The following is a 115,343-nucleotide window of genomic DNA, read 5'->3' on the forward strand; positions in this document are numbered from 1 at the left end:
TCGTTTCTTACACTTGCCTGTGCTGAAAAATTAGGAGAGTATTTGCTGGCAGACATGCTTGAATAAGCTCCGTAAGTAAATCCGTTTTTTTCACGAAGATTCATGAAAAGTCTAGCTTCACCACCACCTCCAAGGATGTAGTTGGCAATTGTTGCAGGGAAGTAGTTGGGATCTTTCATTTTCAGTGTATTCAGGTTGCCTACGGAAACAACCGATTGTACAGCTGAAGGAACATCAACAACATTGATCTCTGTTTTTGCAACATTTGAAGCAGGTTCTAATGCGGTAAAAGCAGTATTGGATTTTTTCCATCCGCTGAATGCTTTTTCGATCAAAGGTTTTACCTGATCATATTTAACATCTCCAACGATAACTAAATACGCATTGTCCGGAGCGTAATATTTTTTGTAGATATTCTGAACATCGGCCAGCTGGATTTTATTGATGGACTCAACGGTCTCAAACTCTCCTCTGGATGTGTTTTTTCCATACTGTAAAGCATTGGAAACCCTTGCTGCTATAGAAGAAGCGTTTTTATCATCAGATTTTAAACTTTCAATAGCTCTTTCCTTAGAATTCTGGATTTCTTCAGCAGAAAATTTTGGATTAATAATAGCATCAGCCATTAATCCTAATACCTCAGGGAAATATTTTGAAAGAGAACTTGCGAAAGCTCCGGAAGATGAAAAGTTAAGGTTAGCTCCCAGAAAATCTACCTTTTTATTAAATTCATCTTTGCCGATATTGGTTGTTCCGTTTTCGAACTGTTCTGCCATGATTTCGCTTACACCGGTCACATTTCCTTCATGGTAAGGAGGTCTGTCCATAGATAGATTGGCGCTTACTCGTGGTAATTTGTTGTTTTCTACAACCATCACCGTAAGGCCATTGCTTAGCTGGAAAGTTTTTGGCTTGGCAATGTTTATCGCTGGAGTAGGACCTGGCTTTGGCATTGCATTAAGATCTATTTTTTGTGCTGAAAGCATTCCGGTAAATAAAAATGCTACGGCTATATATGTTAATTGCTTTTTCATTTGTAAATAATTGTTTGTTATAATCACTTTTTAACCCAACTGATCTGGATTATTTTTTTTCAGGTACGTAATTAATGATTATTCTTTGATTAGGATTCAGGTACTTTTTAGCAGCATTTTGAAGATCTTCTCTTGTGATGGATCTGTAAATGTCAATTTCTTTGTTGATTAAATTGGTGTTCCCCATCAATACGTGGTTTGTTGCTAATGAAGCAGCAATTCCCTGAATACTTGAATTCTGATTTACAAACTGGTTTTCAAACTGATTCTGAATTTTCTGATAATCTTCCTGAGAGATTAGAGTTGTTTGTAATTTTTTGATCTCAGCATCAATGTCAGACTGTAAAGTTTGCTTTGTAGTCTGTCCCATTGGGATTGCGAAAAATGCAAATATACTGTAGTCTTCAAGTCCCTGGTTGAAAGCCGCTACCTGAAGTGCTTTTTTGTCCTGATCTACTAATTTTTTATACAAAACAGATGATTTTCCGTTGCTTAAATAGGTTGAAAGCATATCCAGAACATAGGCATCTTTCTCTTTATTGGCAGGTGTTCTGTAGGCAAAAACATAGGCCGGAAGCTGGATGTTAGGATCTGTAGCAGTAACTTCCTTCTCCTGAGTGATAGGAGCATCTTTCGGGAAATCTTTAGGATAGATTGTTCCTTTTGGAATTCCTCCGTAATATTCTTCAATCCATTTTTTAGTCTGTTCAGGCTTAATATCTCCTGCTACGACCAAAGTGGCATTGTTAGGTACATAATATTTTTTATAAAATGCCTGGAATTCTTCAAGTTTAGCAGAATTCAGGTCCTCCATTGATCCGATGGTTGGCCAGTTGTACGGGTGATTGGTGAAAAGATTTTTTTGGATGGTGGTAAAAAGATTCCCGTAAGGCTGGTTGTCCATTCTCAATCTTTTTTCCTCCTTTACAACCTCTCTCTGAGTATCTACTCCAACCTGGTTGATAACTGCGTGACGCATTCTTTCAGCTTCCATCCAAAGTCCCAGTTGTTCGTTGTTGGAAGGGAAAGTTTCATAGTAATATGTTCTGTCATTGGTTGTATTGGCATTGTTTTGCCCTCCGTTGGAAGAAACTATTTTAAACCAGTCACCTCTTTTGATATTAGGTGTTCCTTCAAATAAAAGATGTTCAAAGAAGTGAGCGAAACCGGTTCTTCCTTTTACTTCATCCTTGGCACCTACGTGGTACATTACTCCTGTTGTAACTACCGGTGCTGTATTGTCCTGATGAAGAATCACGTGTAAACCGTTTGGTAAATCATACTCTTCGAATTTGATTTGTTGTGCATTCAGCATCACTCCAAAGAAAGCTACAGCAGCAACAGAAAGAAGTCGTTTTTTCATAAAGTAGAAATTGTTTGTCAATAAGTCCTAAAAATACTTTAATTGTTACAATTATTATGTGAAATTTTTAACTGAATTATTGGTTTTGTTAAATATATCATACCTGCATTTCAAAAATTTGAATTCTCCTTTTAATACATTATTTTTGTATTCCCAAAATTTTTTGCAGCATGGACTATTTGAAAGGACTCAATGAATCACAATACGAAGCCGTTACTACTTTACAGGGACCTTTAATGGTACTTGCAGGAGCAGGTTCGGGGAAAACGCGTGTACTTACTATGCGTATCGCCCATCTGATTACAAACGGTGTCGATCCTTTCAATATTTTAGCCCTTACCTTTACCAATAAAGCAGCACGTGAAATGAAGGAGCGTATTGCAAAGGTAGTAGGCCCCGGTAATGCAAGAAGTTTGTGGATGGGAACTTTTCACTCGGTATTTGCAAGAATTTTGAGAAGTGAAGCTCATTATCTGGGATTTCCATCGAATTTTACAATTTATGATCAGCAGGATGCGTTGAATGTAATCCGGAAAGTGCTGAAAGACATGAATATAGATGCGGATCTGTATAAACCTAAAAAAGTCCAGGCAAGAATTTCAAACTATAAGAATAACCTGATCACGGTAAAAGCCTATTTCAACAACCCTGAATTGATGGAGGCTGATGAAAAAGCGAATATGAAGTTTATCGGTCAGATTTATCAGAAATATGTAGAAGCCTGTTTTAAAAACGGGGCGATGGACTTTGATGATTTATTGTTAAAAACCAATGAACTGCTTACCCGGTTTCCTGAGGTTTTAGCCAAATATCAGGACAGATTCCGTTATATTCTGGTAGATGAGTACCAGGATACGAATCACTCTCAGTACCTGATTGTAAAGGCACTGGCTTCAAAGTTTGAAAATATATGTGTAGTGGGAGATGATGCTCAATCGATCTATTCATTCCGGGGAGCCAATATTTATAACATTTTAAATTTTAAGAAAGATTATCCTGATGCGGTGACGGTTTCTTTGGAACAAAACTACCGTTCAACACAAAATATCGTGAATGCCGCTAATGTGGTGATTGCAAAAAACCTTCAGCAGTTCAAAAAGAATGTATTCAGTGAGAATGAAGAAGGAGATAAAATAAAAATCTACCGTTCGCTTTCGGATGCGGATGAAGCCAACTTTGTGGCTGGAAATATATGGGAGCTTCATAACAGGGACCAGCGAAAATTTAGTGATTTTGCCATTTTATACAGGACGAACTCTCAGACCAGGGCTTTTGAAGATGCTCTGAGACGTAAGAATATCCCTTATAAAGTATATGGAGGTTTATCTTTCTATCAAAGGAAAGAGGTAAAGGACCTTATTGCTTACCTGCGTCTTCTTATCAATGAAAATGATTCGGAAGCATTGACAAGGATCATCAATTATCCTACGAGAGGGATCGGAGAAACAACGCAGAATAAACTGGTCGTTTTTGCAGATGCCCATAACGTGTCTGTAGCAAAGGTCCTGGATAATCTTCCGATGTATTCTCAACAGTTAGGATTCAATAATGGTGTTCTCAACAAACTGAATGATTTCTGGTCAATGATCAAGGCTTTTCAGGTATTGCTGAAAACAGAAACAGCTTACAGTGTTGCCATGGAAGTTGCAAAACGAAGTGGTCTGATCAAATTTCTGAAAGATGACGGAACTCCCGAAGGGATTTCAAGGGTAGAAAACGTACAGGAACTCATGAACTCTATGCAGGGTTTTATAGAAGAGCAGATGCAGCTGGAGGACGGAGATCCTAGTTTATCCAATTTCCTTGAAAATATTGCCCTTTCAGCAGATACGCAAGCAAAAGATGAAGAAGATGATATGGTTTCCCTGATGACCATTCACCTTTCCAAAGGACTTGAGTTTCCTGTTGTGCATCTTGTAGGAATGGAAGAAAATCTTTTCCCTAGTTTTATGAGTTCAGCAACAAGGGAAGATCTGGAAGAAGAAAGACGTTTGTTTTACGTAGCCTTGACAAGAGCCGAGAAGCAGGCATTTTTCTCTTATGCCATTTCCAGATTCCAATGGGGAAAAATTACGGATGCAGAACCATCAAGATTCTTAAGTGAAATTGATGAGGAGTATCTGGAATTCATCAATCCTGCAATGGAAAAACGTTTTATTAATCAAAGCGGGCTTAAATCCAATATTTTTGATGAACATCCTTCAGAAATACGTAGTTTTAAAAAGGTAGAGAAGAAAACCATTGAAAAGAATGAGAATTCAAAACCAATTGCTGAACCTCGTAAACTGAAACCCGTAAGTACGGCCAAAATCATTAACCCAAGCGGAGCCTCTTCTCAGGATATTGAAGTGGGGGATAAGGTGAGACATGATCGTTTTGGTGTCGGGGAAGTTACTTTTCTGGATGGAACAGACCCTCAGAATATCAAGGCTAAAGTGGTCTTCATGCATGAAGGCGAGAAAAATCTTATTCTGAAATACGCTAAACTAACTAAAATTTAAAAACATAGACGTAAGCTATCAGAACTTTTTATAAATTATAAGTCTACTTATTTTGTAGACTTATAAATATGACATACATTTGCTCCTCAAAAAAAGTTAAAAAAAACTTAACATAAAATGTATGAAAAATAGAAAGACAATTTTTTCAGCTTCTGTTTTATTTTTTCTGGGGGCAACTTATGTTTATGGACAGGAGAAGGATACAGTGAAAACCGCTAATGTGGAAGAGGTCGTTATTCTGGGATCCCGAAGCGGAGCAAGATCTAAAGTTGACAGCCCGGTTCCTGTGGATGTATTTAATATAAAAGAATCTTCGCTGGTTCTTCCTCAGACCAATATTTCTCAGATCCTAAACGCTATAGCACCCTCATTTACCTCTACGATTCAGACCAACGCTGATGGTACGGATCATTTGGATCCTGCACAGCTCAGAGGCCTTGGTCCCGATCAGGTCCTGGTTTTGGTCAATGGTAAAAGAAGACATACTTCGGCATTGGTTAATGTGAACGGAACTCCGGGAAGAGGAACTGTAGGTACGGACTTGAATGCTATTCCTTCTTTCGCGATCAACCGGATTGAAGTGTTGCGGGATGGTGCTGCGGCACAATACGGATCAGATGCCATTGCGGGAGTGATCAATTTAGGGCTTAAAAGAGATACCGGAAGACTGACAGGTCAGTTTACTTACGGAGGAAATCTTACACCGGCTGCCAATGATCATACAGGAAATTTTGACGGGCAAAACTTTCAGGTAGATCTGAATTATGGTGATAAAATAGGAAAAAAGGGAGGTTTTTTCAATATTACCTGGACTTCACAGTTTAGGAATCCAACCTATAGGGCAGGAACGGAAAGCGGGGCAATTTACAATGCTTACAATGCTATTGAGAAAAGAGCATTAAATGATGGCGTGAATCTTTCTTCATTATTTACAAATATCGGTACTACTCCCAATGCTCAGCAGATCGTAAATTATATTCATCAATATGCACAGAATGTTAATTATTTCTCCCAGGATTTTCAAAACCAAATTCAGGGCGCCAATACAATTGGTGCGCTACAGGGATTGTTAGGAGCTGATGTAACCAATCAGGAGTTAGGCTACAGAGGCCTTGAAAGAAAGGATTTCAATATGCAGGTAGGCCAGTCAAAACTGAATAACCACCAGCTTTTTGCAAATATAGAGGTTCCGATTGATGATAACTGGAAAGTCTATACTTTTGGAGGTTATAGCTTCAGGCATGGTACTTCGGGAGGATTTTTCAGAAGACCTAATCAAAGCAGAACCTTTACAGGAATATACCAGGATGGTTATCTGCCGCAGATCGGAACAGATATTCAGGACTTGTCTCTTTCAGCAGGTATAAAAGGAAACTGGGATGGCTGGAATATTGACTTCAGTAATACTTACGGACAAAACTCCTTTGATTATACTATCCAGAATACAGGTAATACTTCTTTAAGATTTGCTTCCCCCAATGAATTTAGTGCTGGAGGACTAAGGTTTTCTCAAAATACGATCAATCTTGATTTTTCAAAGAAATATGATGTGTGGCAGGGAATCAACATAGCATTTGGGGCAGAGCACCGATATGAAAATTTTAAAATAACAGCAGGAGAAGAAGCTTCTTATGCAACTTATGATATCAATGGAAATGTATGGAACGGGACCACTTCCAGGCCAACCGATTTCTTTGGAAATTCACTTCCAGGAGGATCACAGGTATTTAGTGGTTTCAGACCTGAAAATGCTGTAAATAAAAACAGACAATCTGTTGCGGGATATGCAGATTTTGAATTCAATTTTACAGATTGGTTGCTGATAGATGCTGCTGCGAGATATGAAAACTATTCGGATTTCGGATCTACTTTTAATTATAAGATCGCTTCAAGAATTAAACTTGATAAGAATTTCAATGTAAGATTTGCGGGATCCACTGGCTTCAGAGCACCTTCTATTCACCAGATCTATTACAACGTTACGTCTACATTGTTTACCAACGGTCAGCTTTTAGATGTGGGGACATTCAGTAATGATTCTGAAATTGCAGGATTATTAGGAATTCCAAAACTGAAACAGGAAACTTCGCAGTCTGCAAGTGTAGGTTTCACATACAGGATTCCATCAATAAATGTGACTTTTACAGCTGATGGCTATTTCACCAAAATTAAAAACAGGATTATACTCACAGATCAATTCCTTAAAAAAGATGTTCCGGTACAAGCACAAAATGTGTATACTCAATTAGGGGTTAATGCAGCTCAGTTTTTTACGAATGCAATCGATACTGAAACGAAAGGATTGGATGTTGTAATTACTCATAATGCGCGATTCTCGGAAGTGAAGCTGGATAATAATTTTGCGGTTAACCTGAATCAGACCAAAAAAGTAGGAAACGTTCATTCATCGGGTTTGTTGGAATCTGCTAATCTTGAAAATACATATTTCTCTGAAAAATCAAGAGTCTATCTTGAAGAAGCGGTTCCAAGAGTAAAGGCAAGTTTATCCCACAGTATTTCGTGGAAAAATGCCAGTTTCTATTTAAGAAATACTTATTTCGGGAAAGTGACAGGTGCTGATGTTTTAGATGCCAACGGCGATGGGATTATTGCATTTGATGAACATCAGAAAATAGCAGATAAGGTAATTACTGATGTTTCCGTAGCGTATCAGTTTACTAAAAATGTAGGCTTAACGCTGGGAGTGAATAACGTTTTTGATATTTATCCAACCAAAAACCTTCCGGCATCAACCAATAACGACCAGTTTATCTACTCCCGTTCTACGTCTCAATTCGGACAGAACGGAAGGTATGTTTTTACGAGGCTTAATTTTACTTTTTAAGTAAAAAATAAAAACTAGCTGAACAATGCAGGCAAAGGATCTTCAAAACTGATTATTCTATGATCTGCGAGATCAAAATAAATTTCTGAATTTTGATTGGTAAAAGCAATGACAGTCATTCCTGCATTTTTGGCAGCAAGAATACCGGACTGACTGTCCTCTATTACAAAACAATGTTGAGGGTCAACTTTTAGGTTTTTTGCTGAAGTAAAATATACGGCAGGATGAGGCTTACCATGTTCTTCAAACTCAGCTGAGGTAATATGATCGAATAAATGGGCAATCTCCGCTTTATCAAGAACGGTTTGAATGACCCTGTAAGGAGAATTGGTGGCTAGGCCTATTTTGTATTGCTTTGATTTAAGATCTTCTATAAACTTTTTTATACCCGCAATAGTACAATCTTCTGTTGCGATCAGTTCAATGACCCTTGAGATGACTTGTTGTTCCACAATGTCCAATGCAATGTTATCCCAAGGGTATTTTTTATACCAGAATTCGGTAACCTCAGCAGTAGTCATCGTCTGAGTGAGCTGTGTGAATTCATCAGTAATCTTTACACCCAATGAGCTGAATACTTCGGACTCCGCTTGTTTCCAGAATTTTTCACTATCGATAAGAACACCGTCCATATCAAAAATAACAGCTTTTGCAGGTTTTATTTCCATATTTTTAATTCATAGGCCGCTTCCCAAAAATGGTACTCCATTTGGGTTGACATGATAAAAGCTTCTGTCATTTTATGTCTTGTATCATCTGTAGCTTTTTCTGCGATCTTATCACAAATAGCAATGGCATGATCTACAGCAGCAGAAAATTCCTCTCCGCCATAAGTATCGATCCACTTTTGATAAGGATTATTAATATTGTTCTGATATTTAAAGATAAAGTTTCCTACTTCCCTATAGATCCAGAAGCACGGCAACACTGCAGCAACTGCAACTTCAACACATTCCAGAGCAGCAGTACTCCTCAGAAAATGGATATAGTGATGACATGCAGGCTGTAAAACACCTTTATCGGTAACACCAAAATCCTTAAAATAAAATTCATGTAAAGCATTTTCGACCACGATCGCATTTTCGGCAAACCTGATAAAAGAAAGAACATCCTGGAGATCTGGGATCTTAGCAGCAATTAGCGAAAGCGTTCGTCCAAAATGTTCAAGATATAGAGAGTCCTGAGCCATGTAAAATTTAAAATTTTCAAGCGGCAAATTGCCAGCTGAAAGCTCTTTGATAAAATCCATTTGCAAAATAGACATGTATTTGTCTTCAATGGCTTGCCAGGTTTGTTCAGACCATTTCATTTTTGATCAGTTTTTGAGGGTTAAAAAAGTGATTAAGCGGGCCGTTTCCTAAACCGGTTTCTACATCTTTTCCATTTTCTATGGCTTTATAAACATATTGTTGTCCAAGAGAAACAGAATCAAATAAGGTTTTTCCCTGAGCCAGATATGCTGCTATAGCCGAAGAAAGGGTGCAGCCTGAACCATGGGTGTTGTGGATCGCCAATTTGATGGTTTCAAAGGTATGGTATTGATTATTTTCATCGTAGAATAATGAGGTAATCGTTGAGGTGTCCTGATGTCCGCCTTTTAAAAGAATGCTTTTGCAGCCCAGACCTTTGATCAGTTTTCCTGCTGCATAAAGGTCTTCAAGCGTTTTCACCTCCATGCTGGCTAAAATTGCTGCTTCATCCATATTAGGGGTAATCACATCTGCAATAGGGAAAAGTTTTTCTGTAATAGCGATAATAGTCTCTTCTTCTATTAAGCGATGTCCACTTGTCGCGACCATTACCGGATCGAATACAATAGGAATCTTTTTATATTTACCGAGTGTTGAAACGATGGTTTCCACAAGCTGGGAAGTATGGACCATTCCGATTTTGATTGCATCAGGAAAAATGTCATCTAAAATAGCTTCGATCTGATCAGCTACTGCTTCTACAGGAATTGGATATATCTTTCTTACTCCCTGGGTATTCTGGACCGGTAAAGCAGTTAACACCGATGTTGAAAAGCATCCCAGGGAAGAGGCGGTTTTAATATCAGCCTGGATGCCAGCCCCTCCGCTTCCGTCGAATCCTGCTATCGTTAATACGGATGGATATTTAAATTTTTTCATTTTACAATTTCATTTTTGAGTTCATAAGCTGCTTTTTGAGGATCATCAGCACCGCATATTGCAGAAACCACGGCAATACAGTCCGCTCCCGCGTCCATAATAGCCTTGGTGTTGGTTAAGTTGACACTGCCAATAGCAACAAGGGGCTTTGAGGTGAGTTGCCTTATTTTTACTATTCCTTCCAATCCCCATTCAGTAACTGTATCTGATTTGGTAGTCGTGCGGAAGACCGGGCTGATGCCCAGATAGTCTGATGCTGCAGTCTGATCATTTTCAAGCTGATCGAGATATTCAATGGAGTAACCAATCATTTTATTGTGAATGAGTGGCTGCTCCCTCAAATAGACGGGGCTTGCATCGGTATTACCCACATGGATGCCTGCCGCATTTACTTTTGTGGCCACTTCTACGTTGTCATTAATAATCAGAGGAATATGATGTTTTTCTGTAATTGCTATCAGTTGTCTGGCTTTTTGGAGGAATTCATCGGGAGTGCTGTTTTTCTCTCTTAGCTGGATGATATCAACGCCGCCTAGAATAGCTTGCTCTGCAACCTTTAAAAAGTCTCTTCCGGGACAATCTGCCTTAGAAATAACAAGGTAAAGCTGGTAAGGAAAAGGATGTCTATTCATTATCTTTCATACTTGAGATGACTGAGAAACTCCTCTTCGGTAATAGTATATAATTTATCGAGAAGGTTAAGCTGAAGGCTTCCAGGACCTTTGCTTTCCAAAACAGCCAGTTCACCTGCGATACCCATTAATGCCATTGCAGCCGCAGTTGCTTCAAAATACTTTTCGGTAACTCCTGCAAAAGCACCAATAAGGGCAGTTGCCGAGCAGCCTAATCCGGTAACTTTGGTCATTAAATGATGCCCGTTACGGATAAAGGAGGTCTGCTGTCGGTCAGTAATAATATCTGTAGCTCCGGAGATACAGACAATCGTATCGTGTTGATTGACGAGATATTGGGCGGCATTGATCGCTTCGTCACTTTTTGCTGTGCTGTCAACTCCTTTTGTAACGATTGTGTTTGCTTTAGCCAAAGCAATGATTTCTGATGCGTTACCTCTGATTACAGTCGGCCGGTACGGTAAAAGCTGGTGTAAAATCTCATCACGGAAACCCGTTGCGCCGGCACCTACCGGGTCTAAAATCCACGGTTTTTTTAATGAATGGGCAGCCTTTGCGGCTATTATCATTGACTCTGCCCCATATTCATCCAGCGTACCTATGTTAATAACGACTGAATGTGCAATACTGACCATTTCATGAATTTCAGATTTTGCATGCGCCATGATCGGAGAAGCTCCCACAGCCAAAAGGGCATTAGCTGTATTATTCATCACCACGTAATTGGTGATATTGTGTACAAGGGGGGATTGCTGTTTTACGAGCTGTACTTGTTTCCAAAGATTTTTATCCATTATTATTGATTAAATAAATAGCTTCAGGAAAAAATCCAAAACAAAAGTACATTGTAAAGAATGTCTTTTTGCTTTTCCCTACGTCGGTGTAAGCCGTATCAGGTTCAAAGGGACTCTCTCAATTCTTCTCAGAATACCCCTAAAGCATAACAAATGTAAGAAAAATATCAGATATGGCCTTATCATTAATTAGTAACCCAAACCTTTTATCTCTCTACCAGCTCCTTTACGCTTTCTCCGTAATAATCAATTTCCGATTTATTAATTTTGATAAGCTCATACCACTTTCTGAAGGCTCCTACAAATACAATAAGCATCAAGACCATCGCAACCACAGCAAGTGTTGCCAGTAAGTATTGCCCTTTGGGAATATAAATGGAGGTAACCTGGATATAACCTGCCCAGAATGTGATCCCTGCCATGAACACACCCGGTATAGCTGCACACAAGGCATATTTGCCTCTGTTTAACCGTATGAGCATTGTTGTACAGACGATCAGTCCACAGGCAGCAAGCAGCTGGTTGCTGATCCCGAATAATGGCCAGATACTACTGACGTTTCCTGTAAATACGAGATATCCCCATGCAAAAGTGAAGATCAGACTGCTGATAATAATCCCAGGGTTCCAGTTTTTGTCATTGAATTTCGGAATTACAGAACCCAGCATTTCCTGCAAAAAGAAACGTCCTACTCTTGTTCCTGCGTCAATAGCCGTAAGAATAAAAACAGCTTCAAACATGATTGCAAAATTATACCAATAAGCCATTAACTGATCCATATAGGGGATCTTATTGAATATATGAGCCATTCCCACAGCCAGAGATACAGCACCTCCGGTTCTGCCATGAAGATCGATCCCGATTTTCTGTGAAAAATAATCAATATCAACTCCGTGTAAAGAAGGATGAGCAGCCAGAAATGCATCATAAGAGTCTTTCGGAGTGTTTATGGCAAAATAATCTCCGGGCATTAATGTACATGCTGCGATCAATGCCATTAGGGCAACAAATCCTTCAACAAGCATTGCTCCATATCCTACAAAAAGAATTTCCCTTTCTTTATTTAGCATTTTAGGCGTTGTTCCGGTTGCTATAACAGCGTGAAAACCCGAAATAGCACCACATGCGATAACAATGAAAATGAATGGAAGGACAGGTCCTCCGATCACAGGTCCGCCACCGTTTACAAACTGTGTAAGGGCAGGCATCTGTATCGTGGGATGGATCACAATTACTCCGATAGCAAGCATGATGATAGTTCCGATTTTCAGGTATGTCGACAGATAATCCCTTGGGACGAGCAGCAGCCATACCGGTAGAACGGATGCCAAAAAACCATACAAAGGAATAGCTATAGAAATGGTGGTGATATCCCAGGAGAACAAATTATGCATGGTTTCATTCTGCATCAGGTTATGCCCTCCGATAATACCCGCAATAAGAAGGACTCCTCCTAGGATACTGGCAAAAGTGACACTATTTTTGCGATAGCGCATAATCAGACCCATAATGATGGCAATAGGCATTGTAATCACTACGGTAAATAATGACCATGAGGCTTCGTGCATAGCATTGATACACGCCAACGATAGTCCTGCCAGCGTAAGAATGAGAATGAATAAAATGGCAAACCCAGCTACTGTTCCGGTTGTTTTTCCAATTTCTTTAGAAGCAATGGTTGCCAGACTCTGGCCTTTATGCCTTACGGATGCGAACAAAACGACCATGTCATGAACACCACCTCCCAATACACAGCCTATCAGAATCCACAATGCTCCGGGAAGGTATCCGAATTGCGCGGCAAGAACAGGCCCAACCAATGGTCCGGCAGCTGCAATTGCAGCAAAGTGATGTCCGAAAAGAACGTTCTTATTAGTTGCAACATAGTCTTTACCATCCGCAAACTCCAATGCAGGAGTCGTATTTTTGTTATTAAGACGTAATACCTTATTGGCGAGAAAAATTCCATAGATACGATATGCTATGGCGAAAATAAGGAGCGATGTGAAAACTAAAGTTAAGGCGTTGATGTTATTTAGGAAATCCATATCGTCTTGATTTTTTATGAATAAATAATTAAATTTTTTGTTTAATTTATTTTGAATAATTTAAACAATGGCCAAGTTAATTATTTTGTAAATAAAAAATAAGAATATGTATACTAATCTAGCAAATTAACAAAACTTGAAAATAATTACTTATTTAATAGTCTGATAATTAATATTTTATATTGTTATCCGTTTGAGTTAACTATAATTTATTGTTAGTTTAGAAGTATATTTCATTTCAACATTAATGATTCCTGGGCTTAGTCTTTCTCTGAGAAACAATAAAATCTACCATTTCATCAACAAGCTGATTAAGGTAGTTTTTATCGGTGGTTCCGAAGCCGTGTATACCATCTTCTACGATAGTCAGTTTATTTTGTACTTCATTTTCTTCAAGTTTTCGTTCCAGTAGTATCGATTGTTTGAGAGGTACAATTTTATCCTTATTTCCTTGCAGAGTTAGAGTTGGGGTTGCATGATCAGCATAGGTTACCGGTGAAAGCGTTTCAAAGTATTTGATGACTTTCTTCTTGTCTTTTTTGATGTCGTATCCTGAAATTCCTAAGATCAGTTTTCCCCTTAGATCAACAATTTTCTTTGAAAAAAGGCTAATAAAAAAGGCACCTACATTTCCCACACGGGTATGTAAAAGTTTATTAAGATCAGTAGGTCCGAAATTATTGACTACATAATTTACTTTTGCAGAATAAGATGAGAGCTCAGGTGCTCCGACGAATTCATTATCTTGTGTATAGGCAGCCAGCAATGAAAGATGCGCCCCGGCAGACGCCCCGAAAAGTCCTATATTGTTGGTATCAAAGTGATATTTATCTGCGTTCTTTCTGACCCATCGTATAGCATCCTTAGTATCCTGGATAGGATTTGGAAAATGGATATCTTTATTCACTAAAGTATAATTGATGCTGATTACAGTATATTCCTTTTCTACCAGCTTGAGAATAAGGTTTTCTATATAGGAATCTGCGTGAATGATCTTATCACCGCCGACCCATCCACCTCCATGGACATAAATAAGCACAGGATGTTTTTCCGCAGAGGTTGTTTTTGGGCTGTACATATCCAAAGCTATTGAACCTTCCTTATTGGTTTTATAGAAAATATCTTCTGATGAAATGGTCCTTTCTTTTAAAAGACTGCTTTTTGGGGCTTTAGGCTGAAGCTGATTCTGGGAAAAAGCGACAGGGGAAATGCTCAGAAGTAAAATAAAAAACAGGTTTACATAAAACCTGTATACTGTAATATTGCTTTTGAATGATGCCATATAATTTTTGAGAAATTGGTTATTTTACTAACTCCTCAAAAAGTTTACCAAAAGTTTTTTCAAGATCTTTGGATTTTCCGGGATGAGGCCTTGATGTTTGTATAACGGAACTTCTTACCGCTGTTAACCAGCGAAAACGCTCGGGAATATCAAGAAGGGCTATTGGTCCACCATCCTTATCTCCATTGGCAATCTTTTGAAAACTTTGCAGGTTCTGAATAATGTCTTCATAGTCAAGTTTGCTGTGCATAAGTCTGAATTTATCTGGGCATAGATAAAAATCTACACGAATGAATTTTTCTTTTTTTGAAAACATCACGAGGCCTATATTGAAAAATTCTTCTCTTTCAACCTTAGGTACCAGACGTATTACGGCATATTCGTATATTTTATCCTCTTGCATTTTTAGCTTCGTTTACAAAGATTTGTGAATTTTCTAGCCTTGTTTTCATAAATTGGAAGTACACCTCACGAATTTCTTCAGGACTTTCATCCGCATCGTTCCAGTGTAGCCAATCTTCGGGAATCAGATTTACAATTTCCCGGAATACTTTTTCATTTAAAACCTCATGTGCCCATTGATCGGCTTCATCCAGCATTTTAGCTTTGGGAAGAAGAACATGGTCTTTTACATATTTGAAAGGAGTCTTTGCCGCTGCATCAAAGTTTTGCCATGAGTGATGAAAATAAAAAGAAGCTCCGTTATCAATTACCCAGAGTTCCTTATGCCACATCAGCAGATTGGTGTTTTTATAAGTACGGTCGATGTTGGTGATGAATGCATCCAGCCATACTATTTTTGAGGCCAGTAGAGGATCGATGACTACACCCGGATCATATGTGATCGATCCGGAAAGATAGTGAAGTCCCAGATTCAGCCCTTCCGAAAATTTTAGCAAATCCTGAATTTCTTCATCAGCTTCCGTTCGTCCAAAATCTACATCCAGGTTTACAAAAACAAGCTCAGGAATTTTTAATCCCAAAACTTCTGTTATTTTTCCTCCTAAAAGTTCAGATATCAGCATTTTTACTCCGTGGCCGGCACCCCGGAACTTCAGGACATATTTAAAGTCATCATCAGCTTCTGCCAAAGCCGGAAGCGAACCTCCCTCTCTTAATGGAAGGATGTAGCGCATTACCGTTACTGTTCTTAAATCCAACATACCGCAAAAATAAGATTTTACTTTGTGTTTGTTCCTATTTTTAATATTTTTAGTTGAAATTATGTCAGCTATCAAAGTGGAAGAAATATTCTTGTGATAAGATGTTCTTTTCTGGCTGATTCTTTAAGAAGTGAGTATGGAAGTTATAAAAAAAGAGAATATTGTTATTTCAAATCCTGAAACAAAGGATTTTCTTGCAGATGCTTATTATCCGGAAAGTAAACGAAAATTACCACTGGTAATTTTTGTACATGGATATAAAGGGTATAAAGATTGGGGAGCATGGGGGCTTATGGCTGAAAAAATAGCAAAAGCCGGTTTTTTCTTTGTTAAGTTTAATTCCTCCCATAACGGGACAACAACAAATGATCCTCATAACTTCGGGGATCTGGAAGCTTTCGGGCAAAATAATTATTCTAAGGAACTTTCCGATCTCGGTGCTATTATTGATTTTTTTATTACAGATGATAGGGTAGATGATCAAAAGGTTATTTTAATAGGGCATAGCAGAGGAGGAGGTATTTCGATTATAAAAACCTCCGAAGATGAAAGAATAAACGGCTTAATTACCCTTGCAAGTGTAGATACCCTTGAGCGTTTTCCAACAGGAAATGCTTTTGAAAACTGGAAAAAAGAAGGTGTGTATTATGTTATGAATGGCAGAACAAAGCAGGAAATGCCTCATTATTTTCAGTTTTATAAAGATTTTGAAGAGAATGTGCATCGTTTCGATGTAGAAAGAGCAATGGAAATGGCAAAAGCTCATATTTTAATTATCCATGGCACCAACGATGAAAGTGTTGCTCCAAAAGAAGCGGAACATCTTCATATTTTGAACCCGAATTCTGAACTGTTTTTAATTGAAGATGCGAATCATACATTCGGAGCTAAAGAGCCCTGGGAAAGCCTGGATTTACCGGAAGACCTGAATAAAGCTATTGAAAAATGTATTGACTTTATTAACGATAAGATTGTACACGAATAAAAATAAAAAAGGAGTGGCAACGTCACTCCTTTTTTATTTTAGATCTTATAGATTTCAAGTTTAGTCATTCTGTGTCTGCTTGGTTAAAATACTCCAGGCCTCGTTAATTTTACTTTCAAGCAGAAGTTTCTGCGCTTCCTGATGAATGTTTTCTTCAGAATGAAAACTACCGTCCGGTAAAACTTCAATGTTGGCAAGCATACCCAGGTCATTTCCTGTAAAAATTTTACTGTATCTTATTTCAATAGGAAGAAGATCAAATCCAATTCCCTTTGTTACCAATGGTTTAGGAACTTCAAAAAGACTGTTTTCATTACTTCTTGAGTACCAGTTTACTCCCAGACGGGCTACCATATCCAGTTTTTTCTGATCCAGATTGCCTTCCTCGTTAAGATATTCTTCCCTTATGTGAATCTTCTGTACTTCGCAGATGATCAGATTTCCTGCTCCGCCCTGATCTCCCAGGGATTTTATTTCGAGTACTTTACATTCAAAATTAACCGGGCATTCTTCAATCAGTTTGGGCTGTACAAGATCAGCGTCCTTCATTGTAAGGCCGGATTTGATGAACTCATTAACCCCGTCTCCGTATTCTGTTGAAGCTAAAGATATTTGTTGTACAATAGGAAAATTGACTGTTCCGATTACCACCTCTGGAACTTCTGAAACATTTTTCAACGTGTGTTTAGTGGTGTTATCACGGACTCTCCTTGAAGGTGAAAAAATCAGGATAGGTGGAACGGTACTGAACATATTGAAAAAGCTGAAAGGCGATAAATTAATAGTACCATTCTTATCAACTGTCGAAGCCAAGGCAATAGGCCTCGGTGAAACAGCGGTCTGCATTATCGTTTGTAATTGAACCGGTGTTATTTCAGATGGGATAACTGTTTTCATATTTTATAATAAGTCACTTCAGTTTTATCAATATTAATTGAAAAACTAAAGTGAACTTAATTTTACCATAATATTTTAACTTAAGTAGCTCAAACGTTTTTAACTCTTTTTATAAACTTGGAATTATTTTACCAGATACTTCCCCGAAACCTACTCTTACGCCATCTTTTTCAGCCCATGCTTTCATGGTAATGGTATCATTATCTTCAATGAATTTTCTTTCCTGGCCGTTACTTAGCTGAATAGGATTTTGGCCTCTCCATGTCAGTTCAAGCATAGATCCGAATGATTTTGGATCGCTTCCTGAAATAGTACCACTGGCATAAAGGTCACCAACTTCAAGATTACAACCGTTTACCGTGTGGTGTGCCAGTTGCTGGGTCATATTCCAGTACATGAATTTATAATTGCTTTCAGAAATTAGGTTTTCTTCTCCGTTTTCAGGCTGTAAGTATACTTCAAGGTTGATATCATAATTTTTATCACCTTCAAACTTCAGGTAATCCAAAACTTCCGGATCCTGTACCGGTGAAGCGGTTCTGAAAGGAGCTAATGCTTCTAAAGTAACAACCCATGGAGAAATAGAAGAACCGAAGTTTTTAGCTAAAAACGGTCCAAGCGGAACATACTCCCATGCCTGGATATCTCTTGCAGACCAGTCATTAAAAATAACCATCCCAAAAATTGCATCTTCAGCATCTTTTGTGGAAATGCTCTCGCCCATATCCGTATTTTTGTTGATAACAAAAGCCATCTCTAGTTCAAAGTCCAGCTGTTTAGAAGGGCCGAATACCGGCTTTTCTGCATCAGCAGGTTTAGTCTGGCCTTTGGGACGGTTGATATCAGTTCCTGAAATCACAATGGACGATGCTCTGCCGTGATATCCTACAGGCAAATGCTTCCAGTTGGGTAATAACGCATTGGCAGGATCACGGAACATTTTTCCTACATTGGTGGCATGTTCGATGCTGCTGTAAAAATCGGTGTAATTTGGAATATGCAGAGGCATTATCATTTTTACCTGATCCAGTTCGTAGAAAGCATCTTCTATGGTTTTCTGGTCTTTTGATAAAGTGGAGCCTTCCTGTAATAATTCCTGGATTTTAGTACGCACGGCATTGGTAATGGGTTTCCCCAATTCAATGAATTCGTTAAGGGTATAAGCTTCGAAGACGTTATCTTCAAGTCCTTCAATATCTTCAAAATAGCCCAGATCATACAGGCTGGCAAGGTCAATGACCTGATCACCGATTCTGGTGCAGCATCCGATATATTCTTTATTGAAAACAGCTACTCCAAAAGGAATATTATGTATAGAAAAGTCTGAATTTGAGGAATACTCTACAAATGATTTCATAAGATTGTAATTTAATTAAGATTAATAAATCTGTTAAAATTTGGGTTCCAATATCTCAAGCGGCCGTAGCAGAAAAGCGATGTTTTCCAACTAAATATTCTTAAAACTCCTTGACTGGTTATCCAATGATCACCTGTCGGTTCAATATTGAGATATGAAATAAATTACCTTCTCACTACGCTCTTCGCAAATACGAGCGCCCTCAAGATATTTTGTATTATTTTTTTGAATAAGAGGCTTCGTCAATCCACCTGTCTTTAGTATTAACGTCAATCAGATATAAGATATTATCCTGTCTTGTTAATAATAAGGTTTTGGTTACCGGCATAGGAACTTTTTTTCCCTCCAGGATATTGGCTCTTAAAGAAACAATATTTTTTTTCCTGATGATATCGCCGGTAAAAACATTAGAACTGCTTTCTCCTGTGGCTTTATCATCGAAAACTTCAACATAGGTTGCATTATTTCCTTTTATGATAATGAAATCCCTTTCCGTATGGTCGTCAAAATCTTTGATAAAGACAAATTTTTTATCATCAATATTTACATTTTCAAGATGTTGATTGATGCCTTTTCTTTCTTCAAGTCTGGTAAGAATTTCATTCAGTGTTCCATATTGAGCTTTTAGCCCTAATGCACTGAAAAATAAAATTCCGAATACAATTTTTTTCATATTAAGTGTTTAAAAAAAAGTTTTGTCAGGACTTTTCATCCTGACAAAACTTAGTATTGTTATTTGGGATTAAAGATTTCCTCTTTTTTCCTGTTCTCTTTCCAAAGCTTCGAATAATGCTTTAAAATTACCTGCCCCGAAACTTTGTGCGCCATGTCTTTCAATGATTTCAAAGAATAGGGTAGGACGGTCTTCTACCGGCTTGGTAAAGATCTGTAATAGATAACCTTCCTCATCATGATCGATCAAAATTCCTAAATCCTGTAGTTTTTTAAGATCCTCATCGATGTGACCGACTCTCTCAGGAACCATGTCATAATATGCTTCTGGTGGTGCGGAAAGGAATTCTACTCCTCTTTTCTTAAGTTCTGTTACCGTATGAATAATATCTTTGGTAGCAACAGCAATATGCTGAACACCTTCACCTTCATAGAAATCAAGATATTCTTCTACCTGAGATTTTTTCTTTCCTTCTGCAGGTTCATTGATCGGGAACTTGGCATATCCGTTTCCATTGGACATTACTTTAGACATCAGGGCAGAATACTCTGTATTGATCTGCTTGTCATCAAAAGAAAGAATGTTCACAAATCCCATTACTTTCTCATACCATTCTACAGTAGGAATCATTCTGTTCCAGTCTACATTTCCCACACAGTGGTCTACATATAATAAACCTGTTTCTTCCGGCTGATAGTCACTTTCCCACTTCTCGTAGCCAGGCATGAAAGGTCCTGTATAATTTTTTCTTTCAATAAACATGTGAACGGTCTCTCCGTATGTATAGATTCCGGACATTTTTACTTCTCCATGCTCATCTGTTAAAGTTACAGGCTCCAAATAAGGCTTACCACCTCTTTTGGTCGTTTCCTCAAAAGCCTTGTAAGCGTCATCCACCCAAAGTGCTAAAACTTTTACTCCATCTCCGTGTTTTTTTACATGTTCGTTGATTGGTGATTCAGAGGTAAGTCCTGTCGTTAAGATTAATCTTATCTTTCCCTGTTGAAGAACATAAGAAGCACGATCCCTTACTCCTGTTTCAGGACCAGCATATGCTACAGACTGAAAACCAAAAGCGGTTTTATAAAAATGAGCAGCCTGTTTAGCATTTCCTACATAAAACTCAATGTAATCTGTACCATTAATTGGCAAAAAATTCTCTGCTTGAGCAATTTTTTCGGCAAATGTAAGTGTTGACATATTTTCTTTTTACTTTTATTTTTATTGGTATGCAAATTACAAAAATCTTAGATATGGCAAAAGTATTAATGGGAAATCCTCAAATTGAGTTAACATAATCTTAAAGAAAAGTTCATTTAAGTAATTTTAAGTTTAATTTATTACAATTCGGTTAATTACATTTGTAATACAAAGACAAGTGAAAGAAAGATATTTTCGAAAATTTGAAAGCCGTAGATTCCTACGGCTTTCATTTTTTATTGTTGAGTCTACCAGCGTCGGGATTATAATTATCCCATATTTTCCAGACGTTATCTATCTTTCTGATAAAGTAGATCTGGGTGTTCAATTGGTTAACAAAATTCTCTTCACCGGTTTCCCCTATTTTAAACAATAGGTTCCAGAATTCCTGAGTCTCCAGTATTTTTTTATCCGGTTCGTCTGTGACCATGTGAATATCAAAAACCTCAAAGTTGGAACGGTTGTTCTTGGTTATAAGCTGAAACTTTCTTTCACATAATTCTTTGCTGAACTGGGTTGCTCTTTCGAGAAAAGGCGAGTCATCGAAAACAAGATCCTTAAAAAGTGCGGTGTCGTGTTCAGGAAACTTTTTATAAAAGTTAAAAGCTGTAGAGCAGTATTCATAGACCATATTGCTGAAAAATGCTTCATCATCCGTACCATTGTCCTGTTTTTTTTCTCTTGCAAACTGAATATAATCGTTCAGATCTTTGAATCCTAAAAAGATACAGATCTTATCGAGTGTCTTTAAAAAACGAAGATCATTGTGGGTTTTATCCTGATAATCATTTTCAAAAAAGCGTTGTAAAGTGACGTGCGAAATGGTATTCCCTATTTCAAATTTTCTTCCTCCTTTCAGTTCTTCAGATTCTGAAAGTTCCTCTTTAATGATTTCAGAGAGAATAATGTAATGGCTTCTTTTCCAATCTTTAACATTTCCTAAAACTGAATTTTTTATTTTGGAATGTTTTACTATTTCCTCCCGGATTGAGTTATATATGGTTTTCAATTTCCTGACTTTAGAAGGTTTTTATCAAAAATACTGCCAAAGAATTATAGGATATTTTTATCAATCCCTTTTTGTTCGGTTAAAAATCCGTTTGAAATATATCAATTCTCTTAATGTTTGAATCTTTCAAAGGCTGCTCTTTCCAGCATCTCTCTGTCGTCAGGGTGTGCGATACTGATTAATTCCTGGGCACGCTGACGAAGATTTTTTTCCATACAAATAAGCTGTTCCATATTCTGTGACAACATAATGGATATGTCCTCTCGTAGTTACAACTCCTGCTCCCTGTTTCAGGTAAGGGACAATTCTTGACACTCCTTTTTTGGTTCTGGAAGTGATAGCAATAATAGGTTTTTCCTCCTTCGCTTAACGCAGCTCCTCTCATAAAATCCATTTGTCCTCCGATACCACTGTATTGCAAAGTGCCTATCGAATCAGCACAAACCTGCCCTGTAAGATCAATTTCAATAGCCGAATTAATTGCAACCATTTTTTTGTTACGCATAATGTTGATTGGAAAATTCACATCACTTACGTCTTTAAAAGCAAAGACGGTGTTATCATCTACATAGTCGTAAAGCTTTCTTGTTCCGAAACAAAAGCTAGTAATGGTTTTATTATCGTTGTATCCTTTGTACTTATTGTTGATGACATCATTTTGGATAAGGTCTATCACTCCGTCACTCAGCATTTCGGTGTGGATCCCCAGATCTTTATGATTACCCAGGCATTTAAGAACAGCATCCGGAATTGTACCGATACCCATTTGTAAGGTTGATCTGTCATCGATCAGTTTCTGCCACATTTTTGCCGACCAGCATTTCTTCGGGCCCCACCTTGGATCCGTAATCTACAGTAGGCAATTCTTCTTCGTGCCACACAAGCTTATGAATGCGGCTGATATGGATCATTCCATCCCCGTGTGTTCTGGGCATCAGGGGATTAACAATAGCGACAATTATTTTTGCTGTATCTACAGCAGCTCTCGCAACATCTACAGATGTGCCCAGCGTACAAAAACCATGTTTATCAGGAGGAGAAACGGTAATTAATGCAACGTCAAGGGGCAGGATATTGTTTCTGAATAAAATCGGAATTTCACTTAAAAATACAGGAACAAAATCTCCCCGCTCTGAATTAACAGCTTCCCTCACCGGAGTTGAAACAAACAGGGAATTAATAAAAAAGTTATCCTTGTACTGAGGTTTTGCAATTTCCACATTTCCCTGTTGGGTAATGGAGACCATTTCCACGTTTTCGAGCCTGTGGGATTGTCTCGCAAGCTCGTCAATGAGATAATTTGGTGTACAGGCACTCCCGTGAAAAAATACGCGATTACCACTTTTTACTGTATATACGGCTTCCTCTGCACTAATATAATTGTACATATTGAATTTTTTTGAAATAATATTTATACCGCGTGCTGTCTGCGGTTATTTGTGTTTATCCGGATTTATTCCAGCCACGAAGTTTTGTATGTAGGATCTTCCACCTTCATTGCTTCTTCCGTGATTTTTAAAGGACGGAAAGGATCTACCATCACAGCGTATTCTTCTGTGAATTTCTTTCCGATGCTTCTTTCCATAGCTCCCGGATGTGGTCCATGAACAATTCCTCCCGGATGAAGACTGAAGTCCATCAGATCAACATGGTTACGGCTCATAAAGTCTCCTTCAGTATAGAATAAGACCTCATCGGAATCGATATTGGAATGGTTATACGGTGCAGGAATGGCTAATGGATGGTAGTCGTACATTCTGGCACAGAATGAGCAGACTACGAAATTATGCCCTTCAAAGTTCTGATGGATTGGTGGTGGTTGATGTATTCTTCCTGTAATAGGTTCAAAATTCTTGATATTAAATTTATAAGGGTAGAAGTAACCGTCCCAGCCCACCACGTCAAATGGATGAGTTGCATAAATGAAATCGGTAATCTGATTTTCTTTTTTTACTTTGATGAGAAATTCTCCTTTTTCGTCTATAGGTTCAACGAAGGTAGGGGCAATGATATCTCTTTCGCAGAAAGGAGAGTGTTCCAGGAGTTGCCCGAATTCATTTCGGTAACGTTTCGGAGTATAGATCGGAGAATGACTTTCAAGAACAAAAAATACAGTGTTCTCTGACTGGATTTCCACCTGATAGATGGTTCCTCTTGGTATAATGAGGTAATCACCGGTTGAGAATTCGAGATTTCCAACAAAGGTCTTTAAAACACCTTTTCCTTCATGAACGAACAAAAGCTCATCACACTCTGCATTTTTATAGAAATAATCCGTAGATTTTCTAGGCTTCGATAATCCCATTTTCAAGTCGTTATTGACCAAAAGGAATTTTCTGCTGTCCAGGAAATCGTCTTCAGGAGTCACCTGCATCCCCTTAAACATTCTCGGGGTCACATTTTTTTCTACCGCAATTTTTGGGGTTACATCTTTTGGTGTACCTATAGATTTGATCTGTGTAGGACGGTGGATATGATAAAGCAAAGAGGAAATACCATGAAACCCTTCCGTTCCGAAAAGTTGTTCATAGTAGAATTTATCTTCAGGAGATTTAAAAATCGTATGTCTTTTCTGTGGGATTTTCCCGGACTGGTTATATCTCATTTTTACCTTTATATTTTCTCAAATTTAATAATTTTTGACGAATTATTTTAGAGGATATTTATCATAGAGTTTTTTGTTTCGAAAATAATTGTTAGATTTGCCTAACAATTATTATTTCATGAAGCGAATATTATTTTCTGGTGTACTTTTATCCTCTTATTGTTTTTCTCAGGAAACAGATAGTTTAACTTTAAATCAAAATCAAAGGCCTGATTCTATTTCTGTTGCTAAAAAAGAGATCAAAACAAAGCTGATCGATGATGTGGTGGTGACAGGAACCATAAAACCTATCAGCAGATCCAAAAGCCCTGTAGCTGTAGAAATCTATAGCCAGAAATTTTTCCAGAAAAATCCTACTCCGAATATTTTTGAAGCGATTTCAATGGTTAACGGAGTCCGCCCTCAGCTCAATTGCTCGGTTTGTAATACCGGAGATATACACATCAACGGTCTTGAAGGTCCTTATACAATGATCCTTATTGACGGGATGCCTATTGTGAGCTCGTTATCTACTGTTTACGGGCTTAGTGGGATACCCAACAGCCTGGTCGACAGGATAGAAGTGGTAAAAGGTCCGGCTTCATCAATTTATGGATCTGAGGCTATGGGTGGAGTGATTAATATCATCACAAAGAATGCTTTAACAGCTCCTAAATTAAGTCTGGATGTAATGACAAGTACCTGGAGTGAAGATAATATAGATTTATCTACCAAATTTAACGTAGGTAAGAAAGCCGCCTCTTTATTGAGTTTGAACTATTTTAACTTTACCAAAAGAATAGACCAGAACAAAGATAATTTTACGGATGCCACACTACAGAACAGAATTTCTGTTTTCAACAAATGGAACTTCCAGAGAAAAGAGAACAGACTGGCAAGCTTAGCCCTGAGGTATCTCTATGAAGACCGGTTCGGCGGTGAGATGCAGTGGACAAAGGCTAATAGGGGTGGTGACAAAATATATGGTGAAAGTATTTATACAAATAGGGTAGAAGCCTTAGGGGTATACCAATGGCCATTGAAAGAGCAGATCATTACCCAGTTTTCATACAATTATCATAACCAGGATTCATTTTATGGTACCAATCCTTATGACGCACAACAGAAAGTTGCTTTTGTACAGACTTACTGGGACAGAAAATTCGGAAATCATGATCTGATCTTAGGAGTTACCTACAAGAGGACATTTTATGATGACAATACTCCGGGAACTTCGTCTGCAGACGGACTCATCAATCAGCCAATGAAGTCTCCTATTTTGGGTGCCTTCATCCAGGATCAGTGGGATTTGGATTCTAAAAACACAATATTGCTGGGTTACAGGTATGATTACGATAAAATACATCATTCTGTTCATTCTCCCAGATTTGCATGGAAATTTTCTCCTAATCCTTACCACACGTTACGGTTTAATTTTGGAACCGGCTTTAGGGTAGTGAATTTATTTACCGAGGATCATGCTGCATTAACAGGTTCCCGTGAGGTTGTTATTAAATCCGATTTAAAGCCTGAAAAATCGATCAATGGAAATTTAAATTACATCTGGAAGATTCCTGTGGGTAATCGCTTGATTAACCTTGACGCTTCAGCTTTTTATACCTACTTCAGTAATAAGATCGTGGGTGATTTCGACACGGATCCCGATAAAATTATTTATGACAACCTTCATGGATATGGGATTTCTAAGGGAGCTTCTATGAATGTGGATTTCAGTTTCAGTTTTCCCTTAAGTGTCAATCTTGGGGTGACTTATCTTGAAGTATTTCAGAAACTGGATGATGGCAATTCTAAAGTCCAGCAGCTTCATGCACCGAAATGGAGTGGAACGTATAGTCTGACGTATAAATTTCCGAATGCTTTGACATTAGATTTTACCGGGCAGTTCTACGGACCTATGCGTCTTCCGGTTCTTCCGGATGATTTCCGTCCGGAATACTCACCTTTCTATTCGTTAGCTAATATCCAGGTTTCAAAAGCATTTAAATCAGGATTTGAGGTGTATTGCGGAATCAAGAATCTGTTCAATTTTACCCCCAAAGATCCTTTGATGAGACCGTTTGATCCGTTTGACCAGCATGTCAATGATCGTATTAATAATCCCAATAACTACAAGTTTGATACGGCATATGGTTACGCACCAATGCAGAGGATACGTGGATTTTTGGGAATAAGATATACTTTGAAATGAAAATATTGATTTTATTTTTAATGTTAGTGCCCTTCTTTGGTCTTTCTCAAAAGATGAGAGAGGGCACTTTTTCTGAACTTGAAACATTGCGGAATAATCAGAAAAAGCCTGTTATCATTCATTTGTATACCGGGTGGTGTGCTATTTGTAAAATCGAATCTTTCAATCTGAATAAAGATAAGGAGCTTGTCACTATAATTAATGATCATTTCTATTTTATCAATTTTGAAGCGGAAAAGACGAAAGAAAAAATCAACTTTGAAGGAAAAGAGTTTCATTATCTTCCTAATGGAAATTCCGGGATTCATGAACTGGCTTTAGCACTGTCTAAAAATAAAAGCCAGCCGGTTTATCCGCTCTGGATCATATTGGATGCCAACCAGAATTTGGTGTATTACCATGAAGGCGAATTTAAACCGGAAAAGATGAAGAAGAAACTTGAAGAAATTTCGGCTTTGTACAATTAAATTTCCCCGCCGAATTTATCTCAATCTGCGAGGAATTTTTATCGATTAAATAAGTTTTTAATGATGAAAAGGACGTTGATCCTTTAACGATTAAATTCTTACGTCTTTCAATTACTCTCCTCCATCAATCAAAACTGCCAACTGAATACAAGATTTATCGGAACGATTGCTCCATGCGTGATTTGTCCCCCTTTGGATAACAATATCTCCTGCTTTAAGAAGCGTTTCACCCTCCTCCATGATCAGATAAAGCTCACCTGAAAGAATAATGATGTAATCTAGTGTCTGCGTTCGGTGCATCATCGGATGAGGTTCTCCTGGTTTAAATTCAACACCCAGATTTTTATCAGGAGGTATAACCACATAGCGAAAGTAGGTGCCGTTTTTTGGTGTCTGAGGGAATCCTGTGTTTGGGATCGGGGCTTCAAAATCCATGCTTGCAGGAGTCTTTTGTGTATTCCAGAGATCTGAAATAATCAATCCGGGTAAATGCTCTACCGTATTTTCTACTTCATGGTCTTCAATAATAGTGGACTTCCCATTTTGAATTCCTGTTACAATCCGTCTTGGTATTCTATTCATAACTTAATGGGTCATAATTAATTTATTCCCTCGGGTGAGGTTGTTTTTAAGTATCTGATGGGCTTTAAGAACGGTTTCCAGAGATAAGTTTCCAACGATCTTATATTTGGGCGGGACAATCAAGTGATCTTCAATGAGATTTGAGATTTTTGTTAAACTGTCTTTATAGTAATCGTGGTTCTTTGTCATACTGTAGGTGTAGTTAGAAATGTTCATAATAATATTTCCTTTATTAAAAAGGATTTCCTTGGCTTCTTTGCTAATTAGCGCAGTAATATCCACATACATTCCATGAACTTTCAGTACTTTGGCCGTCACTTCAGACATACCCTCACCCACAAGATCTACTCCAATATCGAAAGGCTGATTTCCATTCGCTTTGAGTAATTTTTCAGGAAGATGAGTTTCTTTATAGTTTACAATCTGATCATGGTGAAGACCCATCTCCAGCAATAGCATTCTGTTTTCTTCCGATCCTACCGTTGCAACCACATTTTTAAAGTGGTTAGCAATTAAGAGTTTGATAAAAAAAGATCCTACACCTCCAGTAGCGCCTGTAACCAATACTGTGTCAGTAGGTTTCAACTGCAAGCGGTTAAAAGTCTGCAAAGCCGTCATCCCCACAGATGGAATAGCAGCAGCCTGTTCAAATGAAATGTTTTTAGGCTTTAAAACTACGATTGCTGCAGGGACGCTGATGTATTCGGCATAAGAACCATTGCTTCCCATGGAACCACTGCCACAGAATATTTCGTCTCCAATTTCAAATTCGGAAACATCGGATCCTTTTCCGACAATGATTCCAGAAAGCTCACGTCCTAAAACGGGGGAGCTTATCAATCTTTTCTCGAGTTCGTTTTCGAGCATCTGATAGTCGATTGGATTAAATCCGCTTGCTTTGATCTGAATCAGAACTTCATTATTTTTGGGTTGCGGCTTTTCAACCGTTCCATCTTCTAATCTGAAATCTTTATTAAGTATTACTGCTTTCATCATAATCAATTTATAAGACAAATGTAAAACAGGAATAGTTTATATTTGCTACTAGTTAACTATTGGTAACTAGTAACTTTAAGGATACTATTATGTCAAAAATTATAGAAAACGGAGTTGAGCGGGAAGCAACCTGTACTGAAGAATTATTCGCAATGCGGGATAGTCTGGATGTTTTAGGTGGAAAATGGAAATTGATGATCCTGCGTTATTTAACGAACCGTACGGCTCAGTTGATCCATTTTAAAAAGCTTCAGAGAGGAATCGATGGTATTTCTGCAAAAATGCTGAGCAAGGAATTGAAAGAACTGGAAATGAACTTACTCATTACGCGTACAATCCAGGATACCAAACCTATTACTGTAACCTATGCTGTTACTGATTACGGAAAATCGGTACTTCCTGTTACCGAAACTTTAGTAAATTGGGGAATTATCCACCGCGAGAAGATCAGGCAGTCGATGGGAGATCAGAAATGATTAATTAAAGGATTGAAAAATTAAAAGATTGGACAATATCAGACTTTTTGTGAAAGCTATTTCAGAAGCACGGCAATAATTCCTAAAATAGCAGGTAATGCCTGAACAAAAAATATTTTTTTGGTAGCCGAAATAGCACCATAAATTCCTGCAATGGCAACACAGCCCAGGAAAAACAGAGCGATATTGGTCTGCCATTCAGCATCTTTAATAAAAAAAGTCCAGATGAGTCCCGCTGCAAGAAAACCGTTGTATAATCCTTGATTGGCAGCCAATCCTTTGGTAGGCTTGAACATTTCTGCAGGAAGTGCGGCTTTGAAAACTTCTTTTCCTTTTGTTTCCCATGCAAACATTTCCATCCAGAGAATATAAATATGTTCCAGTGCTACTACAGCAATCAAAATTTTTGCAACAATTTCCATGATTAATTATTTTGTAATTGTAAAACTAAAAAAATAAAGTTAAGTTTGACTACTAAATTGTAAAATGGATACTTTTAAAACACATCTTGACAAATTCATTACGATTAATGATGAAGATTATAGTTCTGTATTATCTTTTTTCCAGATCATGGAAGTTAAGAAGAAACAGAATCTGCTTGTTGAAGGTGAAGTTTGTAAATCCATGTATTTTGTTTTAAATGGCTGCCTCAGAAAATTTTTTGTGAATGAAAAGGGAGTCGAGCAAACAACTGAATTTGCGATTGAGAATTGGTGGATCACAGATACTTTTGCTTTTGAGAGACAGATTAAATCGGATTTTAGTATTCAATCTGTAGAACGATCAACAATTCTGGTAATTGACCTTGAAACCCAGGAACTCTTGTTGAAAAAGCATCCCGTCATGGAACGTTATTTCAGAATGATCTATCAACGGGCTTATGCGTCCTCTGAGAGAAGAATCCGTTATTTATATGAAATGACAAGGGAAGAGCTTTATATTCATTTCAGTACACAATATCCTTGGTTTATCCAGCGTATTCCACAATATTTGATTGCTTCGTTTTTAGGTTTTACCCCAGAATATCTTAGTGAAATTAGAGCTAAGTTGCGTTCTTAAACCAGTTTAAGTTTTTTAAGATTTTAAAATTGGAATTTTGTCATGTTATTAAAAGCTAATACAATGACAAATATAAAAGAGCAATTCCCGCAATTATTTTTAAGAGTAGCAATTGCCGTGACAATGCTTTCAGCAGTGGCGGACCGTTTTGGTTTTTGGGGAAAAAATTCAGCCTGGGGGAACTGGGAGAATTTTGAGAAATACACCCGGAAATTAACTTTTTTTCTTCCTGAAGGGCTGAGTCTGTTTTCGGCTTATACCGCTACATTCTTTGAAATTGCTATTCCGTTATTATTACTTGTGGGGTATAAAACCAGAATAGCAGCTTACGGAGCCGGATTTTTATTGCTCATTTTTGCTTTATCCATGACGATTGCTTTGGGGGCTAAAGCTCCTCTCGATTATTCAGTCTGGGTAGGAAGTGCAGGGGCATTTTTATTGGCAAGTCAACGACAATTTTCATTAAGTGCAGATCAATTAACCAAAAAAATATAAATATTATGAGTGCAAGAGTAAATATTGCAAAAACGGATGCAGCAGCTTATAAAGCTATGATGGGATTGGAAGGATATCTTCAGACCATTTCTTTAAATCCTATTCAAAAGGAGCTCATTAAAATCAGAGCTTCACAAATCAACGGTTGTGCTTTTTGTCTGGATATGCATACGAAAGATGCTGTGAAATATGGAGAAACTCCACAAAGGATATATCTTTTAAATGCCTGGAGAGAGGCTTTAGAACTGTTCACAGAAGAAGAACAGATCTTACTGGCAATGACAGAAGAAATTACCTTAATCAGCCATAAAGGATTGACGGAAGAAACATATCAAAAAGCAAAAACATTCTTTGATGATAATCAGATTGCCCAGATCATTATGGCGATTGTAACGATTAATGCATGGAATAGAATTGCCATAAGTACACATTTACCGATTATGAAATAATTTTTTGAAATTGTTTTATTTAACACCAAGAGCTTCTCAATCATGAGAAGCTCTTTTTAAAATCAGTTTACTGATTTTAATTATTTCAAACTACAAATTCCGCTGAAGTATTAATAAATAGCGACAGGGTTGATATTTACTTGTGTTGATCCTTTATAAAGTGGTTGGCCAAGAACGAACATGAATTCCCATATTTTTTCTTTTACCAAAGGACGGCTGTCAATCAGTTCCAGGTTGTAGATTCCTTTTTTTGCCAGCATAAACTGATTAATAGGAAATTCTTCTTTACTCTTGGGATTGGGGTAGACTTCGGAAGCCCACGTATCGCCGCCAAAAGCAACAATTCCCTGCTCGGCAAGCCATTGTGCTGCTTCCATACCAATACCGGGTTCAACTTCTAAAAACTGTTTGTTGTCTTTACCAATGAGCTCAAGCCATCCTGTGTTGAAAAGAACAACATCTCCTTTTCTGAGTGTGATTCCCTGTTTTTTCAATACTGCTTTGATATCGGATACTGTAAATTCCGTTCCTCCGGGAACTATGGATTTTCCGTAATGTTCGGTCATATCTAATACCACTCCGCGGGTTACAAATGGCGGAACTTTTTCAATACCCAGATTTTTCACACCTTCTACAGTTACAAAATCAGCGGCTTTATTGCCATTGTAGTAGATATTATTGATACCAATGTGCCCGATTCCGTTAAGTTGTGTTCCAACGCCGGTCCAGCCATTAACCAATTCGTCATTGAATGTGAATTTATTAGAACCCAAACTTTGGCCGGCCTGTTCCCCGGGTTGAATATTGTATAAATTAAAGCTTCTGTGACGGAAAGCAGGAAGGTTTTTATCAATAGCGACAGCCAGAGGTAATGTTTTACCTTGTTTTACAAGCGAAGTGGCTGCTTTTACAACTTGCGCTGTCAGGAGATTAGCGGCTCCTATTTCATCATTTACCCCGTATGTTGAGGGGTACCAGGATTGATCGTCAGGATTGATATACTGTTTTTGAGCTTTTACTATTGTGGTGTTAAAAGACAATAAAGCAGCCAACCCGAACAAAGTGATCAGATTATTTTTCATTTTCTATGATTTAGGATTAGAAAGAAGGGAAGTTAGAAGAGGGAAGTTTATTGAACCCTGTATGAATAAGTGATATTCAATTAGATGTAATGAGTATGCAGCTTCTCTCTTCCAACTTGTTTTATGTTAGATTCCGGTAAGGGCAGAATTAATCGTATCTAATTCTTCCCGAGAAAGTTCAAACGACATTGCCTGTGCGTTTTCAATTGCCTGCTGGGCATTTCGTGCTCCTGCCAATACTACACTGATAGCGGGTTGTAAACTGGTCCAGCGTAGGACTAACTGTGAAACGGTAGCATTTTTTTCTTGGGCAATTGTTTCCAAAGTTTCCAGAAAAGCTTTTACTTTTTCAAGATCAAACTGTGCAAAATATCCGTTACGGTGATCATCAGCCTTTAATTGCGCTTGTTTAAAATATTTACCCGTTAATAATCCTCTCTCCATTGGACTATACACTATAATTCCGGTATTGTTCTCTAAAGAGTAAGGTACTAAATCTTTTTCTATAGCTCTGTTCAGCATGCTGTATGATACCTGATTACTTGCCAGCTGAATCGTTTTAGAAGCTTCTTCCATTTGTTCCACAAGGTAATTGCTTACACCGGCAGTTCTTATTTTTCCCTGTTGTATCAACATTTCTAAAGCTTCCATAGTTTCACTGATAGGGGTTGAGTTATCCGGCCAGTGTAATTGTAAAAGATCAATATAATCGGTTCCTAAACGTTGTAAGCTTTCTTCTACTTCTTTAATGATGTTTTCTTTAGATGCAAATTTATATACAGGAAGTGTTTTACCATCTTTTTCTGCATTAAAAAAGAACTCACCTTTTCCCTGATTGCTGCCGTCCCATACTAAGCCAAACTTAGTTAATAGCTGGATCTTTGAGCGGTCTTTTCCTTTGATTGCTTCCCCGATCATTTCCTCACTTAATCCGAAACCGTAAAAAGGTGCCGTATCAATAGAGGTTACTCCGTTATCTAAAGAAGCATGAATAGAGTTTATAGAATCTTGTTTTTCATTTCCGCCCCACATATTTCCACCGATGGCAAAAGCCCCGTGAGTAATTACTGATAATTCAAGGTCAGTATTACCTAGTTTTCTATATTCCATTTTGATTTAAAAATTGTTTGAAATTATTTGTTTAATTCTTTTAAAATAGCCTCACCAACAGCCTTTGCTGATTGAGGATTTTGTCCTGTAATCACTCTTTGATCTGTAACAACATGCGTCTGCCAAAGTCCTGATTTTTCAAACTTCGCTCCTCTTGCTTTGAGCTGGTCTTCCAGAAGGAAAGGAACAACATTCGTTAGTTTTACCTCAGATTCCTCTTCATTGGTAAAAGCATTGATTTTTTTACCATCAACAAGATATTTACCGTCTTTCAGTTTAATGTTGACCAAACCTGCGGGTCCGTGACAAACTCCGGCAACAATTCCTCCGTTTTCATAAATTTTTGAGGCAATGGAAGCTAATTCTGTATTATCTGCAAGATCCCACATCGCTCCATGACCTCCGGCATAAAAGATAGCTAAATAATCAGAAGGCTTTACCTCAGAAGGTTTTAGAGAATGATCAATCTTATTTTTGTATTCTTTGTTTTCCCAAAACTCTTTGTTCACCGGGTCTTTAAGATCAAAGCCATCTACTGGCGGTGTTCCTCCTTTAGGGCTTACAAAATCTATATCATAGCCTGCGCGATAAAGTACCTCCCATGGATGAGAAACCTCTCCTAAATAATATCCGGTACTCTCGCCGGTATCTCCTTTTTTGTCATGACTTGTTACGACAAATAAAATTTTCTTTTTCATATGAATTGATTTTTTGGTTTGTGACTGGACAAATCCTATCATGAATATGCTGAATATTACAATTGCAAGTTTTTTCATGGCTATAAAATGTTGGTTTTATAAATCTGTGGAACTTCCTGAAGTTTTTCATCAACCAGAGCTCCGAAAGCTTTAATATATGGCTGTTGATTGTGTTGTTCAAGCCCTGCTGTATTTTTCCATATTTCATAGAAAACAAATTCGTTTTGGTTCTCTATACCCTGATGCAGGCTGTAAAGTTCGCATGCTTCCTCTTTTCTCGTTTCTTTTACCATGTTCTGAAGAACTTCAAGTACTTCTGCACGGTATTCTTCTTTTGCTTTTATAATCGCTGTTAAATATATTTTCATAATAATTGTATTTAAATAAAGTCTTCGATTGAATGATACTGTGGAGTCCAGCCCAGTTCTTTTTTTGCTTTGTCCGCATTACACAGGCTATTAGAGGCAAATCCAAAATAACCACCCGCAGGGCTAAACCGATCTACTGCCTCCTGTACGCTTAAAGATTGTGCAGGCTCCAATCCATATTTTGTACTGATGGTTTCAGCTATATTCCTGATATTGGATGAGCCGTTTTCTGCGTAATACAGGGAGCCTGCTTTTGCATTTTCCAGAGCAAGTACATAGAGGTCTGCCAGATCTTCAATGTGGATATTTGACCAGATATTTTCTCCTTTCCCGAAATAAACGCCAAATCCCTTTTCTTTTGAGAATTGAGTCAGGGCAGGAATCTGAATGCTGTCTTTTTTGATCCCAAGACCTGTACCATATACCATTGTAGGGGCAATAACAATACTTCTGATATTCTTTTGTGCAGATCTTAAAACGCAGTCATTGATCAGAACCCTGGAAGCCATTTCCAGCCTTGGGTTTAAAGGAATATCTTCAGTGAAAATAAAGTCACTTTTTTCTCCGTTTTCCTTTCCTCCCAAAATAGCTGAACCTGAAGTGAAAATAAATGTTTTTCCGGTTCCTTCCAGTGCATTGATAATGCTGTCCACAGCATAAGCATCATCTACCGAATCGGCATTGTGAATGATTGCATCTGATTTTTCAATGGCAGCGCGGAGAAGGGCTTCATTATGGATGCTTCCGACGATGGTTTCAATTCCCGCAGACGCCAGTTCTTTAGCTTGGGTCTCGTTACGGACCAGACCTATTACTGTATAGTTTTTATCCTGTAATTTTTTAGCAATACTTCCTCCGATATAGCCTGTAATTCCAGTTATTAGTATTTTTTTCATGAGGCTAATTGTACTTTTAATTCTTTTTCGAAAACATTTTTAATATGATCCTGGTACCGTTTCATATCACGTTCTATATTGGCATTCTTTTCCACATCATGGAAGTGAAAGCTATCCATTTTCTGTAAAGAAACGAAAGCATTCATCCTGTGGAATCCAAATAATGGTCCGTTATCTACACTCGTTTCATTAAAAAACTCTCCGGGAAGAGTAAACGCAGTTTCTGGAGCATTCCAGCTGGTTGTTACCATATATTTTCTGCCACCGAGCATCCCTCCGGTTCCATAATTGATCTCTGGGTTTTCGGCTGTTCTCCCGTCGCTCAGATAAATGCCTTTAGCATGTCCGGCAGTGAAAACTTCATCAATGTATTTCTTAAATCCGTTCGGAAGCTGAAACCACCAGATCGGAGTGTGGTAAATTATATAATCGGCCCACACAAATTTCTGAACTTCTTCATTTTTGTCATATCCGTCTGCTATGTTGGTTACTTTAACTTCTACATTTTCAAAATTTTTTAATACTTCCAATGTATTATCAGCAACTGTTTTATTATATTTTCCTCCGGAATGTCCAAAGTTTTGTCCACCATTAATTATTAATACTTTTTTCATTGTTTTATGATTGTTTAAAATTTATGATGCAAAGTTAGGTTGTGTTTTACTATGATAAAAATAATATAAATTATAGTTTAATATCAGAATAATGATACATTAAATTTAAGGCATTATGGTTGAATATCATATTCCTTTTGCACGCTATTTATTATTTTCTCATGTAATTTTGTTAGGTAAATTTGAGTAATATATGATACAGATAGCCGTTTTTAGTGATATACATGGTAATCTTCCGGCTTTAGAAGTGGTTTTACAGGATATTGATCAAAGAGGAATTACTCAAAAATTCTGTCTGGGTGACCTGGTGGACTTTGCACCGTGGGGAAATGAAGTAATTGACAAGATCAGGAAGAACCATATTCCTTGTATACTTGGGAATCATGATGAAAGAATTGCTTTCGACCTGCCCGTAATTCCGCTAATCAAACATTCTGAAGAAGAAACAGTAGCCCGGTTTGAAGCTATAGACCACTCCCGGAAATCTATTACGGATGAGAATAAATCCTTTTTGGCCGAGCTTCCTTTTCACATCAAATTAAACTATAAGACAGGAGGCAGACATTGGAATATCCAGCTGGTACATTCGTCTCTGAAAAGTAATGATACTTATCTCTACGAATATGAAGCTGATGAGGTGTTTAACGAAATGCTGAAGGATTCTGATTCGGATGTTATTCTGATGGGACACACTCATATCTCTTTTAAGAAGAAGATCGGTGAAAAATGGGCAATTAATACTGGTTCTGCGGGTCGATCAAAGGAAGAAAACAGATTAGCATCTTACGTAATTCTGACGTTGAATGAAAAAGAGGTAGTCCCTGAGATCATTCAACTGGAGTATCCGCTCGAAACGGTTGCTAAAAGTATTGAAGCGAGTGGAATTCCCAATTATTATGCATCTTTTCTGAGAAACGAAAAGGCGGTTAATTTTTAATCTAAATAATTCAAAGCTGTTTCAATTTTTTGAAACAACTTTGAATGTGAGGATGTTTATTACTATTATTTTACTTCTTTTGATGCTCTGATGATCACATCCGCCACTTCCTGTGGATGAGAAATAAATACAACATGGCTTCCTTTTATTTCTGTGATTTTTGCATGTCCTTTTTGGTACATTTTACGTTGAATAGAAGGAAGTATCGCCTCATCCTGAGTGGCAACGATACCATAAGAAGGTTTTGTTTTCCATGGTGCTCTTGTTACTTTAGCGCCCAGAGCTGCTGCAGAAAAACGTCCTTGCGAAGCATACATGAAATCAGCTTGTTCTTTAGGTAGATCTGCACAAAATCCTGCGTGAAATTTCGCTTTGTCATAGTAAAGAAATCCTTTTTCATCCGGAGGCAAAATTCCGCTCTTAGGAGATGCAGGTTCTGTTTTTGCCCAGTCTACAGCTGATTTACCCTCATCAAGCTGAAATGCTGCTACATAAACCAATGCTGCTACATTGGGATGATCTCCGGATTCAGTAATCACTGTTCCGCCATAGGAATGTCCCACAAGAATAGTTGGACCGTCCTGCTTGTCAAGTGCATCCTTTGTTGCCTGAACATCATCTGCCAACGAAGTTAGCGGGTTTTGTACCACGGTAACATTATATCCCTTTTTTGTAAGGATATCATAAACACCCCTGTAACCGGAACCATCTACGAATGCCCCATGTACCAGCACAATGTTTTTCACTACTTTAGATGATTGAGCTGATAAAGCAGATATTCCACCGAATAACATAAATAAAACAGCTAAGAAAGGTAAGAACCTTGATTGTTTTGAAATTGAAGTCTTTTTCATAAGTATATATTTTAAGGTTAAATTTTTTTTGGTACGGACCAGACCAATTGTCTGATTCCCTGCTAAGCTATCTGACTTTAGAATAACTTAACAGGGCAAAGATAGAGACGGTACGGGTTCGAAAAAATGGCTAAAAGTATATATTTATTGTACTTTTTTCCATCGGGGGGATTTTTTTAATGAATGAAGATAACTTTTATGATGAAAAAGCAGCTATGATTGTAATTGAATGGAGATACTTCTTGGTATCCAATGACTTTAAGTCAAAAATTAAAAGTTAATATTTTTTCTGATCCGGCTAAGAGATTGTTGCGTTATTCCCAAGTAGGAAGCCACATCACTTAAGGGAACTTTAAGCATTAAGTCTGGGTGGTCGGAAATAAACTTGTGATAACGTATTGTGGCTTCTTCTCCCATTAAATGGTTTCTGGCTTTAATTTTTTCCATGAGGGTTTTTTGGATAATATTTTCTATCAGATTCTTAAAGTGGGGTAGTTTCTCAAATAATTCATTCAGATTTTTCCTGGAAAATACCAAAACCCGCGCAGAAGTTGCAGCAATGATTTCTTCCCTTGAAATAACTTCATCTGTAAAACTGTATAGGATTGTACAAAATTTATTTTCTTTAATAAAAAAATGAATGACTTCGTTCCCTTTTTCATTAGTGGAGACGATCTTTAAAATACCATCCAGTACAAAGAACAGATCTTTTGCGATTTTTCCTTCCTGCAGGAGAATAGTTCCCACTCCCATTTCCTTTATTTCCATATACTGACATATCAGGTCAAAATCTTGTGTTGAAATTTCCCTGATAGAATTTAGAAATTGATGAAATGTCTGAATGTCCTTTTTCATGCCTTAATCAAGCCTTTACACAAAGGTATTACAATTATTGATGCAAAGCATAGTCAATTTCTATCTATTAGTATTCTGATTATTTTGTAGTTTTGTATTATAATTTAAATGCTTTGATATGGTTAATTTAGAGTGGTACCGTACGTTTAAAGAGATCTACAAGACGGGAACGTTAACCGGAGCTGCGGAAAGTTTGTTCATTTCACAGCCTGGTGTAAGTCTTCATCTAAGCTCACTTGAGGCTTATGTAGGATATAAACTCTTTGACCGGACCGGAAGAAAAATGATTCCCACAGAAAGAGGGAAGGTGCTTTATAATGCTGTTTTTGAACCGCTTTTAAAGCTTGAGAATGTAGAGAAAAACTTTCAGAAATCAACAGAAAAGCATACACCGACAATCAGTGTAGGGATGTGTTTTGAGACTTTTCAAACTACTTTGGAGCAATATGTTTCCACTTTACCTTTTAATTTGATCATCAGCTTCGGGGAGTATCCGGAGATGCTGGATCAGCTTGATAAAGGGATTCTCGATCTTATCATAACACCCAAAAAGGGATCATCACTGAATATTGAGCATGAAGCATTTTCATCCGAACAGATTATTCTGGTGGGGGGAAAAGATGTAGATACCGATGCTTTTAAAAAGGTTCTTAAAACCAAAGATCCTGATAAGATAGAAGAATGGCTTAAACAGGAGAAATGGTATGGGACAACAGGTGATATGGAACATTTATTCCAATTCTGGATCCTGAATTTTGGACATAAACCTAATTTCCGTCCCAACTATATCGTTCCTAATCTTAATTCTATTATCCGTTGTCTGAAAGGAGGGACAGGATTGGCTGTAGTTCCTGATTTTTTATGTAAAAACGAAATTGAAAGCGGAGATGTAAAATTGATCTGGGAAGGAGATAAAAAGCTGGAAAATACTTTATATTTCGGATGCCGGAAAAAAACAAGTTATCAGGCAGAGATCGGGCATATCAAGAAATTATTCAGAGAAGTGATGAGCTAAAAACTCTAAAACGACCATATCCCGCATCTGAATTCCATTTTCAAAAATAGGATCCGGATAGTTTTGAATAAAAAAGTCTTTGCGTATTCCTTTTTTCACAAAACCATTTTTCTCATAAAAGCGGATTTGACGGAAGCCTGTATCTGAAGTTCCTACTAATAGGGAATGAAAGTGATTCTTATTTGCTATTTCCTTCGCTTTATCGATTAAAAGACCTCCTATACCTTTTCCCTGATACGGGCTGCCAACTGCTATGTTTTTAATTTCCAATTCAGTATTACTAATCCGGTAAAGGGCCATTACGGCTATCGATCGGGACTTATGTTTAAAAACATACACATCACAATCAAATATGTATTTATGGATTGCTTCCACAGTTTCGTCAGCCAGCAGAAGCAATTCATAGGGCATCTCTGAAGAGACCCCAATCTTAATCAGTGTGAACGGATCCATTATATTGCCATATGGATAATAGGATAATTTTTTCCGGAGCCATCTTTTTCTGATCTTCCTACTCTTTTAAACCTCATTTTCTCATAAAAGCCAATCGCCTGGGGATTTTGCTCATTGACATCCAGCTTCGTAAAACCGATATGATCTTTCATAAACTGATATAATTTTTTTCCATATCCTTTTCCTCGGAAATCATCATGGATAAACAACATTTCAAGAGTATCCCCGGCAACTGATGCAAATCCCTTTGCTTTATTATCTTCCGTTATCAGGTAAACATCTAAATGAGGCAGATAATCTCTAGGAATCACTTCCTGAAAATAATTAAAATCCTCTTCTGCAAGAAAATGATGGGTTGCTTTCACTGATGAAGCCCAGATTTCCATGATCCTGGGATAGTCCTGTGATTCTGCCTTTATAATCTGATAGTCCATTATCTTAATTTTTGTGCAAAAATAAATAATTTTTAAATTTCATAAAGCAGGGATTTAAGGTGTAAAATTTCAATTTTTTGTTGCAAATTTGTTAGACTTTATGTTAAAAATTAAAATAAAGAATTATGCAGAAAAAAATGTACACAGGGCAGCCGGTTGTTACTTTAAATAACGGAATTGATATTCCGGCACTAGGATTCGGAGTATGGCAGATTGATGATCTGAAAGTTTGTGAAGATGCTGTGATCAAAGCTATTCAAACAGGTTACAGAATGATCGATACTGCATCTATATATCTTAATGAAAAGGCTGTGGGAAGCGCAGTGAGAAATAGTGGTGTGAATAGGGATGAACTGTTCATCACCTCAAAACTTTGGGTGCAGGATCATGGGTATGAAAAAGCTAAAGCGGCATTTCAAAGAACACTGGACAGATTGCAACTGGATTACCTTGATATGTATCTTATTCACTGGCCTTTCGGGGATTTCTTAGGTGCGTGGAAAGCATTGGAAGAATTATATCATGAAGGAAAGATCAAAGCGATTGGAGTATGTAATTTTACAGTGGAAAAACTAGAAGAGTTAAAAGCGAATTCGACTGTTCTTCCGGTGATCAATCAGATTGAATTGCATCCTATTTTCCAGCAAAAAGAAATGGTAGCTTATGACCGTGAAAATAATATTGTAACGGAGCCATGGAGTCCGCTTGGAAACGGAAATGCTGAGCTTCTACAAAACCCTGAGCTAAAATCAATTGCAGAAAAATATTCCAAAACAGTAGCGCAGGTTATTTTGAGATGGCATCTACAGGAAGGTTTTGTTATTATTCCGAAATCCATTACTCCATCCAGAATTGAAGAGAATTTTAATGTGTTTGATTTCAGCTTAACAGAAGATGAAATGAATATCGTTCGTTCGCTGGATACGGGTAAAAGACTGTTCTTTGATCCGAAAGATCCTGAATGGGAGAAGAAAATGCTGAATTCTATAGCAGATATCTAATATAAGATCTATCAGTTCCCACAGCTCCTGAGGTTTTTACAGAAATAGTCTGTATGCTTGTGAGATCTGTGGGAATTGTTTTTTTAAAGTAGATATATCTACTGAGATGGAGCAGTATCTATTTTTTGTATTTTAAGCTAAATAATTTTATGTTCTGGTCAAATACACTCGTTGAAAAATTAAACATAAGATATCCCGTTATTCAGGCTCCTATGTTCGGAGTAAGTACTCCTGAGATGACGGCGTCAGCTTCAAAGGTTGGTTGCTTGGGAACTCTGGCATTAGCTGATTTATCTGCGGAACAATCCGTTGAATTGATTAAGGCCACAAAAGAACTTGCTGACCAGCCATTTGCCGTTAACATTTTTACCCATGATATCCCTCAGATCACAGACTCCATACGACAGAAATACATAAAGACCAAAAACTTTATTGAAGAGCTTGCGGAAGAAAATAATCTGGAGGTCAGCCTTCCTGATCTCGAAGATCTTAAAGTGAACACTTATCACGAGCAAATTGACGCCATCATTGAAGAAGGATGTAAGATCCTGAGCTTTACATTTGGAAATCTTGACGATAATAGCATTCAGAAATTAAAAGAAAATGGAATAACCCTTATTGGAACGTGTACTTCAGTGGAAGAAGCTTTGATCCTGGAGAAATCTGGTATTGACATAATCTGTGTTCAGGGAATTGAGGCTGGAGGGCATAGGGGAACATTTGACGGAGATCGGATTCCGCAGATAGGAGGTCTGTCTCTTTTATCGCAGGTATTCGATCATGTGAATGTTCCTTTGATTTATGCAGGAGGGATTTATAATGCAAGAACCATATTGGCGGCAAATGAACTTGGAGCAAAAGGGTTCCAGGTGGGCAGTATATTATTGGCTTCTCAGGAAAGCGCATTGCAGTCATTTGAGAAAGAAAGATTAAAGAAGGTAAGAGAAGACGAAATTCTTTTGACCAAAAGCTTCTCTGGCCGTTATGCAAGAGGGATCAGAAATAGATTTATTGAAGCCCTTGAGAATTCTGACTATATTCTGCCTTACCCTTATCAAAACAAGCTGACAGGGATTTTAAGAAAAACGGCAAAACTTAAGGGTAATGTGGAGTTTGTGAATATATGGCTAGGGCAATCGGTTCATCCGTACAGTGAAGCATCCACCATGGATATTTTAAAAAGACTGATTCTTGATGTTGAAAAAATATCCTGAAAAATTGTCTATTTTTGCAGGCTTTAAGCCCAGCATATATGAAAAGAATATTTTTACCTTTAGCTTTATTGTCAATGCTTGCATGTGGTAGTGATAGTGAAACATTGGATACTATTGATCCCAATGTAGGAACAATAATCGGAAAGTGGTATATTGAAAAATCTGAATTGTACACTTCAAAAGATCATCAGACAAAAACCAATTTTTCTACAGATTGTCAGAAGAAAAGCACGCATGAGTTCAGGCAAACCAATATGACTTCAACAACTTATGCCCAGCAAAGTACTACGTGTATTCAGACTGATGTTGTTACCAGAAACTATACTTTTGATAAATCAACCGGTCAATTTTGGTATGAGGGGGAACAGGATTATCCATATTTCGTTACAAAACTTACCCAATCCGAAATGATCATGGAAGACCGTACCCAAGATATGGATGGCGATGGAATAAATGATGTGATCAGAAGGTTTTTTACCAGAATAAATTAAAAAAAGCTCCTTTCGTCCGAAAGGAGCTTTTTTTGAAAATAAAGGTCGTTATTTGTTTATTCGTTGAACTCAATAATAAGCTGATCCATCGGGCTGCTGTTTGAATTGGTTACAGTTCCAGCCATATCATTCCATTTTCTTTCTCCACCAACCAGAATGTGTGTGGCTCCTTCTGTACCTCCGGCGTTATTAGGCTCTCCGGATGCGAACCAGTTTTCAGTTGTTGCCGGATTCGTGGACCAATTGATTCTGAACTCTTCCCCGGTGATCCATTGTAGCTGGTCGGGGTTCCCCGGTCTTCTGATCTTATTGAATCCTATCCAAATATTGTTGGCCAGATTATATCCAGTTCCGGATGCTACAATATTTGTATTTACCCATGCTCTTTCTGTATCACTGGGCATTGTTACGAGATAGCCTCCCATTTGCTTTCCAAAGTTAAACGCATTGAACCAGGTAATAGGTTGAGAAATCTGGTACGCACAATAGGTATGGTTATTAACAGTCCATTTTTTACATCCGAGTTCTGTAGCTGTTCCCCCTCCCGGAACTGGTCCTGGCGGAATTTGTCTTTTGGAGACAGGCTGGGGATCATATCCCAGAATCGTGGAATTGAAACCTGATGATCCACCACCGTTCAATTCATTTCTCGAAATTTTTCTTACATTCCCGGCTGCATCTGCCGAGAGAATAACATCATTTTCAGTTCCCTGATTTAAAGTTCGAACCCTTAGCTCTCCATTTACATCAAGAGTTTTTGTGGGTTGGGTTGTATTAATCCCTACTTGTGCTGATATGGCCATAGGCAATACCATAAAAAACAGTAATTTCTTTTTCATTGCTGTGTATTATTTGATATAAAAGTAATTAAAAATATTCAAGTTATCAAGAGGAATATTGTTTTAATTTACTGTAAATCATTGATATATGATTTTTGTTTTGTGTTTTTTTTATTACTGATTATATAATTTGTTTGAAATTATTTTTTATAATTTCATTGCATCTTAATTATTGTAATTGAAAATATTGCCACTTAGAATAATTTTTAATCTAACCTTAGAAATTTTTCAATATCTAAACTGATGAAAATTTCTCGTTGGAGTTTACTATTTTATTTCCAAGAATAAAAAAGCTTCCCTCTTTTAAAGAGGGAAGCTTTTTTATAGGTACATGAATAATGTAATTTTCTATTTTGTGAGATCTAATCCACCAAAGTTACCCGAACTCATCATTAGGAAAACACCTTGCTTTTTATCCAGAATATCCCAATACGCATGAAGCTCCTCCGCATTGGTAAATACTTTTAAATGGTCGTTTTTAAATTTTTCTTTAATCAGATCAGGAGATATCGGGTCCATTCTTTTAATCTTTAAGGCATCTTCAGAATAGAATACAATAGCCTCATCCAGGCCATCCATGGCATGATCATATTGCTCTAAAAAAGCAGGATTTAAACTTGAATAGGTGTGCAGTTCAAGGAATCCGTATTTTTTCTCTCCTTTAAACTGTTCATTAAAAGCTTTTACCGCAGCTTTTACTTTACTTGGAGCGTGGGCAAAATCCTTGTAAAGAATGGCTTTATCTTCTCTTTCTACTTTTTCAAGACGTTTTGAGGCTCCTTTAAAGCTCATAATTGCTTCGTAGAAGTCTTCATCCATAATACCTAGCTGACGGCAGATGTGTCTGGCCCCTTCCAGGTTCAGAAGGTTATGGGCTCCGAAAACAGAAAGTGGGATATCTCCCATTTCAGTTTTTAACAGGACCTGCCCATTACTGATCTCATACTCCGGAGTTTTATAGGGTATTTTTCTGAAATAATTTTCCGCATTGTCCACTACTTTTACCACTTCCGGATCTTCTTCATTGTATACTAATACACCACCAGGAGTGATGCTGGCTACAAATTTTCTGAATTGTTCTATATAATCATCGAATGTTTTGAACACATTGATGTGATCCCAGGCAATTCCGCTTAAAAGAGCGATGTTGGGCTGATATAATAAAAATTTAGAACGCAGGTCGATAGGGGACGAAAGATATTCGTCACCTTCCAATACCATAAAATCGTTATCAGGAGTTAATTTCACCATACAGTCGAAGCCTTCCAATTGTGCTCCTACCATAAAGTCCACCTCTTTCTGATGAAAATTAAGGACATGCAGAATCATGGAAGTAATGGTGGTCTTCCCATGTGATCCTGCAATAACTACTCTTGTTTTATCTTTAGACTGTTCGTAAAGAAATTCAGGATAAGAGTATATTTTCAGGCCTAATTCTTTTGCTTTTGCCAATTCAGGGTTATCCTGATGAGCATGCATCCCCAAAATGACTGCATCAAGATCTGAAGTGATCTTTTCGGGGAACCAACCCATTTCCTGAGGAAGTATTCCTTTGTTTTCAAGTCTTGATTTTGACGGTTCAAAAATGGCATCATCAGAGCCTGTCACCTGATATCCTTTATCTTTTAGTGCTATGGCAAGATTATGCATGGCACTTCCTCCGATCGCAATGAAATGGGTCTTCAATTGTATTTATTATTTTTTAACATTATTATTAATGATCTCCTGAAATGCATTGGTAATATTCGTCCAATTGGTCCTGAAATTCGGCATAATCAGGCTGGCATCCGTTTTACTTCCTTCATTAGGGCCTTTCTTTACATTAATAGAAGTCGTTACGTTATCATACAGTTTTTTGTGATCTTCCTGTATCCTTCTGAAGTTATTCTGAGACAAAATGTTATTGAGTTTCTTCAGGTCTTCATCCGAAACCTTAAAATCCTGTTTAATCTTTTTTCCTTCGCCCTCAAAAGAATAGTGTGCAGTATTATCTTTTATAAGCAGGTTTTCATAAGCAGGAGCGTAGCCTCCGCTTTTGGAATAGCTAATGTCGAAATTTGAATATACTTTTTGACTGTTGCATGAAACTAATACTATGATTGCGAATAAGATCTCTATTATTCTTTTCATATGTAATTTACCTTTTTTAATTATCTGAATCTTTCTTCTCTAGTTTTTTAGCTTTTAATTCTTCATCATACTGGTGCAGCAGATTGAAGTCCTCCGTTTGCTCTATGGCAGTCATGATTTTTAATAAAATTTCATGTGCATTTTCTTTATCATAATCAATATCCAGAGGTGCCTTAAACTCCATGGTAGGTTTTACACCGGTAACCTTTACCCGTAATCCTTTTTTATCAAAGGCTCTTCTGAAACCATTGATCTTGATAGGAATTACAATCGGGCGCTGGTTTTTTACCAGTTTTGCTGTTCCTCTACGGCCCTGTGCAAAAGCGGAAGTAGTACCCTGAGGGAAGGTGGCTACCCAGCCGTTATCAAGAGCCTTCATTATATTATCAACCTCTGTGAGGTCTACCATTCTGTTTACATTTTTTCCTTCCGCACGCCATGTTCTCTTTACCGTAACAGCACCTGCAATTTTAAAAATTTTAGGAAGAATTCCTTTGTTCATGGTTTCTTCTGCTGCCACATAGTAGAAATCAATCTTTGGATTGAGGAGATAGATCGGATTTTTAATGGTATTTAAATAGCCATTATTTACAGCACAGAATGCGTGGTACATTGCTGCAACATCTGCAAAATAAGTCTGATGGTTAGATACAAACAACACATTGGAATCGGGCAGATCAACAAGGTGTTCAGTACCGGTTATTTTTAGCTTATTAAAACCATTGAATCTTCTGTAAGAAACAAATCCTAAAATAAAAATAACTAACCTTTTCAAAAAGTAAGGTGTCCCGAATGCATCGGTGAAAATATTTTTCTTCGCCATCTCTCAATTAAACACGGTTGTGCAAAGTTACATTTTTTTCAGCAACTGACTGAATTCACTTAATATCATTGCTGTAGCTCCCCATATGATATATCCATTGAAATTAATGACCGGAACTTCATGTCCTCCGGCACTTGGCAGAGCCATAATTTCAGGCTGGTCGGGAAGATTTAAAAACGAAGTAATAGGAAACTCGATGGTTTCTACTGCTTCACTTTGTTGTAAAACGAAAGTGGGGTTCTTTTTTGTATATGAAATATAGGTATATACGTAAAAATTACTTGGAGGAATATAAATAGGGGACATCTCTCTTATGATCCTTACGTAATGTTTATCTATTCCTATTTCTTCTGAAGTTTCACGAATAGCAGTGTCGGCAAAATCCCGGTCCATTTCTTCGCGCTTTCCGCCAGGAAGTGATATTTGACCGCTGTGCCTGTCGTGCTCATTAATGGTCCTTTGAATCAGAGGGAAATACCATTCATCATCTTTTAAATATAAAACAATATTTACTGCCGCGAATTTTGGATTTTTCTTTAAGATTTCATCGTGGTTGAAAACAGGACGATAAGGTGGAGAAAATACGCCGTGAGCATTCTCTCCTGGTAATTCCACACTTTTAATTTTTCTTAATAAATCTTTTCCAAAACTTTCCATAGCTCAAATTTAGCAATATATCCTGAAGAATGGAATAGCCATTAACATTAATTAACCATATGGTTTTGAAAAATTAAAGATGAAAAAATTAAAGATAAAGGACGCGAATAGGCTATTGATGGTTCTGAATTCATCCTTGTTTAACCTGTACTGTCGGGCTGTGCTTTACTTTGAAATTAACCGAGTTGGCAATGAAACAACATTCATTAGCTTTTTGATGAAGTTCCACCGCTTTTTCAATCATGGATTCATCCGTCACGATTATTTCAGGATGTAGGGTTACTTCTGTAAAGTGGCCGCTTCCATTGGCGGTTTCTGCCATGATTCCGGTTGCTTTATCTGTGTATTCAGTTAGGATAACTCCCGCTTCCGAACAAAAATGGAGATACCATAACATATGGCATGAAGATAAGGATGCTAAAAAAAGCTCTTCAGGATTATGTTTGGTCTTATCGCCCCGAAATGCCGGATCAGAAGACCCATCAATAGTAATTTTATTTTCTATTGAGATGGTATAGCTTCTATCGTAATTCCGGTAGCCGCTGGTACCTGTTCCTTTATTTCCGGTCCATTCAATGGAAGTGGAGTAGTGATGTTCCTTGTTCATGTTTTTTGTATTTATTAAAACAGGTCCTAATTTAAATAAAAAAACCTCCAGAAAACTGGAGGCTGTAATTTTGTATTAATTGGAATATCCTGATACTTCTTCTTTCTTAGAGTTATAGATCTTGTATTCCAAATATTTAAAAGAATCCCTTGGGATGATGGTTACCCATTTTTTATATTTTACAAACCATTTCATCTGGATGCTCTTAATTCCTTTTGTAAGATAAGCTTCCACGAATGGGTGTACATGCAGGTAAAGTTTTCCTTTTTCCTTTTGCATGATGTTTCTGATGGTTTCTTCCATTCTTTCCACAATAACAATCGGAGCTACGATTTCTCCGTCCTTGTTAGGGTTTTCTTCTTTGGTTTCGATTTGTTTTTCCGGACGGTTTCTCTGTCTGGTAATCTGTATCAATCCAAATTTACTTGGAGGTAAAATTTTGTGGCGAGCTTTGTCGCGCTTCATTTCTTCTTTCAGATGTTCGTACAAATCCCTTCTGTGATCGGCGTTCGGCATATCGATAAAATCGATTACAATAATACCACCCATATCACGAAGGCGCAATTGTCTTGCAATTTCTGTTGCGGCCATTTTATTCACGTTGAGAGCGTGTTCTTTATTGGCTGCATTTCCGGTTGTAATGTTATTCCCGGAGTTCACGTCGACTACGTGTAAAGCTTCCGTATGTTCAATAACAAGGTAAGCTCCTTTAGAACTTGGAATGTTGACGTGTTTTCCAAAGCTTTGTTTAAGCTGTTTTTCAACATTGTAATATTCCAGAAGAGGAATGTGAGAATCATAAAACTGAACAATATTTTTTCTTTCAGGGGCAATTACTTCTACATAATTTTTCATTTCTTCCACCATTTGTTCATCATCACAAATGATACTTACGAAATCCTGATTAAAATTGTCCCTTAAAATAGCTGAAGCCTTATCTTCTTCGCTTAAGACCTTAGATGGAACTTTATTTTTCTGGATATTTTTAAAAGTACTTTCCCATTTCTGAATCAGCTGATTCATATCGTTATGCAGATCAGCCACTTTTTTTCCTTCGGCAACGGTTCTTATGATCACACCAAAACCTTCAGGTTTGATACTCTCGATAAGAGTTCTTAGTCTTTCTTTTTCCTCAAAGCTTTTAATCTTTTTGGAGATAGAAACTTTGTTGTCGAAAGGAATTAAAACCAAAAAACGTCCTGTTAAAGATACCTGGGTAGAGATCCTTGGCCCTTTTGTGGAGATAGGCTCTTTGGTAATCTGCAGCAGGACAATGTCATCCTTTGCAATGACCTTATCCACAGTTCCGTTTTTGTCTATTTCGGGTTGTATCTCGAAATTTTTTAAGCTTGAAGAACTTTGCTTTTTAGAAATGGTGTCCTTTAAAAATTTTCTATAAGTAAGATATTGTGGCCCCAGGTCCTGATAATGCAGAAACGCATCTTTGTCGTAACCTATATTTACGAATGCGGCATTAAGGTTAGGTGCCAGCTTTTTTACCTTTCCTATAAATAAGTCTCCAACTATAAAATCACTTTTGTCCTCTTCCTCATGAAGTTCACATAGTCTTCCGTCTTCCAGTAATGCAATCTTTGTAAGTTCATCCTCATGCGAAACTATTAGTTCTTTCTTCATTTTGTTATAAGATAAAATTGTTAAGATTATAGGAAACAGGCATGGTTTTCTTTAATAAATGCATGTATAAATTTACGAATTCATAATGAAAGTTGTGTTATTTATTTCAATGAAATAAAACCTGTCCCGATCTTTTGGGAATCCTATAGTTATAAATAAAAATATAGTCGGTGTAGATTAAAAAATTAAAAACACCAACTATATTAATATATTTTTAAATCTCGAAAAAGGAGATTATTTTTTCTTATGTCTGTTCGCTCTTCTTCTTTTCTTTCTTTTGTGAGTTGCAACCTTGTGTCTTTTTCTTTTCTTTCCGCTTGGCATAATTTTAAATTTTTTAGTAACTAGTTAATATTCAGTTAATTTTTATTTTACTGCAACTTTAGTTTTTACTTTCTCAACAAAAGATTTTGATGGTTTGAAAGCAGGAATATTGTGAGCAGGGATCTCAATTGCAGTGTTTTTAGAAATGTTTCTTCCTGTTTTAGCAGCCCTTGTTTTAATTATAAAAGAACCAAAACCTCTTAGATAAACGTTATCTCCATTATACATAGAAGTTCTGATCTCCTGCATAAAAGCTTCTACAACTTTCTGTGTTTCATTCTTTTCTGTTCCCAACTTATTTGAGATGGTGTTTACCAATTCTGCCTTTGTCATTTCCTTTTTTAATTTTAAATTTTAGGTGTGCAAATTTAGTTAAAAAAATTGAATACTAGCAAATTAGTGGTAAAAAAAATTTCGGTAAACGGTTGATGGTTTTATATTTACTCTCTATATATATTACGTAATGATGTTTTTTACATGCTGGAATTGTAATATCCGTTTTCTACGCAAAAGCGGATCAGGTGAAGTTTTGTCTTTAGTCCCAGTTTTTCCGTTAACCTGTTGATGTAGGTATCAATCGTTCTCGTACTAAGATTAAGTTTCTCTCCGATTTCCTTATTACTAAAGCCTTCATAGCAAAATTTCATCAGCTGGATCTCTGTGGAAGAAAGCTCTTCCTGGCTCTTTTTTTGCCGTTCCATATACTCCATAACAGCAAGGGGTTGCTGTTCCCATTCTTTGGAATATGCTTCATAGTTGAAGGTGTCTGACGCTACCTGTCCTTTTATGATATCTCGAATGATATTACTTTTCTTTTCGCAATAATAGATATTGGGAATTTTGGAAAGTATTTCAGCCATATCTTCCTGATAGGTTCCTGAATAGGTAATAATGGGAGTTTCGGAATTGCTTTTACGGATGTATTTTATCGCTTCAATTCCGCTTAATACAGGCATAAATAGTTCAATGATAAAGACGTCTTCCTGTCTTCTGTAAATTCTGTTCACGAGTTCATGCCCGTTATTACAATCATTGAGAAGCATGTAAAACGGGTTTTCCAAAAGCGTTTTGACAAGTATTTTTTTAAAATAAAAATCGCTGTCTGCTATTGAGAATCGCACAGTATTAGTTAATATTTTACTCACGTTAATATTTAATATCGATTTGGCTTATGATAATTAAATTTAGGGGTCTAAATTAATAAAAACTTATTAAAGTTAAAATTAATCTTAATTTAAATGAAAAATGATCCGTTATATCACGGAAAAGATAGATATTGTGCAGGAAATTTTTTTTTTATACTTTCACAGACCCAAACAAACCACAAAATATGTCTTCAAATAGAGAGAAAAAATTAAATAAATCAGACGTCAGAATAGGCATTTGGAAGTTTGTTCTGTCTTTTGTTGTCCTGGCTGCTGTTTCTTTCACCAGCGTGTTTTTCTTTTTTAAAAGCTATGATGCCCAAACGGAAGGGGTAAGCCGTGATGCGGAAGCCTACAGAGAATTACTGGGCCGCAGCGATATTCTTAGAGTTCAGGTGGATACTATTTTCAGCAGAATGAGCAGGCTCAACAGAGTGGAAAATGATATTTTCCTAAGAAATGATATTATAGACAATGTGAATAATGCTAAAAACATTATGGGAAAAGACAGTGCGGATAATTTTAAGCATTATGCTGTCTTAATGAAACAAATAAGTCCGATGCTGACTTTGAAAAATCGTATTGTAGAGGTTTCCAACCAGAAAAAAATCGCAATAAGAGATGTCAACGGATGCATGGGGAAAGTAGGAAGTATGGAAAAGGTACTGAAGATAGATCCTACCAGAAAGTTTACAGGAAGTCGAAGAAAAAGATAAGTTATGCAGGGACACATCACATTATCCAAAAAAGAAAAGCAATATCAATTTTTTTATTTGATTTTAATGCTTTTGGCAGCACTCATATTTTTAGGAATTATTTTCCTGAAAAGATTCAAATCGCCATTTTCTGAAGATGATATTATTGCCATTCAGAAACTTGAACAAAAAGCCAAATTTGATCAGCAACAAAAATTAACCCAGCGTTTGCAGGATAGTACTTTCATCCAGGTAAGCAGACTTACGGATGAAACCACAGAACCTTTTGTGGAAAATTCTATTCAGACAGGGATTAATGATATAAATAACAGCTTTGGTCCGGAATATATAGACATCAGAAAAGATGCTTATCCCCAGATTGCACAATTCTATAAAATGTATTTTGAGGACAAAAAGATCATCTCAAGAACTACAGAAGATATCAAACTCTTTCAAAAACAGTATCAGGATTGCCTGATCGGACTTAAAGAAACCAAAGACCGTGTCTTTCAGCGACAGAATGCATTAAAAGAAAGAACCCAGTAAACGGCAAAAACTAATACTCAATCAATCACACATCACATTATAACTATGAATTATTTTCAAAAGAACAAAAAGAACATTATTATCGGTGTTATAGCGACATTGCTGATTGCGGCTCTTGTTGCACTCTGGTTGCAGAAAAAGGTCATTCATTCTGCAGATGATATTGTAGGGGTTGTATATCCATCTACATTAAGTGTAGGGGATACATTGGTATTTGAAGATAAAACACAATTTGCCAAAAGCAAAAAATGGAACTTCGGAGACGGGACAACTTCTGAGAAAAGCAGTGGGATCCACTTTTATAACAAACCGGGATACTATCCGGTAACGCTTATTATCGATAATAAATACTCTAAATCCTTCCCTGTACTGGTTTCTGCCAGAGCAATTCAGAAAGCAAAAGATACAGCGATGGTAAAAACAACCATAGATGCACCATTACGGGCTATGCAATTCGAGAATGTACAGTTTCGTGCGATCTCCGATGCTAAACAGTTCAGCTGGAAATTCGGGGAAAGCGGAACTACAGATTCTAAAGATAAGCTAGCAATCTACTCCTATAAAGAACCGGGAGATTATATTGTTACTTTATACACGGATGAAAGCATTGAACCGATTATACACCACATTAGAATTGATCCTTCTTATGATGCATTAAATGATCAGGATGTAAGCGTAGAAGACGCTTATGCAAAAATCGATAATGATTTTAAATATCATTTGCAGCAGATTGCCAACGGGAGTAATTTCAATTCACACTATAATTACCTTCTTCAGAAATACCTTTGTAATAATGAGAATACGGTTGTGAAGGTGAATGACAGTAAAGTAAATAACTTTTACATGTATTGCGCGGGACTTCAGTTTGATAAAAATAATGTTATTCAGACCGTTAAGGTAAATTTTGATGATACACAGAATTGTGTAACCAAAGTGGATATTAACCAAAGTAAATAATTACAACCCTGTATCGGGCACACCAAATTATAAAAGAAAATAGGATGAAAAATAAATTTCCTCTAGCAGCATATTATATCGGAGTTTCATTTTTACTGACCAGCTGTCAGGTAAAATTACCATCGAAAAGAACTCCGGAGCCGACGCAATACGGGCAAATTGATAATGCCTCAGTGATGAATGGTTATCCAAAGAAGTCTGTTCCATGGATTGCCATTTCGGATCGTTCCAGAAATACGGCTTATCTTGATAAAAATGACGAAAAATCATATAAAGAAGTAAAATTCTTAGAACCTTTAATGGTCTTAAAGCATAGAGACGGTATGGTAAAAGTAGCCGAGTATATTCCGGATGCTTTAATGAAAAAAGTTTCTTCGAAGGCTATTAAGACCTATGGATGGATTCCGGAATCCGAGCTATTGCTTTGGAACAGCTCTTTAAAAGATGAAAAGACCGGTTATCCGGTAAGGGTTGCTGTGGTACCAAGCAATAGTGATGTTATCAGAAGTGCTGAAAGATATTACAAAAATGATTCGATCATGGTGTTCAACTCTCCAAGTCTGATCGAAAATGCGAATGTAAAGATACCTAACGGTCAAATTGTATATGTTTACAAACAAGCTGAGAATAACAAAAGATTTTTAGTGGGTAAAAAACCGAATATTGACATCGATAGTATCAGTACAGGATTGTATGGCTGGGTAAGTTCCAATGTGATTTCAGCATGGGGGGAACGTTCTGCAGTAAAAATGAAGAATACAACCGGTGTTACAGAAACGGCTTTAGGGTTACATGAAGGAGCGCCGGGAGGTAGTGATGCCGCAAGCAGGACTGCAATTCTTCTTACGGATGTTAATAAGAGAACGCCACTTGAAAATATTTACCCTGTTAAGCTTGCATTAAAAGAAGCGCCAACTCCGGATTCTAAAACCAAATATTTTACCAATATCCTGGACTATAGTAAGAACTATGTCTTAAATGTATTGGGAGAACCTATTTATTTTGACCGTTATCGTGAGATCACGGAAAGAAATAAAAACATCAATATTGTTTTTGCTTTAGATATCAGTGCACCTAATGCACTCTATGCTCCGATTGTAAAGTCCCTGTTACAGGACCTGCAGTTAAGATTTGAAAAGCCTTCTTATTTCAATTCTGTAAAATATGGAGTGGTTCTCTATAAAAACAATTCTTGCGGAGATAATGTAGCTGTTTCCAGCTTAAATGCTGATTACAGTAAAATAATCTCTTTCATAGAAGATAAGATTAATGAGATGAATTGTCCTACCAACAGTGGTTATCAACCCGTAAGTGAAGGTTTAACGGCTGCAGGAAATCTTCTTTCAGCGGTTCCTGATGAAACGAACCTTGTAATTACAGTGGGGACATCCGCCAACCAGAGCGGGAATATGTATGGCGTAATCAATTCTCTTACGCAAGCACAGGCAAGGCTGATCATGTTCCAGACAAGTTCTAGATCATCTGATACCTATAATGACTTCGTTTTGCTGGGGCAGAATGTTGTTTCCAATACGGCAAAAAATATTGCCGAGCTGAAAAAGCAAAAAATCATTAACCAGAATGATGTTTTAACTAAGAATAACTTTAACCTTGTGGAAGGAGATGAAGGCTTCTTCTCTTTAGATTATCCAAAGCAAAGTATGTCTCAGGGATTTGTAATATTCCCTAAAAAAGGAGATGTAACGACACCGGGCTATCTGAAAAAATCAGTTGATAGTTTAATTTCACAGGTAACCATGGATAATATGTCGATCGATAATTCCCTGAATGCTTATTTCCATTCCTCAGTAGGAGCGGGAAGAACAGATGTGGATCTGAAATATAAATATCTGTATCCGGGACTTACCAATCGCGTTCCGGCGGGAATTGCCGCTCAGCTGATCAATTACGGAAGTCCGTTCCTGGTAAAAGGGTATATTCCAAAAGATCTTAAAGATTATAAACCAGGTCTTGAAAAAGGAATTCTGATCTCTGAAACAGAATATGACAACCTAAAAGCTTTCTATAGGGAAGTATATGAGAAAACTGGTCCGGCAAGAGCAGACTTCAACCAGTCAAAAGCAATTAAAGAATATGTTCGTCTTGTTAAAAAATATAATCCGACAACAACATTCTTAGATAAAGGTGATCTTTATGAGCAGCCTATGTCTTATGCGGTGGGATTGACGACAGGTTTCGATTTGTCTGAAGAAGAGCTAATGTCAAAATATAAGCTTAAAGGATGGAGAAAATCTAAGATCGTTCTAAATGAAACAGTAAGAAAATATTTCCTTAACTACAAAGAATTGGGAGAAAGATTGCTTACTCACAGAAATAATCCGGCGGTGAAAATCCAGCAAAACGGGCAGACTTTCTATTGGCTAAATGAATATTTTATGCCGACCATGCTTCCGGTAGAGGAACCAGAGTATACAAAACATTAAAATCAATTATAGGGCGGAATTATTTCCGCCTTTTTTGTATTTACACATATTGAAATCCTGAAGAAATATCTCCGGATTATCAATTCCGGATTATTGCAAAAGAATCATTGCCAGGGAGTTCTAAAATGTTGCTACATCGATGATCGTAGAACTACTACAAATTTGTAAAAATCCATTTGAAAACTTTTATAAAAGCAGCAGGGGTACTATATTTGTTGTACATTCATTGAGTTACAATATACAATTAACGATTAAAAATTTACAATCATGGCAGCAAATTCTAGAGGGATTTTAAAATTCAACGGAGGCGAGGGTCAAAAACTATTAAAACTTAACTATAGCGTTTCCAGATCTACAGATGTATCGGGAAGGGTAGCATCAGATCCTTCAAATGCACTTATAAAACTTACAGTAGAGGCAACGGAAAAATCTGATATTCTGGAAAGCTTACTTAATGGAAAATATAAGCCGACCACCGGAGAAGTTACATTTAACAAATCTCATGAAGAAGGTACTTTAATTACTTTAAAGTGGGAAAACGGATATGTTATTCAGCATGAAGTAGATTTCGATGCAGTAGATGAAAACAGTATGCTGATCAGCTTTATCGTAAGCGCTGAGACCATTCATTATGGTCAGGGTATTTATGAAGGTCTATGGCCATCAAGCTAATTAAAAAAGGCACATTTAATCCACATTCATAGAAAAAGACTGTCCATAAAAAGACAGTCTTTTTTGCCTGAGATAATTTAGATACCCACAGAAAAGACAATCTGAAATCTTTATCAGGGAATACTTTGCCTAAAAGAAATCCTGATTGGATATTTTTTTTTACCTTTAAGCCTCACCACAATCGCAAAAATATGCTACCGATACCTGAACATACCTACGGAATTTCTTTCCGTTTATCACAGAAACCCGGCAGATTCATTAGGGATCTGCAGATGTGTACTTTACCAATAAGACCCTATTCTGATCATATTATTGCTGATGAGGCTCATGATATTTTAATGTAAGAACATTCCTGCTGATGAACTGTACAGGCAGACGTGAAACTATTTGCATACAACAACACAAAACATATTAATAAGAACATTATCAATGGGAGTACTAGTAACCAACGAAACCGTAAAACAGCTTTTTCATATTGCACAATCCATTGCAAGAGAAAATTATAATGCCACATATGGAGCTCCACATCTTTTACAGGCTTTGATGCACAAAGATATAGGACTTAACGAATTTCTGAAAAATATTGATAAAGACCCTGGATACTTTTACGAATGGGCCGACGTTCGCATAGAAGATTACCCTAAAACAACCCATCTTCCTGATGATGTGGGACAAGATGAATACGTAGATAAAATTACCGAAGAGGCAGATGACATCAGGCTGAAACTTGGACTTGATGAGATCACTCCTATTTGTATCCTTACTGCTATTGTAAAGCCTCAGGTTGCATTTACATTACAGCAGTTGAAATCCCTTCCCTTAAGAGAGCATGAAATATTCGCCCTATACAGGAAGGATATGCCTTACGGCACAGCGGAAGATGGTGAATTTTCGTCACTTTTTTCCAATACTTCGGATTTTACGGACGCCTCATTTCCTTCGATCAAAAACTATTGTGTAGACAGAACAGCACAGGCGAGGCAAGGAACATTGGAAAATATTATCGGACGGGACAAAGAATTGAGGATGCTCGTAGAGATCCTTTGCCGAAGAAGCAAACCTAATGTGATTATCATTGGTGAGCCCGGAGTTGGTAAAACAGCTTTAGTAGAAGGCTTTGCTACTGAAATCATCAGGGGAAATGTTCCGGAAATGCTAAAAAATGCCACCTTATTGGAGTTGGACACAGGAGCACTGCTGGCAGGAACATCCTATAAAGGCGAAATTGAAGATCGCCTTAAGAAAGTAATTAATGAATGTAAAAAGATTGAAAAAGCTATTTTATTCATCGATGAAATTCATACACTTTTAGATCCAAAGGGGAGCATCGGAAATGTTGCCAATTTACTGAAGCCTGAATTAGCAAGAGGCGAGATCACGGTTATCGGAGCTACCACTCAGGAGGAATACCGGAAGATCATCGAACCTGAACAGGCCTTTAACAGACGCTTTGAGGTATTGACGGTAAATGAACCGGATGAGAAAACCTGTGTGAAAATGATCGATGTTCTTCTTGAAGGTTACAAAAAACACCATAACATTGAGGTTGAAAAAACAGCCCTTCCGGAATGTGTACGTTTAGCGAAGCGCTATGCAAAAGGTAAAAAACTTCCTGATGCGGCGATTGATTTGCTGGACAGGACTATGGCTGCCATCAAAATGCTTGATGAACTTTCCGAAAAAGAGCTGGAGAGCTGGAAAGAAAGTTATGAAGAAATTCTAAAAGAAGAATATCCTGATGCTAAGGATCAGGCAGATGAGCTGATATGGACTTATAATTTGTTAAGGGATAAGATCAGCCCTATTTTGTGGGGATCGTTGAGTGAGCAACCTATGATCGATAACTCAATGCCTGTAGACCAGATCAAAAAGATCATCGATGATACCTATACTGAGCTTCTTCAGCATGCTTCCATAAAAGAGAAAAAGTTGACCGTCTGGAACTGGCCGCAGTGATGGCTGCAAAAACAAATATTCCGATAGGTAAGATTCAGGCACAGGAAAAAGAGAAGCTCCTTAATATGGAATCGCTTCTTATGAACCGTGTAGTCGGACAGGATCATGCCTTAAAGATCCTTTCTGATGCTATCGTTGAAAACAGAAGCGGACTGAACAAGCCGGGGCAGCCAATAGGATCATTCTTCTTACTGGGACCTACAGGAACAGGAAAAACGGAGCTGGCAAAATCAATGGCAGAACTTCTTTTTAATGATGAGAAAGCGATGGTGCGTTTCGATATGTCTGAATTTAAAGAAGAACATTCCGCAGCCCTGCTTTATGGGGCTCCCCCGGGATATGTAGGATATGAAGAAGGAGGAATGCTGGTTAATAAAATAAGACAGCAACCGTACACAGTCGTTTTATTTGATGAAATTGAAAAAGCCCACCATTCAGTTTTTGATGTATTCCTTCAGATTATGGATGAGGGTAAAGTACATGATAAACTCGGAAAAGAAGGAGATTTCAGTAACGCCCTTATATTATTTACTTCCAACATCGGAAGTGAAGAAATTGTAAAGCAATTTGAAGAAGGTAAGGTTCCTGAATCCTCTTCATTAATGCAGATCATGTCGAACTCCGGAAGATTCAGACCGGAATTTTTGGCAAGGATTACGGAGATCATTCCTTTTGCACCAATTACCGAATCTATTGCAGAAAGGATCTTTAATATTCAGCTGAAATCACTCCATACTTCACTAACCAGACTGGGTATGACGCTTACAATAAGTGACGAGGCTGTAAAAAATCTTGCTCTTGGAGGCTTTAGCAGTAAATATGGAGCAAGGCAGATCTCAGGTGTTATCCGTGCACAGCTGGCCAGACCTATTTCCAAAATGATCGTTCGTGAAGAAGTAAAATCCGGGCAGACAATCCATGTAGGCTGGAATGCTGAAGAGGATAAACTGACATGGAGTGTGGCGTAGTGTTAAGATAAATCCATTTTAAAATGTTTTTATTTTTAATTTAAAATAGTTATTAGTACAATGAAATTTAATTTCAAACATATTGTAACCGGAATGTTGTTGCTGATTTCTTCTCATTTTGTAAATGGGCAGTTTCTTTCAGCTTCTGATACTTCCGAAAACAGTGTGAGAAGATATAAAAGTATCATCAGTTCGAACAAAGAGATCGTAGAATTTATAGAATATTCACTTTCTCAAAAAGGGTTACCCAGGCATCTTAGAAATTTAGCCCTGATTGAATCCGGTTTTGACCGGAAACAAATTTCCGGTGCCGGTGCGGTAGGTGTATGGCAGTTTATGACGGCACATGCCAATCAATACGGTCTTTCTGAGCAAAGCCGTTCGGATTTATACAGAAGTACCAAAACAGCAGTGATTTCCCTGGGGAAGCTATACAAAAAATACAACAACTGGGTAACTGTAGTAGCTGCTTATAACTGTGGCGAGGGTAATATTTCAAGAGCAATGGATGCTGCGGGATCTTCGCAATATCATATTTTTAGTAAATATCTTCCCGGAGAAACAATAAACCATGTTAAAAAATATTTAAATGCCTGCTATGCCACAGGTGAATTGCAAAGCGTACTGAATGATTATAACAATTCACGCATGAATATGATATTTGAAAACAGGACAGGCCAATATACCGCACCTAATTTAGCTGAAACAGATATCAATGCCGGGTTTGACTTAAGTATTATAGCCGAAGAACTGGATGTAGATGTAGATAAAATACTTACCTGGAATCCGGGAATCATGGATGAGCTCAAGCAAAGCGGCGAAAGCATATTCTATCTGCCGGTAGATCTCATGCCTGATTTTCTTTTAAAAAAGAATAAAATACTGAGCCGCTCTGTCAGGAAGAAATAAAGTAATGATTAAGGTTTAATAATAATGTTTAACGATCCAAATGCAGTTTATATGAAAACAAAATCACCCAACATATCCCAAAATCCTTCTTTTCGTCCTTCACAAAATGCTGATCGCGTTTCGGAGAGCCATCATACGGGGATCAACCGTCTCGTAAAATTGTCTCTTGTGATCGAAGGAAATGTGATCAGATACTATAAGCATTTCACTTTGAAGCAAAGTGCACAACGTCACCACGAGTTTACGCTTACTTTAGCGCACGATGCACTTGGAGGAAGACAAACACATACTTTGGAAGAAGCCAATAAATTTTTGGGTAAGCGTCTTACAGCTGTGATTTCTTACAAAGACATAGAAAACAGTCCCGAAAGAACGTTTGTGGGAGTAATTACAGGAGTAGGATTCAGCCAGGAGCAAATGAGCCTTGGGAACATTGTTTTAACAGGATATAGCCCTACCATCCTTTTGGACGGTGCTCCGCATATTCAGAGTTTTGGAGGTGACCAGGCCGTTAATATGGGGATTATTGCAGAGGAAGTGATTAAGCAGGGTATCGATAAAAGCCGGTTTGATATCAGGATAGATACTAATGATTATTCCCAGATTGTTTATAGCAGCCAGTATGATGAAACCCACTATAACTATCTGGCGAGAATGGCGGAAGCTTACGGTGAGCAATTTTTCTATGATGGAGAGGTCTTGCACTTTGGAAAGCTTCCTGCACAAAATAAACCGATCAAACTTACCTACGGGAGTAATGCCAATGATGTAAAAGTAGAACTGAAAGCAGTTCATACAAAGCCTCAGTTTTATGGATACAACAGCAGTAGAAATGAAAAGCTTACTTCCGGTGAAACACCGATTCAGCATGTAAGTGATCTTGCCAAAACAGCGTATGCCCATAATGATAAAATCTTCAAAACACCGGCTCTGCAGGTAGCACCTGTAAAAGCGTCAACACACCTTGATGTGGAATATTCCCAGAAAAGTGCTGCGGGGAGTGAAGCGGTAGGTGTTTTTTCCATTTCCGGAAAAACTACGGTGCCTTTTTTACATCCGGGATGTATTGTAGATGTGCAGATGCGTAAGCCTGATACCAATGAAAGTGATTATTTCACCAGGATTATGATCACCGAAACCACCCACGAGATCGATACAATCGGTCATTATCAGGGAAGCTTTGAAGGCATTGCATCGGACACCGGATTTTTACCAAAACCGGATTTTAAAATTCCGAAAGCAGAACCACAGATTGCCACTGTAATTTCCAATGCCGATCCTGAAAACCAGGGGCGGGTACAGGTAAGATTTGACTGGCAGACTAATGATATTACCCATTTTATCCGCGTAATGACTCCTGATGCAGGGGGAACGGATCAGATTACTCAAAACAGAGGCTATGTAGCAGTACCGGAAGTAGGAGACCAGGTGATGGTCAATTTTGTTCACAGCCATCCTGACCGCCCGTTTGTAATGGGGGGAATGTTTCATGGTGGTGTAGGTTTAGGAGGAGGAGTAGATAACCGTGTAAAATCCATTCAGACAAGAAGTGGGCACCGTATTATTTTTACGGAAGATGAAAGCATCATTATTACGGATAAGTCGGGAAATAAGATCCATTTGGACACCACCGGAAGTAACATCACAATCACAGCTCCTGAAACCATGACATTGAACTGCCGGAATATGAATATTAATGTTGGAGAAAATATGAATACCTATGTCGGGATGAACAAAATGGATAAAATAATGCTCAATAATACGGAAAGCGTAGGGTCTATGAAATATGTGACTACCGGGCGGATTTTACAACCAATGTCATTGGAAAAATGAGCCATTATGTGAAAGGGGACATGGAGGTATACGGAGAAAAAGAACACAAGCTGACCAGCTTAAAAGGAGTTGAGGTCAATAGTGAAGGAAAAGTAGAACATCACGCTGAAAAAGAAGTTCAAAACAATAGTGGTGAGAAATCTAAAAATCACTAGTCATGAGCATCGAGTATTTTGTAGAAGGTAAGACGACTACGAGAACCGGAGGGAATTATTTAACCTACGCCAAGGGAGGCATAGAACATAACAGTTCGGTTTCGGTAGAGCAGAAAGGCAAGGATTCCGGGGTAAGCTATGGACAGGCACAAAAAGTAAACCCCAATGATAAGCCCGTAAATTCGATTGATATCAGCTTGAATCTTTTTTTTGACGGAACCCAGAATAATAAAACCAATACCATGCTGGGTGGAGGTTTTAAGGAAGCCAGCAGCGATAAGGATGATAGCTACAACAATGAATTTACGAACGTAGCGAAAGGATATGACGCTATAGATCCCAATGCGGGTAACCAGGTGTCGTGGTACATTGAGGGGATCGGAACAGAAGATAAAGAAAGCGATAGTATCCTGAAAGGAGTTGCACAAGGTACCGGAAGCACAGGAGTAGTCGCCAAGGTGGCTAAAGGATGTTTAAAGGGAGCACAGGCGATTGTAGATAAATTAAAAAATAACATTAGGCCGATCAATATTCTAACTGTAAATGTGTTCGGGTTTAGCCGCGGAGCAGCGGCGGCAAGACATTTTGTACATGTAGCCAACTCAAAAGCTTATGTCTCTTATTCTAACTTTGGAAAAGTCCTGCAGGTTTTTCCACCTGAAGACATCAAAGACGGATATCTGACCATCAGTGATAAAGATGGATCCAAAGATGCATTTATAAATCAACATGGTTATTTTGGAGCTTGTCTCCTGGCGCAGGGACTGGAGGTTAAAGAGATCAGATTCAGATTTGCCGGGCTATATGATACGGTAGCGTCCTATGGACTTAATCACAGAGGGGGCTTTGGTATTGATAATGATACCAAACAGCTGGGGCTGGATACCATTGGAAGAGGGAAAGTACAGTTTGCCCTGCAGTTGGCTTCTGATGATGAATACAGGGATAATTTTGACCTTACGAACATCAATAGTACAGGATTGTATGGTCTGGAATTTACCCTTCCGGGAGTTCACTCCGATATTGGAGGGTCCTACGGCATTGGAGAGGAAATTTCCGTGTTGTATTGTGATCCTTATGATCCTTATCAGAATGTAGAAACGCATAAAGAGTGTGAAGCATTTAAAAAAATTGTTGTAGAAGAAGGCTGGTATCATGAAGACCAATTGAAAATTAAATATTTTTACCAAAAAGACGTCAATTATGACCGGTGGTGGAATAAAGGAGCACAATATTATGGTTTGGTAGGAACAAGGAAGCTTTCCAATATGTATGATAAAATTCCCTTAAACCAAATGTTTCATTATTCCAGAAATAATGATATTAAGTATCTGGAAGATGTCATCGAAAAAAATCATAAAATAAATGACAGCTTTATGAAGAAGATCTATTCGCAGTTATCCACATATATGAATGCATGCAATGATCTCCGGAATAAATATATAGAAGCATATAATTCAGGGGATACCTCTTCCTCTTCCCGTTATATAAAGGATATTAAAGCTATTTCCTATTTAGGGCATATCGATAAAGAAGATCTGAAAATACTTAGAAATCAGTACCTTCATTGGTCTGCTAAGACCAATCAGATTGGGTTAGATACAAGACCTAATGATAATGCTCCTAAGGAAAGAGGCGCATTGGAAGCGAAATACAGAAAAAGGAATATACAGGATGGATAAGCTGAAAAGATTGATCTATTTATTTTTAGTACTCATTTTTAATTATAATTATGGTCAGAAAACGCCAGACATAACCGGACAATATTATTTTGGAGAAAAGCAGATTTATCTGTATATTTTTCCTGATAACCGGTTTGTTGCGATAGGAGCGTCCACGGTTGCTATTGGAAGAGCGTCAATACAAAATAATGCTTTGATTTTTAATCCTATCCATCAAAAATCAGAATACCTCTTATATAGTAGGAAAACTCCTGGTGAAAACCGATTGATTATTACCGATCAGCAGATCATCCGGAACAAGATATACTTGAGTACAGAATCAGATATTCTGCGTCCTGTCCGCATTAACGTAGATTGCGGACAAACTGGTTACTTCATTCCATTTCAAAATAAAGTACAGGATCTGATCGTAAAAAATAACGCTGATGTTGTAAATGTATTTCCGCTGGACAATATGAGCAACGATCTGTTGTTATTCTTTCTGGAAAAAGAACAGGATATTTCTGAACTTAATGGCATCATTACGATTAAGGAGGGACACATTAAAGATAGTAACCTCGTGCGCCGCTCACCGCTTAAGTTGGGAAATACCACTGATATTGAAGAAGAAAAACCGGAAAATATACTGGCGAAATTCGACAAAATATATTCAATTTTCGATCAGGATAAGATATATTTGAATGAAGATTATCATGTTGTTCAGGATAAAATAGACCTCGGAACTTATTCTTTTAACAAAAATAAAAATCAATACGAAAAAAAGAATAGTACAAACGATCAGCATCTCAGGATCATTTATCCATATGTTAAAATAAAACAGAAACCGGCTAAAGAACTGAAATACAGATATGATCCCCAAAACTTCCTGGTCGCAAAATGTTTGAAGGATCCGGGACTGATAAGGGAAGAAAGCAATGATTCTGATCCCCCGCTTCCTGTACAACCCGCTTCTCAAAAATAATGAAATTGATATGAGATTGATTAAGATATTGTTTTTATTGGCAATTTTTGCCCAAAATATAAGCTGTCAGAAAATGAAAGAAAAAGAAATACCCCAGTTTCAGGTAGAAATATGTGCTCCAGCCAATCCATATAGAATAGAGTTCGTTGATGATAAGATCATAACCCTCGAAGGCATTCCTGCCAGCTTGCCTTATGGCGGAACATCAGGTGAATGGGGGACATCCGGAAAAGGATGGACCGAGCAGCATGGAACTCCGATTGGAGCTGATATTACTTACTATGCAGGGTATGAAGATACTTTTTACCATCTGAAAGCGGACTTTCCGGAAGATAAAATTAAAGACTATATGGAACGGGCTTATGCCCAAAGTGAAGTTCCTCTTTACACCGAAGAACTTCAGGAATATAAAAACCTGGGACGAAATGAAACTTTTGGAAGTGCACAAAATCCTTACAATAGCTTTTCAACTTTGGTTTTTGGTTTTGCTCCCAAGGGAATGGTAGTTGTATGGCTTCGTTTTCGTGCTGTTCAAATAGAATTAGGCAGGTTTCAGGCCGATGCAGTAAAAAATGATAAAGAGCTTGAGAAAAAGCTGTTTGCTAAATGGAGTATGACCAGAGAAGAGGTTAAAAAAAGGGATTTTAATCCTGATGCATCACCCGTTACATGGGATAATTATAGAACAAAGTATTCCTGGAAACCTTTGATTACTTCCCAGAATAAAGGACTTCGCCTATTTGATATGAACCTGGATTTTTACAATGGTGAAACGGAAGTGATGCTTCGTCCATGGATTAATAACATTCAGATCAAAGAAAGGGCAATACCTAAAGAATTGAACTTTACCTGGGAAACTGGAAAAGGACAACAATACCTGGGGCGTGCTTTTTTTAGTTGGGAAAAAGCAAATGAAGCCTTCAGGAAAACAGGAAGCAAGGGAAATCTTGAACTAACAATAGCTCCTGATAACAGCGGATTTCAGATCTCTCTGAATGGGGAGCCTTTTCCGGCTGATAGCATAAGGATTTTCAAGACCGAAAAAGAGTTTCACGATTCTTATAAATAATCAATAGAGAAATAAAAGAAGGTTTTTCTTTTTGAAACAGGGACATGATTTTAATCAATGTTACCTATTCTTATTTTTACTTAGTATAAATAAAACTTACATTTGCGGCTGAAAAATTGACTAAATGAAACGTGCCGTTATTGTTGCCTTTTTTTTCGGGGGCTTGGGTTGGGCTTTTGCCCAAAATTCAGGATCTATCTCCGGGACTCTCAAACAGTATAATGGAGATAATCTCTCCGAAGCGACCATAGAGCTGATAGAGACTCATAAGCATACCCTAACTGATCAGAATGGTAACTTCAGTTTTAATGAATTGCCGGAAGGAGATTACCACCTTAAAATACAGGTTATTGGCTCCAATGAGAAAATTGTAGGAGTACATGTAAAGCAGAATGAACCAGCAGTGGTCAATTACCAGCTGGAGAAAGAAAATATTTCCGTTATTCAGGAAATTACTTTATCTACGGTCACCAATAAGTTTTCTAAAAAGGAAAGTCCTTATGTTTCCAAGCTTCCCTTGAAAAATATCGAAACCCCGCAGGTTTACCTCAGTGTTCCAAAAGAGTTGATTCAGGAACAGATTGCAGTTAATCTGGGAAGTATCTCAAAAAATATTCCGGGTTCCGGAATTCCCATGCTTGCCAATCAGGGACGTGTTACATTCCTTTCCCGTGGATTTACCACGGAGCCTATGGTAAGAAACGGGATCTCAGGTTTTGCCTACACTACCATTGATCCGGCAAACCTTGAAAAAATTGAAGCTATTAAAGGACCTTCGGCAACCTTATTTGGCTCAAATCTGTCGACATATGGAGGTTTATTTAACAGGGTAACCAAAAAGCCGTATAATGGTTTCGGAGGAGAAGTGTCCTATACGGCAGGAAGCTGGAACTACAACAGGTTTACTGCAGATATTAATACACCAGTGAATAAGGATAAGACCATTCTTTTCCGGTTAAATGGTGCGGCCACGTACCAGAAAAGCTTTCAGGATCTTGGATTTAGTAATGCGATCTCAATGGCACCCTCTATTTCCTATCAGATCAATGACAGGCTTTCTCTTTTATTTGACATCGAATATGGCCACGAGAAGGCTACCTCTGTTGTGAGGTTTAATCCTTACCTGAAAAGCAATAAAGTACAATCTATTGCTGATATGGGATTTCCTTATAACCGGTTGTTTGGAAGCAATGATATTGCTTATGAAACAGAAATGATGAATATTTTTGCACAAATGAACTATAAGATTTCTGATTACTGGACATCTCAAACCGTTTTCTCACGTGCAAGATCGACCATAGACGGATACATTACTGCCATCAATGGGACTTCTGATACAAAAGCAAGCTTACAGGTGATGAAGGGAAATACCAATTTCATTGCGACCAATATTCAACAAAATTTTATTGGGGACTTTCAGATTTCAGGACATAGAAACAGATTGATCATTGGGCTGGATTATTACAACAATGCGAATAGTTTCGACAGGGTAACGGTGACAGGTGCTCCATTTGATTTTACCAGCAATACGCCCTATTCAGCCAATCAATCTACGATAGATAATCTTGCTAGTTCAGGAACCCCAAGGATCGAAAAAAATGGAGACAACAGCTATGCTATTTATGCATCCGATGTCTTCAATATTACCGACAGATTTCTGGCTATGGTAAGTCTGAGGGCAGACCGATATCAAAATCTTGGAGTTACCGATATTGCTAAAAATGTAAACTCAGGTGATTACTGGCAGACTAATTTTTCCCCAAAATTCGGTTTGGTTTACCAGGTGGTAAAAGACAAAGTATCCATTTTCGGAAACTATATGAATGGATTTACCAATAAAGGAGGATCAGATATCAACGGAAACACTTTCAAACCGGAACAGGCAAACCAGAAAGAAATAGGAATAAAGGGAGACCTTTTTGGACATAAGCTGGTAGGAACAGTGAGCTATTATGATATTGATGTAAAAAATATGGTGCGACCTGATCCTGTTAATAATCTGTATTCTTTACAAGACGGAGGGCAGAGAAGTAAAGGAGTAGAGGTAGAATTTACTGCAAACCCTTTTCGTGGATTCAATATTATTGCTGGATATGCCTATAATGACAGTAAAATGACCAAAGCAGAAGAAAAAATCAATGGGTTGCGTCCTGCTTTATCCGGACCATCCAATCTTTACAATTTATGGATGAGCTATCAAATCATGGCGGGAGAATTAAAAGGACTCGGAGTGGGTTTTGGAGGAAATAAGGGAAATCATTCTTTCCAGACCAATACGACAACAGCTAAAGTTATTATCCCGGCATATACTACTTTAGATGCTACAGTCTTTTATGATCATAAAAATTTCAGAGCAGGAATAAAAGTGAATAACCTGACCAATGAAAAAACATGGTCGGTAAGATTAACTCCACAAAATCCGACCCAGGTCCTCGGGAGTATTGCATATAAATTTTAAATTTAAGCTGTGATTTTCACAGCTTTTTTTGAATCTAATCTTATGTTAACACCTTCTAAATTTTATTAATTTTTTGTTAATATCTCTCGGATGGGTGTTAAAAATAATTAGATATATTGACTGAATTTTAATTATAATTATTTGATTATAAGTGTTTTAATGTGTTATTTATTTCTATTATCGTAGAATTACTACACCAAATCGTAGAATTACTACAAAAACTCAGATAGGTGATCAAAAAGTTTCAGATTAAGAATAAGCAATCTATATTTGCTATACAATTGAACACCACATCACAAAATATTAACGATTAAAATTTACAAATCATGGCAGCAAATTCAAGAGGAATCTTAAAATTCAACGGAGGCGAAGGTCAGAAATTATTAAAGCTTAATTACAGCGTATCAAGATCTACAGACGTTTCAGGACGTGTAGCTTCTGACCCTTCCAACGCAATCATCAAATTAACGATCGAAGCTACAGAAAAATCTGACATCTTAGAAAGCTTACTTAACGGGAAATACAAGCCTACAACAGGTGAAGTTACTTTCAATAAATCTCACGAAGAAGGAACATTAATTACTTTAACATGGGAGAACGGATATGTTATTCAGCACGAAGTAGACTTTGATGCTGTGGATGACAACAGTATGCTGATCAGCTTCATCGTAAGTGCAGAAAAAATCCATTATGGTAACGGTATCTATGAAGGTATCTGGCCAGGTGGAAGCAGCAATTAATTAAACCATCCTAGTAAAAATAAAATTGGTACAGAATAGTTTACTCACCAGAGTTGACTATTCTGTTTTTTCGTTTTGAGATCCATAACTCTATAAAAATATCATATATATCTATTAATTAGGTGTTTATGATTTTTGGTTTAGAGGGAATATAGAAAATTATCTGATCATAAGATGATTTTATTTCACAACATCAGCTAATCAATTCAAATAGTAAGATTATGTTTAAGGATGGTCAATCGCCGAAAATGTCGGCGCCCAAAAATATAAAAGGTCCTGCAGAACAACTGGGAGATACAGTGAAAACACAGGCAATACAAAAGGGTAGTGAAAAAATACAGGAAAAAGCAAATCCGAAAGTTCAGAAAATAACCCAAAAGCTATCCCAGGCTCAGGCTTATTCAGGCATGGCACAAAATGCCTCCGGTCTTTTTATGAACCAGGTTGTGCAGCCTACAGCTCCTTCTGTTATAGAAGATAAAGTATGGTCCAAGCAACCTACTTCCAAAATACATAATGCGAATGCGCTCCCTCAAAGCCAGATCATGGGTATCAATAGGGTGGTAAAACTTGATATTATTATTGAAGGAAAAATTGTAAAACACTTTAAACACTTTAAGCTTAAACAAAGTGCTACAAAACATCATGAATTCGATTTAATGCTTGCTCATGATACACTGGGAAATCCGGAAAACCATAACCTTGAAGAAGCCCAAAATTTCCTTGGAAAAAGAATCACTGTCGTATTTAAATACAAAGACGTTGAAGATGGACCTGAAAGAAGTTTTGTAGGGGTTATTACCGAAGTAGGTTTTAGCCAGGAGAAGGGCAGCCTTGGAAATGTAGTACTTACGGGATCAAGTCCTACCGTTTTGCTTGATGCGGCTCCTCATATCCAGAGCTTTGGAGGAGGTAAAGAAATAAGCTTAAATAGCATCGCAGATCAGGTTATAAAAGAAGGATTGGGACAAAATAAGTTTGACTTCCGGGTTGATTCACAACATGGAAATGTCTCTTACAGCTCCCAATATGAGGAAACCCATTATAATTATCTTGCAAGAATTGCCGAAGCCTATGGTGAGCAATTCTATTATGACGGTGAAGTTCTTCATTTCGGAAAATTGCCGCCTCAGGAAAAACCAATCAAGCTTACTTATGGCAGCAGCGTTCAGGATATAAAAATAAGAATGAAGGCTCAGCATGTTAATCCTACTTTTTATGGGTATAACAGCAGTAAGAATGAAAAACTAACCACCGGTAATTCAAAAATTACCCATACTTCAGATATTGCCAAGCGTGCATACGAAATTTCAGAAAAAACATTTACAACGCCATCTCTGAGAGTAGCTCCGATTAAGGCTTCATCATTTATGGACATTGACGCATCCCAAAAAGGTACTGCGGGAAGTAAAGCATCCAGTGTTTTCATTACTTCAGGAACCACTACTGTTCCTTTCCTGTATCCAGGATGTACTGCCGATATTGAGATGCGGAAAACAGACAGTAATGAAACCTCTTATTTCACAAAACTCATGATCATAGATATGACTCACGAGGTAGATGCAAGAGGATATTATACAGGAACATTTGATGCGATTGCATCTGATACAGGATTTATTCCACGGCCGGAGTTTGAAACCCCTAAAGCAGAACCTCAGTTTGCCAAAGTGATCTCCAATACCGATCCCTTAAACCAGGGTCGTGTACAGGTACAGTTTGACTGGCAAAACGGATCTGCAACCACGGAATTTATCAGAGTGATGACTCCCGATGGTGGAGGAAGTGAAAAAGTAAGCAAAAATCGTGGATTTATGGCCATCCCTGAAGTCGGCGATCAGGTTGTGGTTAATTTCGTTCATCAACATCCGGACCGTCCTTTTGTTATGGGAGGTATGTTTCACGGAGGTGTTGGCGGTGGCGGTGGCGCAGGAAATAATATTAAAAGCTTAAGCAGCAGAAGTGGTAATAAACTGGAACTGGATGACGGAGCAGGTTCTGTTTTTTTAACAGATCAGGGAGGTGCGAATATGAAGTTTGATGGTGCCGGTAATGCAACGACCAATGCCAATAACAATAAGACAGTAAAAGTAGGTAATAACAATACAGTAAATACAGGTAGCAAAAATGTCATCAATGTCGGAAGTAAAGATGGCGGTGGTGCCAATTCTGTGTTTTCAATGGATAATGCCGGAAATATATCTTTAGAATGCGACACGAATGTAACCATCAAGACAGGTGCCAGTTCAATTACATTAAAAGCTGACGGAACAATTATCCTCAGCGGAAAGATCATTGGAATCAGTGGAGAGGGAATCGGAGTTGTAGGTACCAAAGGAATTGATCTTTCATCTCCTGCCAATCATCTCGGTGGCGGACAGACCAAGATCGATGGTGGGGACGCATTTATTAATTAAACAGATCTATGAGTGAATCATTCAACATAAAAGATAAATTTTCTGAACAATATACTCTTATAATAGATTCAGATATTAAAGCGGTAAATGTACACATGATTTCCCGTTCACAGTTAAGATGGGATTTCACCGTTCTACAGGTAGCAGAGGATCATATTAAAGTAAAAATAATTGTTCTGGACCACATTCTTCTTGAAGCCAATAATCCTCTAATTAAAGAGGTGGCAGCACTTACGAATGCGTTTTCCAGGTTGTATAATGAATTATATCTGACCATAAATAGTGAAGGCAAAGTCGTGGAAGTTTCCAATATGAATGTCATTCGTTCAAAGTGGCAGCAGACCAAGGCTGAAATGGAAAAGATAGCAGAAAATAATCCTGAAATTAAAAATGCGATTATCTTAAATGATAACATCTTCCAGGATGAAAAGAAGCTGATAGAAGGCATTCAGAATAATGAATTTTTCCTGATGTATTTTAATAAAATCTATGGACGAAAAATCCCGGGAAATTACAAGGAAAATGCATTAAACCTTTTTAATTCAGCCAATGTACACTGGAGTTTTGACCTGAAGAATAGCAGTAACCCATTACTGTCTTCCGATGAAATGATTGTAGAACTTTCCGGAGAACCATCCATTTTATTGAACATAGGATTTTATAACCGGGCGTATATTCAGTTTTCCAATCAGATCGATGTTTCCAAACTGGAAACCTCACTCAACGAAAAAGGGATTTACAGAACGGAAAAATCTACAGGAAGAATCATAGAAGCTTCCCTTACGAGAGAAGAAATTGCCGATCCTGAAAATCTTTATGCAAAATTGAAATATACATTTTATAGCGACGAAATTCTTAAATATAAAATGTCAGATGAATACAATACAGCGACTTCCTGATGTAAAGTCTTATATAAAGAGCATTTCTATAAGAAATTACCGCCTCGGATTTAATTTAAAATTCGACAGGAAAAACTGTATTAAAAGCTTTTTCATCTTTATGGCTAAAGAATATGAAAAAGATCAGGAGAAATTTATCAGAAAAACCGTTTACGGAATTGAGCATCAGCGGATCGATGATAGAAACAGGATAAAAGCCCATACTCGAAAACAAACCCTAAAAAGACTGTAATATGGGACATAAGATTATTACAGAAAAAGATTTTTGGATGTGCTCCAGTGGTGCGATGCCTGCACAACTACAGGGAACCAGAAAAAGCAATAAAAAAAGCTCAGGAGAAGTCTACATCACTGTTGCGGATACCGCTACAAGCAGCTGGATAGATTTTGGCTGTACAAAGAATATGCTTTGGGCCGCACTTTTAACTGCTGTGGCTGTAGTGGTAGTGGTCGCCTTAATTGTAGGTACCGGAGGTGTTGCTGCCATAGGTCTTATCGGAATGATGGCCATCGGCGCAGCGGCAGGAGTTGCAGGAGGAGTTATTGCAGCCGTAGACGGAGCATTGAAGTGTGGGCAAAAAAATGCCACGGCAAGAACATGGGATGCTAGTAAAAATAATCTTCTTCTTACAGGCACTCCAGGTATTACAGGAGACCGTACCATGACCTGTTCTATAGGTGGAGTGGTAAAATTTGCCCCTGAAATCAAAAGCTGGACCCATGCTTTAGCTTTGGGTAGCTTTAATTATGTCACTCAGCTTGCAGGCTGTGCCCTTGGTGGTGCGGCGGTAGGGGCTGGAGGATTTCTGGTCTCGGGACTGGCAGGCGGATCACTAGCCGTAGCAGCACCAACCTTTTCCAGTGTTCTCTCAAACGTTGCCGGAAGTTTTACCGGAATTTGGGGAGGCAGCCGTGCATTGTTCGGATTAAATGCGCTGGCTAATGAGCATGCTTATGGAAATGTTCAGAATGCCGGTGATGCCGGAGCTGCTTTAGTCAATGGAGGAATTCCTGAAATTGGTATGGGACAGCGTATTTTTACCGGACAGGCTCATCCTTCTGACTATCTTCTGTTTTTATATTTATTAAATATAAAAGTGAAGGAACCTGCACCACCCATTAAAGAGCAGAATAGTGGAGGCGATAAAGATGGAAATAATACTTCTAAAGAAGAAGGAAACAAAACGCCTGAAGAAGAAGGAGCTAATGGAAGCAAAGGACAAGGAGAAACAACAACAAAACCCAATGAAGGCGGGGAAGCAAATTCTTATGAAAGTAGTCAGCCTGGTGATCCGCCTGGTACCTATAGAGATAGCAATGGAAGATTAAAAGATTCTCAAACTCATAAATTCGTTAAGGATCCTAATGCCCAGGTTGCAGAACCAACCGAACCTAATCCTAATAACCCAAATGATACAAATCGACCAAGCTGGAGAAAAAGTGAAATTGATGCGGAACAAATGTATCCTGGTTATGATACTCAAAAAAGTTTCATTGATGGCAAAGAAGTGCCGTATGGAACGGAAGGAAGTACAAGGCCTGATTTATATAATACAGGACATAGTGTTGAGGTGAAAAATTATGATGTCACATCTAATACGGGTCGAAGAAATTTAACGAATGAGCTTAACAGACAATATACAGACAGATTACAAAATCTTCCACCAGGAACAAGACAGACAGCAGTAATTGATGTTAGAGGTCAAAATATGTCTCCTGAGGCATTAGTTCAGTTAGAATCTAGTATTCAAAAGAGTTGTCCGAATCTGGAGGTAATTTTTATTCAATAATTAATATATTTATAAAAAATAAATAATGACAGGATTAAAGGTAGGACCTATATTTTATAAGATAGGCACGGGTGATTTTTTACATTCTTTTTTTTCTACAATTGCTTATAATCTGGAAAATAATAAATGGGGCAGTAGATTTCCATTGCTAATGAATGAATTGTATTATAAAACTTTACCCGCAGATAAGGTAGATGGAGCAATTAATGAATTAAAAACGATCCAAAAAGAATTGGAAGAATATTCACCATCTATGGTAGTGTGGGATATTGAGGATCTGTCGAAACAACCACCTTGGGGAGATAATATTGCCGAAAGAATAACCGATCTGTCCAATTATTTTTATACCAATGATGGTGAAGATCTTTTTAATGTCTTCTATAAAGCCTTTGATGCTGCAAAAAGTGTTAATAAAGATATTAATATCCATAGTATGTAATCTTTACTAGAAGTATATTAAAAAACAAAGCTTACCAAAAGAAATGAAGATTTATGGAATATGAAGATTTAGAAAAAGAGTTACAAGCTGAAATAGAAAAAGGAGAAGAGATTGCGATTGAAAATATTCAGAATGGCGTGCGATTTTCTCCATTTATTTATTTTGGCGAAAAAAATATTAAAAAGATGATTGCGGACTCTTTGGATGAAGCCATTGAAATGGCAGAATAAGAAATAGAAAGCATTGACGAAGAGACGGTGGTTTTAATCTACAGTAATAAGATTACTCTTAAAGACGGTAGTTTTGATGCTATTGTTTCTCAGGTATATAATGTTGATGAAGGTTCAGGGTATTCTTTTGGAATGGTTTATAAAATAGAAGATAATAAAATGAAATTTCTTAATAAAAGAGTGTTTCTGGGAAATGTAAGAAACTGCCTTATTTTTTAATTTAAAATATACAAGCCCCATATAAAATATAAATCCTAAAAACCAGATATGGGAAATAAGATTATTACAGAAAAAGACTTCTGGATGTGCTCCAGCGGCGCAATGCCTGCACAACTACAGGGAACCAGAAAAAGCAATAAAAAAAGCTCAGGAGAAGTCTATATCACTGTAGCGGATACCGCTACAAGCAGCTGGATCGATTTCGGCTGTACAAAAAATATGCTTTGGGCCGCACTTTTAACTGCTGTGGCTGTAGTGGTAGTGGTCGCCTTAATTGTAGGTACCGGAGGTGTTGCTGCTATAGGTCTTATCGGAATGATGGCTATAGGCGCAGCTGCTGGGGTTGCAGGTGGAGTTATTGCAGCCGTAGACGGAGCGTTGAAGTGTGGGCAAAAAAATGCAACAGCAAGAACATGGGATGGAAGTAAGAGCAATCTAATACTTACAGGCACTCCAGGTATTACAGGAGACCGTACCATGACCTGTTCTATAGGTGGAGTGGTGAAATTTGCTCCTGAAATCAAAAGCTGGACCCATGCTTTAGCTTTGGGTAGCTTTAATTATGTCACTCAGCTTGCAGGCTGTGCCCTTGGTGGTGCGGCGGTAGGGGCTGGAGGATTTCTGGTCTCGGGACTTGCAGGCGGATCACTAGCCGTAGCAGCGCCAACCTTTTCCAGTGTTCTCTCAAACGTTGCCGGAAGTTTTACCGGAATTTGGGGAGGAAGTCGGGCATTGTTCGGATTAAATGCGCTGGCTAATGAGCATGCTTATGGAAATGTTCAGGATGCCGGTGATGCCGGAGCTGCTTTAGTCAATGGAGGAATTCCTGAAATAGGTATGGGAAAACGTATTTTTACCGGACAGGCCCATCCGTCCGATTATCTTCTTTTCCTATATTTGCTTAATATTAAAGTGAAAGAGCCTGCTCCGCCTATAAAAGAATCAAACAGCGGTGGTGATAAGGATGGAAATACTCCTTCTGATAATGACGGAAATACCGCTAATAAAGAAGAAGGAAAACCAAAAGATGAAGGTCAGCCAAAGGACGAAGAACCACCAAAAGACGAGAAACAGCAAGCGGCAGAGGAAGATGGACCTAACGGAAATAAAGGACAAGGTGATGAAGGGCAAAACAATTCCGGAGAAAATAAAAAAGGTGATGCTTATGAAAGTACACCCCAAAAACCTAGTGATAAATTAATTGCTGATACAGAGGCGAAGGCTAAAGAAATTGTAGAAACTCAAAGTGCTAAAGAAAGGGGACCATGTTTATCAGGCGTATATGATCCTGCAACAGGTAAAACCTTTTTTGGACAAAACTTTAAAAATAACGTAACAGGCAAGAATGCTTATGAAAAATGGTTGAGTGATCCTCCTGAATTGGGTGGTGCAGATCCTCTTATCAAACAAAAAGTGGCAGAGTACGAAGCCAAAATTAAAAGTGGTGAAATAAAACTTCCTGAAACTGCAGACAACCGATTAGCAGCTCACTCTGAAATAAGAGCTTACGATCAGGCTTTAAAAGCAAGAAGGGAAGCCGGTCTTCCGGTAGATGAAAATTCAATCCGGGAAATGGATCTTCACAACAGGGATTTACAGAATAATGCAATTAAAAATAATAATGGAACACCTCCTCCTAAGGTAAGATGCCCTCATTGTGGTTTCCTGACAGATGGAATAAACACTCATGGACATAAATAATAAACTTATATGATTGACAAAAATGCAGAGTTGAGATTAGAAGATACTGATGATCGTTTGTATACTAAAAATGATAGTAACGGATTTGCTGTATATTTTTTAGATAAAGAATGTAAAGAACCCTTTACGGGAGAAATATATGTAAAATTCAAAGATGCTATAGAATCTGAAGCCCAATATAAGAATGGCTACAAAAATGGGATCGAATATATCTATGATTCTGACGGAAATCTGGAGCAGGCTAATGAAAACAAAGGCAATGTAATGTATGGTGTTTCAAAAGAATATGATGAAGATGGGAATATTGTAAATGCAAGCATCGTTTTTAATAATGAGTATCTGAAATCTATTGAACTTATTGATGGGACATTTCAGGAAACAACTTCTTACCAGGATAAATTCGGAGAATTTTTGCCGGATTATATATGGGAACTGTTAAGCCTTTCCAAAGAAGAATTGTTTAATTATGAATTTAAACCTGATAATCCGCATCTTAATTATAGTAAAAAATAAAGAAGACCTGAAAAGGTCTTTTTTTATTTGATGGAACTTTAAAATTAAAAATCTCATCTTTAATTGTAGAACATAAATATTCCTATTTTCTTATATTTGTTCATTATAGAAAATATGGACGCAACTCAAGATAAAAGGTTATTTCTCATCGATGCTTATGCGATGATTTTCAGAGGATATTACGCATTGATCAGAAATCCAAGGTTAACGAGTACGGGAATTGATACTTCGGCTATTTTTGGTTTTACAAACTCTCTGATCGAATTGATCAGAAGAGAAAGACCTACGCATTTGGCAGTGGTGTTTGATGTAGGACAAGCCAGTGTAAGAACAGATGATTTTGCAGATTATAAGGCGAACAGAAGTGAAACCCCTGAGGCGATCAAGATTGCCGTTCCGTACATTCACAGGATTTTGGAAGCCATGCATATTCCTTACTTAGGGGTTGAAGGATATGAAGCGGATGACGTAATCGGTACAATTGCCTGCAAAGCAGAAAAAGAAGGATACACTACTTTTATGGTAACACCGGACAAAGACTTTGCCCAATTGGTTACCGATAAAATCAAGATTTATAAACCAGGTTTAAAAGGAGGAGATATAGAAATTCTTGGTGTAGAAGAAGTAAAAGCTAAATATGAAATCGATGATCCGAAACAGGTCATTGACTTCCTGGCGATGATGGGGGATGCCGTAGATAATATTCCGGGATTAGAAGGAGTAGGAGAAAAAACCGCGATGAAATTCCTGAAAGAATACGGAAGTATCGAAAATCTTTTAGCCAATACCCATCAGTTAAAAGGAAAGTTGAAAGAAAAAGTAGAAGCATCGGCAGAAAGAGGAATTTTATCTAAAAAACTAGCCACCATTATCTGCGATGCTCCTATCGAGTTCCATCAGGAACAATACGATCTTGAAACTCCTGATTTTGAAAAAGTAAAACAGGTTTTTGACGAGATAGAATTCAGAAGATTATATGAAAATCTTTACCGTGCTTTTGCTCCTACAGAAACTGTTGTGGTAAGTGAGGTTGAGGTTACACAGACTCCTGCCGGAACTCATGTAAAGGGTCAGGTTACACAGCTTGATCTGTTTGCTACTTATGAGGAATTGGATCAGGCGACTTCTACAAAATCAACAATAGAACACAACGAACATTTATACCAGTTTATAGATAATCCTAAAGCCCAAAAAATCCTTGTTAACAATTTATTACAGCAAAGGGTAGTATGTTTTGATACAGAAACAACTTCTTTAAATGAGCTGGAAGCTGAATTGGTAGGAATGAGTTTCTCGTATAAGAAAGGATTGGCTTATTACATACCTTTGTCAGAAGATCAAGGAGAAGTGCTGCAAACATTAGAAATTTTCAGACCTTTTTTTGAAAAGGAAGATCTTCTTAAGGTAGCCCATAACCTGAAATTCGATTACAAGATATTAAAGCAATACGGCATTACTGTAAAAGGTGCAATGTTCGATACCATGATTGCTCACTATCTTCTGAATCCGGACGGAAGACACGGAATGGATTACCTTTCAGAAGTATATTTAAATTATAAACCTGTTTCCATAGAAACCATTATTGGTAAAAAAGGTAAGAAGCAGGGAACTTTCAGAGACGCAGATTTAAGGACACAAACGGACTATGCTGCGGAAGACGCAGATGTAACGTTCCAATTATATGAGCTTTTTGCTCCGCAATTGAAAAAAGAAAACCTTGAAGACCTTTTTTTTAAAATAGAAATGCCATTAATGGTCGTTCTGGCAAAAATGGAACTGGCGGGGATTTCTCTTGATGAAAAATGGTTGGCTCAGGAAAGTATTGACCTTGAAAACGATCTGAAACAGCTTGAATCTAAAATTTTCGAGTTTTCAGGGGAGGAATTCAATATGAACTCTCCTAAGCAGTTAGGAGAAATATTATTTGAAAAGATGCAGCTTGATCCGAAAGCTAAAAAAACTAAAACAGGGCAATATGCTACTTCAGAAGATGTTCTTCAAAAACTTTCTTCAAAGCATGAGATCATTCAGCATATCCTGGAATACAGAACCTATCAGAAACTGAAATCAACATATGTAGATGCCTTACCATCCCAGATTGATAAAGATGAGCGTGTACATACCAATTTCTCGCAGACAACTGCTGCAACCGGACGTCTGGCAAGTGTAAACCCGAATTTGCAGAATATTCCGATCAGGACATTGAGAGGACAACAGATTCGTGGTGCATTTGTTTCCGGAGAAGGAAAGAAAATCATCTCAGCCGATTATTCTCAGATCGAATTACGTTTGATTGCTGAAATTTCAGGTGAAAATAATATGATCAAAGCGTTCCAGGACGGTGAAGATATCCACGCTTCTACAGCTGCGAAACTCTTTAAAATTCCTTTGGAAGAAGTATCCAAAACACAAAGAGGGCAGGCTAAAACAGTTAACTTCGGAATCATTTACGGTCAGGGCGCTTTCGCACTAGCAGAACAAACAGGGCTATCCAGATCAGAAGCCAAACAGATGATCGAAGCTTATTTTGAGACCTATCCGAAGCTGAAAGAGTATATGGCTGAGCAGGTTAAAAAAGCGCGCGAGTTAGGATATGTAGAAACTATTTTAGGAAGAAAGCGTCATTTAAAAGATATCAACTCCAATAACTTTGTTGTGCGTGGCCATGCAGAGCGGAATGCCGTCAATGCTCCTGTTCAGGGAAGCGCGGCAGATGTTGTAAAAATGGCAATGATCAAAATTGACAAGCAATTGGATGAACAAAATCTTCAAACCAAAATGCTGCTGCAGGTACATGACGAATTGGTATTTGAATCGCCGATCGAAGAAATTGAAGTAGCTACAAAACTTATCAAAACCGAAATGGAAAGTGCCATCGAAACGCAGGTTCCTTTATTGGTTGAGGTTGGAGTAGGGAACAACTGGCTGGAAGCCCATTAAAATACAATTGTTTCATGTAACAATAAAAAAATGCTGAATTCAATTCAGCATTTTTTCGTTGATAATTATTGATCTTAAAGGATTGGTTCCAAATAGGTGAACTGTATCGATTTACTATTCCAGAATACAGATGATTTTTTTTGGACACCATTGATTTTAAACTCAATGGGTTTGAACGGAATTCTAAAGCTATCGATGCTGTATTTTCCATTTGTCCGTCCCAAAAGTAATAATTTTTGTTCGGGAGCTAATTTAACCATGTTAAGAAACTCTCCGGCAGCAATTCCTATTTGCCCTAAGGTTAATAAAACACTGATAGGACATTGTACCTGAAATTTAGGGTCTAGCAGAAGACTATGAAGAGGACTTGGTTGTATAGATGCATTGTATAATATATCATCGGGCTTGATATGTAAAAGAAGGTTTTCTCCTTCACGTGCTGAGGTGATAGATATTTTTGATACGGACTCTGGTATACTAATGTCAATATCACTTGATACTCTTTTATCATAATCGGAAAAGCAAAAGAAAATATGTCCAAGGTCCACAGGCTTTAACTCAAGATTGGACTGCAGAGTAGCATCGACATTACCATAGTATTGCATGCTCATTTCTGAAAGATCCGGATTGAAACGGAGAGATTGAAAATGAACAAACGCTTTTCCGTTACCGGATATTTCTCCTTTAAATCTTCCCAAAGCTAAGAAATCCAGGGTTTCCCGCCAGACGTTACAGGCTGCTACTTTGGCTTCATTTTCAACCTGATGAGCAATACGAGCTGTTTCACGGGCAGTCTGCCAAATGACTCTTTGCGCCTCTCTTCGTACTCTGCATGCAGCCCTTGTACTGTGACATATCGGGTCCCATCTGGAGCAGCTCCAGTTACAACTTGGGCCGTTAAAATCAGGATATTTAAAATCAGTTCTTACTTTCTGGCAGTTGATATCACCTCTTTTTACTTCCAGCTTCTCATTGAATGAAGTCTGAGGAATAATGAAATTCTGTTTTAAGCTAATAGGATTGGAAAATGCCTCGTTGAAAATCGATGAAATCTCTGCCTTACTTACATTGGCCGTTACTGACGATTTTGCATCAATAGGCTCAAAAACACTTAACCACAAATTGTCATACTTCTCACTGAATAATTTGAATAGTTTTGATAACTCAGCTTCACTTCTTGGTTTGTTTTGAGAAATACTTTTTAAGTCATTAATTAAAGGCTTTTCTTTTGTTAATTCAGCCATTATTGAAACACCTGTGGATTGTATTCTTACTGATGATTTTTTTACAAACCGTGATATTCTTATGGAGTCAGCGATAATTTCAGTATCCGGATTTTTAAACATTTCCTTTAGGCTAAGCTGATAAGATTGTCCCCAGCCAATATTAATAATTGTTGGCTTTTTAAAAATTTGTCCGTTTACATTGTCGATATAATTTTTAAGAATGGGGGAAAGCATTTTTGCCAATACCTTTTGTGATATTTTGGGATGTTTCAAAAATTGAATGCTTTCAATTTTTAAAGAAGTTAAAGCACTTCTCAGGTATAAAGAATCTGATTTGGTAGAAACAGCAGTAACCCCTTTGAAATTCCCGGTGGCTTCTATACTATATTTAGGAAACCTGACTGAAAAATCAGCTTCTACAAATATTCCCTGTTTATCAAAGGATAGTTTTGGAGTTACATTTTGTACCAGGATGTTCTCATCATTTATCGCTTCCGCTGCTTTTTTGATCTCAGGAGGTAAATATTGCAGAATGATATCCCTATCTATATTTACTCCTATATGGGGGCTGAAATCAGTAAGCTCAGAAAGGTTTTTTTCAACCGAGGTATATTGCTGGTCGATGGTAGAAACAGGCGGAAATTTTTTATTCAATGCGGTTTTTAGCGGAGTACAGCTGCCTAGAAAAAGTAAGACGCTGAATAGGCTTAAAGTTTTTGATAAATAATTTTTCATGGCTCTTTGTTTTGGTTAGTTTTATCTCTAAACAAAGTTGGAATAATCACCATTCAGTTTCAATTACCCTTTTTCGCTATTTTTTTTAAATAAGAAAAAGCCTTAAACTATTGTTAAGGCTGCCATTATTACGGTTAATTTTTTTATTAGAATTCTGAATCTATTTAGCTTTTGAAAGTGCCATTTTCACGGCGAGAAAAACCAGTACACTGGCCATAAACCATTTTTGTATTCGCACCCAGAGAGGATTTTTAGCAAAAAAGGAAGCTACTTTTGCTGCGGTCAGAACAATGATGAAATTGATGGTGAAACTTGTGAAGGCCTGTATCATCCCAAGTTCAATGCTTTGTGTAAAAATAGAGCCATATTGAGGCTTTATAAACTGTGGGAAAAAGGAAAGGTAAAAAACAGCGACCTTTGGATTAAGAACATTCGTTAAAAAACCAACGGTAAAGAGTTTTCGGGGACTGTCTATGGTCATGTCTTTATCCACTTCAAAAATGTTCTTACTGTTGGGTTTGATAGCCTGATAAGCAAGGTATAAAAGATATACTGTTCCCAATGTTTTTAAAATAATATAAGCGTATGGAACAGCAAATAATACAGCGGTAAGTCCAAAAGAAACCATGACAATATGAAATAAAAAGCCACAGACCACACCGGCAAGAGAAATCAGTCCCGCTTTTTTTCCCTGTGTAATGGATCTTGAAATCAAATAGATCATGTTAGGCCCGGGACTTATGACCAGAATAAGCGCTGCCAGAGCGAAAAATAAAAGATCATGGATAGGAATCATAATTTTTCACAAAGGTATAAAAATGCCTTAAAAGGAAAGTCTAAATACTATTCCGATCTTGCTTTTTCACTTCATAAAACTTTTTTAGAGGTTTTTTTAATCAAAAAGAGTAAAAAATAGATAAAAAGATTTTTCATTTCGACAAAATTTGTAAATTTGTCAAATATTTCTATACAGAAAATTAACCAGATGAGTCAACCACTTTCCCAGGAAGAAATTTTAAAAAGCCAGATTTTACAGACCGTACAGGATCTGTATCAAAGGTATGGCATTAAAAAGGTGACGATGGATGATGTAGCTAAAGCTGTGGGAAAGACCAGAAGTGCTCTTTATTATTATTTCAAAAACAGGGATGAGCTTTTTGAGGCAGTTATGATTTCCTTAGTAGATGAAGTGAAGGATGAGCTGGAAAAGATGATTTATAAAGAAGAAACTTTAGAATCGCGCATCCGGGCTTTTTGTTTTGCTAAAGTAAAGGGTTTTAAAAAGACCAGAAACTTTATAACAGCTATTGAAGCACGTATGGATAGCGAGGAACGCTCTAAATATTCTGACATTATATGGGAAATTCATCAGAGGATGATGCGTTCTGAGACTGCTTTGTTAAAAAAAGTAATTCGCGATGCTGTAACAGCAGGTGAAATTAATGAACCTGATTCCACAGCTCTAGATGTTCTCTTGTTTGTTTTACTGAGCAGCATTCGTGGGATCCGACGTGAATCAGTTAGTGAGAATTATAAGGATCAATGGGAAGATGGTGCAGAAATGTTTGCCCAAATGATTGTTGAGAAGATAAAAGGATGATTTTTTTTATTCAAAATTTGACGTTTTGATGATTTTTGTCAAATAGTTAGATTGGAGTTGTATTAGTAATTAAAACAAGATATTATACATAATGAATATCAGCAGTGTAAGCACATTCAGGGCTTTTAAAAGTGGCAATTTCAAATATTATTTTGCAGGACGTTCCATATCCCAGTTTGGAACATGGATGCAGCGAACAGCTATTGTATGGCTCATCTATTCGCTTACCCATTCTTCGTTTATGTTGGGGGGTACAGTGTTTGCTGAGCAATTTCCTTCATTCCTTTTTTCTTTTGCCGGAGGGGTTGCGGCAGACCGGTTCAACAGGAGTACGATCATACGATGGACACAGATTGCGGCAGTATTGCAAACCTCATTACTGGCGGTCTTATTTTTAACCCATCATATTGTTGTCTGGCAAATTCTGGCTTTAAGTGTGGTGTTGGGAATAATCAATGCTTTTGATGTTCCGGCAAGGCAAACAATGATCAGCCAGGTAGTGATGGAGGAAAGTGATGTTCCAAGTGCACTTTCTCTCAGCTCTGCAACATCAAGTATCAGCAAGGTATTAGGTCCTGCAGTTGCGGGTTTTGTATTAGAGCATTGGAATGTCGGTTTTTGTTTTGTACTTAATGCAATTGGTTTTATGATTGTAATTGTCTGTTTTTCGATGATGAAGTTGCCGACATATGAAAAGAAAACAACGCATAAAAAAGTACTCTTAGAATTCAAAGAGGGGTGGGTTTATCTTAAAAATGAGTCCAGAATCGGCTTGGTAATTCTTATGCTTTCCCTGATGGGTTTACTGGTTTTACCTTACGATACTTTAATTCCTGAGGTTGCTAAAATTACTTTTAAAGGAAGTGCATCCACTTTTGGATATATTTCAGGATTTATAGGTTTAGGAGCTGTTTCAGGAACCATTTTACTGGCCTCACTCAAAAGAAATGATAAGCTCAGGTTCTATCTTGTTCTGAGTACAGCAGCCCTTGGTTTGGGGCTCATTCTGTTTTCGCAGTCAACAAATTTTTACTGGGCAATGCTGTTTGTGGTCTTTACAGGATTTGGAAGTGTGATGCAACTGACCAGCTGTAATATTATCGTGCAGTCCGAAGCGGCACCTCATATGAAAGGGAGGGCGATCAGTATTTTATTAACGGCTATTTTTGGAATGCTTCCGTTGGGAAGTTTAGTCACAGGATATGCTTCAGAGCATATAGGAAGTAGTAATACACTCCTGATTCAAGGAATACTCGCAATCCTGATAGCAATATGTTTCTACAGGTTATTTACAATTCCTGAAAAAAATAAAGTATCCTCTCCGGAAAAAGAGGAATTCACTCGTGAAACAATTTAATATTAAAAAAAATGCAAGAAACAAACAAAAGCGCTTTGCTGGTAATGGATATGCAAAATTCTATTTTACAGAATATTGACGATCCGAAGCCATTAGTCAGCAATATTTCCAAAGCCATTTCTCATGCGAGGTCAAACGGGATCCCGGTTATTTACGTCGTGGTTGCTTTCAGACCCGGAGCTCCTGAGATCAGTGAACATAACAAAACTTTTTCCAGATTTGGAAACAAAGAAATGTGGACTCCGGAATTTGCAGCACAATGGCAGGAGATTCACCAGAAAGTCCAACCTGAAAAAGATGAAGTGATCGTAACAAAAAAACGGTTCAGTGCATTTACAGGAAGTGATCTGGAGGTTGTATTAAGAGGAAAGGAGATCCGACATCTTATACTGACTGGCATCAGTACTTCGGGAGTAGTATTATCTACTTTACGGGAAGCTGCAGATAAGGATTATGAATTGACGGTGATTGAAGATTGTTGTGCAGACAGGGATTCTGAAGTTCATCAGGTACTTACTGCTAAAGTATTTCCTATTCAGGCCGAGGTGGTCAGTTTGGGTAATTGGATAGGATAAAAAATCAAAACTCCGGATAATAATCCGGAGTTTTGATTTTTTCTTAGTTCTCATTTATTTTAATGGAGTTTTCTTTATATTTTCCACTTCTTTCTCCATTCTGTTTTCCCAGCCTTTTCCATTTCTTTTATCCAAGTAGGGTTGCACTGTTTCTTTATATTTTTTTTCGCCTTTTACTGATATAAAGATCAGTTTATTTCTCATTGTTAAATATTTGATCAGCGGTCTTTAAATAAAATTTGATAAACTTTTAAAATAATAAATCCAATCACAAAAAGTGCTATAGCAAGAACAATAGCCCTAAAATAAAGCTTTTGATATGCCGGATAATCAGAAGGAACTTTAAAATCATCAGCTGACTGAATCTTATTTTCCTTCAATATTTTTTCAATTCTGGCAGCATCTTTTTTATTGAAGTAAAATCTGATATCACCGGAAGCAGTTTGCATTTCAGAATCAGTCCAGTATTCAATATTAGCTTCGCAGAGCTTGCTTTCGAAGTCTATGGATTTTCGGAAAGGAATGTAGATCCGGTATTGTTCGTTATCAAAAATGGTTGGTTTCATAGGTTCTCAGATACTGTATATTAGTTCACGGTTCCTATAGCCAGAAAAACGATCAGCATAAAACCTGTAATACCTAAAATAAAAATGGAAAATTTCTTAATATCTTCAAAACTCCTTCCTTTTTTTAAGATCAATCTTCTGAAGCCGTTTGATATTAATGAGAGTAATGCTGTGATAAAGACCAGTCCCAGAGCAGAGCATACTCCCGGCCCGGGAAATGTTTGTAAGGTATTTTTATTTCCGGAATGAGGAAGAAAATCATACAGGAAAAGTGCATTCCACGCAATAATCAGCAATATAGGGACTAAAGGTTTTAAAGGAAATCCACCCTGCATTTGCTGTTCAATAATTGTATAATTCTTTGGAGGTGCAGTATTTTCTTTAGCTGCTAAAAATCCGGTTTTTTCTATTTCATTGATTATTCCTGCAGGATCTCTAAAGGTCCAGAAAATAACATTTGAATTGTACTTCTCAACGCGATGATCGATTTTGATTCCCTGTCCGATCAGAGGAATTGAAGTGTACGGCTTTATAGAGATAATATCCTGAGGTTGGAAAACAAGATTGCCTACCAGGGAAGCATTAATCTTTAGTATATCTGCATCAACATACAGGTCAGCAAATGGATAAGTGGCATTGGCAAGACCAATCCTTGCACCACCTGTTAATGTGAAGTTTTTTTCCATAATTATAAAACTCGTTTTTGTTGTTCACTTTCACGGATTGTTTTCTCCAATCTGGATATCATGGTTTTCTCCTGTTTGGCAGACATGATCCAGTGCAGCATGACTTTCTTATATGATGGTGCTTGATTACTAAAAAAATCCCAGGCTTTTTTATTCGATTTGAATTGTTTTTCAAAGGCAGGACTTAATTCGGCCAGAGCATTTTCATGGGAATATATTGCTGTTTTTTCCTGTTTTCTCAATGCAAATGCTTTGAGACCCGCTGTTTTCATTAATCCTGCTTGAGTCAGATCTTCAACCTTTTTTATATTGATCGCACTCCAGATGCTTGTCGGTTTTCTGGGAGTAAAGCGTATGGTATATTTTTCGTCGTCTACACTTTTTCTTACTCCATCAATCCAGCCATAGCATAAAGCCTGGTCTACAGATTCCGACCAGGTCATAGAGGGTTTCTTTGTCCCTATTTTATAAAATCCTACCAACAGTTCTGTTTTTGTTTCGTGGTTCTTTTCCAGCCATTCCCGAAAATCCTGTGGTGTTGAAAAAAATTGTATTTCCATCCGTTACTTTTACTTTTTTAAAGATGTTTTCAATTCTCTGAATACTATTTTCCGGTAATATTTTCTAGCTTTCCTCATAAGTTCAGGGGTAGAAATATTTTCGTTGACCTGCATCCCGTTAAAATAAAATTTGGTTCTATGACTGTTAATACTTCGCATGGCAAAATCAAGATCTCGTAATGTATCCCGGTCAATCACTAACTTGTTGATTTTATAGAAGTGAATGTTATTGTTGCGGAAACCGGGATATCTTTCCAACATTCTTTCACTCATTGGGAAGATGGTGTCGAAAATGATATTGTTATTTTTAAGTTTGTCTACAATTTCTTCCTGTGAATAATTAACTGTAATATGGCATTTTGAACATTGCAGATTACCACGGCTTACGGTATAGCTGAAGCTTGGCGGGGGAGAAGTAGCCATCAAAACAAACAATGAAGGAATTAAAATAAAGGTTGGATGAAGATATGATATTTTGATCCTGTGTAAGTTGTCTGCTCTTTGAATGATGAAATATGGGATGGGCAAGAACAGCAAAGCCAGCAGATCAGAATAATCAACAACTCTTGTTACAGGAATCAATGCATATTGATTATACCAATTGATCGCCTCTTCGGAATAAACGGATTTCCAGAACAAAAAGAGTAAAGCACCAATCCATACGGAATGAATTGTAAGTCTCGGAAAAATATAAGACAGGAGCAAAGGCAGGATGATAATTCCAACAACGTCCGAAAGCTTACCTGTAAGGAAATTTGAGAATTCATATTTAAAAAAATGATCATTCAGGAATAAAATGAGCAAGCAGGTTACAAATATGTAATTGAGAAGAAGATATTTATTTCTTTGGATTTTCATCAGACATCAGTTAATATTCAAATCCGAATTTACACAAATTACAGAGAAAAATAAAAGCAGATGAAATTTCATCTGCTTTTATTCCTACCGGATAATGCCGGTGTGTCTCAATTCTTTTTCTTTACAGGATCTTTCCGGGTGTTGAATACAATAATATTACTGGTCTTAAGCCGGTTAACTAACCATGTTTTTAATTTTTCTTCATCTATCTTGGTTTCCGACTGATAGATAAAAGCAGTTTCCAGACTTGTTGAATCCGTAGTAAAATAATTTTGGAGTTTTCCGATAGCCATCTCCTGAACCTCCGGGAAGAGGATCTTTACTTCTTTTACCAATTCAGGATTATCCATTTTATAGAGGTTCAGTTCATTCTTTAATTCATTAACCTGAAGATCCTTTTCTGTAATATTGGTTTTTTGAAGATTGATTTCGCTTAAGATCTCTTTTTTAAGATCGCTGGTGTTTTGTTTAATAACGAGATTGGTGTTTTTTATCCCAAAATCCTGTAATGAAGTATTAAATTTCTTTATTTCCGTACTGTCGAATTTTGTAGATAAAAAAGCAAGCTCAATAGATTTGGGATTGGCATTATAATCCACTTTTTTATAGATTACAGTGTATCCTTTTTTTGAAAATTCTTCATTGATGAAGTTCTCTACATTCTGGTTGTATTTTTTTTGGTTTAAAAGGTTATAAGCCAAATAACAACTCGGAACAATCATAATAATGATCAGGATCGAAATGCCATAACGTATTCTTTTTTCAAAGGCTTTATTGGTGGTTTCAACAGCTTGATATTTGAGAGATTTTATAATCAGGAAGGTAGAAATACAAATAAAGAAACAGTTGATGGTATACAGGTAAAATGCCCCTGCCACAAAAGACCAGTTTGCAGTTGCAATACCGAATCCTGCAGTACACAATGGAGGCATTAACGCTGTTGCGATGGCCACTCCCGGAATGGGGTTTCCTTTTTCAATTCTTGTGATGGATATCGCTCCCACAATTCCACCGAAAAAAGCAATCAGGACATCATAAATATTAGGCGAAGTCCTAGCCAGCAGTTCAGACTGAATATCTTTGAACGGACTTAAATAAAAATATAAGCTTGAAACTGTTAAGCTGACCACAGTGGCGATCAGCAGATTTTTCATGGATTTCTTTAAAAGACTGAAATTGAACGTAGCCAAAGCAAAACCTGCTCCTACAATAGGTCCCATAAGTGGGGAAATCAACATGGCTCCTATAATTACAGCCGTTGAGTTTACATTTAATCCTACCGACGCAATAAGTATAGCACAAGCCAGAATCCATAAATTGGCCCCCCTGAAGGATACATTACTTGTCACATTTTCAAGAACAATAGCAGGATTTTCTTCTCCGTTATGGAGATTTAAAAAATTGGAAATCGTTTTTCTCATTTTTGTTGTGTGTTATAAGGGTGAAGAACAAAATCTCATTACTTCACTTTTTCGCAAATATAAATGTTTAGGATATAATTCCAAAAAATAAATATGAGTATAAAAACACAATCTATGATTTCTCTGTTATGGCCTTCACAGAGCTGTTTTAATCACCATTAAACATCTTCATTAGTTTTTCTATAGCTTTAGGTGCATGCATCAGGATAGTATTATCCAAAGTAACCCGGGTAATTTCTGAAGCCCTTTTTAGCATTTGCTTTTCATAATGAGATAAAGCATCCTGAACGGTGTCATACTTGTTGCTAGTGAGGCATTCTGCAAGCTCATATGCATCCTGCATCGCCATATTTACTCCCTCTCCGGCATAAGGTGGCATTCTGTGGGCAGCATCCCCCAACATGGTCAGGTTAGGAAGTGTTTCCCATTTTTGATCAAGCGGGTAGTGGTACTGAGGGCGTACAACAAATGATGAATCCTCACTCATAAACAATTTCTGCCAGGTCTCATTCCATGTTCCAAATTCTTTTCTGAACCATTCGAAGATCTGCTCTCGGTTACTAAAATCGATTCCGGATTCTCTGACCCAATTTTCATCGACTTTACATCCTGTATAAAAAGTGAGCGTACCATCTCCTTTGGTGCTGAACAATAATGTTTTTTCTTCATCCAATGCAAAAATTTTACCCCCTTCTACAAGTTTCCAGAGTTTTGGAGCATTAATAGCTGCGTGGTAAATATTTCCCTCAACCATAGTTATTCCTGAATAAACAGGCTGAATATCTGTAATATAAGGTCGTATTCTGGAGTTGGCTCCGTCAGCGGCAATAACGATGTCTGCATCATACGATTTCCCGTTTTTAAAATAAAGCCTCCAGCCATCACCTTGTTTTTTCATAGATAAAAACTGACTATCCCAAACCACGGTTCCCGGAGTAAGTGCTTCCAACAGAATTTTTCTTAATGGAGCCCTATCGATTTCAGGACGGTCTTCAATATGTGAATTCACTGAGTCATGTTCATTGAGATAAACTGTAAGGTCTTTGTCTAAAATTTTTAATTTTCCCGCATCTGGACGGTAGTGAGCGATAAAAGCATCCATTAACCCGGCTCTTTTTAAAGCTTCCAGTCCTGATTCTTCATGCAGATCCAAAGTTGCTCCTTGTACACGGACATCTTTATGCTCATCACGCTCATAAACTTGAACTTCAGCTTTGTTGATCTGCAGGAGATTTGCCAAAGTAAGCCCGCCGGGACCTCCACCAATAATGGCTATTTTTTTATTTTGTACTATCATAATCTATTAAATTATGACGCAAAATTACTTCCCGGGAAGAACAGAAAATTGTATAAATCGGTCGTTTTTATTTTGGCTGAGTTCTTTTGGGAGAAATCCGGAAAGCCTTTTAATCTCTTTTATAAAATGAGACTGGTCACTAAAGTTTTGTTCGGGGAAAAGTTTTCCTTCTTTAATATGTGTAAAAGAGGCTCTGAATCTGAGAATTCCACAATAAGACTTTAAGGAAATACCGTATTGCTGATTAAAATAACGGTTGATCTGCCGTTCACTCCATATCACCTTTTCAGAAAGTTCTTTCACAGAAATATCTCCGTTGGCAGAGTAGATAAGGTCAAACAGCTTCCGTTTCCGCTCATCAATTTTCCGCAGAGAAAGTTCAGATGCTATTTTCTCTGTTGCTTTTTTACAGAACTGATTAAAATCGTTCATATCATCCACAGTGAAACACCAGAAATTCTCAGGCAGGTTCTTAGCATAATCTAAAATATCAGAAACAGTTTCGTGAAGTATATATTCGGTTGCCAGTAAATTAAAACTAATTGCAAAGGTTCTGGATTTTTCAGCAATTACAATTTCTTCAGGATGTGTTCCAATGCCTAAAAGAACAATATGAAAAGGCATTGTGGAGGACTGTGACAATATAATATCTATCCTTCCATCAGGTAAAAGAATAGTTTCTTTTGTTTCTGACGGATTATCCAACATCCAGAAACTTTCTACAAAGTCTTTAAGAGAAGGCTCAGGCAGTTGAGAAGCATAGATAAGATTATTAGTCAGTTCCATAAATTAATACTTTCTCAATTTCAGGAATATTTAAATTTTCTAATTTATTTTTTAATAAGCCTATACATAAAAAATGAATTCATCTAGGTTTTCTGGAATTGCATTCATTGGACTATAATAATCTAAAAGTAGAAATTACTTTCCGAACTGTGATGCTTTCCATGCATTAATCATTTGCTCTCCCTTTTTTGGATCCAAAAACATTAAATTAACTGAAAATTCCTTTTTATCAAACAATCTGCTATACATTTGAAACTCAAGTATCATATTATTGGGAAGGATCATTTTAATTGTATACTTGTTGAAAACTAAATTATTAATTTTTTCCTTTGTACTGATGGTATCAAATTTTGCTTTTGGCATATTCTCTTTGAATGCTTTATACAAAACTTCATTAACTGCTTTGTTTGATTCATCATAATTACCATCAACTTTTGGATCAAATGGCTGATAATTGGCTTCCAGATAATTAAAATTATCAGATTTAAAAACAAAAATAGTTTTAGATTGATTGATAACTGGCTGACCCGTTGTTTTTTCAAGTACTTCCTGTCCTCTTCCTTGCAACTTTGCCCATTCATCATTATTTACTTTTTCAAAGTTTTTTGGAATTTGAATCTTCCATTTGAAATCACTGCTGTAGAAATCTGTATCAGTATTTTGAGCATAAGATATCTGAGACAATAATAGGAATACAATTAAGATATAGAGGTTTCTCATTTGAAAATTTTTCAGGTTCAAAATTATGAAATCTTATCTTAAGCCACCGGCAACCCAAAATAGAATGTACTTCCCTGATTGGGTGCACTTTTTACACCGATTTCTCCATGTTGTTTTTCGATAAAGTTTTTCGAAATGGCCAGCCCTAGGCCGGTTCCGTTCTGATGTTCTCCCGGTACCTGAAAGTAGCGGTCGAAAATCTGGCGGTGGTATTTTTCATCAATTCCGCTTCCTGTGTCTGTGATGCTAAATGAGATCATTGCTTCAGACTTCTCTACCAGTATCCGGATGTTTTCGTCCTGAAAAGAATGTTTAATGGCGTTACTCAGGAAGTTATTCATCACCCAAACGGTTTTATCAAAATCTGCGGAAACAAGATCTTCTTCACTTGTGAGAAAGTCGGTGCTGATCGAAATATTCTTTTGCTCCGCTAGTTTTTCAACATTTTTAATAGCGGTAGCAACAATTTCTTTCGGTGAGCAGCTTTTAATATTCAGACGGATATTTCCGGTTTCCACCTGCGACAGATTTAAAAGCTCACCTGTAATATCCAGGAGCCTTTGCCCGTCATCGTTGATGCTTTTCAATAATTCCTGTTGTTGATCATTAAGTTCTCCGAATTTCTGATTCCCTAAAAGCTGAACCCCCATTTTGATAGCCGCAATCGGGGTTTTTAACTCATGGGAAATCGTTGCTATAAAATTGGTTTTTGCAAAATCCAGCTCTTTGAAAGGGGTGATATTCCGGAGAAGGATTACCTTTCCGATATATTTTTTTTCCTTTTCGCCTGTTTTGGCAATATTAATGGGAACAATTTCCTGTTCGAAATAGTTCTCCTTATTATCAGAGACAATTTTGATCGGATCTTTTACAGGATGGTCCATATTTTTAAGCAGCTCCCTGATCAGATCATTGTTTACAGCAACTTCATGAGCTGTTTTGCCAATAATTTCTTCCTTACGAAGGTTGGTGATTTTTAAAGCTTCATCATTGATCATGTAGATATAATGATTTTCATCAAGTCCGATGACAGCATCATGCATATTATTAACCAATGTTTCGATCCGCTTTTTATCCATCAGCTGTGTAGAAAGGGTACTGCTTTCGTATTCCTGTAATTTCTCTGCCATGATATTGAAAGAGTTGGCCAGATCATTGAATTCTTCGCTTCCTTTAAAATGAACCCTTTCATTATAATTTTTATTGGCGATCTGCTTGATGCTGAAGGTCAGTTGGTTGATGGGCTCAGCAATAGTCTGTGGCAAATTAAACAAGAGGATAAAAGCGATAAGAAAACATACAGTTCCTAAACTTACGATCCAGAATGTGGCGCGTTCAGCAGTAACAATTGCAATGTCACTTTTACGCTCAATTCCTTTCATGTTCAGAGACATGATCTTTACTAAATCTTCACGGATAAGCTTTTCTTTTTTATAATCAGGTTGCTTCAGATAACTGCTGAAGTGGATCTTCAGATTCTGGGTGATTTCTTTTTCGCCGATTTCTGAAAGGTTATGTTCCTGTAGTGCATTATTTTTTTCAAAATCTCTGACGGAAACAACGCTGTCTGTGCTCATTCTGTCCAGGGCAATCAGCATATTTTTAGAATACTCAAGGCTGTTGTAATTGGCTGTAAGGATTTTCTCGGTGTCTGATTTTAGTTTATTGATGTACACAGAACCGATCACTGACAGTAAAACGATCAGTAAAAATAAAAGACCAACGCCTAATGTGAGTTTAGTTTTAAGTTTCATTACTCTTAAGATAAAATGATAATGTCTATCTGTCGTTCGTTCAATCGGTTCATTAAGGTATAAATCCAGCTATATCCTGAAATTCTTTGCCAGAAATGAGAATGTGGTTTTCCAATGCAAACCGTTGTAATATTATGCTGGATCACATAATCCAAAATCCCTTTATGAACGCTGTTTTCCTTTGTCCTGATTACTTTAGCCCCCATTTCCTGTGCTAAATTAAAATTATTAATTAAATATCGTTGCTTATTTAGGGCTATTTTTTCCGGATTTTCCGAAGGTTTCTGTACATATAACACTGTCCACGGACTATTGTAATAACTTGCCAGACGTGCTGTTTTCCGGATAATATTTTTGGCAATTTTCTCATTACTGCTTATGCAGGCGAGGAATTTTATAGGCTTAAAGTTTTCAGTTTTAATTTCTGTTTCTACCTTTCGTTCAACATGGGTAGCAACTTCTTTTAAGGAAAGTTCCCGGAGCTGAAGAATATGTCCGCTTTGAAAGAAATTGTTCAGTGCTGTCTGAATTTTATCTTTTTTATAGATCTTTCCTTCTTTCAACCGCGTGAGAAGCTCATCAGCCGTTAGGTCTATATTCACAACTTCATCAGCAAGGGCTAGAACTTTATCCGGAACACGCTCAGTAACCTCCACACCGGTAATCTTTTTTACCTCTTCGTTCAGGCTCTCAATATGCTGGATGTTCATTGCGCTGATGACATTGATCCCATTATCAAGAATTTCAAGGACGTCCTGCCATCTTTTCTTATTTTTTGAACCTTCAACATTTGTATGAGCCAGCTCATCGACAAGAACCACTTCCGGATGCTCATTAATAATAGCCTGAAGATCCATTTCTTCAAGATTTTTACCCTTGTAGAAGACAGATCTTCTTGCTATTTCAGGAATGCCATCAACCAATGCCACGGTTTCTTCCCGACCGTGGGTCTCAATATAACCAATCTTTACATCAATACCATTTCGTAACAGGGCATGAGCTTCCTGAAGCATTCGGAAGGTTTTTCCCACACCTGCACTCATTCCAATATAGATCTTGAATTTCCCTTTTTTGGATTTTTGAATCAGTTCTAAAAATTGTTTTGCTGAAGACATTGATTTTATTCTTTTTAATTTAATTTTAAACACTTTTTATGTGATTAAATGATATTATTAAAACCAGGCTGCAAGGCTTGCTGTAATGAAAAAATTACCTTGTTGCATTTCATTATTCTTTACAAAGATCGCATCCTTAGAGGTAAAGCCTCTGGCTTCTGTACGGAAGACGACGTTTTTTAAAATGGCATAATCAACATTCACAGAATACCCAAAGGTTTGAAATCCGTTTGGTGTTTTTGTATTGATAATGACCCCGTTTTTATCATTATAATATTCTAATCTTCCACCTAAGGTCCATTTATTGTCAAGCTGATATTTCATGAGGACATTGGGAGTATACCAGATATTATATTGCTCACTTCCTTTTGATTTCTGTTCCGCACCGATATCAAAACCTATTACGGTAGAAAACTTTTCTGTCACCTGGAAAATCCCATGTAGATCATGGAAGTAACGCATTCTTTTATCGTCTTTTGGCTTATCATTTCCTATAAATGAACTGCTGTTTAGTGTTATTTTATCATTAGGTTTGAAGGTTAGCTGATGTCCGAAAGAAATGGTTTGATTTCCGTCCGGCTTCGCTATCCTCTGCCATCCGTTCAATATCAATCCGCTTAAAAACCATTTTCCACTATCTGAAGTGTAAGAAATTTTGGCACCGGTTTCAAAATAAGGGGAGTTTTCAGCGGCCAGACTTCTGGTCAGATTGATGTTGTCTTTTCCTATTGCGCTTTCCCATCCGATATGAGATGGCATTATCCCCGCATCGATCCATAAATTTTTATTTTTTGAAATTTTAATTCCAATATTTGCTTCATTTACATAACGTAAGGCGTTCTGTTCTGCTGCCATATTATCTTGTGCATAAGTTCCTGCCATCAAGGCGAAATTGGCACGGAGATGATCACTTTCGTAAGAAGCTTTTACCAAACCTAAGTTAAGATTTACTTCGTTATGTCTGTTGTATGAATACAAGAAATTTTGGCGAAGATGATTATTGGGTTCATTGAAATCATAAGTGTAAAACAGTTCTGCATAAGCAGAAAATTTTACTTTAGGACTCAGTTTCATTGAATCTGAAGATTGTGCTTTCGGAAAAAATATTCCTAATAGTATTCCAACAACAATATATTTTTTCATGTGGTTTTAATAGTTAAATGATATTATTACAATCTGAACATTACAGCGAGTGTAAATCTGCTGTCAGACTTTCTCAGATCCGGTCTCCATGATTCTATAGGAGTATCTATCCATCCATCCGGACTGGTTGTTCCTTCTCTTCCGGCAAAATAGGGGATATTGCTTTTTCTGAAGCCATATTCTAATCTGAAGGTCACAAACTGATTAGGCATGATATCTACTGTTGCTGTTCCCTGAAACATTTTAAGTTTTTCTCCTGATGCAATTGCATCGTTGAAATCATTCTGAGCAACAGGAGAAGGTGAAAATGCTAAATAAGCTCCCGGATTCGAAACCGCATCCGCTCTTAAAGTTAAAGCAATTTTATTATGGTGAAACCAGAGTCTGTTAGCAACAGAAGTACCAATCATATAATTGTCCCTGGCCTTTATACCGCCTCCACTTTGAAACCCGTAATGGTTATTGATACTGAATGCTGCCTGTGATAAGCCTTTACTTTCTTTATTTTTATAGTATCTGGCTACAATACTGTGGTCGTGGTGAAAACGGCGAACTCCAGGGTTGTTTCTTGTATCTTTTCCGTTAAGATAAAAATTAGCTACCAGCTGTAGATTCTCTGTAGGACGATAATAATTGGAAACCCCTAAACCAAGACCCGTATTCCAGGAATTGTAAGTTTGCCATCCATTGAGAACCCAGATCTCAGTTTTAAATTTTTTTGAAGGATAAGCCTGAATTCTTGCTCCCTGAAAATAGAAAGGGGTAAAATCGCACACCAAACTTCTCTGGTAGTTCCAGTTTTCTCCCAGTACATAACTTTCCAAACCGATATAGCTCATGAAAATTCCTGCTTCCACATTCAAGCCGTGCATTACATTAAAGTGATAACCTGCTGCTGCTTCACGGATATATTTTAAATTACCTACGCTCGTATTTTTACCGTGATTTACAGTTCCATCAAGATCCTGAACGATAGAGCCCATTTGTCCGTACTGTAACCATAAACGACCGATTACATTCTTATAATTGGTCTCTAAACCAATACTAGCCATATTAATGGTCACTTCATTAGAACGTCCTATAGCTGAGGAAATAGTGTGTGTGTTATCTTTTGGGCGGTTAAAATCATAATTGTAATAAGCGTCCACATAGGTTACACCTGTAAGTATAGTTTCTCCATCTTTGTCTTTTAGGGTTAAAGGAAAATCGGTTTGACGATTCTGACCATTAATCCACGTCAGGTCATATCCATCAAAAGGAATTCTGGATTCCGTTTTTGTGATTAATGAATCTTTGGGTTTGCCAAGAAGGGAATCTTTTTTTATTTCCTGGCCGTTGATTTGGCTCAAAGCAGTAAGTCCTAAGAAACATGCTGCATGAAAAGTTTTTGATTTCATTATAAATATTGATAATAATGTGTTGCAGTAATGGTGGAAAAGGCTTTCCACTATAAAAGGGGGTTAAAAAAATGAATTCTGTAAACGGTAGGAATATTTTTATGATATAGAAACGAAATCTTTTCGTAATGGGAAACTTTGATATCCGTTTAGTTAGAATTTTAGATTACAGAATTCATTATAAGCTGAGGTTCTTTTTTGATTACTAATTTTAATGTAAAGGAGATCTGCTTCTATTGTAATTTATCTAAAGCAATGTTGAGCTTCAGTACGTTGACTTTTGAAGGTCCAAAAAGTCCCAATAGGGGTTTTTCAGTATTTGTTTTAACAAGACTTTCAATTCTGGCCTCAGAAAGATTTCTTTCTTTTGCCACTCTTTTTACCTGGTAAAGAGCTCCTGCTTCTGAAATATCAGGATCCAACCCGCTTCCACTGGCGGTAACAAGCTCTACAGGTACTTCTGTATCTTTCATTTCAGGATTCTGCATTTTTATAGTATCGATTCTCTTTTGAACTGTTTCCAGATACTCCTTATTACTTGGGCCTTTATTGCTTCCGGCACTCCCCGCGGCATTATAATTAGCTGCGGATGGACGGCTGTGAAAATATTTTGGCGACTTGAACTCCTGTCCGATATTAGCGTAGAACTTCTGGTCCCGATAAGTAATGGTTTCTGCATTTCCCTGTGTAGGAAGTAATTTTGAACCTATCAATACAAAAAGTAAATAAAAGCCCGTACAAACCAGCATGACGAATGTTAATTTTAATGCTGAAATAAAATAAATTTTCATTGTTTTAAATTTTAAAAGAATAAACTGATGAATAAATCAATAAGTTTTATTCCGATGAATGGAACAATAACACCTCCTAAACCATAGATCAAAAGATTTCTTCTGAGCAAAGCACTTGCGCCAATAGGTTTATAAGCCACACCTTTCAATGCCAATGGAATTAGTGCAGGAATGATAACCGCATTGAAAATGATTGCCGATAATATCGCAGATTCCGGGCTATGAAGATTCATGATATTCAACTTCTGAAGAGCTGGAATAAAAGTGATAAACAAAGCCGGGATGATGGCAAAATATTTAGCAACGTCATTTGCAATACTGAAAGTGGTAAGGGTTCCACGGGTCATTAATAATTGTTTTCCGATCTCTACAATTTCAATCAGCTTCGTAGGGTCATTATCAAGATCTACCATGTTTCCCGCTTCTTTCGCTGCTTGTGTCCCACTGTTCATGGCAACACCTACATCTGCCTGAGCTAAAGCCGGTGCATCATTCGTTCCATCTCCCATCATCGCAACCAGTTTTCCGGACTGCTGTTCTTTTTTGATGTAGTTCATTTTATCCTCAGGTTTAGCTTCAGCGATAAAATCATCAACACCTGCCTTTTCTGCAATAAACTTGGCCGTTAAAGGATTATCTCCGGTTACCATTACGGTTTTTACACCCATTTTTCTTAAACGCTGAAAACGTTCCTGGATTCCTGTTTTAATGATATCCTGTAGTTCAATTACTCCCCATACTTTCTCGTTTACCGACACCACCAACGGAGTTCCTCCGTTTTCAGAAATTTTAGTGGTTGCATCCTGAGTTTCCTGAGGAAAGATATTTCCTGCTTTTTCAGTTAATTTTTTAATCGTATCGTAAGCTCCTTTTCGGATACGTGTATCTTCGAAATCAATCCCTGACGTCCTTGTCTCTGCCGTAAAATCGATATAAGTAGGGCTGGAGACAATCAGGTCCTGAGGCTGTAGTTCACTCAGCTCAATAATTGATTTCCCTTCCGGTGTTTCATCCGCTACAGAACTTAAAGCTGCCGCTTTAATAAACTCATCAAGTTGTATGTTATTGGCAGGATGAAACTGGGTTGCTTTACGGTTCCCAATGGTGATGGTACCTGTTTTATCCAGAAGCAGAACGTCAATATCTCCGGCTGTTTCTACAGCTTTACCACTTTTGGTAATCACATTTGCTCTTAAAGCTCGGTCCATCCCGGCGATACCGATTGCAGAAAGCAAACCTCCAATTGTTGTCGGGATCAAACAAACGAAAAGGGATATAAATGCCGCAACAGTAATTGGGGTTTGCGCATAGTCTGCAAAGGGTTTTAAAGTAAGGGTAACGATTATAAAAGTAAGGGTGAACCCTGCTAAAAGTATGGTTAATGCGATTTCATTAGGTGTTTTTTGTCTGGATGCACCCTCAACAAGGGCAATCATTTTATCAAGAAAAGATTCACCGGGTTTTGTGGTTACTTTCACTTTGATACGGTCTGAAAGTACTTTGGTACCTCCGGTTACAGAGCTTTTATCACCACCTGCTTCACGAATGACCGGGGCACTTTCCCCCGTAATGGCTGACTCATCAATTGTTGCGAGCCCTTCGATGATTTCACCATCCATAGGAATCTGATCACCCGCTTCACAAAGGAAGATATCTCCTAACTTCATTTCAGCAGACATTTTTAATGTAGTCTCTACCTGAAATCCGGGCTTGTTGTCAACAATTAATTTAGCAGGAGTTTCTTCACGCGTTTTTCGAAGGGTATCAGCCTGGGCTTTTCCTCTTGCCTCAGCAATGGCTTCAGCAAAGTTGGCAAACAATACGGTGAAGAATAAAATGATAAATACTAAAAAATTATATAAGAAGCTACCCTGTGTTTTATCACCCGTTAAGCTGAATAAGCTTACGATGAGCATAACGACGGTTCCGACTTCTACCAGAAACATCACTGGATTTTTAAACATAATTTTCGGATTCAGTTTTACGAAAGACTGTTTGATAGCCTCATTGACCAAATCTTTTTGAAATAATGTTTGTGATTGATTTTTCATTGTTGAAAAGAATTATATAATTGTTAATCAAGAGGAACCATTAAGGTTGGTTAAAATAATAAGGTGAGGTATGGATAATATTATTCAAGTGAATGTTTCTATGATATCAGACTAGTTTGAATTTCCTTGATTTCAGATCCTTAATGGTCCTGTTGATTTTTACTTGGTAGTGTTCACGTTTATTTAGAAAAATACTGGATTTGCTCTGCAATAGGTCCCAGTGTCAATGCAGGGAAGAAAGATAATGCTGCTATCAGAAGTATCACCGCGAGAGTCATAAATCCGAAAGTTGCAGTATCTGTTTTTAAAGTACCGGCACTTTCAGGGATATATTTCTTCTGAGCCAGGTATCCTGCAATTGCGATAGGACCGATAATAGGTATAAACCTTGAAAGCAGCAGTACGATTCCTGTAGAGATATTCCACCATGGAGTATTATCGCCTAATCCTTCAAACCCTGATCCGTTGTTGGCAGATGAAGAAGTGAATTCATATAGCATTTCACTGAAGCCATGGAATCCCGGGTTATTCAGCGTTTTGGCCCCGAACTCAGGGAAATAAGCCGTTAATGCTGTCCCCACAAGAATTAAAAACGGGTGAAATAAAGCCACAATCATCGCAATTTTCATTTCTTTGGCTTCGATTTTTTTACCCAAAAACTCGGGTGTTCTTCCCACCATTAATCCACTAATGAATACAGCCAGAATAATAAAAATGAAATAGTTTAAAATTCCGACACCACAACCTCCGTAAAAACAGTTGATCATCATGGCAAGAAGCTGATTCATTCCTGAAAGAGGCATCATACTGTCATGCATTGCATTGACTGAGCCTGTAGAAATAACAGTTGTAGCAATACTCCAATATCCCGAAGCAGCACTTCCAAAACGTATTTCTTTGCCCTCCATTGCACCTAACTGATGATCAGCACCCATCTGTGTGATCAGTGGATTTCCATGGATTTCATTTAAGATGGTAGGAGTGGCCAATGCCAGAAAGCCTATGGTCATTACTGAAAATATCGTCCATGAAAGTCTTTTCTTTTTTAAATAAAATCCCAATGCGAATACCAAAGCGAATGGAATGATCATCTGAGTGACCATTTCTGTCATATTAGTTAAGTAATTAGGATTTTCAAGAGGATGTGCCGAATTGGTTCCAAAGAAGCCTCCACCATTAGTTCCCAAATGCTTGATGGCAATAAAAGCCGCGGCGGGTCCCCTGGAGATATCAACTTTTTGTCCTTCCAGAGTAGTGATGTGATCTTTTCCTTCAAAAGTCATCGGACTTCCGTTGGCAGAAAGAATCAGAGCAACAACAATACTTATTGGGATCAGGATTCTGATCATGGATTTAGTAAAAAAATCAAAGAAGTTTCCCAATTCTGTTGTTGTCTTTTCTTTAAATCCTTTGAAAAGTACAGCCATAGCTGCCATTCCGGTTGTAGCAGTTACAAATTGAAGAAACATTAAATACAGCTGGCTTAAATAACTGACTCCCGTTTCCCCTGAATAATGCTGAAGGTTACAGTTGACTAAAAATGATATTGCCGTATTAAAACCAAGATCGGGAGACATATTAGGGTTTCCGTCGGGATTTAAAGGAAGCCAGGATTGATTGAGTAAAATGAAAAATCCAATAATCAACCAAACCAGATTGATACTCAACATGGCAAACATATTTTGCTTCCATGTCATTTGACGGTTAGGGTTAATTCCGGATATTTTATAAATTAATTTTTCAATGGGCTGGAAAACAGGATCCAAAAAGGTTTTTTTATGGCCATAAACATTAGCAATATATTTTCCTAAAAATATTCCTATTACCAATGTGATAACAAACATCGCTATGATGCCTAAAATTTCTGTGTTCATGATAGATTAAAATTTTTCTGGTTTTATAAGAACATAGCAGATATACACGAAGGCTAGTATTGAAAGAAAAAACAAACTCCACATAGCTTTATATTTTATCAAAAAATTCAACGGACTTATACAATAGCCAAAATAAAATGGCGCTCAGGACTAATAAAATTATCAACATCATCTTATCATAATTAAGGTTAAAAGGGTAAACAGTACATAAGACACGATCAGGAAGCTGAACTTCGAATGACGCCGTGTTTTGAATGTTTTTTTTGAAATAGTCATTTTAAAATATTTATTATGTTATCCTTAATGCCAAAAAAGAATCCATTCTTTTGTTTTTTATTTTAATGTTTTGTATTACAGTGTTTTATTGGTATTTTGAAAAGGTGTTGAAAACAAAAAAGCCTATCAAAATGATAGGCTCTTTATTAAAATGATAGGCTCGTTTTTATCGTAATCCGTATTCTTCCAGCTTGCGGTATAATGTGGCAATACCGATTTCCAGAAGTCTTGCAGCCTCGGCTTTGTTTCCTTTAGTATAATGTAAAACTTTTTGTATATGTTCTTTTTCTAAGGAACGGATGCTTAAAGAATCCTTATCACCAGTCACTTTTTCTGAGTAGTGCGGAAGGCTCTCAGCATTCAGAATATTCTCGTTCATTAATATCAAACTTCTTTCTACCGTATTTCGCAATTCGCGGATGTTCCCTTTCCAGTCATTTTTTTCCAGTGTTTTATAGTACTCGGGAGACACCTGTACAGCGCTGAGGTGCAATTTATGAGAGAACATATCAATAAAATTCTTTGCAAGAATTTTTAAGTCTTCTTTTCTTTCACGAAGAGGAGGTAGGCTAATCTCAAAGACATTCAACCTGAAATACAGGTCTTCTCTAAAGTTTCCTTGTTTTATTTCTTCTTCCAGGTTTCTGTTTGTAGCAGCGATCAACCTGAAATCTGACTTCGAAACCTTGGTTTCACCCATTTTAATGAATTCATGGGTTTCAAGAACACGGAGTAATTTAGCTTGAAGCTCCATAGGCATTTCTCCTATTTCATCTAAAAATAAAGTCCCGCCATTAGCTTCTTCTACCAAACCTTTTTTGTCTTTTACCGCTCCCGTAAATGAGCCTTGTTTATGGCCAAAAAGTTCGCTTTCAAGAATTTCTTTGCTGAATGCAGAACAGTTGATGGCAACAAAATTATTTTTCTTTCTCTCACTTCCATCATGGATAGCGTTGGCAAAGACTTCCTTTCCTGTTCCGGTTTCTCCTGTTAAAAGTACCGTAGCATCCGTTAGAGCAACCCTTTCCGCTAATTTTTTAGCCTCCAGGATGGCAGGTGAATGACCGATGATCTGATTAAATCCTTTTTGTGAATCCTTCTTCTGGACAATTTTAGATTTATTATCCTTTACTTTATCCAGTGCTTTATACACCAAAGGAATAATTTTATCATTATCATCCCCTTTTACCAGGTAATCGTAGGCGCCGTTTTTCATTGCCTGAACAGCATCCGTAATATTTCCGAAGGCAGTCATAAGAATAACTTCCTGATGCGGATATTTTGTTTTAATGGATTTTACAAGCTCAACTCCAAATGCATCCGGAAGCCGGACATCGCTTAAAACGACATCAAATTCGTATTGCTCAAGCATCGTCATGGCAGAACGGGCAGTAGAAGCTTCTTTAACATTAAAATCTTCCTGAGAAAGGATCATTCCCAAAAGTTTGAGAAGTTTAAGCTCATCATCGATGATCAGAATATTTCCGGACATGGTATAAATTTTAGGTAAAACCTGATGCAAACTTAATCAAACTTACAGATACAAACCGAATGTGAGAGATTTTATTTATTGTAAAATGTATTATTGGATAAAGTACTATATGATCCTGTCGGTAATAAATAGCCTTTTCAATTCGGCAAATTGGCAACTCAGCAATTCCACTTTTTGAATTGCCATCATAGATGTAATAATTATAAAAGTAATATGCTTTCTTTTAGTATTCCTTACATTTGTAAAGCATTCTGTTTTAATGAATGAAAATGAATTTACATATGACGGACAAAAGATACAAGGAAACAATTCATACTGATAAAAACAACTACGAATATATAACCATTACTCACGATGAAAACGGAGTCAGAATCTATACCCTTAAAAACGGATTAAAAGTATTTCTTGCCCAGAATTTTGATTCACCAAGGATTCAGACCTATATTCCCGTAAGAACCGGAAGCAACAATGACCCTTCTGATAATACAGGGCTAGCCCATTATCTGGAGCATATGATGTTTAAAGGAACCTCAGGAATCGGAACCCAAAACTGGGAAAAAGAAAAGGTTTTGTTAGATCAGATTTCAGAATTGTACGAACAACATAAGGCGGAGGCCGATCCTGAAAAGAAGAAAGAAATCTATAAAAAAATAGATGAGGTATCTCAGGAGGCCAGTCAATATGCTATAGCGAATGAATATGATAAAGTGATCTCATCATTGGGAGCAAGCGGAACTAATGCGCATACGTGGTTTGATGAGACGGTTTATAAAAACAACATTCCCAGTAACGAGCTTGAGAAATGGCTGAAAGTTGAAAAAGAGCGATTTTCAGAAATTGTGTTACGTCTTTTTCATACCGAGCTGGAATCAGTATACGAAGAATTTAACCGGGCGCAGGATAATGACTCCAGGTTAGTAAATTATGAGCTGATGGATGCTCTTTTTCCTATCCATGCCAATGGCCAGCAAACAACTCTGGGAAAAGCCGAACATTTGAAAAATCCTTCCATGAAGGCGATTCACAAATATTTCGATGAATACTATGTTCCTAATAACTATGCCATGGTCATGGTTGGTGATCTTGACTATGAACGTACGATTCAGCTTATCGATCAATATTTCGGAACGATTCCTTATAAAGAATTACCAAAGAAAACTCCGGTGGTAGAACAGCCTCTCCGGGGAATTGTAGAAAGAACTGTAAAAAGTCCGACCACACCGAGGGTTCAGATGGCCTGGAGAACGGATAGCTATGGAACCCGGGAAGCTATGTTGGCAGATATTACTGCAAATATTATGAGTAACAGGGGAGAAGCCGGATTACTGGACCTTAATATTAATCAGACCCAACGGATGTTATGGGCTCAGGCATTTTCAGTAGGACTAAAGCAATATGGATATTTTTCAATTGTAGCCGTTCCTAAAGAAACCCAATCTTTGAAAGATGCAAAGGATATGGTTTTGGAGCAGATAGAACTGATCAAAAGGGGAGAGTTTCCGGATTGGATGCTTCCTGCCATCATCAATGATTTCAAACTTCAGAGAATGAAGGCTCTTGAAACCGCTGATGGTTTGGCTACCAATCTCTATGATACCTATATAAAAGGAAGAACCTGGGAAGAGGAGCTTAATGAAATGGATGTATATGCTTCATTCACAAAACAGGATGTTATTCATTTTGCCAATGATTTTTTTAAGGACAATTATGTTCTGATAAATAAGGAAAAAGGAGTTAATGACAAGCTGATCAGGGTTGAAAACCCCGGAATTACACCGATTAAAATTAACAGAGATGCTCAATCGGAATTTTTAAAACAGATTTTAGCGGAAAAAACGGAAGATATTCAACCTGAATTTATTGATTATGATAAAGAGATCATAACCGGACAGGTTAAGGATAAGAAACTTAGCTTTGTCAAAAACAAATATAACGATATAGCACAGGTCTATTTCATTTTCCCGCTTGGAAGCGATCATGATCGTGATCTGGCAATATCAACGCAGCTGCTACAATATTTGGGAACTGAAGATTATGCTCCTGAAGATCTGAAGAAAGAGTTCTTTAAAATTGGTGTGAGTAATGATTTTAAAACGACCAATGATCAGTTAACGGTTTCATTGAGCGGTTTGGAGGAAAACATTGAAAAAGGAATTCGACTTCTTCAGCATTGGATGTATAAAGTAAAGCCGGATCAGGAAATCTACAAACAGTTTGTAGAAACAGTTCTTGAAAACCGTGAAGCGATGAAAAAAGATAAAAACCGGATTATGACAGCTCTAACGAATTACACCAAGTTGGGCGAATTTTCCAGGTTTACAGATGTGATTTCTAAAGAGGAGCTTCAAAACAGTGAAGTTGAAATATTTACGGACAGAATGAAAAGAATGTTCGCGTTTCCATATCAGATATTCTTCTACGGAAAAAATTTGGAGAATTTCAAAACGTATATTGAAAATTATGTTGAGGTTTCAAGCCTGGAAATTCCGGAGCCTAAGAAGTATCCCGAGCCTGAAACCGATGGGAAAGTGAATTTCATCAATTATGATATGGTACAGGTTGAAATGAGCAAAATAGGTAGAGGGCACAATATCAATAATGCTAATTTGGGTAAGATTAACGTTTTCAACGAATATTTTGGACGGGGATTGTCTTCCATTGTATTTCAGGAGATCCGGGAGAGCAAGAGCTTAGCCTATTCAGCATACGTTTCTTATGCTGCAAATTCAGAATCCGGACACCCGGATTATGTAACGACATATATTGGGACACAGCCTGATAAGCTACAGATTGCTGTAGATACGATGTCTGAACTGATGAACGAACTCCCTGAAGTGCCCATCCAATTTGAAAATGCAAAAAGTACAGCTCTGAAGCAGATCGCTTCTACGAGAATTACCAGAACTAACATTTTCTTTAATACATTAAGATTAAAGAAAATCGGAATTAATCATGATTTCAGAAAAGATATGTATGAGGAAATTCAAAAGTTGGATTTTAACGGGATAAAAGAATTTTACCGGACAGAAATAAAACCCTTGCGTTTTAATACAGCTATTCTTGGTAAAAAAGAAAATCTTGATATGGACGCTGTCAATAAAATGGGGAGTTTTAAAGAAGTCAGTTTAAAAGATATTTTTGGACATTAGATATTAATATATTATACTAATCATATTAAACCCCGAAGAAATTCGGGGTTTAATATTTCATAACCTTTGATTAAAAACATAAGCTATGCTTTTTTCTGCATTATTGAACACTGCAGTAAAAAATTAATGGGAGCTTAACAATTTTATAATATGTAAGAAATTCTTATTTGTAAATATTGAGTCAAATTTGTCCACCGAAATATTATTGGTATTCTGTATATGGAACTGTTGCTGTATTGTCTTTGAAGATAAAATTATATAGAACGCTGGTATCAGAGAAACATTGACTATGAAAAGAAGAAAATTTTTGACAAATATTCCGCTTGCCATTTCAGGGGTACTTCTGGGAGGACCTGCAGCCAGCTTGCTGGCCGAAGCTCCGAAGGATGATATAAGCAAAAAAAAGAAACTGCTGTTTACTGTAGCTCACATTACAGACGTACACTTACCGGCAGATCCTAAAATAATGGAGCGGTTTGTAAAATGTCTTAAAGAAATCAAAAACAGGAAAGTAGATTTCTTCCTTAACACAGGAGACTCCATTATGGCTGTGGACCGGGAAAACTCTACCCGTCAGGAAGTATATGACCAGTGGAATGCCTGGGATAACTGTATGAAGGAAATTGCAGACTATGATATGTATAGTTGCGTCGGAAATCATGACATCTGGTGGGCAAGTGAAAAATCAGATGAAATGCATGGAGTTCCCTATGCGGCCAAAAGACTTAAAATGCCTAAGCGTTATTACAGTACTAAAAAAGAGAAATGGCATTTTATAATGTTGGATGGCAATAACTCTGGTATTACCCTGGATCCTGAACAAATGAACTGGCTGAAACAACAATTAGAAAATATTCCGCAGGGAGAATATGCATTAATTATGTCGCATTATCCTATACTTACGGTTACAGGATCCTGGGAAGGAGGGCAGCATAAAGACCATAATGCATTGAAAGACTTGTTTTATAAGCATAAAGATAAAGTGAAAGGCTGTCTTAGTGGTCATCAGCATCTCCTCGACAGAGCATGGTATAATGATGTATATTATTTCTGTAACGGAGCTATGTCAGGATTTTGGTGGGGGGAAGGAGACAAGCGTTCCGCGAAACCTTTCTATTATCAGGAAACACCACCGGGATATGCTATATTAAAATTTTATGATGACGGCTCATTTGAGAATGAATACATAATTCATCATTATTAATACCTATATATTATGTAAACGAAGACCGGCTTTTTAAGTCAGTATTTGTTTTTTATAGTACTTTATAAACATTCTGAAATCTGGATTGTCTTATTATTTTTAATTTTTACAATACCAATTAAAAGTTTTGTCTCCGGTAGTCAATAAGTTATGGATATTGTGTTAAAAAAGTTTATCAAAAGCTTGGCCGGTATCATTAAAGTTTATACTTTTGCCCCACTGAAAACGAGAGATAGTAGGTAGCGCAGAAGAGGGTAATTATAAACGAAAGATTTAAAAAAAATAAATAATAATTTATTTTGAAAATTGAGAAAAGTTTGTATCTTTGCAGTCCCAATTAAGGGAGCGCGGAGTAAAATTGAGATAAGTGTTAAAGAGGGATTAAGGTTACAGAAAAAAACTTTAAAATTTTCTTCAAAAACATTTGGTCAGTTCAGAAACATTAATTACTTTTGCACTCGCAAATCTAAAGCAATAACGACAGAGAAAAAGCTTTAGAGAAAAGCGGAAGAAAAGAGATCATTGAAATACAATATAACAACCAAGTAAGGAAAAACTAAAGCGTCAAAACTTTGAGTGAGTCAGACAAACATACAATGGAGAGTTTGATCCTGGCTCAGGATGAACGCTAGCGGGAGGCCTAACACATGCAAGCCGAGCGGTATAGATCTTTCGGGATCTAGAGAGCGGCGCACGGGTGCGGAACACGTGTGCAACCTACCTTTATCAGGGGGATAGCCTTTCGAAAGGAAGATTAATACCCCATAATATATTTGATGGCATCATTAGATATTGAAAACTCCGGTGGATAGAGATGGGCACGCGCAAGATTAGATAGTTGGTGAGGTAACGGCTCACCAAGTCAATGATCTTTAGGGGGCCTGAGAGGGTGATCCCCCACACTGGTACTGAGACACGGACCAGACTCCTACGGGAGGCAGCAGTGAGGAATATTGGACAATGGGTGAGAGCCTGATCCAGCCATCCCGCGTGAAGGATGACGGCCCTATGGGTTGTAAACTTCTTTTGTATAGGGATAAACCTACCCTCGTGAGGGTAGCTGAAGGTACTATACGAATAAGCACCGGCTAACTCCGTGCCAGCAGCCGCGGTAATACGGAGGGTGCAAGCGTTATCCGGATTTATTGGGTTTAAAGGGTCCGTAGGCGGACTCGTAAGTCAGTGGTGAAATCTCATAGCTTAACTATGAAACTGCCATTGATACTGCGGGTCTTGAGTAAGGTAGAGGTAGCTGGAATAAGTAGTGTAGCGGTGAAATGCATAGATATTACTTAGAACACCAATTGCGAAGGCAGGTTACCATGTCTTAACTGACGCTGATGGACGAAAGCGTGGGGAGCGAACAGGATTAGATACCCTGGTAGTCCACGCCGTAAACGATGCTAACTCGTTTTTGGGTTTTCGGATTCAGAGACTAAGCGAAAGTGATAAGTTAGCCACCTGGGGAGTACGAACGCAAGTTTGAAACTCAAAGGAATTGACGGGGGCCCGCACAAGCGGTGGATTATGTGGTTTAATTCGATGATACGCGAGGAACCTTACCAAGGCTTAAATGGGAAATGACAGGCTTAGAAATAGGCTTTTCTTCGGACATTTTTCAAGGTGCTGCATGGTTGTCGTCAGCTCGTGCCGTGAGGTGTTAGGTTAAGTCCTGCAACGAGCGCAACCCCTGTCACTAGTTGCCATCATTCAGTTGGGGACTCTAGTGAGACTGCCTACGCAAGTAGAGAGGAAGGTGGGGATGACGTCAAATCATCACGGCCCTTACGCCTTGGGCCACACACGTAATACAATGGCCAGTACAGAGGGCTGCTACCAGGCGACTGGATGCTAATCTCGAAAGCTGGTCTCAGTTCGGATTGGAGTCTGCAACTCGACTCTATGAAGCTGGAATCGCTAGTAATCGCGCATCAGCCATGGCGCGGTGAATACGTTCCCGGGCCTTGTACACACCGCCCGTCAAGCCATGGAAGTCTGGGGTACCTGAAGTCGGTGACCGTAACAGGAGCTGCCTAGGGTAAAACAGGTAACTAGGGCTAAGTCGTAACAAGGTAGCCGTACCGGAAGGTGCGGCTGGAACATCTCATTTTAGAGCGTTGAAGAACGTTAAACAAAATAAAGGTACTTAAGTGTACCATGTACTTACTTAAAGAGAAGCTTTAGTTTTTTATTTGGTTGATATATAAAAAAATACAACACCCACTAGAAATTAGTAAAAGGGAAGAGATTTAGAAAAGAAGTTAGAAATTAGAAGTTAGAGATTAGTCTAACATCTGATATCTAAAATCTAACATCTAAAACAAAGTCTCGTAGCTCAGCTGGTTAGAGCGCTACACTGATAATGTAGAGGTCGGCAGTTCGAGCCTGCCCGAGACTACTAATTATAAGACGGGAAGAGATCAGATATAAGACATGAGACATTAAGTCTGAGATCTAGGATCTGATATCTGAAGTCTACTAGAGGGGGAATTAGCTCAGCTGGCTAGAGCGCCTGCCTTGCACGCAGGAGGTCAAGGGTTCGACTCCCTTATTCTCCACAGTTTGTATATGTAAAAAAGAAGCATGTAAACCTCATGACGAGAGCCGTCATTGATACATGAATACGTTTTACATTAATACAGAAGAAATAAAGATCATTGACATTAACGGTAAAGACATCACAAAGAGAAAACCGAGCACTTATAAGTGCTTGAGTAACCTAAAAATAGGAAAGAAATCGTTAAGGGCGTATGGCGGATGCCTAGGCTTTCAGAGGCGACGAAGGACGTGGTAAGCTGCGAAAAGCTGCGGGGATTGGCACACACGAATTGATCCGCAGATGTCCGAATGGGGCAACCCAATACATTGAAGATGTATTACCTCGTAAGAGGAGCAAACCCGGAGAACTGAAACATCTAAGTACCCGGAGGAAAAGAAATCGAAGAGATTCCGTAAGTAGTGGCGAGCGAAAGCGGATTAGCCCAAAAGTCTTTATATATTTAGAAGAACGTACTGGAAAGTGCGGCCATAGACGGTGATAGCCCGGTATTCGAAAGGTATATATAGATGATAAATGAGTAGGGCGGGACACGTGAAATCCTGTCTGAATATGGGGGGACCATCCTCCAAGGCTAAATACTCCTGAAAGACCGATAGTGAACAAGTACTGTGAAGGAAAGGTGAAAAGCACTTCGAATAGAAGGGTGAAATAGAACCTGAAACCGTACGCCTACAAGCGGTCGGAGCCCACAAGTTGGGTGACGGCGTGCCTTTTGCATAATGAGCCTACGAGTTAATTTTACTAGCGAGGTTAAGGACTTCAGGTCCGGAGCCGGAGCGAAAGCGAGTCTGAATAGGGCGGATAGTTAGTAGGATTAGACGCGAAACCTTGTGATCTACCCATGGGCAGGTTGAAGCTCTGGTAACACAGAGTGGAGGACCGAACCGGTTGACGTTGAAAAGTCTTCGGATGACCTGTGGGTAGGGGTGAAAGGCCAATCAAACTGGGAGATAGCTCGTACTCCCCGAAATGCATTTAGGTGCAGCGTTGATTATAAGTTTATTAGAGGTAGAGCTACTGATTGGATGCGGGGGTTTCACCGCCTACCAATTCCTGACAAACTCCGAATGCTAATAAATGTTGATCAGCAGTGAGGGCATGGGTGCTAAGGTCCATGTCCGAGAGGGAAAGAACCCAGACCAACAGCTAAGGTCCCCAAATATATGTTAAGTTGAAGCAACGCGGTTGGACTGCATTGACAGCTAGGATGTTGGCTTGGAAGCAGCCATTCATTTAAAGAGTGCGTAACAGCTCACTAGTCGAGCGGTCCGGCATGGATAATAATCGGGCATAAACATATTACCGAAGCTATGGATTTGTACATTGTACATCTGGTAGGGGAGCATTCTGTTTGCGCCGAAGCAGTATCGTGAGGTATTGTGGAGCGGACAGAAAAGAAAATGTAGGCATAAGTAACGATAAAGGGGGCGAGAAACCCCCTCACCGAAAGACTAAGGTTTCCTCAGCCATGCTAATCAGCTGAGGGTTAGTCGGGACCTAACGCGAACCCGAAAGGGGTAGTGGATGGACAATGGGTTAATATTCCCATACTTGCTCACACTAAAAAGGGGACGGAGTGCCGTACCTGCTGGAGACTGACGGAATAGTCAAGGCCTAGCCTTCGGGCGAAGCTGCTGCAGGGAAAGTGCTTCCAAGAAAAGCCGAAGTGAAGCAACCCGTACCAAAACCGACACAGGTAGTCGAGGAGAGAATCCTAAGGTGCTCGAGTGAGTCGTGGCTAAGGAACTAGGCAAAATAGTCTCGTAACTTCGGAAGAAGAGACGCCATCAGCAATGGTGGCCGCAGTGAAGAGGCCCAGGCGACTGTTTATCAAAAACACAGGACTCTGCTAAATCGAAAGATGCTGTATAGGGTCTGACACCTGCCCGGTGCTGGAAGGTTAAGGAAGGGCGTTAGCGTAAGCGAAGCGTTTGACTGAAGCCCCAGTAAACGGCGGCCGTAACTATAACGGTCCTAAGGTAGCGAAATTCCTTGTCGGGTAAGTTCCGACCTGCACGAATGGTGTAACGATCTGGGCACTGTCTCAGCCACGAGCTCGGTGAAATTGTAGTATCGGTGAAGATGCCGATTACCCGCAATGGGACGAAAAGACCCTGTGAACCTTTACTATAACTTCGTATTGACTTTGAGTAAGTAATGTGTAGGATAGGTGGGAGACTATGAAGCAGGCACGCTAGTGTTTGTGGAGTCAACGTTGAAATACCACCCTTTACTTACTTGGAGCCTAACTTCCTTTAGGAAGGACATTGCGTGGTGGGTAGTTTGACTGGGGTGGTCGCCTCCAAAAGAGTAACGGAGGCTTTCAAAGGTACCCTCAGCACGCTTGGTAACCGTGCGTAGAGTGTAATGGCATAAGGGTGCTTGACTGTGAGACCTACAAGTCGATCAGGTGCGAAAGCAGGACATAGTGATCCGGTGGTTCCGTATGGAAGGGCCATCGCTCATAGGATAAAAGGTACTCCGGGGATAACAGGCTAGTCTCCCCCAAGAGCTCACATCGACGGGGAGGTTCGGCACCTCGATGTCGGCTCGTCACATCCTGGGGCTGGAGAAGGTCCCAAGGGTTGGGCTGTTCGCCCATTAAAGTGGCACGCGAGCTGGGTTCAGAACGTCGTGAGACAGTTCGGTCTCTATCTATTGCGGGCGTTAGATGTTTGAGAGGGCTTGATTCTAGTACGAGAGGACCGAATTGAACAAACCTCTGGTGTATCAGTTGTACCGCCAGGTGCACCGCTGAGTAGCTATGTTTGGAAGAGATAAGCACTGAAAGCATATAAGTGCGAAACTCGCCTCAAGATGAGACATCTTTTAAGGGTCGTGGGAGATGACCACGTTGATAGGCTACAGGTGTAAAGTTGGTAACAGCATAGCCGAGTAGTACTAATTACCCGTAGATTTATAGCCTATAGGTTACACTAGTTCAAGTCTTATAAGTGCAATACTGGTTTTGCCTTTGTGATGAAATTTACCGATAAAACAGATGTCAGATACAAGACATCAGATGACAGACTTTATAATGAGTCTGAAATCTGAAATCTAGCCTCTGATATCTTATATACCTTCTTTAGGGTGGTTTTAGCGGTGGGGCTCACCTGTTCCCATTCCGAACACAGAAGTTAAGCCCACCAGCGCCGATGGTACTGCGACAAGCGGGAGAGTAGGTCGCCGCCAGTTTTTATTAAAAGTCTCATACATGAATTTGTATGAGACTTTTTTGTTTTATAACTATACCTATACATATCTATACCTACCATACCATAGGAATAAAAGATAAATGATCATTGATGAATGATAAGTGGCTATTAATAAGTAATAACTGATCAATGATGAATTATAAATGATAAAAGATCATCCATCAAATATCAATCATCATTTATTATTTATCATTCATAATTCTTCACTCCTCACTCCTCACTGGTATCTGCTAAATGACTTCTCTACAATTTCTCTGGCATTCTTTTCTACATTCTGATAAGAATAAAAGCCGTAGATGGTATCGTAGTTTATTTCTTCAAAACATTTTTCAAT

The 115,343-nt window shown here is 37.8% G+C and carries 101 protein-coding genes, 2 tRNA genes, 3 rRNA genes, 3 pseudogenes and 1 riboswitch (2 of these 110 running past the window's edge); of the genes and pseudogenes, 49 read left to right on the forward strand and 60 right to left on the reverse strand.

Translation table 11 applies throughout. The annotated features are described in order from the left end of the window. Together MTQ00_RS20460 and MTQ00_RS20465 are read right to left on the reverse strand one after the other, a co-directional pair. Positions 1-1,034: the 5' portion of a M16 family metallopeptidase gene (locus tag MTQ00_RS20460; RefSeq protein ID WP_172283981.1), read on the reverse strand. Its footprint begins 1,000 nt before the window's first position; 1,034 of the gene's 2,034 nt are visible here — the first part of the coding sequence; the start codon lies at positions 1,032-1,034; its stop codon lies off the left edge, out of view. 49 nt (positions 1,035-1,083) lie between these two features. Continuing rightward, positions 1,084-2,397, reverse strand: coding sequence for a M16 family metallopeptidase (locus tag MTQ00_RS20465; protein WP_172283983.1), 1,314 nt, complete (start codon positions 2,395-2,397; stop codon positions 1,084-1,086). Positions 2,398-2,567: 170 nt separating this feature from the next. Between MTQ00_RS20465 and MTQ00_RS20470 the strand changes: the two genes are divergently transcribed. Together MTQ00_RS20470 and MTQ00_RS20475 are read left to right on the forward strand one after the other, a co-directional pair. After that, positions 2,568-4,898, forward strand: coding sequence for an ATP-dependent helicase (locus MTQ00_RS20470; protein WP_172283985.1), 2,331 nt, complete (start codon positions 2,568-2,570; stop codon positions 4,896-4,898). A gap of 121 nt (positions 4,899-5,019) precedes the next feature. Further along, positions 5,020-7,743 carry a TonB-dependent receptor plug domain-containing protein gene (locus MTQ00_RS20475; RefSeq protein WP_273650810.1) on the forward strand — a complete coding sequence of 908 codons (2,724 nt, stop codon included), beginning with the start codon at positions 5,020-5,022 and terminating at the stop codon, positions 7,741-7,743. A gap of 14 nt (positions 7,744-7,757) precedes the next feature. On the opposite strand, the gene hxpB is transcribed toward MTQ00_RS20475, so the two are convergent. The 9 genes from hxpB to MTQ00_RS20520 form a co-directional block, all read right to left on the reverse strand. Beyond that, entirely contained in the window at positions 7,758-8,411 is a 654-nt protein-coding gene (gene hxpB, locus MTQ00_RS20480; RefSeq protein ID WP_273650811.1) for a hexitol phosphatase HxpB, read from the reverse strand. Continuing rightward, positions 8,402-9,052, reverse strand: a complete 651-nt coding sequence (gene tenA, locus MTQ00_RS20485; protein WP_273650812.1) for a thiaminase II — start codon at positions 9,050-9,052, stop codon at positions 8,402-8,404. Before tenA ends, hxpB begins: the two co-directional genes overlap by 10 nt. Next, complete coding sequence (gene thiD / locus MTQ00_RS20490) at positions 9,039-9,872, reverse strand: bifunctional hydroxymethylpyrimidine kinase/phosphomethylpyrimidine kinase (protein WP_273650813.1); 834 nt, start codon at positions 9,870-9,872, stop codon at positions 9,039-9,041. The genes tenA and thiD overlap by 14 nt, the downstream gene beginning before the upstream one ends. Next, complete coding sequence (gene thiE / locus MTQ00_RS20495; protein ID WP_273650814.1) at positions 9,869-10,504, reverse strand: thiamine phosphate synthase; 636 nt, start codon at positions 10,502-10,504, stop codon at positions 9,869-9,871. Before thiE ends, thiD begins: the two co-directional genes overlap by 4 nt. Further along, a complete protein-coding gene (gene thiM, locus MTQ00_RS20500) occupies positions 10,504-11,298 on the reverse strand; it encodes a hydroxyethylthiazole kinase (protein ID WP_273650815.1) in 795 nt (264 codons plus the stop codon). Before thiM ends, thiE begins: the two co-directional genes overlap by 1 nt. Before the next feature lie 58 nt (positions 11,299-11,356). Next, positions 11,357-11,449, reverse strand: a riboswitch (TPP riboswitch). A 55-nt stretch (positions 11,450-11,504) separates the two neighbouring features. Further along, positions 11,505-13,346 (reverse strand): carbon starvation CstA family protein, encoded by a 1,842-nt coding sequence (locus tag MTQ00_RS20505; RefSeq protein WP_273650816.1) that lies wholly within the window; start codon positions 13,344-13,346, stop codon positions 11,505-11,507. A 244-nt stretch (positions 13,347-13,590) separates the two neighbouring features. Then, positions 13,591-14,628, reverse strand: coding sequence for an alpha/beta hydrolase (locus tag MTQ00_RS20510; protein WP_273650817.1), 1,038 nt, complete (start codon positions 14,626-14,628; stop codon positions 13,591-13,593). A 19-nt stretch (positions 14,629-14,647) separates the two neighbouring features. After that, positions 14,648-15,031 carry a DUF3037 domain-containing protein gene (locus MTQ00_RS20515; RefSeq protein WP_172284003.1) on the reverse strand — a complete coding sequence of 128 codons (384 nt, stop codon included), beginning with the start codon at positions 15,029-15,031 and terminating at the stop codon, positions 14,648-14,650. Next, positions 15,018-15,791 carry a HipA family kinase gene (locus tag MTQ00_RS20520; protein WP_172284005.1) on the reverse strand — a complete coding sequence of 258 codons (774 nt, stop codon included), beginning with the start codon at positions 15,789-15,791 and terminating at the stop codon, positions 15,018-15,020. The genes MTQ00_RS20515 and MTQ00_RS20520 overlap by 14 nt, the downstream gene beginning before the upstream one ends. Before the next feature lie 136 nt (positions 15,792-15,927). On the opposite strand from MTQ00_RS20520, the gene MTQ00_RS20525 reads away from it, so the two are divergent. Next, a complete protein-coding gene (locus MTQ00_RS20525; RefSeq protein ID WP_273650818.1) occupies positions 15,928-16,776 on the forward strand; it encodes an alpha/beta hydrolase family protein in 849 nt (282 codons plus the stop codon). Positions 16,777-16,836: 60 nt separating this feature from the next. On the opposite strand, the gene MTQ00_RS20530 is transcribed toward MTQ00_RS20525, so the two are convergent. The 7 genes and pseudogenes from MTQ00_RS20530 to MTQ00_RS20560 all read right to left on the reverse strand — a co-directional run bounded on the left by MTQ00_RS20530 (position 16,837) and on the right by MTQ00_RS20560 (position 24,517). Continuing rightward, positions 16,837-17,673 carry a flavin reductase family protein gene (locus MTQ00_RS20530; protein WP_273650819.1) on the reverse strand — a complete coding sequence of 279 codons (837 nt, stop codon included), beginning with the start codon at positions 17,671-17,673 and terminating at the stop codon, positions 16,837-16,839. Positions 17,674-17,782: 109 nt separating this feature from the next. Further along, positions 17,783-19,030, reverse strand: coding sequence for a fumarylacetoacetase (fahA, locus tag MTQ00_RS20535; RefSeq protein ID WP_172284010.1), 1,248 nt, complete (start codon positions 19,028-19,030; stop codon positions 17,783-17,785). A 217-nt stretch (positions 19,031-19,247) separates the two neighbouring features. Further along, entirely contained in the window at positions 19,248-19,703 is a 456-nt protein-coding gene (locus tag MTQ00_RS20540; RefSeq protein ID WP_273650820.1) for a hypothetical protein, read from the reverse strand. 69 nt (positions 19,704-19,772) lie between these two features. Then, positions 19,773-20,903, reverse strand: coding sequence for a 4-hydroxyphenylpyruvate dioxygenase (hppD, locus tag MTQ00_RS20545; RefSeq protein WP_172284014.1), 1,131 nt, complete (start codon positions 20,901-20,903; stop codon positions 19,773-19,775). 229 nt (positions 20,904-21,132) lie between these two features. Then, the gene (locus MTQ00_RS20550; protein WP_273650821.1) at positions 21,133-21,912 is read right to left on the reverse strand and encodes a hypothetical protein; all 780 of its coding nucleotides are present in this window, start codon (positions 21,910-21,912) and stop codon (positions 21,133-21,135) included. 110 nt (positions 21,913-22,022) lie between these two features. Continuing rightward, positions 22,023-23,300, reverse strand: a pseudogene (locus MTQ00_RS20555) (acetyl-CoA hydrolase/transferase family protein). 65 nt (positions 23,301-23,365) lie between these two features. Continuing rightward, positions 23,366-24,517 (reverse strand): homogentisate 1,2-dioxygenase, encoded by a 1,152-nt coding sequence (locus MTQ00_RS20560; RefSeq protein WP_273650822.1) that lies wholly within the window; start codon positions 24,515-24,517, stop codon positions 23,366-23,368. A 118-nt stretch (positions 24,518-24,635) separates the two neighbouring features. Between MTQ00_RS20560 and MTQ00_RS20565 the strand changes: the two genes are divergently transcribed. Continuing rightward, entirely contained in the window at positions 24,636-26,705 is a 2,070-nt protein-coding gene (locus MTQ00_RS20565; RefSeq protein WP_273650823.1) for a TonB-dependent receptor plug domain-containing protein, read from the forward strand. Then, complete coding sequence (locus MTQ00_RS20570; protein WP_273650824.1) at positions 26,702-27,172, forward strand: thioredoxin family protein; 471 nt, start codon at positions 26,702-26,704, stop codon at positions 27,170-27,172. The genes MTQ00_RS20565 and MTQ00_RS20570 overlap by 4 nt, the downstream gene beginning before the upstream one ends. 111 nt (positions 27,173-27,283) lie before the next feature. Here the strand turns inward: MTQ00_RS20570 and MTQ00_RS20575 are convergent, their stop codons facing one another. Both MTQ00_RS20575 and MTQ00_RS20580 read right to left on the reverse strand, forming a co-directional pair. After that, entirely contained in the window at positions 27,284-27,754 is a 471-nt protein-coding gene (locus MTQ00_RS20575) for a cupin domain-containing protein (protein WP_273650825.1), read from the reverse strand. 3 nt (positions 27,755-27,757) lie between these two features. Further along, positions 27,758-28,747 carry an NADP-dependent oxidoreductase gene (locus tag MTQ00_RS20580; RefSeq protein ID WP_273650826.1) on the reverse strand — a complete coding sequence of 330 codons (990 nt, stop codon included), beginning with the start codon at positions 28,745-28,747 and terminating at the stop codon, positions 27,758-27,760. A 92-nt stretch (positions 28,748-28,839) separates the two neighbouring features. Here MTQ00_RS20580 and MTQ00_RS20585 point away from each other — a divergent pair, with 92 nt between their 5' ends. Next, positions 28,840-29,226, forward strand: a complete 387-nt coding sequence (locus MTQ00_RS20585; protein ID WP_172284029.1) for a winged helix-turn-helix transcriptional regulator — start codon at positions 28,840-28,842, stop codon at positions 29,224-29,226. A gap of 56 nt (positions 29,227-29,282) precedes the next feature. Here the strand turns inward: MTQ00_RS20585 and MTQ00_RS20590 are convergent, their stop codons facing one another. Then, positions 29,283-29,648: a DUF1304 domain-containing protein gene (locus MTQ00_RS20590; RefSeq protein ID WP_172284031.1), complete on the reverse strand. Its 366-nt coding sequence runs from the start codon at positions 29,646-29,648 to the stop codon at positions 29,283-29,285. A 64-nt stretch (positions 29,649-29,712) separates the two neighbouring features. On the opposite strand from MTQ00_RS20590, the gene MTQ00_RS20595 reads away from it, so the two are divergent. The 3 genes from MTQ00_RS20595 to MTQ00_RS20605 all read left to right on the forward strand — a co-directional run bounded on the left by MTQ00_RS20595 (position 29,713) and on the right by MTQ00_RS20605 (position 31,229). Next, positions 29,713-30,285, forward strand: coding sequence for a Crp/Fnr family transcriptional regulator (locus MTQ00_RS20595; protein ID WP_273650827.1), 573 nt, complete (start codon positions 29,713-29,715; stop codon positions 30,283-30,285). Positions 30,286-30,348: 63 nt separating this feature from the next. Then, a complete protein-coding gene (locus MTQ00_RS20600) occupies positions 30,349-30,780 on the forward strand; it encodes a MauE/DoxX family redox-associated membrane protein (RefSeq protein ID WP_273650828.1) in 432 nt (143 codons plus the stop codon). Between the two features lie 5 nt (positions 30,781-30,785). After that, positions 30,786-31,229, forward strand: coding sequence for a carboxymuconolactone decarboxylase family protein (locus MTQ00_RS20605; protein ID WP_273650829.1), 444 nt, complete (start codon positions 30,786-30,788; stop codon positions 31,227-31,229). Between the two features lie 110 nt (positions 31,230-31,339). Here the strand turns inward: MTQ00_RS20605 and MTQ00_RS20610 are convergent, their stop codons facing one another. The 6 genes from MTQ00_RS20610 to MTQ00_RS20635 form a co-directional block, all read right to left on the reverse strand. Then, the gene (locus MTQ00_RS20610) at positions 31,340-32,311 is read right to left on the reverse strand and encodes a cyclase family protein (protein WP_273650830.1); all 972 of its coding nucleotides are present in this window, start codon (positions 32,309-32,311) and stop codon (positions 31,340-31,342) included. A gap of 126 nt (positions 32,312-32,437) precedes the next feature. Then, entirely contained in the window at positions 32,438-33,421 is a 984-nt protein-coding gene (locus MTQ00_RS20615) for an aldo/keto reductase (RefSeq protein WP_273650831.1), read from the reverse strand. Between the two features lie 23 nt (positions 33,422-33,444). Continuing rightward, a complete protein-coding gene (locus MTQ00_RS20620; RefSeq protein ID WP_273650832.1) occupies positions 33,445-34,119 on the reverse strand; it encodes a type 1 glutamine amidotransferase domain-containing protein in 675 nt (224 codons plus the stop codon). An 80-nt stretch (positions 34,120-34,199) separates the two neighbouring features. Further along, positions 34,200-34,487 carry a putative quinol monooxygenase gene (locus MTQ00_RS20625; RefSeq protein ID WP_273650833.1) on the reverse strand — a complete coding sequence of 96 codons (288 nt, stop codon included), beginning with the start codon at positions 34,485-34,487 and terminating at the stop codon, positions 34,200-34,202. An 11-nt stretch (positions 34,488-34,498) separates the two neighbouring features. Continuing rightward, positions 34,499-35,383: an NAD-dependent epimerase/dehydratase family protein gene (locus tag MTQ00_RS20630; RefSeq protein WP_273650834.1), complete on the reverse strand. Its 885-nt coding sequence runs from the start codon at positions 35,381-35,383 to the stop codon at positions 34,499-34,501. Then, a complete protein-coding gene (locus tag MTQ00_RS20635; RefSeq protein WP_273650835.1) occupies positions 35,380-35,997 on the reverse strand; it encodes an NAD(P)H-dependent oxidoreductase in 618 nt (205 codons plus the stop codon). Before MTQ00_RS20635 ends, MTQ00_RS20630 begins: the two co-directional genes overlap by 4 nt. A gap of 193 nt (positions 35,998-36,190) precedes the next feature. On the opposite strand from MTQ00_RS20635, the gene MTQ00_RS20640 reads away from it, so the two are divergent. Continuing rightward, positions 36,191-36,934 carry a metallophosphoesterase family protein gene (locus MTQ00_RS20640; protein ID WP_273650836.1) on the forward strand — a complete coding sequence of 248 codons (744 nt, stop codon included), beginning with the start codon at positions 36,191-36,193 and terminating at the stop codon, positions 36,932-36,934. 65 nt (positions 36,935-36,999) lie between these two features. Here the strand turns inward: MTQ00_RS20640 and MTQ00_RS20645 are convergent, their stop codons facing one another. Together MTQ00_RS20645 and MTQ00_RS20650 are read right to left on the reverse strand one after the other, a co-directional pair. Continuing rightward, the gene (locus MTQ00_RS20645) at positions 37,000-37,788 is read right to left on the reverse strand and encodes an alpha/beta hydrolase (RefSeq protein ID WP_273650837.1); all 789 of its coding nucleotides are present in this window, start codon (positions 37,786-37,788) and stop codon (positions 37,000-37,002) included. Between the two features lie 270 nt (positions 37,789-38,058). Beyond that, the gene (locus tag MTQ00_RS20650) at positions 38,059-38,643 is read right to left on the reverse strand and encodes a Crp/Fnr family transcriptional regulator (protein ID WP_273650838.1); all 585 of its coding nucleotides are present in this window, start codon (positions 38,641-38,643) and stop codon (positions 38,059-38,061) included. Positions 38,644-38,761: 118 nt separating this feature from the next. On the opposite strand from MTQ00_RS20650, the gene MTQ00_RS20655 reads away from it, so the two are divergent. Further along, positions 38,762-39,658, forward strand: coding sequence for a LysR family transcriptional regulator (locus MTQ00_RS20655; protein WP_273650839.1), 897 nt, complete (start codon positions 38,762-38,764; stop codon positions 39,656-39,658). Here MTQ00_RS20655 and MTQ00_RS20660 read toward each other — a convergent pair. Together MTQ00_RS20660 and MTQ00_RS20665 are read right to left on the reverse strand one after the other, a co-directional pair. Further along, on the reverse strand, positions 39,635-40,111 hold the full coding sequence (locus tag MTQ00_RS20660) for a GNAT family N-acetyltransferase (RefSeq protein ID WP_273650840.1): 477 nt from the start codon (positions 40,109-40,111) through the stop codon (positions 39,635-39,637). The two genes, MTQ00_RS20655 and MTQ00_RS20660, sit on opposite strands and share 24 nt — an antisense overlap. Then, a complete protein-coding gene (locus MTQ00_RS20665) occupies positions 40,111-40,545 on the reverse strand; it encodes a GNAT family N-acetyltransferase (protein WP_273650841.1) in 435 nt (144 codons plus the stop codon). Before MTQ00_RS20665 ends, MTQ00_RS20660 begins: the two co-directional genes overlap by 1 nt. A gap of 125 nt (positions 40,546-40,670) precedes the next feature. On the opposite strand from MTQ00_RS20665, the gene MTQ00_RS20670 reads away from it, so the two are divergent. From MTQ00_RS20670 to MTQ00_RS20680, 3 genes are all read left to right on the forward strand, one after another. Beyond that, positions 40,671-41,546 (forward strand): aldo/keto reductase, encoded by an 876-nt coding sequence (locus MTQ00_RS20670; RefSeq protein WP_273650842.1) that lies wholly within the window; start codon positions 40,671-40,673, stop codon positions 41,544-41,546. A 149-nt stretch (positions 41,547-41,695) separates the two neighbouring features. Further along, positions 41,696-42,760 (forward strand): NAD(P)H-dependent flavin oxidoreductase, encoded by a 1,065-nt coding sequence (locus tag MTQ00_RS20675; RefSeq protein WP_273650843.1) that lies wholly within the window; start codon positions 41,696-41,698, stop codon positions 42,758-42,760. A gap of 38 nt (positions 42,761-42,798) precedes the next feature. After that, entirely contained in the window at positions 42,799-43,251 is a 453-nt protein-coding gene (locus tag MTQ00_RS20680) for a lipocalin family protein (RefSeq protein WP_273650844.1), read from the forward strand. A 56-nt stretch (positions 43,252-43,307) separates the two neighbouring features. Here MTQ00_RS20680 and MTQ00_RS20685 read toward each other — a convergent pair whose 3' ends face one another. The 9 genes from MTQ00_RS20685 to MTQ00_RS20725 all read right to left on the reverse strand — a co-directional run bounded on the left by MTQ00_RS20685 (position 43,308) and on the right by MTQ00_RS20725 (position 51,411). Then, complete coding sequence (locus MTQ00_RS20685; protein ID WP_273650845.1) at positions 43,308-44,090, reverse strand: C-type lectin domain-containing protein; 783 nt, start codon at positions 44,088-44,090, stop codon at positions 43,308-43,310. A 348-nt stretch (positions 44,091-44,438) separates the two neighbouring features. Then, positions 44,439-45,776 carry a UDP-N-acetylmuramate--L-alanine ligase gene (locus MTQ00_RS20690; RefSeq protein ID WP_273650846.1) on the reverse strand — a complete coding sequence of 446 codons (1,338 nt, stop codon included), beginning with the start codon at positions 45,774-45,776 and terminating at the stop codon, positions 44,439-44,441. Positions 45,777-45,785: 9 nt separating this feature from the next. Beyond that, positions 45,786-46,220: a hypothetical protein gene (locus tag MTQ00_RS20695; RefSeq protein WP_172284069.1), complete on the reverse strand. Its 435-nt coding sequence runs from the start codon at positions 46,218-46,220 to the stop codon at positions 45,786-45,788. A 16-nt stretch (positions 46,221-46,236) separates the two neighbouring features. Beyond that, a complete protein-coding gene (locus tag MTQ00_RS20700) occupies positions 46,237-47,043 on the reverse strand; it encodes a lysophospholipid acyltransferase family protein (protein WP_172284070.1) in 807 nt (268 codons plus the stop codon). A gap of 27 nt (positions 47,044-47,070) precedes the next feature. After that, complete coding sequence (locus MTQ00_RS20705; RefSeq protein WP_172284072.1) at positions 47,071-47,700, reverse strand: NUDIX hydrolase; 630 nt, start codon at positions 47,698-47,700, stop codon at positions 47,071-47,073. 130 nt (positions 47,701-47,830) lie between these two features. Further along, complete coding sequence (locus MTQ00_RS20710) at positions 47,831-48,307, reverse strand: OsmC family protein (protein WP_273650847.1); 477 nt, start codon at positions 48,305-48,307, stop codon at positions 47,831-47,833. Between the two features lie 75 nt (positions 48,308-48,382). Beyond that, the gene (locus MTQ00_RS20715; protein WP_172284075.1) at positions 48,383-49,942 is read right to left on the reverse strand and encodes an Rne/Rng family ribonuclease; all 1,560 of its coding nucleotides are present in this window, start codon (positions 49,940-49,942) and stop codon (positions 48,383-48,385) included. Between the two features lie 366 nt (positions 49,943-50,308). Next, positions 50,309-50,599 carry an HU family DNA-binding protein gene (locus tag MTQ00_RS20720; protein WP_002984212.1) on the reverse strand — a complete coding sequence of 97 codons (291 nt, stop codon included), beginning with the start codon at positions 50,597-50,599 and terminating at the stop codon, positions 50,309-50,311. Between the two features lie 140 nt (positions 50,600-50,739). Next, on the reverse strand, positions 50,740-51,411 hold the full coding sequence (locus MTQ00_RS20725) for a response regulator transcription factor (RefSeq protein WP_172284077.1): 672 nt from the start codon (positions 51,409-51,411) through the stop codon (positions 50,740-50,742). Between the two features lie 185 nt (positions 51,412-51,596). Between MTQ00_RS20725 and tssO (MTQ00_RS20730) the strand changes: the two genes are divergently transcribed. The 25 genes and pseudogenes from tssO (MTQ00_RS20730) (at position 51,597) to polA (ending at position 80,601) form a co-directional block, all read left to right on the forward strand. Beyond that, on the forward strand, positions 51,597-52,127 hold the full coding sequence (gene tssO, locus MTQ00_RS20730; protein WP_172284079.1) for a type VI secretion system TssO: 531 nt from the start codon (positions 51,597-51,599) through the stop codon (positions 52,125-52,127). Between the two features lie 3 nt (positions 52,128-52,130). Beyond that, positions 52,131-52,652, forward strand: a complete 522-nt coding sequence (gene tssO, locus MTQ00_RS20735) for a type VI secretion system TssO (protein ID WP_172284081.1) — start codon at positions 52,131-52,133, stop codon at positions 52,650-52,652. 45 nt (positions 52,653-52,697) lie between these two features. Then, complete coding sequence (locus MTQ00_RS20740) at positions 52,698-53,609, forward strand: PKD domain-containing protein (RefSeq protein ID WP_172284082.1); 912 nt, start codon at positions 52,698-52,700, stop codon at positions 53,607-53,609. 44 nt (positions 53,610-53,653) lie between these two features. After that, entirely contained in the window at positions 53,654-56,053 is a 2,400-nt protein-coding gene (gene tssR, locus MTQ00_RS20745; protein ID WP_273650848.1) for a type VI secretion system protein TssR domain-containing protein, read from the forward strand. Positions 56,054-56,320: 267 nt separating this feature from the next. Next, positions 56,321-56,725 carry a type VI secretion system tube protein TssD gene (gene tssD, locus MTQ00_RS20750; RefSeq protein WP_172284086.1) on the forward strand — a complete coding sequence of 135 codons (405 nt, stop codon included), beginning with the start codon at positions 56,321-56,323 and terminating at the stop codon, positions 56,723-56,725. 191 nt (positions 56,726-56,916) lie between these two features. Continuing rightward, positions 56,917-57,069 (forward strand): hypothetical protein, encoded by a 153-nt coding sequence (locus tag MTQ00_RS20755; protein WP_273650849.1) that lies wholly within the window; start codon positions 56,917-56,919, stop codon positions 57,067-57,069. A gap of 85 nt (positions 57,070-57,154) precedes the next feature. Continuing rightward, positions 57,155-59,649, forward strand: a pseudogene (locus MTQ00_RS20760) (ATP-dependent Clp protease ATP-binding subunit). 60 nt (positions 59,650-59,709) lie between these two features. Continuing rightward, complete coding sequence (locus MTQ00_RS20765) at positions 59,710-60,558, forward strand: lytic transglycosylase domain-containing protein (RefSeq protein WP_172284092.1); 849 nt, start codon at positions 59,710-59,712, stop codon at positions 60,556-60,558. 51 nt (positions 60,559-60,609) lie between these two features. Continuing rightward, positions 60,610-62,296: pseudogene (locus tag MTQ00_RS20770) on the forward strand (type VI secretion system Vgr family protein); the annotation flags it as partial. A gap of 91 nt (positions 62,297-62,387) precedes the next feature. After that, positions 62,388-62,546, forward strand: coding sequence for a hypothetical protein (locus MTQ00_RS22410; RefSeq protein ID WP_442868064.1), 159 nt, complete (start codon positions 62,388-62,390; stop codon positions 62,544-62,546). Positions 62,547-62,548: 2 nt separating this feature from the next. Beyond that, the gene (locus MTQ00_RS20775) at positions 62,549-64,228 is read left to right on the forward strand and encodes a T6SS phospholipase effector Tle1-like catalytic domain-containing protein (protein WP_273650850.1); all 1,680 of its coding nucleotides are present in this window, start codon (positions 62,549-62,551) and stop codon (positions 64,226-64,228) included. After that, positions 64,221-65,189, forward strand: coding sequence for a hypothetical protein (locus MTQ00_RS20780; protein ID WP_273650851.1), 969 nt, complete (start codon positions 64,221-64,223; stop codon positions 65,187-65,189). The genes MTQ00_RS20775 and MTQ00_RS20780 overlap by 8 nt, the downstream gene beginning before the upstream one ends. Positions 65,190-65,262: 73 nt before the next feature. Further along, positions 65,263-66,258, forward strand: a complete 996-nt coding sequence (locus tag MTQ00_RS20785) for a DUF2931 family protein (RefSeq protein WP_273650852.1) — start codon at positions 65,263-65,265, stop codon at positions 66,256-66,258. A gap of 124 nt (positions 66,259-66,382) precedes the next feature. Next, on the forward strand, positions 66,383-68,716 hold the full coding sequence (locus MTQ00_RS20790) for a TonB-dependent receptor (RefSeq protein WP_273650853.1): 2,334 nt from the start codon (positions 66,383-66,385) through the stop codon (positions 68,714-68,716). Positions 68,717-69,042: 326 nt separating this feature from the next. Next, positions 69,043-69,456 carry a type VI secretion system tube protein TssD gene (gene tssD, locus MTQ00_RS20795; RefSeq protein ID WP_172284101.1) on the forward strand — a complete coding sequence of 138 codons (414 nt, stop codon included), beginning with the start codon at positions 69,043-69,045 and terminating at the stop codon, positions 69,454-69,456. 248 nt (positions 69,457-69,704) lie between these two features. After that, positions 69,705-71,870 carry a type VI secretion system Vgr family protein gene (locus MTQ00_RS20800; RefSeq protein WP_273650854.1) on the forward strand — a complete coding sequence of 722 codons (2,166 nt, stop codon included), beginning with the start codon at positions 69,705-69,707 and terminating at the stop codon, positions 71,868-71,870. Between the two features lie 8 nt (positions 71,871-71,878). After that, positions 71,879-72,769 (forward strand): hypothetical protein, encoded by an 891-nt coding sequence (locus MTQ00_RS20805; protein WP_172284105.1) that lies wholly within the window; start codon positions 71,879-71,881, stop codon positions 72,767-72,769. Next, on the forward strand, positions 72,744-73,001 hold the full coding sequence (locus tag MTQ00_RS20810) for a hypothetical protein (protein WP_172284107.1): 258 nt from the start codon (positions 72,744-72,746) through the stop codon (positions 72,999-73,001). The genes MTQ00_RS20805 and MTQ00_RS20810 overlap by 26 nt, the downstream gene beginning before the upstream one ends. A gap of 1 nt (position 73,002) precedes the next feature. Then, positions 73,003-74,559, forward strand: a complete 1,557-nt coding sequence (locus MTQ00_RS20815) for a hypothetical protein (protein ID WP_273650855.1) — start codon at positions 73,003-73,005, stop codon at positions 74,557-74,559. Between the two features lie 25 nt (positions 74,560-74,584). Beyond that, positions 74,585-74,998 carry an immunity 70 family protein gene (locus tag MTQ00_RS20820; RefSeq protein WP_273650856.1) on the forward strand — a complete coding sequence of 138 codons (414 nt, stop codon included), beginning with the start codon at positions 74,585-74,587 and terminating at the stop codon, positions 74,996-74,998. A 53-nt stretch (positions 74,999-75,051) separates the two neighbouring features. Next, on the forward strand, positions 75,052-75,228 hold the full coding sequence (locus MTQ00_RS20825; protein WP_273650857.1) for a hypothetical protein: 177 nt from the start codon (positions 75,052-75,054) through the stop codon (positions 75,226-75,228). A 27-nt stretch (positions 75,229-75,255) separates the two neighbouring features. Then, entirely contained in the window at positions 75,256-75,447 is a 192-nt protein-coding gene (locus tag MTQ00_RS20830) for a hypothetical protein (protein WP_273650858.1), read from the forward strand. 48 nt (positions 75,448-75,495) lie between these two features. Further along, positions 75,496-77,148 carry a hypothetical protein gene (locus MTQ00_RS20835; RefSeq protein WP_273650859.1) on the forward strand — a complete coding sequence of 551 codons (1,653 nt, stop codon included), beginning with the start codon at positions 75,496-75,498 and terminating at the stop codon, positions 77,146-77,148. 9 nt (positions 77,149-77,157) lie between these two features. Beyond that, a complete protein-coding gene (locus tag MTQ00_RS20840) occupies positions 77,158-77,661 on the forward strand; it encodes a hypothetical protein (protein WP_273650860.1) in 504 nt (167 codons plus the stop codon). A gap of 114 nt (positions 77,662-77,775) precedes the next feature. Continuing rightward, entirely contained in the window at positions 77,776-80,601 is a 2,826-nt protein-coding gene (polA, locus tag MTQ00_RS20845) for a DNA polymerase I (RefSeq protein ID WP_273650861.1), read from the forward strand. Between the two features lie 74 nt (positions 80,602-80,675). Here the strand turns inward: polA and MTQ00_RS20850 are convergent, their stop codons facing one another. Both MTQ00_RS20850 and MTQ00_RS20855 read right to left on the reverse strand, forming a co-directional pair. After that, positions 80,676-82,562: a hypothetical protein gene (locus tag MTQ00_RS20850; RefSeq protein WP_273650862.1), complete on the reverse strand. Its 1,887-nt coding sequence runs from the start codon at positions 82,560-82,562 to the stop codon at positions 80,676-80,678. Positions 82,563-82,722: 160 nt separating this feature from the next. Continuing rightward, complete coding sequence (locus tag MTQ00_RS20855) at positions 82,723-83,358, reverse strand: LysE family translocator (protein ID WP_273650863.1); 636 nt, start codon at positions 83,356-83,358, stop codon at positions 82,723-82,725. Between the two features lie 189 nt (positions 83,359-83,547). Here MTQ00_RS20855 and MTQ00_RS20860 point away from each other — a divergent pair, with 189 nt between their 5' ends. The 3 genes from MTQ00_RS20860 (at position 83,548) to MTQ00_RS20870 (ending at position 86,094) form a co-directional block, all read left to right on the forward strand. Next, positions 83,548-84,162: a TetR/AcrR family transcriptional regulator gene (locus MTQ00_RS20860; RefSeq protein WP_273650864.1), complete on the forward strand. Its 615-nt coding sequence runs from the start codon at positions 83,548-83,550 to the stop codon at positions 84,160-84,162. 91 nt (positions 84,163-84,253) lie between these two features. Further along, the gene (locus tag MTQ00_RS20865; protein ID WP_273650865.1) at positions 84,254-85,519 is read left to right on the forward strand and encodes an MFS transporter; all 1,266 of its coding nucleotides are present in this window, start codon (positions 84,254-84,256) and stop codon (positions 85,517-85,519) included. Between the two features lie 11 nt (positions 85,520-85,530). Next, on the forward strand, positions 85,531-86,094 hold the full coding sequence (locus tag MTQ00_RS20870) for a cysteine hydrolase family protein (RefSeq protein WP_273650866.1): 564 nt from the start codon (positions 85,531-85,533) through the stop codon (positions 86,092-86,094). Positions 86,095-86,148: 54 nt separating this feature from the next. Here MTQ00_RS20870 and MTQ00_RS20875 read toward each other — a convergent pair whose 3' ends face one another. From MTQ00_RS20875 to MTQ00_RS20955, 17 genes are all read right to left on the reverse strand, one after another. Next, positions 86,149-86,298 (reverse strand): FEKKY domain-containing protein, encoded by a 150-nt coding sequence (locus MTQ00_RS20875; protein WP_172284128.1) that lies wholly within the window; start codon positions 86,296-86,298, stop codon positions 86,149-86,151. A 14-nt stretch (positions 86,299-86,312) separates the two neighbouring features. Continuing rightward, entirely contained in the window at positions 86,313-86,660 is a 348-nt protein-coding gene (locus MTQ00_RS20880) for a hypothetical protein (protein ID WP_172284130.1), read from the reverse strand. Positions 86,661-86,680: 20 nt separating this feature from the next. Then, a complete protein-coding gene (locus MTQ00_RS20885; RefSeq protein ID WP_273650867.1) occupies positions 86,681-87,346 on the reverse strand; it encodes a hypothetical protein in 666 nt (221 codons plus the stop codon). Positions 87,347-87,348: 2 nt separating this feature from the next. After that, positions 87,349-87,906 (reverse strand): YdeI/OmpD-associated family protein, encoded by a 558-nt coding sequence (locus MTQ00_RS20890; protein ID WP_273650868.1) that lies wholly within the window; start codon positions 87,904-87,906, stop codon positions 87,349-87,351. A gap of 9 nt (positions 87,907-87,915) precedes the next feature. Next, positions 87,916-88,764: a hypothetical protein gene (locus tag MTQ00_RS20895; protein WP_273650869.1), complete on the reverse strand. Its 849-nt coding sequence runs from the start codon at positions 88,762-88,764 to the stop codon at positions 87,916-87,918. Between the two features lie 107 nt (positions 88,765-88,871). Then, positions 88,872-90,185, reverse strand: a complete 1,314-nt coding sequence (locus tag MTQ00_RS20900; protein ID WP_273650870.1) for a DUF389 domain-containing protein — start codon at positions 90,183-90,185, stop codon at positions 88,872-88,874. 148 nt (positions 90,186-90,333) lie between these two features. Continuing rightward, complete coding sequence (locus MTQ00_RS20905) at positions 90,334-91,482, reverse strand: FAD-dependent oxidoreductase (RefSeq protein ID WP_273650871.1); 1,149 nt, start codon at positions 91,480-91,482, stop codon at positions 90,334-90,336. A gap of 24 nt (positions 91,483-91,506) precedes the next feature. Further along, positions 91,507-92,268, reverse strand: a complete 762-nt coding sequence (locus MTQ00_RS20910) for a helix-turn-helix domain-containing protein (RefSeq protein WP_273650872.1) — start codon at positions 92,266-92,268, stop codon at positions 91,507-91,509. A gap of 135 nt (positions 92,269-92,403) precedes the next feature. Next, positions 92,404-92,988: a hypothetical protein gene (locus MTQ00_RS20915; RefSeq protein WP_273650873.1), complete on the reverse strand. Its 585-nt coding sequence runs from the start codon at positions 92,986-92,988 to the stop codon at positions 92,404-92,406. 38 nt (positions 92,989-93,026) lie between these two features. Then, positions 93,027-94,742 (reverse strand): ATP-binding protein, encoded by a 1,716-nt coding sequence (locus MTQ00_RS20920; RefSeq protein ID WP_273650874.1) that lies wholly within the window; start codon positions 94,740-94,742, stop codon positions 93,027-93,029. A gap of 5 nt (positions 94,743-94,747) precedes the next feature. Further along, on the reverse strand, positions 94,748-95,857 hold the full coding sequence (locus tag MTQ00_RS20925; RefSeq protein ID WP_273650875.1) for a sensor protein KdpD: 1,110 nt from the start codon (positions 95,855-95,857) through the stop codon (positions 94,748-94,750). A 57-nt stretch (positions 95,858-95,914) separates the two neighbouring features. Beyond that, positions 95,915-97,000 carry a porin gene (locus MTQ00_RS20930; RefSeq protein WP_273650876.1) on the reverse strand — a complete coding sequence of 362 codons (1,086 nt, stop codon included), beginning with the start codon at positions 96,998-97,000 and terminating at the stop codon, positions 95,915-95,917. 26 nt (positions 97,001-97,026) lie between these two features. Continuing rightward, positions 97,027-98,397 (reverse strand): outer membrane beta-barrel protein, encoded by a 1,371-nt coding sequence (locus MTQ00_RS20935; RefSeq protein WP_273650877.1) that lies wholly within the window; start codon positions 98,395-98,397, stop codon positions 97,027-97,029. Positions 98,398-98,630: 233 nt separating this feature from the next. Then, positions 98,631-99,188, reverse strand: coding sequence for a potassium-transporting ATPase subunit KdpC (gene kdpC, locus MTQ00_RS20940; RefSeq protein ID WP_273650878.1), 558 nt, complete (start codon positions 99,186-99,188; stop codon positions 98,631-98,633). Positions 99,189-99,199: 11 nt separating this feature from the next. Next, the gene (gene kdpB / locus MTQ00_RS20945; RefSeq protein WP_273650879.1) at positions 99,200-101,239 is read right to left on the reverse strand and encodes a potassium-transporting ATPase subunit KdpB; all 2,040 of its coding nucleotides are present in this window, start codon (positions 101,237-101,239) and stop codon (positions 99,200-99,202) included. 179 nt (positions 101,240-101,418) lie between these two features. Then, entirely contained in the window at positions 101,419-103,113 is a 1,695-nt protein-coding gene (gene kdpA / locus MTQ00_RS20950) for a potassium-transporting ATPase subunit KdpA (protein ID WP_273650880.1), read from the reverse strand. A gap of 442 nt (positions 103,114-103,555) precedes the next feature. Next, positions 103,556-104,881 carry a sigma-54-dependent transcriptional regulator gene (locus tag MTQ00_RS20955; protein ID WP_273650881.1) on the reverse strand — a complete coding sequence of 442 codons (1,326 nt, stop codon included), beginning with the start codon at positions 104,879-104,881 and terminating at the stop codon, positions 103,556-103,558. Between the two features lie 281 nt (positions 104,882-105,162). On the opposite strand from MTQ00_RS20955, the gene MTQ00_RS20960 reads away from it, so the two are divergent. From MTQ00_RS20960 to rrf, 7 genes are all read left to right on the forward strand, one after another. Beyond that, positions 105,163-108,030 carry a M16 family metallopeptidase gene (locus MTQ00_RS20960; protein WP_273650882.1) on the forward strand — a complete coding sequence of 956 codons (2,868 nt, stop codon included), beginning with the start codon at positions 105,163-105,165 and terminating at the stop codon, positions 108,028-108,030. A 289-nt stretch (positions 108,031-108,319) separates the two neighbouring features. Next, positions 108,320-109,234, forward strand: a complete 915-nt coding sequence (locus MTQ00_RS20965; RefSeq protein ID WP_273650883.1) for a metallophosphoesterase family protein — start codon at positions 108,320-108,322, stop codon at positions 109,232-109,234. A gap of 593 nt (positions 109,235-109,827) precedes the next feature. Then, positions 109,828-111,344, forward strand: a 16S ribosomal RNA gene (locus tag MTQ00_RS20970). A 214-nt stretch (positions 111,345-111,558) separates the two neighbouring features. Continuing rightward, positions 111,559-111,632: transfer RNA gene (locus MTQ00_RS20975), tRNA-Ile, on the forward strand. A gap of 86 nt (positions 111,633-111,718) precedes the next feature. Beyond that, a tRNA-Ala gene (locus MTQ00_RS20980) sits at positions 111,719-111,792 on the forward strand. A 172-nt stretch (positions 111,793-111,964) separates the two neighbouring features. Further along, positions 111,965-114,719: ribosomal RNA gene (locus tag MTQ00_RS20985) — 23S ribosomal RNA — on the forward strand. 161 nt (positions 114,720-114,880) lie between these two features. Beyond that, positions 114,881-114,989, forward strand: a 5S ribosomal RNA gene (rrf, locus tag MTQ00_RS20990). The 16S, 23S and 5S rRNA genes sit together here with 2 tRNA genes alongside, the layout of an rRNA operon. A gap of 237 nt (positions 114,990-115,226) precedes the next feature. On the opposite strand, the gene MTQ00_RS20995 is transcribed toward rrf, so the two are convergent. Further along, positions 115,227-115,343 carry the 3' end of a hypothetical protein gene (locus MTQ00_RS20995; protein ID WP_273650884.1) on the reverse strand. It continues 678 nt past the right edge of the window, so 117 of the gene's 795 nt are visible here — the last part of the coding sequence; its start codon lies beyond the right edge, outside the window; its stop codon occupies positions 115,227-115,229.

It is taken from the genome of Chryseobacterium sp. B21-037, assembly GCF_028570785.1.
GTDB lineage: Bacteria > Bacteroidota > Bacteroidia > Flavobacteriales > Weeksellaceae > Chryseobacterium > Chryseobacterium proteolyticum.

Bases quoted from the DNA above. Each gene is read 5' to 3' on its own strand.
- MTQ00_RS20465 (WP_172283983.1), bottom strand. From the start codon at position 2,397: ATGAAAAAACGACTTCTTTCTGTTGCTGCTGTAGCTTTCTTTGGAGTG.
- MTQ00_RS20470 (WP_172283985.1), top strand. From the start codon at position 2,568: ATGGACTATTTGAAAGGACTCAATGAATCACAATACGAAGCCGTTACT.
- MTQ00_RS20475 (WP_273650810.1), top strand. From the start codon at position 5,020: ATGAAAAATAGAAAGACAATTTTTTCAGCTTCTGTTTTATTTTTTCTG.
- hxpB (WP_273650811.1), bottom strand. From the start codon at position 8,411: ATGGAAATAAAACCTGCAAAAGCTGTTATTTTTGATATGGACGGTGTT.
- tenA (WP_273650812.1), bottom strand. From the start codon at position 9,052: ATGAAATGGTCTGAACAAACCTGGCAAGCCATTGAAGACAAATACATG.
- thiD (WP_273650813.1), bottom strand. From the start codon at position 9,872: ATGAAAAAATTTAAATATCCATCCGTATTAACGATAGCAGGATTCGAC.
- thiE (WP_273650814.1), bottom strand. From the start codon at position 10,504: ATGAATAGACATCCTTTTCCTTACCAGCTTTACCTTGTTATTTCTAAG.
- thiM (WP_273650815.1), bottom strand. From the start codon at position 11,298: ATGGATAAAAATCTTTGGAAACAAGTACAGCTCGTAAAACAGCAATCC.
- MTQ00_RS20505 (WP_273650816.1), bottom strand. From the start codon at position 13,346: ATGGATTTCCTAAATAACATCAACGCCTTAACTTTAGTTTTCACATCG.
- MTQ00_RS20510 (WP_273650817.1), bottom strand. From the start codon at position 14,628: ATGGCATCATTCAAAAGCAATATTACAGTATACAGGTTTTATGTAAAC.
- MTQ00_RS20515 (WP_172284003.1), bottom strand. From the start codon at position 15,031: ATGCAAGAGGATAAAATATACGAATATGCCGTAATACGTCTGGTACCT.
- MTQ00_RS20520 (WP_172284005.1), bottom strand. From the start codon at position 15,791: ATGTTGGATTTAAGAACAGTAACGGTAATGCGCTACATCCTTCCATTA.
- MTQ00_RS20525 (WP_273650818.1), top strand. From the start codon at position 15,928: ATGGAAGTTATAAAAAAAGAGAATATTGTTATTTCAAATCCTGAAACA.
- MTQ00_RS20530 (WP_273650819.1), bottom strand. From the start codon at position 17,673: ATGAAAACAGTTATCCCATCTGAAATAACACCGGTTCAATTACAAACG.
- fahA (WP_172284010.1), bottom strand. From the start codon at position 19,030: ATGAAATCATTTGTAGAGTATTCCTCAAATTCAGACTTTTCTATACAT.
- MTQ00_RS20540 (WP_273650820.1), bottom strand. From the start codon at position 19,703: ATGAAAAAAATTGTATTCGGAATTTTATTTTTCAGTGCATTAGGGCTA.
- hppD (WP_172284014.1), bottom strand. From the start codon at position 20,903: ATGTCAACACTTACATTTGCCGAAAAAATTGCTCAAGCAGAGAATTTT.
- MTQ00_RS20560 (WP_273650822.1), bottom strand. From the start codon at position 24,517: ATGAGATATAACCAGTCCGGGAAAATCCCACAGAAAAGACATACGATT.
- MTQ00_RS20565 (WP_273650823.1), top strand. From the start codon at position 24,636: ATGAAGCGAATATTATTTTCTGGTGTACTTTTATCCTCTTATTGTTTT.
- MTQ00_RS20570 (WP_273650824.1), top strand. From the start codon at position 26,702: ATGAAAATATTGATTTTATTTTTAATGTTAGTGCCCTTCTTTGGTCTT.
- MTQ00_RS20575 (WP_273650825.1), bottom strand. From the start codon at position 27,754: ATGAATAGAATACCAAGACGGATTGTAACAGGAATTCAAAATGGGAAG.
- MTQ00_RS20580 (WP_273650826.1), bottom strand. From the start codon at position 28,747: ATGAAAGCAGTAATACTTAATAAAGATTTCAGATTAGAAGATGGAACG.
- MTQ00_RS20585 (WP_172284029.1), top strand. From the start codon at position 28,840: ATGTCAAAAATTATAGAAAACGGAGTTGAGCGGGAAGCAACCTGTACT.
- MTQ00_RS20590 (WP_172284031.1), bottom strand. From the start codon at position 29,648: ATGGAAATTGTTGCAAAAATTTTGATTGCTGTAGTAGCACTGGAACAT.
- MTQ00_RS20595 (WP_273650827.1), top strand. From the start codon at position 29,713: ATGGATACTTTTAAAACACATCTTGACAAATTCATTACGATTAATGAT.
- MTQ00_RS20600 (WP_273650828.1), top strand. From the start codon at position 30,349: ATGACAAATATAAAAGAGCAATTCCCGCAATTATTTTTAAGAGTAGCA.
- MTQ00_RS20605 (WP_273650829.1), top strand. From the start codon at position 30,786: ATGAGTGCAAGAGTAAATATTGCAAAAACGGATGCAGCAGCTTATAAA.
- MTQ00_RS20610 (WP_273650830.1), bottom strand. From the start codon at position 32,311: ATGAAAAATAATCTGATCACTTTGTTCGGGTTGGCTGCTTTATTGTCT.
- MTQ00_RS20615 (WP_273650831.1), bottom strand. From the start codon at position 33,421: ATGGAATATAGAAAACTAGGTAATACTGACCTTGAATTATCAGTAATT.
- MTQ00_RS20620 (WP_273650832.1), bottom strand. From the start codon at position 34,119: ATGAAAAAGAAAATTTTATTTGTCGTAACAAGTCATGACAAAAAAGGA.
- MTQ00_RS20625 (WP_273650833.1), bottom strand. From the start codon at position 34,487: ATGAAAATATATTTAACAGCGATTATAAAAGCAAAAGAAGAATACCGT.
- MTQ00_RS20630 (WP_273650834.1), bottom strand. From the start codon at position 35,383: ATGAAAAAAATACTAATAACTGGAATTACAGGCTATATCGGAGGAAGT.
- MTQ00_RS20635 (WP_273650835.1), bottom strand. From the start codon at position 35,997: ATGAAAAAAGTATTAATAATTAATGGTGGACAAAACTTTGGACATTCC.
- MTQ00_RS20640 (WP_273650836.1), top strand. From the start codon at position 36,191: ATGATACAGATAGCCGTTTTTAGTGATATACATGGTAATCTTCCGGCT.
- MTQ00_RS20645 (WP_273650837.1), bottom strand. From the start codon at position 37,788: ATGAAAAAGACTTCAATTTCAAAACAATCAAGGTTCTTACCTTTCTTA.
- MTQ00_RS20650 (WP_273650838.1), bottom strand. From the start codon at position 38,643: ATGAAAAAGGACATTCAGACATTTCATCAATTTCTAAATTCTATCAGG.
- MTQ00_RS20655 (WP_273650839.1), top strand. From the start codon at position 38,762: ATGGTTAATTTAGAGTGGTACCGTACGTTTAAAGAGATCTACAAGACG.
- MTQ00_RS20660 (WP_273650840.1), bottom strand. From the start codon at position 40,111: ATGGATCCGTTCACACTGATTAAGATTGGGGTCTCTTCAGAGATGCCC.
- MTQ00_RS20665 (WP_273650841.1), bottom strand. From the start codon at position 40,545: ATGGACTATCAGATTATAAAGGCAGAATCACAGGACTATCCCAGGATC.
- MTQ00_RS20670 (WP_273650842.1), top strand. From the start codon at position 40,671: ATGCAGAAAAAAATGTACACAGGGCAGCCGGTTGTTACTTTAAATAAC.
- MTQ00_RS20675 (WP_273650843.1), top strand. From the start codon at position 41,696: ATGTTCTGGTCAAATACACTCGTTGAAAAATTAAACATAAGATATCCC.
- MTQ00_RS20680 (WP_273650844.1), top strand. From the start codon at position 42,799: ATGAAAAGAATATTTTTACCTTTAGCTTTATTGTCAATGCTTGCATGT.
- MTQ00_RS20685 (WP_273650845.1), bottom strand. From the start codon at position 44,090: ATGAAAAAGAAATTACTGTTTTTTATGGTATTGCCTATGGCCATATCA.
- MTQ00_RS20695 (WP_172284069.1), bottom strand. From the start codon at position 46,220: ATGAAAAGAATAATAGAGATCTTATTCGCAATCATAGTATTAGTTTCA.
- MTQ00_RS20700 (WP_172284070.1), bottom strand. From the start codon at position 47,043: ATGGCGAAGAAAAATATTTTCACCGATGCATTCGGGACACCTTACTTT.
- MTQ00_RS20705 (WP_172284072.1), bottom strand. From the start codon at position 47,700: ATGGAAAGTTTTGGAAAAGATTTATTAAGAAAAATTAAAAGTGTGGAA.
- MTQ00_RS20710 (WP_273650847.1), bottom strand. From the start codon at position 48,307: ATGAACAAGGAACATCACTACTCCACTTCCATTGAATGGACCGGAAAT.
- MTQ00_RS20715 (WP_172284075.1), bottom strand. From the start codon at position 49,942: ATGAAGAAAGAACTAATAGTTTCGCATGAGGATGAACTTACAAAGATT.
- MTQ00_RS20720 (WP_002984212.1), bottom strand. From the start codon at position 50,599: ATGACAAAGGCAGAATTGGTAAACACCATCTCAAATAAGTTGGGAACA.
- tssO (WP_172284079.1), top strand. From the start codon at position 51,597: ATGTCTTCAAATAGAGAGAAAAAATTAAATAAATCAGACGTCAGAATA.
- tssO (WP_172284081.1), top strand. From the start codon at position 52,131: ATGCAGGGACACATCACATTATCCAAAAAAGAAAAGCAATATCAATTT.
- MTQ00_RS20740 (WP_172284082.1), top strand. From the start codon at position 52,698: ATGAATTATTTTCAAAAGAACAAAAAGAACATTATTATCGGTGTTATA.
- tssR (WP_273650848.1), top strand. From the start codon at position 53,654: ATGAAAAATAAATTTCCTCTAGCAGCATATTATATCGGAGTTTCATTT.
- tssD (WP_172284086.1), top strand. From the start codon at position 56,321: ATGGCAGCAAATTCTAGAGGGATTTTAAAATTCAACGGAGGCGAGGGT.
- MTQ00_RS20755 (WP_273650849.1), top strand. From the start codon at position 56,917: ATGCTACCGATACCTGAACATACCTACGGAATTTCTTTCCGTTTATCA.
- MTQ00_RS20765 (WP_172284092.1), top strand. From the start codon at position 59,710: ATGAAATTTAATTTCAAACATATTGTAACCGGAATGTTGTTGCTGATT.
- MTQ00_RS22410 (WP_442868064.1), top strand. From the start codon at position 62,388: ATGAGCCATTATGTGAAAGGGGACATGGAGGTATACGGAGAAAAAGAA.
- MTQ00_RS20775 (WP_273650850.1), top strand. From the start codon at position 62,549: ATGAGCATCGAGTATTTTGTAGAAGGTAAGACGACTACGAGAACCGGA.
- MTQ00_RS20780 (WP_273650851.1), top strand. From the start codon at position 64,221: ATGGATAAGCTGAAAAGATTGATCTATTTATTTTTAGTACTCATTTTT.
- MTQ00_RS20785 (WP_273650852.1), top strand. From the start codon at position 65,263: ATGAAAGAAAAAGAAATACCCCAGTTTCAGGTAGAAATATGTGCTCCA.
- MTQ00_RS20790 (WP_273650853.1), top strand. From the start codon at position 66,383: ATGAAACGTGCCGTTATTGTTGCCTTTTTTTTCGGGGGCTTGGGTTGG.
- tssD (WP_172284101.1), top strand. From the start codon at position 69,043: ATGGCAGCAAATTCAAGAGGAATCTTAAAATTCAACGGAGGCGAAGGT.
- MTQ00_RS20800 (WP_273650854.1), top strand. From the start codon at position 69,705: ATGTCGGCGCCCAAAAATATAAAAGGTCCTGCAGAACAACTGGGAGAT.
- MTQ00_RS20805 (WP_172284105.1), top strand. From the start codon at position 71,879: ATGAGTGAATCATTCAACATAAAAGATAAATTTTCTGAACAATATACT.
- MTQ00_RS20810 (WP_172284107.1), top strand. From the start codon at position 72,744: ATGAATACAATACAGCGACTTCCTGATGTAAAGTCTTATATAAAGAGC.
- MTQ00_RS20815 (WP_273650855.1), top strand. From the start codon at position 73,003: ATGGGACATAAGATTATTACAGAAAAAGATTTTTGGATGTGCTCCAGT.
- MTQ00_RS20820 (WP_273650856.1), top strand. From the start codon at position 74,585: ATGACAGGATTAAAGGTAGGACCTATATTTTATAAGATAGGCACGGGT.
- MTQ00_RS20825 (WP_273650857.1), top strand. From the start codon at position 75,052: ATGGAATATGAAGATTTAGAAAAAGAGTTACAAGCTGAAATAGAAAAA.
- MTQ00_RS20835 (WP_273650859.1), top strand. From the start codon at position 75,496: ATGGGAAATAAGATTATTACAGAAAAAGACTTCTGGATGTGCTCCAGC.
- MTQ00_RS20840 (WP_273650860.1), top strand. From the start codon at position 77,158: ATGATTGACAAAAATGCAGAGTTGAGATTAGAAGATACTGATGATCGT.
- polA (WP_273650861.1), top strand. From the start codon at position 77,776: ATGGACGCAACTCAAGATAAAAGGTTATTTCTCATCGATGCTTATGCG.
- MTQ00_RS20850 (WP_273650862.1), bottom strand. From the start codon at position 82,562: ATGAAAAATTATTTATCAAAAACTTTAAGCCTATTCAGCGTCTTACTT.
- MTQ00_RS20855 (WP_273650863.1), bottom strand. From the start codon at position 83,358: ATGATTCCTATCCATGATCTTTTATTTTTCGCTCTGGCAGCGCTTATT.
- MTQ00_RS20860 (WP_273650864.1), top strand. From the start codon at position 83,548: ATGAGTCAACCACTTTCCCAGGAAGAAATTTTAAAAAGCCAGATTTTA.
- MTQ00_RS20865 (WP_273650865.1), top strand. From the start codon at position 84,254: ATGAATATCAGCAGTGTAAGCACATTCAGGGCTTTTAAAAGTGGCAAT.
- MTQ00_RS20870 (WP_273650866.1), top strand. From the start codon at position 85,531: ATGCAAGAAACAAACAAAAGCGCTTTGCTGGTAATGGATATGCAAAAT.
- MTQ00_RS20875 (WP_172284128.1), bottom strand. From the start codon at position 86,298: ATGAGAAATAAACTGATCTTTATATCAGTAAAAGGCGAAAAAAAATAT.
- MTQ00_RS20880 (WP_172284130.1), bottom strand. From the start codon at position 86,660: ATGAAACCAACCATTTTTGATAACGAACAATACCGGATCTACATTCCT.
- MTQ00_RS20885 (WP_273650867.1), bottom strand. From the start codon at position 87,346: ATGGAAAAAAACTTCACATTAACAGGTGGTGCAAGGATTGGTCTTGCC.
- MTQ00_RS20890 (WP_273650868.1), bottom strand. From the start codon at position 87,906: ATGGAAATACAATTTTTTTCAACACCACAGGATTTTCGGGAATGGCTG.
- MTQ00_RS20895 (WP_273650869.1), bottom strand. From the start codon at position 88,764: ATGAAAATCCAAAGAAATAAATATCTTCTTCTCAATTACATATTTGTA.
- MTQ00_RS20900 (WP_273650870.1), bottom strand. From the start codon at position 90,185: ATGAGAAAAACGATTTCCAATTTTTTAAATCTCCATAACGGAGAAGAA.
- MTQ00_RS20905 (WP_273650871.1), bottom strand. From the start codon at position 91,482: ATGATAGTACAAAATAAAAAAATAGCCATTATTGGTGGAGGTCCCGGC.
- MTQ00_RS20910 (WP_273650872.1), bottom strand. From the start codon at position 92,268: ATGGAACTGACTAATAATCTTATCTATGCTTCTCAACTGCCTGAGCCT.
- MTQ00_RS20915 (WP_273650873.1), bottom strand. From the start codon at position 92,988: ATGAGAAACCTCTATATCTTAATTGTATTCCTATTATTGTCTCAGATA.
- MTQ00_RS20920 (WP_273650874.1), bottom strand. From the start codon at position 94,742: ATGAAACTTAAAACTAAACTCACATTAGGCGTTGGTCTTTTATTTTTA.
- MTQ00_RS20925 (WP_273650875.1), bottom strand. From the start codon at position 95,857: ATGTCTTCAGCAAAACAATTTTTAGAACTGATTCAAAAATCCAAAAAA.
- MTQ00_RS20930 (WP_273650876.1), bottom strand. From the start codon at position 97,000: ATGAAAAAATATATTGTTGTTGGAATACTATTAGGAATATTTTTTCCG.
- MTQ00_RS20935 (WP_273650877.1), bottom strand. From the start codon at position 98,397: ATGAAATCAAAAACTTTTCATGCAGCATGTTTCTTAGGACTTACTGCT.
- kdpC (WP_273650878.1), bottom strand. From the start codon at position 99,188: ATGAAAATTTATTTTATTTCAGCATTAAAATTAACATTCGTCATGCTG.
- kdpB (WP_273650879.1), bottom strand. From the start codon at position 101,239: ATGAAAAATCAATCACAAACATTATTTCAAAAAGATTTGGTCAATGAG.
- kdpA (WP_273650880.1), bottom strand. From the start codon at position 103,113: ATGAACACAGAAATTTTAGGCATCATAGCGATGTTTGTTATCACATTG.
- MTQ00_RS20955 (WP_273650881.1), bottom strand. From the start codon at position 104,881: ATGTCCGGAAATATTCTGATCATCGATGATGAGCTTAAACTTCTCAAA.
- MTQ00_RS20960 (WP_273650882.1), top strand. From the start codon at position 105,163: ATGACGGACAAAAGATACAAGGAAACAATTCATACTGATAAAAACAAC.
- MTQ00_RS20965 (WP_273650883.1), top strand. From the start codon at position 108,320: ATGAAAAGAAGAAAATTTTTGACAAATATTCCGCTTGCCATTTCAGGG.